Raw genomic sequence first — 110,855 nt, 5'->3', positions numbered from 1 at the left:
CGCAAGGTGAACGGCAAGGAGGTCCAGATCCTGACCTCGATGACCGACCCGCTGCGCTTTCCGGCGGCAGATATTGTCGATCTCTACAGCCATCGCTGGGAAATCGAACTGGGCTACCGGGAAATGAAGCAATCCCTGTTGGGTAATCGCCTGACGTTGCGTAGCCGGACGCCGGAGATGGTCTTCCAGGAGCTCTGGGGCACCTTGCTGGCCTATAACCTGATTCGCTTCCAGATGGCCCGCATGGCCTATAGCCTAGAAGCGGTGCACCCGAACCAACTCAGCTTCCACCAGGCCGCCCACTGGATCATCAAGGAGTTAACGGTCCTCCCCTGGGTCTCGCCGGGGCGTGTGCCCGGTGTGATTCAGTCGATGCTGGAGATGGCGCCTGCCTTCGTCCTGCCTGAGCGACGCGAGCGATCTTACCCCCGATCAGTCAGGCGCCGACCCCAGAAGTACCCGACCAAGAGAAATGCCAGTCAGCGTTAACTGACTGGCATTACCTTGAAGGGTGGCGTTTTTATTCGGGTGGTGTTCTTAGCGGCACCGGCCTGCTAGCAAGATGGCACCGCCCCAGACCATGGCGCGGTGACCTCCCCACACGGCACTTGCTAAGGCGCTAACCGCCAGCGATGGTCATCTCATCGATTAACCAACTGCCGCTATGCACGCTACCGCGGGTATCGATATCGTCACCGACACCCACCAGGCCTGCGAACATCTTCTGCAAGCTGCCGGCGATGGTGAACTCCTCAACGGGGTACTGAATACGGCCATTCTCGACCCAGAAACCGGCGGCACCGCGAGAATAGTCGCCGGTTACCCCATTGACCCCCTGCCCCATCAGCTCAGTGACCAGTACACCGCGATCCATCTTCGCAAGCAGCGAATCGCGACTCTCCAGTGGTGCATCCAGGCGCAGGTTGCGCGCGCCGCCGGCATTGCCGGTGGTCGTCATGCCAAGGCGACGGGCGCTGTAGGCCGACAGCATGTAGCTTGCCAGGCGACCCTGGTCGATAAAGACATTGTCCCGCGTGTAGACGCCGTCACCGTCGAAGGGACTGCTGGCCATGGCCCCCGGTTCCCGAGGCCGCTCGTAGAGACTGAACCACTCAGGGAAGAGGCTGTCGCCGAGCCGGTCGCAGAGAAAGGAGGACTCGCGATACAGCGCACCGCCGGCAAGCGCCCCCATCAGGTGGCTGATCAAACCACTGGCAAGGCTTGGGTCGAACATGACCGGAAAACGGCCCGTGACCGGGCGCTGAGCGCCCAGACGCCGCAGGGTGCGCTCGGCTGCGGAACGACCGATCGCCTCGGCACTGGCGAGCTTGTGAGGATCGCGTTCGCTGGTGTAGTCATAGTCGCGCTGCATGCCATTCTCATCCTCGGCAATCAGCATGCAGGACAACGAATGCTGGCTGCCGCGCTGGCTACCCAGAAACCCGTGACTGTTGGCATAGACCCGCACGCCTTCCCCACTGGAGATTTCCGCCCCCTCGGACTTGCTGATTCCCGCTACCGCCCGGCCAGCCGCTTCACAGGCCAAGGCCCGCTCAATGGCTTCATCAGTGGTAAGCGCCCATGGGTGGTGAACATCGAGATCCGGCAGCTCGCGGGCCATCAGCTCGGCGGGTGCCAAGCCGGCAAAATCGTCTTCACCGGTGTAGCGTGCGATGGCCATGGCCTGATCGACGGCTGAACGAATGGAGGCTTCGCCTGCATCCGATGAAGACGCCGTGCCCTTGCGCTTGCCCACGTAGACAGTCACGGCGATCCCTTGGTCACGGGACAGCTCGACGGTTTCCACCTCGCCAAGGCGTACGCTGACGCCAAGCCCCTGATCGACACTGGCTCCCACCTCACAGGCATCGGCCCCCAGAGAACGCGCCTGGTCAAGTGCGGCCTGGGCCCGGGACTCCAGCAATGCCTGCTGGGCGGCGGCATCAAAAGCCTGAGTCATCTTGGTCTCCTTGTCGCGAGGCTGGCTGGTATACTGCACCAACCTCCCAATGCTGATGGTAATGGCATGTCAATTGAATCGCCCGCCGACCACGACGGTCGGCAAAGCAAGACCCAGCGCAAACAGGAAATGCAGTCCCTGCAGGCGCTGGGCGAAAAGATTATCGCCCTCTCCGACGCGTGGCGCGCTCGGCTGCCGCTTTCCGACGAAATGCTGGCGGCCGTCGAAGAGACGGCCCGCATCCGTTCCCACGAGGGGCGTCGCCGGCACATGCAGTATGTCGGCAAACTGATGCGCCGCGAGGATGTCGCTGGTATACAGGCGGTGTTCGACGAGTTCGAACAGGAAACGCTGCGCCGTGACCACGCCTTCCACCGGCTCGAAGGCCTGCGCGACCGCCTGATCGAGGATGATGACGCCCTTGAACCCTTTATCGTCGAACATCCCGATGTCGATCGCCAAGCGCTGCGCCAATTGATTCGCAACGCGCGCCGCGAGCGGGATCAGGAGAAACCGCCGACCAGCGCCCGCAAGCTATTCAAACTGATCCGCGATACAGCAGGCCTTTAACGATAAAATAGCCTCGCCAGACGTATATCGGCGACATCTCCAGGATTTGTCGTCGAGCGCATTGTTATCGCCTGGCTGGGGCCGCTCAACGCTCCCGTCGGCTCGGCTATCGCGGCAACCCTATACCGTCAGTATATAGCCGAGCCGCTGGCCAGTGCGGCCACGGCGCCAGGCTTGTCACTCACTCATCACTCACTAATCAGTACCACCGACGGTCAGCTCATCAAGCTTCAGGGTCGGCTGCCCGACCCCGACCGGCACCCCCTGCCCTTCCTTGCCACAGACGCCGACACCGGTATCAAGCTCAAGGTCATGACCAATCATCGACACGCGACTCATGGCCTCAGGACCATTGCCGATCAGGGTCGCCCCCTTGACCGGCGCGGTGATCTTGCCGTCCTCAATCAGATAGGCCTCACTCGCCGAGAACACGAACTTGCCCGAGGTAATATCCACCTGGCCACCACCAAAGCTGACGGCGTAAATACCCCGCTTGACGCTCTTGATGATATCGGCAGGTTCGTCCTTTCCGGCCAGCATGTAGGTGTTGGTCATACGCGGCATCGGCATATGCGCATAGGATTCGCGACGCGCATTACCCGTCGGCGCCATGCCCATCAGCCGCGCATTCAGCTTGTCCTGCATATAACCGGTGAGCACGCCGTCCTCGATCAACGGCGTGTATTGCCCAGGCGTGCCTTCGTCGTCGATGCTCATGGAGCCGCGACGGTCGCTCAAGGTGGCGTCATCAACGACCGTCACACCGGGTGAAGCGACACGCTCGCCCATGCGGCCGGCAAAGGCCGAGCTGCCCTTGCGGTTGAAATCGCCCTCGAGGCCGTGACCCACCGCTTCGTGGAGCAGGATACCGGGCCAACCGGCGCCGAGCACCACCGGCATCTGGCCGGCCGGCGCATCGATGGCCTCAAGGTTGACCAGCGCCTGGCGCACCGCTTCCTTGGCGAAACGCTTGGGTGCGCCTTCTTCACGTAGACGCGCCATCGGGTAGCGACCACCGCCCCCGGCGCTGCCGCGCTCACGCCGCCCATCGCGCACGGCGATTACATTGACGTTCATGCGCACCAGCGGGCGGATGTCCGCACCCAGCGTGCCGTCACTGGCGCGCACCAATACGACTTCGTGAACACCGGTCAATGACGCACTGACCTGGCTGACCGCCGGGTCTGCCGCACGGGCAACCCGGTCCGCTTCCTTGAGCATCGCGACCTTGTCTTCGGCCGAGAGGCCGGACAGCGGGTCGATGCCCGCATAGCGCTGAGACGCCGTGGTCAGCTGTATGGAAGACTGCGTCAACCGTGAGCCACTGCGCGAGATGCCGGACGCGGTGCGGCCGGTCTCTTTCAGCGCATCGGCACTGATCTGATTGGAATAGGCAAAGCCCGTCTTTTCACCGGCCATGGCACGAACGCCGACGCCGCCATCGATGTTGTAACTGGCGTCCTTGACCTCACCATCTTCCAGCACCCAGCTTTCCTGCCAGCTGCGCTGAAAGTAGAGGTCAGCAAAGTCGACGCCCGACCCCAGGGCATGACCGAGCCCAGTGTCGAGCGACGCCAAATCGAGGCCGCCCGGGGCCAGCAGGGTGCTGACGGCAGTGTCCAGCATGTCCTGGGAAGAGAGTTCGGAGGACTTGAGCATCATTCGGCACTTTCCAGAGAAATCCGCGGATCGGTCCAAGGACCTTGTACGCGGTAGTGGATTCGGGTCACACGGTCGATAGCACGACCGAACAGGCGCTGAGCGAGGAAAACCGCTCCGCCAACGACCGGTCCGCCGGCCAACAACGCCGCGACCGGTAACGCCTGTGTCACAGGAACTGTGATCGCTAAACGCTGATCGAGTTCACGCTGCACCAGATCGACTTGCCCCTCGAGACTGAATTGGGTTGCCGGCGCGTCGATCTGCACAGGACCGTGAGTCTCGAGGATCCCACCATACAGCGTCGCACTGCCGTTGACACGATCAAAGGCGGTTCCCTGCCCGGTGACATCGGAGAAATCGAGTCGCAGGCGGCGCAACAGATTGTCGAAATTGAGCAGGCCCACCAGCTTGGCCGAACCCGATTGCAAATTGAGGAATCGCCCGTCGCGAAGGCTGACATCGAGACTGCCGCGGGAGCGCGCCAACGCAAACTGCCAGGGGGCCCCCGGCCAGGCCAGCCGGGACTCGACATGGGTCTCTGAATTACGGATCGGCACGTCCTGAGCGAGCGTGGCAAGCGCCGTTCCCAGGTCACCGCCATCCAGGCGCAATCGAGAGCGCGTCAAGCTCGAACCGGATCCCGCGGCCTCCCAGATCAGCTCGCCACGCGCGCTCACCTGGCCCAGTGTCAGGCCAAACGGAGCAAGCACAAGCTGAGAAGGTGAGGCCTGCCAACCCAGGTTCAAGGGCCCCAGCGTACTGCCCAGGCGGGTCATTTCTGCCACCCGCAGCCGACCATCGGGCACCGATGCTAGCCAGTTCGGCAACGGCACTGCCGCCTGGGCAGCATCCACTTCTTCGAGTACTTGGGAGGGAGGCTCGGGTGCCGGCCATAGACCATCGAGAGACAGCCGCGACAGATCGATGGTGATCGGTCTCACATCGCCCGGACGGTAGTCAGCCTGGCCCTTGGCGATACTGCCATCCAGCGACACACGCCAATTGCCGCCGGCAAGCGAATCGGCGTTGGCCTGCAGGGTACCCTGGCAATGATCGCGAAATGACAGGCAGGCCACAGAAAGCTCAATGGCATCCAGCGGATTGTCTGGCGCGCTTTCCTGCTGATTCTCGGAGGCAAGACCCTGCCAGGACAGATCAGCAAGCGCTCTGGCCCAGGGAGATACCGCCAGGCGATTCGTCTGCCACTGCACCGACCACCCGGAACGTCGCGGCCACGAAGGCTCCTGCGGCCAATTCTCCAACCACAGCTGTCCCTGGCGACCCACCGATGTATTACGCCAGCGCATTCTTGCTCGATCCCGCAGGGTTATCTCGCCCCGCTCACCCGCCCGGTCGACGGTGAGTCTCAGCGGCACCACCTCATTGGCCATCTTGCCAAAGGGAGCTGGCAGGTTGAGCGCAAGCCCTTCGAGTCGGCTATCAAGCGTCACTGGCGAGGCCTGATCATCAAGGGGGATGCGCAGCGTATAGGGCAGATAACCATCGACCAGCGGCGCCAGGCTCGGCTGATCAGCCCAATCAAGCAACCCTCGCGCCAAGGCCCGACCGTTCACGGTTATGGTCTGTTCATCGCCCTCGAAACGCGCCAGCACAGGCCCATCGAAGACCCGGGCCCCCAGCTCACCAAAGAGCCCGCCCTGGCCGTCGCGGCGTCGATACTGCAGGCTACCATTTACGTTGTGGGCATTAAGCGCCGCACCCTCAAGGCGCAAACGTGGCGCGTCGACACGCGCGTCAACATAAAGCGCCATCGCGTCGGGCGCATCGAGGTTCATGGCCAGATCCACGCTTCCGATGACCGTTCCCTGGCTGCTGATATCGTCTCGGCCGACCTCCAGGTCGGGGATGGCGGCCAGCAAATCCAGCAGTTCGTCTGTGCTGCCTTCGGCCTGGCCTTTCACCTCGAGACGCTGGTCGATCAAACTGACCGTCGCGTCCTTTGCCTGCAAACCGACCAGACTGGCCGACTCGACATCGGCCGACAGCTGCTGATTATCGAACCGCAGTTGGCCTTTCACATCCTCGAGTACCGGCCAATCGGGCGAAAAAGGCAGGGTAGCGTCGCGGATATCCAGTGCCAGCGAGAGCCCTACATCATCAATGCGGATATTCTCGCGTAGCGGAAGATCGAGCGACAGCTGTCCGTCATCGACGTAGCCTGCCACCCCGCGCCCCAACCACTCGCTGAGCGCAGGGGGAAGCGTCTTGATCGGCAGCCAGTCGAGAAGATCGACATCGGCGGCATCCACATCGGCAAAGGAAAGGTCGAGACCCAGGTTGCCAGGCGTGCCGCGCCCCACATCGAGATCGAAGCCACCCGCCACCGATGCGCCGCGCCAGGTCACCGCGAGGTCTTGGCCGGTCACGCTGACCCCCTTGCTGTGGTAGTCCCAATTCACTTCGCCGGACGCAGACGACAGCGCCATCGGCGCCGCAAAAAGCTGGGGGAAATCGAGGCTAGTAGCCTCACTCTTACTGTCGGCGAACACAATCTTGCCGGCCAGATCCTTGGCTTCGACCCAGGCGTCCAGGGGGCCGCCCCCAGGCGCTCCCTGCCAAGGGTCGACAGCCACATCATAGAGCTCGGCGAAAGCGAGCCAATGGCCGTCACGATGCCCCACCTTGAGCCCACCGACCTGCCCCCTGGGCGCAAGCCTTGCCAACACACGTTGAAGTCCTTCGGGCAAGGGGGCCCGTTCACGCCAGGCCGCCAGGGCGGCCAAATCGAATTCACTCGTCGTCATCCACCAGCCATCATCATCCCCGCTGGCCTGCCAGTGCCTGGGCAGCGGTCGGCCGACAGTGCTTTTATCAGCCCCCTCTTCGCGTGCCTGACCGCTCTCCTCGGCGAGCTTACTCGACTGCCCATCGGGCCCGTCGCTTACTTCCAGGGCACTGGCTGCTGCATCTGTGGATGTCGCAGTCCGCTTGGCATCGCCTTGAGTGCCTAGCCAGGCTTGCCATCCATCCTCTCCTCGCAACCACTGCCCGGTGAGCCGGATGTCCTTAAGATCCAGCGGTTGCCGTTCATGGCTCAGTTGCAACTTGGGGACGTTCACATCCAGGCGCACATCTTCCAGCGCACCATGCCGCCAGCGTCCCCAGAGTTTTGCTTCGCCACGCGCTTCCTCGACTTTCAACGGATCATTGCGACTGAGCACCTCAGTCAGTTCGACCAGATGTTCAAGCTTCATTCGTGCCTGAAGCGCGGCGTTGAAATCGGCAAGCCCGCGTTGTCCCGGCAATACCTCAAGCACGGTCGTCAGGGTGGCGTCAGGATTCCCCGCTACATGCAGCTGACCCTCGATATGGGCACGCCCGGCATCGCCGGCCATGAGCAGGCGAGGCGCCTCAAACGCCAGCTGTCGATCGAGTCCATGCAGCACCACACGCACGTTCTCGACCGCAAGACGCTGACGCAACAGAACGCCGACCCAGTAATCGAGTCGATCGAGTGTAAAGCGCCCATCGGGGATGATTTCGGGGGGTAGCTCGGCAGGTTGCGGCCATTGCCAGCTGAGATCAGGCCTCTGGTAAAGATGCACGGTAACGCCGCGAATGCTGGCGTCATCGAGTTCGGGCATGCCCCCCCAAAGGCTCGCCATGCTGTCGACACGTAAGCCGGCCCTATCAATTTCAATCAGCGGATGCGAAGGCTCGGTACGCGAGACGAGGGTAAGATCTTCAAGGGTCAGCGCAGGGTCAAGGCCGTGAAAGCTACCGGTAATCTTCTCCATGCTGAGTTCGGCGTTAAACCGCGCCGAAAGCAGGGACTCGAGTTCGGGGCGAAAGCGGTCCAGCTCGCCGGCGGCCAACCGCAAGGTAAGTACCAGCACGGCGAGCAAGGCCAGCAGGACGGCGAAAGTGGTCAGTGCCCAGCGCAGCAGGAGGCGAAACAGGCTCATGTCACGCCTCCTACATCAGTACGATATCGTACTGCTCTTGGGAATAGTGGGCTTCCACCTGGAAGCGTATGGTCTTGCCGATAAAGGCTTCCAGATCGGCAACGGAGGACGATTCCTCATCGAGCAGGCGATCGACCACTGCCTGCGCGGCCAGCACCATATAGGTCTCGGCGCTATAGGCGCGATCCTCGCGAAGAATCTCGCGAAATATCTCATAGCATACCGATTCCGGTGTCTTGAGGGTGCCACGACCATGACACACCGAGCAGGCCTCACAGAGGGTCTGCTCGAGGCTCTCCCGAGTACGTTTGCGCGTCAGCTGAACAAGGCCAAGTTCGGTGACGCCGGTACACTTGGTCTTGGCATGATCACGCTCCAGCAACTTCTCGAGCATGCGTAGCACCTGGCGCTGGTGCTCGGGGTCGTCCATGTCGATGAAGTCGATGATGATAATACCACCGAGATTGCGCAGCCTGAGCTGGCGGACGATCGCCGTGGCGGCCTCGAGGTTGGTCTTGAAGATCGTCTCCTCGAGGTTGCGGTGACCGACATAGCCCCCGGTGTTGACGTCAATGGTGGTCATCGCTTCGGTGGGGTCAATCACTAGATATCCCCCGGATTTGAGCTGCACCTTGCGTCCCAGGGCCTTCTGAATCTCGTCCTCGACGCTGTAGAGATCGAAGATCGGTCGCTCACCCGGATAGTACTCGATGCGTGACTCGGTGCCGGGCATGAATTCCCGGGCAAACTCGATCAGCTTCTGGAAATTTTCACGGGAGTCGATGCGTACCCGTTCGATCTCGTCTCGCATCACATCACGCAGGGTGCGGATGAACAGCGGCAGATCGTCGTAGATCACGCTAGGGATGCCGGCCGTATGCTTTCGCTCGCTAACCCTGCGCCATAGACGCAGCAGAAAATTCATGTCGGCATAGAGCTCTTCGCGCGTCACGCCTTCGGCAGCGGTTCGAATGATGAAGCCGCCGGTGATCTCGATATCCTGCTCCGCCTGGCAGGCCAGTGTCAGCTGACGCAGGCGCTCCCGTTCAGCCTCGTCTTCAATTCGCTGGGAAACGCCGTTATGCGGTGAGTCCGGCATGTAAACCAGGTAGCGCGAAGGAACAGAAAGATGCGTGGTCAGTCTCGCCCCCTTGGAACCGATCGGGTCCTTGGTGGCCTGGACGACCAGCGGCTGCCCTTCCTGAAGCAATTGACTGATCGACGCCTGCTCATCAGGTGGTGTGTTGGGCGCCATGACTTCATGAGCATGAATGAAGGCGGCGCGCTCGATGCCGATATCGACGAAAGCGGCCTGCATGCCGGGCAACACCCTCACCACCTTGCCGCGATAGATATTGCCGACAATACCTCTCCGCCCGCTGCGCTCGATGAAAGCCTCCTGCAGGACGCCGTTCTCGACCACCGCCACGCGCGTTTCCATGGGCGTCAGATTGATCAGTACTTCACCGCTCATGCGGGCTTCCTTAATCATTTGCTCTTACGAATATTATGACACAGCTGCCCGATCACTCATCCACAGCGCCACACCCTGGCGTTCGAGCAGCTCCGCGGTCTCGTAAAGCGGCAGGCCAACCACCGCGCTATGACTGCCCTCGATATGCGACACGAACACCGCCGCCCGCCCCTGAATGCCGAAGCCGCCGGCCTTGTCACAAGGCTCACCCGTCTCCCAGTAGGCAGCCGCCTCACGGGGGGTGATCGCGCGAAGCGTCACCCGTGTCGTCACGCAGGCTTCCAAGAGCCCCTGTGGGCCGCTCACCGCCACGCCGGTCAGCACCTCATGGGTGGTATCAGACAGGGCCGACAGCATCTCGAGCGCATGGGCACGATCACGGGGCTTGCCCAGGATCTCGCCATCCAGCACTACCGCCGTGTCCGACCCGAGGACAGGAAGGTCAGAAAAAGTCGCACCAGCAAGCGCCTTCTCTCGCGCCAGCCGGCAGACGTAGTCACGAGGATTCTCCCCCGGTAGCGGTGTCTCGTCGATATCGACGGGGCGCACGTCGCAGTCGACGTCGATCGAGGTCAAGAGTTCCAGACGGCGCGGGGATGCCGACGCCAGGCACAGGTGAGGCATGCACGCCTCCTTTGAGTAAGGCCTTGGTCAGGATACGGCAAAGCGACGGCGCAAGGCCTGCAGCATGGTGAACAGCCAGGGCCACAGGAGGGCGCCGATCAATGACGGCAACAGGAAGGCCAGGTGAATCGAAAAGGGACCAAAGAGGGTCATCAACCATTGCTCGACCAATTGCACGATGCCCAGCAGCACAACGATCAGCACCGCTTGCTGAACCAGTGAATAGGCGCGCATGCGCTGATAGACCAAGGCGATCAGAAAGGCCAGCAGCGACAGGGCCAGGGCATTCAACCCAAGCGGTGAGCCCTCGATCAGATCAAGCAGGATCCCCAGTATAAAGCCGTAAAAGACCCCGACGCGCTGAGGCATGACCATGCACCAGTAAATCAGCATCAGTCCTAACCAGTCGGGACGCCACATCAGCCATTTGTCGGCCAGCGGCATGACCTGCAGGCACAGCGCCAGCAGCAGGGTCGTCCATACCAGCAGGTATCCGCGAAGTCCCATGGCAACCATCAGGGCGTCAGCTCCTTGGGCAGAGGATCAAGGTCAAAGTCATCCGTCCACAACGCATCACCGGCCGCGACATCGACATCCGGTGGAAACAGCAACAGGAAGTGTCGCGCGCGCTGCAGCTTCGCTACCGGTTCCGCCATCACCGTGGCGAAGGGTTCGCCCGGGTCATGAGTCACCTCGCTGACGCGTGCTACCGGGTAGCCGACAGGAAAACGACCGGCGAGCCCCGAGGACACCAGCAGATCCCCCTCTCGGATATCAGCGGTATCGGCCACATGGAGCACACTCATGGCATCGAAACGCCCGGTGCCCTGAACGATGAAGCGCAGGCCGTTGCGGTTCACCTGCACCGGCATCGCATGGTTGGCATCTGCCACCATCAAGACCCGACTGGAATAGGCCGAGACTGACGTGACCTGCCCGACAAGCCCCGATGCATCCATCACCGGCTGCCCCACATAGACACCATTGCGACGCCCACGATCGATGACCATCTGATGGGTGAAGGGGTCGGAATCCAGCGACAGCAGTTCAGCGGTGAGAAAAGGCATCTCATCGCGCCGAGTGGCATTCAGGAGTTCGCGCAAGCGCACATTTTCGGCCGTCAGGCTGGCCATGCGCTGCACGCGATGAGACAGGGTCAGCAGTTGCTGGCGAAGCTTGCGGTTTTCGTCGACCAGAGCGCTCTGGTCAGAGACGACAAGCGAGCCCCATGTAAGGGCATCACTTGGGAGGCTGACCAACCACTGGATGGGGGCGACCACGGTCGACAGCTGCGCGCGCAGGTTTTCGACCCGCGTCAGTTGATGTTCCGCGAACATCAACGTCAGTGCCAGTATCGCACACAGCAGCATGCGGTAACCGGGCACTGACGCGTGCGTGAACAGCGGTTTAATAAGCAATCCCCCGGGTCACGGTCTAGCGAACAGGTCAGTCGCTGGAGAGTAGCTCGAAGGTATGCTGATCGATCATTTCCAGCGCTTTGCCGCCACCGCGAGCCACGCAGGTCAGCGGATCCTCGGCAACAATCACCGGCAGGCCGGTTTCTTCGGAAATGAGCTTGTCCAGATCACGCAACAAGGCACCGCCGCCAGTGATCACAAGGCCGCGCTCAGCGATGTCGGAAGCGAGCTCGGGTGGAGATTGCTCAAGCGCGCTCTTCACCGCCGTCACGATCGCGGCGAGCGTCTCCTGCAGCGCATCAAGAATCTCGTGTGAGTTCAGCGTAAAGCTGCGGGGAATGCCCTCGGCGAGGTTGCGGCCGCGCACATCGATCTCGCGCAGCTCACCACCTGGGTAGGCACAGCCAATCTCTTCCTTGATGCGCTCGGCAGTGGCCTCACCGATCAGGCTGCCATAGTGGCGGCGCACATAGGCGGTAATGGCTTCGTCGAAACGATCACCACCGACCCGGATCGACTCCGAGTAGACAACGCCGTTGAGCGAGATGATCGCGATTTCGCTGGTACCGCCGCCGATGTCGACGACCATCGAGCCTTGAGCCTCTTCGACCGGCAGGCCGGCACCGATGGCCGCGGCCATCGGTTCCTCGATCAGGAACACCTCGCGAGCGCCAGCGCCCTCGGCAGATTCCTTGATCGCACGTCGCTCGACCTGAGTCGACATGCAGGGCACACAGACCAGCACCCGCGGACTCGGCGTCAGGAAAGTGCTCTGATGCACCTTGCGAATGAAGTGCTGAAGCATCTGCTCGGTCACGGTGAAATCGGCGATGACGCCGTCCTTCATCGGCCGGATGGCGGTGATATTGCCCGGCGTACGACCCAGCATGCGCTTGGCGTCGATACCCACGGCAGCCACGCTGCGCATGTTACCCGATTGGCGAATGGCCACCACGGAAGGCTCGTCGAGCACGATACCCCGTCCGCGAACATAGATCAGCGTGTTGGCCGTACCCAGATCGATCGAGAGATCGCTGGAGAACAGCCCACGTAAACGTTTAAACATGGAAGTCTTTCACCTAGTGCAGACCGGAACCCTGTGCGGACGCAAACGGTACCATCGCGGCCTTGATGCAGCAAGCTACATTGGGGTTGCGGCCCCGTGAGTCAAGTCCTGCCAGTCGGCCCAGGATATGGTACATTTTACGGTTATTTACTGCGGATGACGCCTGCCTGGCGCCGCCGCCACGATCCACGCTCAAGGGATATTCACCATGGCGCTTGAACCTAAAGATGTGCGGCGCGCAGCACATCTGGCCCGCTTGGGCCTCGATGAGACCGACGCCGACCGCTATGTCGACGACCTGACACGGATCCTCGAGATGGCCGATCACCTTCAGACGGTCAATACCGATGGCGTGGCCCCCTTGGCCCACCCGCTGGATGCCACTCAGCGCCTACGCGCCGACGAGGTCACCGAGACCGACCAGCGCGAGCGATTCCAGCGCAACGCCCCAGCGGTGGAGAATGGCCTCTATCTGGTGCCCCGCGTCGTCGAATGAGCCCTGATCGCTGACCGAATGCCTCATCTGGAGCCAAGCCTCAATGCATGACATGACCCTGACCGAGCTCGCCCGCGCCCTCGAGGCCGGCAAGTTCACCAGCCGCCAATTGACCGAATCGCTGCTCGCGCGTATCGAGCGCTTCGACGGTGAGCTCAACAGTTTCATCAGCGTGACCGCCGAGCAGGCACTGGCCGCCGCCGATGCCGCCGATGCCGCCCGCGCCCGCGGCGAAGCAGGACCACTAACCGGCCTGCCATTGGCCCTGAAAGACATCTTCTGCACCCAGGATGTGAAGACCAGTTGCGGCTCGAAGATGCTCGACAATTTCATTGCGCCCTATGACGCGCATGTGGTCGAGAAGCTCAAGCATGCCGGTACCGTGAGCCTGGGCAAGACCAACATGGACGAGTTCGCCATGGGCTCCTCCAACGAGAACAGCCACTATGGCCCGGTGAAGAATCCCTGGGATCTCACCGCTGTGCCCGGTGGCAGCTCCGGTGGCAGCGCCGCCGCCGTGGCCGCCGGCCTGGTGCCGGCAGCGCTTGGCACCGACACCGGTGGCTCGATTCGTCAGCCGGCCGCCTTCTGCGGCATCACCGGCCTGAAGCCCACCTATGGTCGTGTCTCTCGCTACGGCATGGTGGCTTACGCGTCGAGCCTCGATCAGGCCGGCCCCATGGCCCGCACCGCCGAGGACTGCGCACTGCTGTTGAGCGCCATCGCCGGCCACGACCTGCGCGATTCCACCAGCGTGGCCCGTGGCGTACCCGACTACCGTGCCGAACTGGGCGCCTCGCTGTCCGGCCTCAGAATCGGCCTGCCCAAGGAATATTTCGGCGACGGCCTGGACCCGGAGGTGGAAACAGCTATTCGCGAAGCGGTCAAGGTCTACGAATCCCTTGGCGCGACCGTGCAGGAAGTCAGTCTGCCGCACACCCATCACGCCATTCCGGCCTATTACGTCATCGCCCCGGCCGAGGCCTCCTCCAACCTGTCGCGCTATGACGGGGTGCGCTTCGGCTATCGTTGCGACGCACCGGCGGATCTCGAGGATCTTTACAAGCGCTCGCGGGCAGAAGGCTTCGGCGACGAGGTCAAGCGCCGCATCCTGATCGGCACTCACACCCTCTCCGAAGGCTTCTTTGATGCCTACTACAAGAAGGCTCAACAGGTCCGCCGGTTGATCCGCCAGGACTTCATGGATGCCTTCGAGGAAGTCGACGTGCTGATGGGACCGTCGACGCCAACCACGGCGTTTGATCTGGGGGCCAACAAGGACCCGGTCTCGATGTACCTGCAGGACATTTACACCATTGCCATCAACCTGGCGGGCATCCCCGGCATTAGCGTGCCGGCCGGCAACATCAATGGCCGCCCGGTGGGTCTGCAGATCCTCGGGCCGCACTTCGCCGAAACCCAGCTGCTCAACGTCGCCCACCAGTTCCAGCAGGTCACCGACTGGCACCAGCAACGCCCGGCCTTCGGCAAGGAGAACACATAATGCAATGGGAAACCGTGATCGGCCTTGAGGTCCACGCCCAGCTGGCTACCCAATCCAAGATCTTCTCCGGTGCCTCCACGGCCTTTGGCGCCGAGCCCAATAGCCAGGCGTGTGCCGTTGATCTGGGCCTGCCGGGGGTGCTGCCGGTACTCAACGAGTCCGCCGTGGCCATGGCGGTGCAGTTCGGCCTGGGCATCAATGCCGAGATTCCTGAAGTCTCGATCTTCGATCGCAAGAACTACTTCTATCCGGACCTGCCCAAGGGCTACCAGACCAGCCAAATGTATCATCCGATCGTCGGGCAAGGTGAAGTCGAGATCACCCTCGAGGATGGCGAGACCAAGCGCATTCGGGTCCATCATGCCCACCTCGAGGAAGACGCCGGCAAGTCCCTCCACGAGGACTTCCACAGCATGACCGGGGTCGACCTGAACCGCGCCGGCACGCCGCTACTGGAGATCGTCTCCGAGCCGGATATGCGCTCCGCCAAGGAAGCCGTGGCCTACCTGAAGGCAATGCACTCCATCGTCACTTACCTTGGCATCTCGGACGGCAACATGGCCGAGGGCTCGATGCGCTGTGACGTCAACGTCTCGGTTCGCCCCAAGGGCCAGGAAGCCTTCGGCACCCGCGCCGAGATCAAGAACGTCAACTCCTTCCGCTTCGTCGAACGCGCCATCGCCTTCGAGGTCGAGCGCCAGATCGAGCTGATCGAGGATGGCGGCAAGGTGGTCCAGGAAACGCGCCTATACGACCCGGAAGCCGACGAAACCCGCAGCATGCGTACCAAGGAAGAGGCCAACGACTACCGTTACTTCCCCTGCCCTGATCTCTTGCCGGTAGTGCTGGATGCGGCCTACGTGGATCATCTGCGCAGCTCTTTGCCGGAACTGCCGGCCGAGAAGCGGGCACGCTTCCAGAACGAGCTTGGCCTCTCGGCCTACGACGCCGGCGTGCTGTCGGCGACTCGCGCCATGGCCGATTTCTTCGAGGGCGTGAAGGAGGTTTGCGGCGACGCCAAGCTGGCCGCCAACTGGGTGCAAGGCGAGTTTGCCGGCCATCTCAACAAGGAAGGCCTGACTATCGCCTCAAGCCCGGTCTCGGCCCTTCAGCTCGGCGAGCTGGTGGCCCGCGTCAAGGACGAGACCATCAACGGCAAGGCTGCCAAGCAGGTCTTCGCCGCGCTGTGGGCCGGTGAAGGCAATAGTGCCGATGAAGTCATCGAGGCCCGTGGCCTCAAGCAGGTCACCGACACCGGCGCCATCGAGGCGATGATCGATCAGGTGATCGCTGACAGCCCGGTTCAGGTTGCCCAGTATCGCGACGCCGAGCCGGACAAGCGTGGCAAGATGATCGGCTACTTCGTCGGCCAGGTCATGAAGGCGTCTCGCGGCACCGCCAATCCTCAGCAGGTCAATGGCCTGCTAAAGGAGAAGCTCGACGCGCTGTGTTGAGGCATCGATGAGAGGCACCGCACCTGGTGCTGACACGAAAGACGCCCCCTTTTCAGGGGGCGTCGTCGTATCTAGCGCCTGGAAGATGAGGCTACCCCACTCCCCAGCTCATCCGGCCCTATCCGGCATGCTTATGTGACTCAATCTCTTCGCGCAGCGCCTCGGCCTCAGTGGTCAAGGTGGCATTGGCATGCATGTCACCATTGCGGGCGGCTTCCATCGCCTGCTCGAGCTTGCGCTCATAGGCCTTCTGTAACTTCTTGGTGGGATCGCTTTTGAAGATACCGAACATGGGTGTCTCTCCTGAGGTAAGTGATCTCAGACTACGCGACACCCCATACCAATACTAGACAAAAACTATACACGACATTGTTCAGATGCTGAATCATGCCGCTCTTCGACCATTCACCTGGAGAAACGACGACTCGGTAGCCCGCAGGAGTGCAGTCCCGTGAAGACGGGCTACTAACAAAACCTCGCTACCAGGAAGCGATAGCGCGGCTGCGACATGATACTCAGACAGCTTAGCCCTGGGGCTCGGTCTGTGACGTCGACTGGCCGGCATGCCACTGGGGCTGGCCGTTCTGCATCAGCACCCGGTTGCCCTGAGGCGCCTCGTCGAGCCGAGCGCTATACACCTGGCCATCGACCCGATACTCGACGTCATAGCCCAGCTGTTCCTGGCGGGTATCGGTCACGGTATGACATTCACGCCGGGTGGACGTGGTGGTCTGGCCGGACTCGATGCGGCCCTGCACCTCACGACCCGCCAGGCCACCGCCCACGGCGCCCGCCACGGTGGCGATTTTCTTGCCGCTACCGCCACCGACCTGATTGCCAAGCAAACCACCGACGATAGCGCCCGCGGCAGTGCCGATGATGCGGTTCGGATCACGGCTTGGGGCCTGCTGGCTAACGACCACATTCTCGCAGACCTCCCGAGGGGTCTCGATGGTCCGGGTCGCCGCCTCGACCTGCAGGATATCGGCATAGACCGGCTCAGGCGGCTGGGAATAACTGCTGACCTGATAGGCACCGACCGCAAGGCCACCCAGGCCAAAGACTGACAGGGTGGTACCGATCACAATGGACTTGTTCATGACTCGCTCCTCACACACGACATCGGGGTCGACGACAGGGGCGTCGACAACATAGGGCCGGCTCGGGGGAATCCGGGAATCGGACGCACACCCTTGGGCACGCGAAGCACCAGGCGAGGTGACAAACAGCAATGAGACTAGGGCTCGGGCGACATCCCGTCGCGGACGAGCCAGGTAGACGAGGCGAGTATAGTCCAGGGAGTGGGGGCGAGATATCGCGCTCACGGCGACTGTGCGATCTTTCCACACTTGGCGTCGCGCTGTCGCCAACCGCCGACGCCCAAAGCGATCAACGCGACCCGCAGACAGGACATGCCGGGTCACGAGGCACGCTGAAGCGTCGCCACTCACCGGAAAGCCCGTCGAAGGTGGAAAGCCCTTGATGCGTACTACCGGCACCGCTGAGCATCTTGACCGCCTCCAACGCCTGGAAGCTGCCAATCAGCCCAACCAGTGGTGCCACCACACCGTTTTCGGCGCAGCTCAGCTGCTCATCTTCACCGGGGTCACCAGGCGGATAGAGGCAGGCATAACAGGGACTCTTGGCATCTCGAGGATCGAAAACAGCGAGCTGACCGCCAAAGCGGATAGCCGCCCCGGAGACCAGTGGCCGTCCCGCCGACTGGCAGGCCGCATTGATGGCATAGCGCGAGGCGAAGCGGTCGGTACAGTCGAGCACCACGTCTGCCGTCTGGACGGCGCGCTCAAGAGATGCACCGACCAGGCGCTCACTCAGGCTTGTAATCTGACAGTGAGGATTGAGCGCCAATGCGGCCTCTCGAGCCGAATCAGCCTTGGCACGACCGATATCCGCCTCGCCGTGGGCGATCTGGCGCTGAAGGTTGGAAAGCTCGACCGTGTCGTCGTCGACGAGCGTCAACCGGCCGACACCTGCCGCCGCCAGATAGAGCGCGACGGGCGAACCAAGCCCGCCAGCGCCAATCACCAGCGCATGACTCGCAAGAAGGCGCTCCTGGCCTTCGATCTCGATCGACTCGAGCATGATCTGGCGGCTATAGCGCAACAGCGCCTGGTCGTTCATCGTCACGTATCTCTCTTGGCTCTCGATTGTCGGACTGATCGATGTCGGGGCTTATCATTTCCGGGCTTATCGCTACTGGGACTATCTTTCCCGGGCGCCCGCTGCCTTTCCATCAGGCACCTGTCGCCGCTCTCTCATCGGTACGCTTGTTAGTGCTCTTCGAGTTGCTCGACGTCTGGCACATGCAGGGTAAATTCTTCCTTTACCTCTTCCATGACGACATAGCTCTTCGACTCCTTGACCCCGGGCAGGGTCAACACTACCTCACCAAGGAGCTGACGGTACGCCGACATCTCGGGAATCCGGCACTTGAGGATATAGTCGAACTGCCCCGAGACCAGGTGACACTCCTGAATTTGCGGCAACTGGCTCACGGCGCGTCGGAACTCGTCGAACACGGCGGGTGATTGGGTCTCGAGACTGATCTCGACAAACACCAACAGATTGGCCTTGAGTGCCTTGGGGTCGAGTATCGCCTTGTAGCCACGAATAATGCCCGAACGCTCCAGGCGCTTGACCCGCTCCAGACAAGGAGTGGTGGAAAGCCCGACCTGAGCGGCCAGGTCAACGTAGGAAATACGGGCATTATCCTGGAGGGCACGCAGGATTTTGAGATCGATACGGTCAAGCGAGCGGTTCTTGGCTTTCATGGTCATCCAGAGTCCAAGCTCAATACGCGGTCGAACAGCGGAGGCATCACCGCCGGATCGACTGAGCATCATGGCTTCCATAGTTATTGGAAGGGGTGAACGACGAAAACCTCAGTGATTGGTCTGGCCAAATGCAGCCGTATCAGTGAGGTTCGCCCTTCTCGCCCATGTCACCCTAACAATTACCATATACGCTCTGGACGGCGCGAGTCCCGCCGCTCACGTCAGGCTTTCCAACGCCCCAGGCTGACCCGCTCCCGTGCGCCCAAATCCTGAAGCGTCGTTACCTCATCATAACCCGCCTGCTCGAACGCCTGACGCACCGCCACTCCCTGCTCGAGGCCATGCTCGAGCAAGAGCCAGCCACCCGCCAACAGATGGCGGCGCGCCTCTTGAACCAGTGCGTAAAGATCGGCCAGGCCATCGTCACCGGCCACCAGCGCCGAACGGGGCTCGAAGCGCACATCGCCCTGTGCGAGGTGAGGATCGTCATCGGCAAGGTAGGGAGGGTTCGCGACAACCAGCGCAAAGCGCTCGCCCTCAAGCGAGGCAAACCAGTCACTCTCGAGGAATCGAACGTGCTCCAACCCCAAATGCACAGCATTGCCGCGTGCAAGCGCCACCGCCTGCGGTGACAGATCGACACCCGTTACCTGCCAACCGGGGCGCTCGCTGGCAAACGCAAGCGCAATGGCGCCGGTGCCGGTCCCCAGGTCAAGAAACGTCCCTTCTTCGGCGTCGCCTCGCGCGAGCGCCGCTTCGACCAGGCTCTCGGTGTCAGGACGCGGAATAAGCGTGGCATCGTGGGTCCTGAGCGATAGCCCCCAGAACTCCCGCTCTCCGGTCAGGTAGGCCACCGGAGCGCCCTGCCCTCTGGCGGCAATGAGCGCGTCGAAGCGCGCACGCGACCAGCAGTCGGCCTCGCGATCGCCCCAGGTATAGAGCCAGGTGCGATCGACCTCGAGCACATGGCACAGCAGCACCTCGGCATCAAGCCTCGGGCTTGGCGACCCCGCCGCCTGCAACCGCTTGGCGGCGCGAGCCAGCAGCACATCGAGACGCATCAGGCGATTTCCTTACGCATCAGGCTTCCTGCTGCAGGGCCGCGAGCTGCTCGGCCTGATACTCGTGGAGCAGCGGCTCGATGATCTCGCCAAGCTCACCGGTCATCACCTCGTTGAGCTTGTAGAGCGTCAGATTGATGCGGTGATCGGTGACCCGCCCCTGAGGAAAATTGTAGGTACGGATGCGCTCGCTGCGATCACCGGAGCCGACCAGCGAACGACGCTCGTCGGCCTGCTGCTGGCGCTGGCTTTCCAGAGCGCTCTGCTTGAGGCGCGCGGCCAACAGCGACATGGCCTTGGCACGGTTCTTGTGCTGGCTGCGCTCTTCCTGACACTCGACCACCACGCCACTGGGCAGGTGAGTAATGCGAATCGCGGAATCGGTGGTGTTGACGTGCTGGCCACCGGCCCCGCTGGAACGAAAGGTATCGATGCGCAGGTCATTGCTGTTGATGTCGATATCACCGACCTGGTCGGCCTCAGGCATCACCGCCACGGTGCAGGCCGAGGTATGGATGCGGCCCTGAGACTCGGTAGCGGGAACCCGCTGTACCCGATGAGCGCCGGACTCGAACTTGAGCCGGGCATAGACACCCTCGCCCTTGATCCGCGAAATCAGTTCCTTGTAGCCGCCCTGCTCGCCATGACTGGCGCTGACCACTTCGACCTTCCAGCCATGCTTCTCGGCGTAACGCGAATACATGCGAAACAGATCACCGGCGAACAGTGCCGCCTCATCGCCCCCCGTACCGGCGCGCACCTCGAGATACACGCTGCGGCCATCGTCCGGGTCCTTGGGCACCAGCAGGCGCTTGAGCGCCTCCTCGAGAGCGGCCAGCCGCTCCTGCCCCTCCGCCTGTTCAAGCTCAGCAAGCTCGCGCATCTCGGCGTCGCTGTCTTCGAGCAGTGCCTGGGCAGCCTCGATGTTGTTCTCGGTATCGCGAAACGCCTGCCAGGTCGCCACCAGTTCTTCGAGCTCCGCATATTCCCGAGAATAATCACGAAAGCGGGGCTGATCGGCGATGACATCGGGCTCGGCCAGCAGAGCCGAGAGCTCCTCGAAGCGCTCGGCAAAGGTATCTAGGCGCTGACGCAGTGTAGCTTTCATGAAGGGTCCTGTTGTCTGGTGCCGGTCATCGGGGGAGCCTCGGGATCGCTGTCAGAATCGAAGAGCAAGGCTTCGGCGGCCTCGATCAGGTCCTGACGCTCGGCCCCAGAGGCTTCGCGCAGACCAAGGGTCGGGGCATGCATGAGCTTGTTGGTCAGCTGGCGAGCGAGACGGGCAACCACCTTCTCCGGGTCTTCGCCGCGAGCCAGCTGTGCGAGCGCCTGCTCTTCGGAATCGGCGCGCATCTGCTCGCCCTGCTGTCGATAGCGGCGAATGAGGTCGCCGGCGCCGCGCACCCGGCGCTCGTGCTGCCAGCTCGTGACGCCGTGCTCGATCAGCACCTCGGCCTTGTCGGCGGCCACCTTGCGATGTCGGCGGTTCTCTTCAATGACTTCGTGCAGGTCATCGACGGTATAAAGAAAGACATCATCCAGTTCGCCGACCTGCGGTTCGATGTCCCGGGGCACGGCAATATCGACCATGAAGACCGGCCGGTGACGACGCAGCTTGATCGCCCGCTCGACCATGCCCTTGCCGAGAATCGGCAAGGGCGCCGCCGTCGAGGAAATCACGATATCGGCTCGTGCCAGGGCATTGGGAATCTCGTTGAGAGAGATCGCTTCACCACCGATGCGGTCGGCCAACTGTGCGGCCCGCTCACGCGTGCGGTTGGCCACGATCAGCTTTCGGACGCCGGCCTCCTGCAAGTGACGGGCGACCAGCTCGATCGTTTCTCCGGCGCCGATCAGCAGTGCCGTGGAGCGCCGAAAGTTATCGAAGATACGACTGGCCATGCTCACCGCGGCATAGGCCACCGACACCGGATTCTCGCCGATACCGGTCTCGGTGCGGACCTGCTTGGCAACCGCAAAGGTGTGCTGGAACAGCCGTTCGAGCTCACCGCCCAAGCCTTTGTGGCTGCGCGCCGCCTGGTAGGCATCCTTGAGCTGGCCAAGGATCTGCGGCTCACCGAGCACCATGGAATCGAGTCCGACAGCGACGCGCATCAGGTGACGTGCCGCGTCGCCGTCCAGATAATGGTAGGCCGCCGCCGACAACTGTTCGACGCTGAGGGTATGAAAGCGACTCAACCAGTCAAGAATCGCCGCTTCTCCATCGCGCTCCATCACGCAATAGAGTTCGGTGCGGTTGCAGGTCGAGAGCAGCGCAGCTTCTTCCACCTCGGGCAGAGCACGTAGCTCGGTCAGCGCCGCTTCCAGCTGCAACGGGGTAAAGGCGACTTGCTCACGCACCTCGACCGCAGCCGTCTTATGATTGATGCCAAGGGCCAAAAGCGTCATGCAATCAGAGTCTTCGCTCAAGGGGGAGTGGTGCGAATCACGGCGAAAACCACCAGATGCAGCGCGACAGCAGGCAAGACTGCCTGAAACACGCGCCAACAGATGTGATGTGGTCGCCGGATCGTCCGAAGCCGGGCATTCTATCACAGCCGACCCCTCGCACACGCCCCCATGACTTTGCCCGTGCCCGTCAAGCCGTTATGCTGAACGCTGACTTCCTTGACGAGACGATCATGCGCGCACGCCTGCTCAAGACGGCCCTCATTACGGCGACCCTCGCGCTGGTTACGGCTTGCCAGGGCATGCCCAAATCCCATGATGCCAGCACCACCGACCCCATGCGGGGAGCGCCACCGATTACACAGGGCCTCGATGCAAAGGGCCTGCAAACACTGCTCTTGGCAGAACTGGCCGGTCGGCGCGGTCAGTACGAACGCGCCGCAAAGGGCTACCTGGATGCCGCCGAACGCTACGATTCAGAGGCGCTGAGCGAGCGCGCCACCCTGGCGGCGCGTTTCAGTGACAAGCCAGCGCTGATGGAAACCTCAGCCCGTCAATGGCTTGAGCGCTCGCCGGGTGCCGAACCTGCACTTCGCATACTATCTAGCCTCGCCCAGCAGCGCGGGGACTGGCTGGCCGCCCTCGACGCACGCCTTTCACTGATCGAACAGGGCAAGCCTGGGGAGTTGGCCAGCTTCGCCGACCAGGCCCTCACGCAAGGGGCTGACCCGGCCCCCCTAGCCGCCCGGCTGCGCCGCCACCTGGTGGTCGCCGATGGTGACGCCCCCTATGCCTACGACGCCATCTTGGCCACCGCCTTGCTCGAAGCAGCCGGGGGAGAAGTCGAGCGCGCCAAAGCACGCCTCTCGGCCCTTGCACGCACACATCCCGAGCTCCCCGCTCTGTGGCTGACCCGTGCTCGTATTGCCATCGAAGAAGATGATCCCACTGCCACCCTGAGTGCCGCCAAGCGCGGTCTGGAGACATCACCCGGCGACTCCCGCTTCCTGCTACTCATGGCCCGCAGCCAGCTGGCCCTTGGGCGGGTCGCCGCCGCAGAGCGCCAGACCGACCAACTGCTGGCCCAGCACGGCGAGCAACCGGAACTGCGAATGGCACTGGCCCGCCTGTTCCTCGAAGCACAAGAACCCTCTCCGGCCCGCCGGCTTCTGCTGCCGCTGATTGACGAAGACACGACGCCACCGCAGGCCTTCCTATTGCTTGGCAACATTGCCGAGCAGCAAGGTGAAATCGACAACGCCTTTCTCTATTACCGGCAGGTTCCAGAAGGCGAGCAGTTCCTTAACGCACGTCTTCAAGCGGCACGCATGCTGATTGATGCAGACCGCTTGCCGGATGCGCTGGAGTTCCTGCGCATTGAACGGCTCCGCCATGACGCTCAGGCCGCGGATATCGCCGCCCTGGAGGTCGAATTGCTCGATCAGGTGGATGAACGTAGCGCCGCCGATGAAGTCCTCGCCGAGGCCCGCGACCGCCACCCTGATAACGAGGACCTTCTATATATGCAGGCCATGCGCAAATTCAATGCTGGCAACCTGGACGGCATGGAGACCGATCTGCGTGAGCTGATCGAGCGCCGGCCAGACAACGCCATGGCCATGAATGCGCTCGGCTATACCCTGGCCGACATGACCACGCGTTACGAAGAGGCGCGCGAGCTGATCGAGCGTGCCCATGACCTGGCACCCGACAGCCCCGCCATTCTCGACAGCCTCGGCTGGGTACTGCACAAGCAGGGCAAGAATGCTCGCGCCCTGCCATACCTGGAGCGGGCGTTCGCCCTGATGCCGGATCAGGAAATCGCTGCTCACCTCGCCGAGGTACTGTGGTCGCTTGGTCGCACTGAAGATGCGCGTCGCTTGGTCGAACGCGGCCTCGCCCGCTTCGAGGACCATCCCAAGCTCGATGAATTGATCCAGCGAATTCCCGCCATGGCGCCCTGAGAGCGCCACTTCATCCTCTGGCTGATACTCGAGATCGAGATAACTCCATGACCCGACGCTTCGTCCTTATTATTGTCCTGGCCCTGCTGGCCGGTTGTGCTTCTCGTGGCCCTGTCTCCACCGACAGCACCGAACGCGGCCCCTGGCAGGATCAGGTCACTCGCGTAAAGGCCCTCAGCAGCTGGACGCTGGCCGGCAAGGTAGGGTTGCGCACGCCCCAGGAAAGCACCAGCGCCAACCTGGACTGGCGCCAGACCCCCAACTACTATCGGCTACTGATCAGCGGCCCCTTCGGCGCCGGACGCAGCACCCTCGAGGGCACCGCTCAGACTGTGACCCTGACCACAAGCGAAGGGCGCGTCAGCGCCGAAAGCGCCGAGGCACTGCTCGAGAAGGAGCTGGGCTGGTCATTGCCGGTGTCTTCGCTGGATCACTGGATCCGTGGCCTGCCCGCCCCGGGCGGCAACTTTGAACGCGAGACCGACGCCCTGGGCTACCCTACTCGCCTGACCCAATCCGGCTGGACCATCGACTACAGCGGCTGGATGCCAGCAGGCGAGCTATGGCTGCCGCGTCGCCTGGACATGCAACGCACGGGCATCGAGGCCACCCTGCTGATCAACACCTGGCGGCCGGAGCCCTCTCGTGACTGATAGAGCGCCCCAACCCAGCCAGGCCCCGCTATCTCGAGACACTCATCGGCCGACGCTGAGCCTGCCGGCGCCGGCCAAGCTGAACCGCATGCTGCATATCACCGGACGTCGCGATGATGGTTATCATGAGCTGCAAACCCTGTTCCAGTTTCTGGACGTCGGTGACACGCTGCACTTCACGCTCCGCGATGATGATGCCATCCGGCTGACACCAACCCTCGAGGGCGTCACCGCCGAGGATAATCTGGTTGTCCGCGCGGCCCGCCTGCTGCAAGCACAGACCGGCTCTCGCCGCGGCGTCGACATCCAGCTCGACAAGCGCCTGCCAATGGGGGGCGGCCTGGGCGGCGGCAGTTCCAACGCGGCTACCACCCTGCTTGCCCTGAACCGGCTATGGAATCTCAACCTTGATGAGGAGCGCCTGGCCGCGCTTGGCCTGTCGCTGGGGGCCGATGTTCCCGTTTTCGTGCGTGGGCGCGCCGCCTGGGCCGAGGGAGTCGGCGAACAGCTGACACCCGTCACGCTCGATACCCCCTATTTCGTGGTGATCCATCCAGGTGTTTCGGTCGCCACCGCCCGGGTCTTCCAGGCGCCAGAATTGACACGCGACACCCCGGCCATTAGACTCTCGCGCGCACTTGAGGGGGGCGCAACGCGTTGGCGTAACGACTGCGAAGCGACGGTGTGCAGGCTGTACCCGCAGGTCGATGAAGCCATAAGATGGCTGGCCCAGCGGGCACCGACCATGCTGACGGGTACCGGCGCTTGCCTGTTCGGGCGTTTGACTAACGTCGAAGAGGCCGATAACATTGCGCGCCAAGTCGACCCTCGCTGGCACGCCTTCACGGCGCAAGGCTTGAACGTCTCCCCTCTGCACAAGGCTCTGGGGTGAGGCAATCTGCCTGATGTAGATTGCTTGCATGGCGGCTCTCGATAGCTGGTCAATTAAACCAGACGAGAGCATGAGCGGAGTCGACAGGCAAGGTTGCTGGGGTATCGCCAAGTGGTAAGGCACCGGTTTCTGATACCGGCATTCGCAGGTTCGAGTCCTGCTACCCCAGCCATTTCCTCCCGCGTCGGCTGGCCGTCAACATCCCTCATAGAGATTCCCAAGACTCCAAAGGTGGCTGCGCGTGTCTAAATTGATGGTTTTCGCCGGGAACGCCAATCCCGAACTTGCCCGCAAGATTGCCGAAGGACTCGACAATCGCCTCGGCCACGCTACAGTCGGTCAGTTCAGCGACGGCGAAATCGCGGTCGAAATCAACGAGAACGTCCGCGGCAAGGACGTTTTCGTGCTGCAGTCCACCTGCGCGCCCACCAACGACAACATCATGGAAATGGTCCTGATGATTGATGCGTTGCGTCGCGCCTCCGCTGCCCGCATCACGGCAGTGGTTCCTTACTTCGGTTATGCCCGCCAGGATCGCCGCGTCCGCTCGGCCCGTGTGCCGATCTCCGCCAAGATTGTCGCCGACATGATGGTCAAGGCCGGTGTAGACCGGGTGATGACCATGGACCTGCACGCCGATCAGATCCAAGGCTTCTTCGACGTTCCCGTCGACAACGTCTATGGTTCGCCGATCCTGCTCGACGACATCGAACGCCAGAACTACGACGACCTGGTCGTTGTCTCCCCGGACGTCGGCGGCGTGGTGCGTGCTCGCGCCATCGCCAAGCAACTCAATGCCGACCTGGCCATCATCGACAAGCGTCGCCCCCAGGCCAACCAGGCGCAGGTCATGCACATCATCGGCGAGATCGAAAACCGCACCTGCGTGGTGGTGGATGACATGATCGATACCGCCGGCACGCTGTGCAAAGCCGGCGAGGCGCTCAAGGCCCGCGGCGCACGCCGCGTCGTCGCCTACGCCACCCACCCGATCCTGTCCGGCCCGGCCGTCGACAATATTTCCGGGTCGGTGCTTGATGAAGTCGTGGTGGCCGACACTATCCCGCTGTCAGACGCAGCCCGCCGCAGCGGCAAGATCCGCCAGCTGTCGGTGGCCGGCCTGATCGCCGAGGCAATCCGCCGCGTCAGCAACGAAGAATCCGTCAGCGCGATGTTCCACTGAGGCCGCCATAAGGCCGCTTTAACACCGCGCAGGATACGCGCGCCGTCAGGCGCCCATGGAAACGCCAATGTTTGGTCGCGAGCTTGGCGTTCTCCTCATCAAACCACTGAGGTTTCATTCAATGTCCGATTTCAATCTTAATGCCAGCGTTCGCCACGACCTGGGGAAAGGTGCGAGCCGCCGCCTGCGTCGTGCGGACCTCTCCATCCCGGCGATCATCTACGGCGGTGAAAAGACGCCCCAGTCTATCGCCATCGAGAAGGCCCCGTTCTACAAGGCCATCGAAGATGAGTCCTTCTTCGCGTCTGTGATCACGCTGAACGTGGAAGGCAAGCAGGAGCAGGTCGTGGTTCGTGACCTGCAGCGTCACCCGTACAAGCCGCTGGTCACTCACGCTGACTTTCTGCGCGTTGATGCGACTCACGAGCTGACACTGCACGTCCCGCTGCACGTCGTCGGCGAAGACGCCAGCAAGGCGATCAAGGATGAGGACGGCGAGCTGCACCAGCTGGCGTCCGACGTCGAGATCAGCTGCCTGCCGAAGGATCTCCCCGAGTATCTGGAAGTGGACATCAGCGAGCTTGAGCTGGGCACCACCCTGCACCTGTCCGACCTGACCGTACCGGCTGGCGTGACCATTGTGGCGCTGACCCACGGTGAAGATCACGACAACGCCATCCTCAACATCACCAAGGCCAAGGTTATGGCCGAGCAAACTGATGAGGAAGAGGAAGCTGAAGCGCCAGAAGAAAAGGCGGCTGATAGCGAAGACGAGAGCGAAGGCGAAGACGAAAGCAAAGGCGATACCGAGTAATCGGCGACGCCTGCGGGCAGGCCGGCCAGCCGGCATGCCCGCGCTATCTTCTGAAAATCAAGCGCCCCGGCGCTTGATTTTTTTTGCCTGTCCCAAGCGCTGACAGTAGCGTTTCGATCACACGCCCATAACTTTCGCGAGGTCACCGGCATGAGTCAGCTGAAAGCGATCATCGGTCTAGGCAACCCTGGAGCCGACTACGATGCCACCCGGCACAATGCCGGCGCCTGGCTGGTGGAATCTCTGGCACGCGATCATCACGTTCCCCTGCGGTCTGAGCGCAAGTTTCTGGGGCTCTATGCCAAGATCACCCTGGCCGGCCAGGACCTGCATCTCCTCTACCCTCAGACCTTCATGAACAAGAGCGGTGGCTCTGTGGCTGCCCTGGCCAAGTTTTTCAAGCTTGCCCCGGAAGAAATGCTGATCGCTCACGACGAGCTGGACATTGCCCCCGGCACCGCGCGTTACAAGCAAGGCGGTGGCCACGGCGGGCACAATGGCCTGCGCGACATCATCGCCTCCCTGGGCAACGCCAAGGATTTTCACCGCTTGCGTATCGGCATCGGCCACCCGGGCGAGGCCCATCGGGTCGTCAATTATGTGCTCTCGCGCCCGGGCAAGCCCGAGCGCGCCGCCATCGACGCCGCTCTGGACGAGATAGAGCGCACCCTGCCGGATGCCGTCGCCGGTGACTGGCCGCGTGCCATGAACCGTTTACACAGTTTCAAGGGGTAACGACGTCCCGGGCAATGCTTGCCTAGCCCGATCATCTCCCCACTGATGCGCTGGGCACGGCACTGCTAACGGCTAGAGAAGGCCTGCCGTGTGGCGTAGAATCCCCGCCATCGTTTTTTCACCGAATGCCAGGAACACACCATGGGTTTCAACTGCGGTATCGTCGGCCTGCCCAACGTCGGCAAGTCCACCCTCTTCAATGCCCTGACCAAGTCGGGCATCGACGCTGAAAACTTCCCCTTCTGCACCATCGAGCCCAACGTGGGCATCGTGCCGATGCCGGACCCGCGCCTCGACAAGCTGGCCGAGATCGTCAAACCCCAGAAGGTGCTGCCTACCACCATGGAGTTCGTCGATATCGCGGGCCTGGTGGCAGGCGCCTCCAAGGGGGAAGGCTTGGGCAACAAGTTCCTGGCCAACATCCGCGAAACCGAGGCCATCGCCCACGTGGTGCGCTGCTTCGACAACGACAACGTCATCCACGTGGCCAACCAGGTCGATCCCGAAGCGGATATCGAGATCATCAACATGGAACTGGCGCTGGCGGATCTCGATACCGTCGAGCGTGCCATCCAGCGCCTGGTGCGCGTCGCCAAGGGCGGCGACAAGGAAGCCATCGCCACCAAGGCGATCCTCGAACGCATCCAGCCGCACCTGGCCGAGGGCCAACCCCTGCGCAGCTTCGGCCTCAATGACGATGACAAGCAGCAACTCAAGAGCTTCGGCTTTCTGACCCTGAAGCCGACCATGTATATCGCCAACGTCAACGACGATGGTTTCGAGGACAACCCCTACCTCGACAAGGTTCGCGAGATCGCCGCCGCCGAAGGTGCCATGGTGGTGCCGGTATGCAACCAGATCGAAGCCGAGATCGCCGAACTCGAGGACGAGGAGCGCGCCATGTTCCTCGATGAGCTGGGCATGGACGAGCCGGGCCTTGATCGCGTGATTCGCGCCGGCTATGAGCTGCTGGGCCTGCAGACCTATTTCACCGCCGGGGTGAAGGAAGTCCGCGCCTGGACCGTCAAGGTCGGTGCTACCGCACCGGAAGGCGCCGGTGTGATCCACACCGACTTCCAGAAGGGCTTCATCCGCGCCGAAGTCGTCGCCTATGATGACTTCGTATCCCTTGGCGGTGAACAAGGCGCCAAGGATGCCGGCAAGTGGCGGCTGGAAGGCAAGGAATACATCCTTAAGGATGGCGATGTGGTGCACTTCCGCTTCAACGTCTAGTGCCTCATAAGATCCGTAGCACTAAGCGATGGAAAAAAGCCGATGTATCATGCTCTTATGGTTGACTGATCACATCCTCTTGCGTAGTATCTATCGCCGTTGGCTACATAGCTCAGCTGGTTAGAGCACATCACTCATAATGATGGGGTCCCCTGTTCAAATCAGGGTGTAGCCACCAAGACAGTACAAACGCCCGAACGGCCTCCCGTTCGGGCGTTTTTTTGTTCCCCGTTTTTTGACCCTGTCCGATATACGTGACATCAATATACCCCGCCCGACACGGCTCCCTCACTCCTCATGCAGGCCATGGCTGGCAAGCGAGCCGATTCAAAGGATTGTGACGATGTGGATTTCGCTGGTCTTTGTGCTGCTGTTCTCGACTGGTTTCATCTGTGCCCGCCTGGGCACGATGGACGCCGAACCCTTTACCCTGCTGCTCGTGCGCAGCCTGCTGGTACTGCCGGTACTGGCGATAATCCTGTGGCTACGCAAAGCGCCAAACCAATGGGGGAACCGCGCCCAGCGAGGCTGCCAAATGGGCGTTGGCATGCTACTTCATGGCGCCTATCTAGGGGGCGTGTTCGCCGCCGTCAAGGCAGGCCTGCCGGCAGGCCTCACCGCTCTGCTGGTCAGCCTTCACCCGCTGGCGACCGCAGCGCTGTCGTTGCCGCTGCTCGGGGTGAGACTGGGTCCAAGGCAATGGGGCGGCCTGACACTAGGCGCAATGGGGGCAAGCCTCGTCCTGGGAAGTGGCCTCGAGCTCTCTCATGGGTGGCCCGTGGTGGGTCTGGTCTGGTGCCTGGTCGCGCTTGCGGGGATTTCAAGCGCCACCCTGTGGCAGAAACGGCTGAGCGGGGACATGGGAATGGTCGAAGGGCTCGTCTTTCAGTATCTGGGGGCGGCACTGGTGTTCAGTATCGCCGCCAGCTGGATCGGGACCTTTACCTTTAACCCCACCCCGCGACTGCTATTGACCTTGGCCTGGCTGGTCGGCGCAATTTCGGTAGGGGCCATCTGGCTACTGATGGTGATGATCGAGCGCGGCGAAGCCCATCAGGTCGCGCGCACCTTCTTCCTGGTGCCGCCCTGTGCCGCCGTGATGGCCTGGCTGCTGTTCGACGAGCAGTGGACGGCTCCCATGATTCTGGGCGCCGCCCTGGTGGTGGCGGGTCTCGCTCTCGATAGACCCAGCCCTGCCCGCCAGCCGAGCGTCAAGCACTCTGACCCTGAGCAGGCCTGACCCTATATAGCGCCCGGTTCAGCCAGGGCGCCAACAGGATCAAACGAGTTCGGCGCGATTCAGATAGGCGGTCAGTACCCGGATCAACCGCTCGGCATCCTGACTGCCGGCGGTCTCGCGAATCGAGTGCATGCCCCACTGAGCCACGCCCACATCGAGGGTCGGCACGCCAAGCTCGGTGGCGGTGATCGGCCCGATGGTGCTTCCGCAGCCCATGTCGGAACGCGTCACGAACGTCTGCACCGGGACGTCAACCTCCTGGCAGATGTCACGAAACAGCGCCGATGTCGCGCTATTGGTCGCATAGCGCTGGCTGGCGTTGACCTTGATCACCGGGCCACCGTTAATGGTAGGGCCGTGACCGGCATCGTGCTTGTCCTTGAAGTTGGGGTGTATCGCATGCGCATTGTCACAGGAGATCATCCTCGATGCCTGGACGAGGCGGATAAAGCCCTCGTCGCCGGCTTCGCCGAGCTGGGCATTGACGCGGCGCAGTACATCACCCAGGAAAGGCCCCTGGGCACCGCAGGCACTCGCACTACCCACTTCTTCGTGGTCATTGGCGACCAGCACCGCACCCTGCTCGCCGTCGCAGTCAAGCAACGCCTCCATGCCGATAAAGCACGACAAGAGGTTATCGAGCCTCGCACTGGCAATAAGCTCACCGCGAGCGCCTACACGCGCCGGTGGCTGGGTATCATAAAGCGCCAACTCGAAGTCCAGCGGCTCGGCGTGCTGAATGCCGTGCTGCGCCTTGAGCCATTCCCGTAACAGGTCATTGAAATCATCGCTGTCGCCACCCTGCAACAAAACCGCCGCCATCTCGGTCTGAGGATTGATGGAACGGTTCGAGTTGGCGTCACGATCAAGGTGGATGGCAAGGCTGGGTACCGTGGCTACCGGCCAGTCAACGTCAAGCAACACGCCTTCGATGCGGCCATCCGGGTGGCGCAGGTGAACACGACCGGCAAGCCCCAGATCGCGATCGAACCATGGCGCCAAGAGCGCCCCCCCATAGACCTGGACCCCCAGCTGCAGCCAGCCGGCACTACGCTGGGCGGCGTGGGGCTTCAAGTGAAGGCCGGGGCTATCGGTATGCGCCCCGATCATGCGCAGCGCATCGAGCCGCCCCTTGGGCAGCTGCAGGGCGATGATCGAAGAATCGTTGCGGGTCACATAGACGCGTTCACCGGCGGAAAGCGTCCAGGGCTGCGACTCGTCCAGGCGCCGATACCCCGCCGCTTCAAGGCGAGTGGCCATGTTGCTTACGGCATGCCACGGCGTTGGCGAATGCTCGAGAAAGTCGAGTAGGCGATCCAGGGGGGGAGCGTGATGCATTTTCATCCTCATGGAGGGTCTGTGTCTGGCGACACAGGCTGCTACAATGGCCTCTCGGCTGTCGAGAGGCGCGTGACGAGCCAGGCTCAGCTAGGGACAGAAGTGTACATGAAACCGGGAGTGCTTCATTGATGAGACGGATTGCAGCCATTGGGCGGTTAGGCGCCATCACCCTGATGCTGATGACGCTGAGCGCCATGGCGACGGCCCAGCCCCATCCCAGCGAGGCTCAGCGACAGGTCGCGCCAGAAATCGCCGACTCCCTTCGCTACGGTCACTACGCGGACATTAGCCTGACGGATGACTGGTCGAAGCGCGCCTTTCAGCGCTATCTCGACATCCTTGACCCGCAGCGTGCCTATCTGACCCGACGAGACGTCAGCGAGTTTCGCACTAAATTAGGTGGGCAGATCGTCGATGTACTCTACGACGGAGACCTTGACCCCGCCTTCGCCCTCTACGAGCGCTACCAGCAACGCCTCGAGGCGCGACTGGAGTGGATCCTTGCCAAGCTCGATGACGGTCTCGACTACCGCTACGATACCGACGAGCGGCTGGCACTGGAGCGCGAGGACGCTCCCTGGGCCGAGAGCCAAGCGGCCCTTGATCACTTGTGGGAAAAGCGTCTCAAGAATTCTGCCCTGACCATGCAACTCAGTGATCAGGACGAGGACGAGGTCACCAAGACCCTGCGTGAGCGTTACGAAGGCCAGCTGAACCGCATACGCCAGACCAACGCCGAAGATATCTTCGGCCTGTTCATGGCCGCCATTAGCGGCACCATCGATCCTCACACCGAATATCTGTCGCCGCGCCAGGGCGAGTCCTTCGACATTCAGATGCGCTTATCGCTTGAGGGCATCGGCGCGCTGCTGCAGGCCGATGGAGAATACGTCAAGGTGTCGAGCCTGGTGGCGGGTGGCCCTGCCGAGAAGGCCGGGGTTCTTGAGCCCGCCGACCGCATTGTCGGCGTCGGCCAAGGCGATGACGGCGAGATAACCAACGTGGTCGGCATGCGTCTCGATGACGTGGTCGACCTGATTCGGGGCCCGAAGGGATCGACGGTGCTGCTCGAGGTCGTGCCGGCACAATCGGTGGACATGACCCGCTCACATGTCGTCGAGATTGTGCGCGATACCGTCAATCTCGAGGACCAGGCAGCCAGCAGCGAGGTCATTGAGATCAAACGTGAGGACGGTACCCACCGCATCGGGGTCATCGACATTCCCACCTTCTATGTCGACTTCGATGCCTGGCAGGCCGGTGAAGAAGATTACCGCAGCACGACCCGCGACGTGGCCAAGGAGATCCGTTCTCTGAAGGCGCAGGATGTCGAAGGCATTGTCCTCGACCTGCGTAATAACGGCGGCGGCGCTCTCCAGGAAGCCAACTCACTGATCGGCCTGTTCATCGACCGGGGCCCCACCGTTCAGGTACAAGACGCCCGCGGACGCATCAGCCTCTATGGCGATACCGACAGCGGCACCCTCTATGACGGACCGCTGACAGTGCTGGTCAATCGCCTCTCAGCCTCTGCATCCGAAATCCTGGCGGGCGCGATTCAGGACTATGGCCGCGGCTTGGTCGTTGGCAGTCGCACCTTTGGCAAGGGCACCGTGCAGACCCTCAACGAGCTTAGCCATGGCGAGGTAAAACTTACCCGGGCGAAGTTCTATCGCATCTCCGGTGAAAGCACCCAGCACCGCGGCGTTGAACCCGACATCGCCTTTCCAAGCATGATTGATCCGGACGTAATCGGCGAGAGCAGCCTTGATAACGCACTGCCCTGGGACACGGTACGAGCCGTGCAATATCGCCTTTACGGCACGCCCTGGCGTCACCTGGAAGCCCTGTCCGCGGCGCACCGCGAGCGCATCGCCTCGCACCCCAATTTTGTCTATCTGGAGAAACAGGCCGACCTCTCGCGCAAGCTGCGCGATCAACGGACCAGCGTCAGCCTGAATCGAGAGCAGCGAAAGCGGGAAATGCAGGCCCAGGAGGCCGAACAGCTATCGCTCGAAAACCAGCGCCGTCGCGCGCTGGGCCTCGAAGAGCTGGAAGACTGGAGCCAGGCACGCGGCGCTGCCGAAGACGCCGTTCCCTCGGCGCAACTGGAAGACGAGTCGGCCGCGCCCATCGATCGCGCTCAGGTAATCGAAAGCGCCGAGATCCTGCTCGACTACGCGCAATTCAGTGCTGATGGCCGCCAGGTTACCAGCACGGATTGACGCAGACATTACGTAACGGGCGCGCCTCTCGCGGGGCGCGCCCACTCCCCTGCCAGCCTCGTTCGTTCCTCACCTATCCTGTCCTTGTCCACGTCAGCCGCTTAGGCCCACCACGCCTTGCCCACTTTTCGCATTGCGCGGCGCGTTGCGCCTTCGACCATCCAATGGTCACGCTACGAACATGGCCGTTCGATGATGAAGTTGAGAGCAACAGAAGGTAAGCAGTGGAAAAAAGGCAGTGGCATGCGACAAGGGACGGCAGGCAGGCCATTAAGGTGCTTATAACGTGATAGCGAGTCGTGTGATAGTGGGTATTGTGATGGCGGCGGCGCTGATAACTGACGCAGTCACCACAACACGTCACTCTTTCATATTAAGCGCCGAAGAAAAGGCGCTCACTTAGCGTAATGCATGGCGGGCGCGTGAAAGCTTTCGGTGAAGAGGTGCTTGGCCAAAGGAGTACGGCTGAAAGGCGGCCGCTAACAGAGTGCTGAAAGCTCACCAAGCGAGAGCCACAAGTACTCACCTTCAGTCTTCAGACGCCATGCGCGCCCGAAGTCGGCTTACCGCCTGGCTATGCAGCTGACAGACGCGGGACTCGGTTACCCCAAGCACGGCGCCGATTTCCTTGAGGTTCAGCTCTTCCTGATAATAGAGCGCCATCAGCAATTTTTCCCGCTCCGGCAAGTCAGCGATGGCCGCTACCAACTGTTCGCGCTGCTGGCCGTCAGCCAAGGCCGCAAAAGGCGACTGAGGGCCCCCTGCTCCTGCCTGGGGTTCGCCACCCTCTTCCACCATTTCCTCGAACGGCAGCAGATGGCCGTTATTGGTATCGCTCAACAGTTGACGGTAGACATCCATCGGCATATCCAGATCGGCGGCAATCTCCCGCTCTTCTGGCGGCCGACCCAACTGCTGCTCCAGGCGGCGAACGCTGGCATCCACGCTGCGGGCATTACGACGCACGCTGCGCGGCATCCAGTCACGGGTTCGCAGCTCATCGATCATGGCACCGCGAATACGCTGACTCGCGAACGTGGTAAAGGTAGCGCCCGCTTTCGCATCAAAGCGCCCCAGTGCATCCAACAACCCCACCATGCCGGCCTGGATAAGATCATCCAGCTCTACCGCCGCCGGCAGTTTGACCTGCAGCGACAGAGCCTGTCGCCGGACGACAGGCAGGTATTGTTCAAGAAGCGCATTTTGGTCGATCTTGCCCTGTGCCGTGTACATCCAGTTGCCTCTAGAACCGACATGGAGCCGGAAAGCGTGATTCGGACGAGACTCCGAGAGAACCGGAGGTCGGTGTACTCTATTATTCAGCCTGTCAGTCTGCGCAGAAGGGTAAAATAACCCCTAATCATGGCGGTTATTTCTCTGGTAAGGCGGTTTGGCTTCTATAGTTGACGATGACCTGCAGGTTATCGACCCTGACCGCTCGACGCTGGCCATTCGGCAGCAGGAAGCGAAAGTGGATGGCGCCGCCGGCCTGCCATGAGGCAGGCGCATTACGCCTGCCGCTTTGCGTGGTCAACCGCATGCACACGCTGCCCTGACATAACCAGGCTCGCACTGCCTTCCCGGGAGGTAAACGAAACTGCCAGCTTATGTCCCGAACCTGGCGTCCTGCCAAGCGAGCCGACTGGCTGGCCTCGAGTGCCTCGGAGTGTGTTACACGCCCCGGCACGGCCACGTTCACCGCAGGCGCATTGGCCACCCAGCTACCCGCCGATAGACATACTGGCGCCATGCCCAGCAGTATCACGGCGAGGAGACTCACCCCCCACTGCCGCCTCATGGGGCCAACACCAGCAGGTCGATCTCGAAGGCCTCGCGGGCCATCTGTTGCAGGTTGTTGAGCAAGCCTCGCCGTGAGGCCACCGGCGGATGCAGCGCCAATAGCCGCCGTGGGCCACCGCCACGACGGATCGCCTGCATGACCTTGAAGGCCTGGCGGAAGCCATCACCATCGGTATCGACCCATAGCGCCCAACGTTTCTCCTGCCTGGCCAACTGAGCCAAGTGAGGACTATGCGCATCGCAGGCAACGACCTGCCAGGCCGCGGGGTCACCGACCCAACGTTTCCCCTGGCGTGACCAGCTGACAAGCGCTGCCTGAGCACGCTCACCCCCCCCTTTCCTGGGAAGCCCCAGCACCATAAGCGGAATGACAGCAGCCGGCTCAGACCTCGGCTCGGGTTCATCGCCTGCGCAAGTGATCTCGCCACTCTTCCCTTCAGAACTCGCCCGCTCAGGGACCGCTGGCTCAGAGGCTTGTGGATCAGTAGCTTCTGCGGAGTCGGCGCGATCGGCAAATGACGCAGAGCCCAAGGCTCGCTCCTGCGCTTGCTCGTGGCCTTCGCGATAGGCGTTATCGACAATCGCTGCATCGATATCCGACGCGTCCGATGTTACCGCTGCCTCACCGGAGGCGGCCTCTTCCGAGGCCTGACGCGACTGAGCCCAGCGCCGCAGACCGGCAGCCTGATCGCTCATACTGACCGTCCGGCCTGCTCACTGAAGTGGCGAATCGCTTCGCGAGCATCCAGGACTTGGATCAAGCCCTCCAGCAGATTCTTGGCGCGGCGCGGACGACGACCCGACTGCAGCCTCATCAGGTTCGCCCTTGCATCCATGGCCCAATCCTCTTCCGCGTGTTCAAGATGCAATGCCAAGGCGGCGATACCGGTTGCCATGAACACTCTGAGTTCGCTATCCAGAGCGAGGGGCCCTTGGCCACAGAGCTGACGCGAGGCGTGTCGAGCCAGGGTGGGCAACTCATCATTGCGAAGCTGCTCGAGCAGTGCCGCTCGTCCACACGCCGTTGGCCACCACTCAGGCGACAGGGCATAGCGTCGTGACAGCAGTGAGCCACTGTCACGATCACGGACTTCAGCAAACCAGACCCAGAGCGCATCGCCATGGGTATCACCGGCACCACAGCTCAAGGCCTCAAGCCTTCCAAGCGTGACCTTGGCTGCCTGACCACGATAGCGAATCAGCGCTGGCTCAATCGCCTGTGCCTCATCCACCAGGCTTGTCAGGGTCGAACGCTCACCGCGATACAGCACGCGGCTATTGCCCTGCGCCTGGCTCAGCCAGCCGCTGCCGCGCTCCCGGAGCCAGGCCCTGGTGGCGGCATCGGGAATCCTGGGCAGTAAATGAGCACTCACACTGAGTGCCGACTCGGCCCAGTCAATGCGTTCACGATGGCCAGCCACCAGCCGATGTTCGGGAAAAGGCTGCACGACCGGGCGCCCAACACTATCGAGTGCCAGATGAGGCAGCATCCAATCCTCGCCCGGCAGCGACGATGAGCGTGCCCACAGGAGGGTGGTCCCCTGTGCCGGCATCCGCTCATGGAGCGACGTAAGGCGCACAGGATGCAGGCTTGGCGGTAATGAACTGATGGCCCAAGCGTCAGACAGTATCTCGAAGCCGGGAACCTGGGTACGCAACATCTCCCAGAGGCTACCCAGCGCCCTGCCCTGGCCAAGCAGCGCCGGGGCACCACTGGCACGGGTCTGAGGCTCATCGAGCTGAGACATAGCAAAGGGCGATGGCACACCGGCCTCCAGGGCTTCCCGGACCAAGGCTCGTGAATCGGCCAACGCCAAATCCTCGGGTACCTGCTGACCATGTGACACGAAATGTAGCGTCAGCCCATGGCGGATCAGCGTGTCCAGCGCACCGCCTAGTCTGGCGGCCTCATCGTGTTTGGTGAGAATGGCATCATCGAGGCGACCGCCGACTGCGCGAGCAGCCTGTAAGTAAGTGGTCACCACCTCATCGATAGTTTCGCCTTGGCTCGCCGCGTTGAGCAGTAACACCAGACGCACGGCGCGACTGTCGCCTCGAAGGTGGGCGATCTGCTCAAGGAGGCGTCGATCACGCTGACTCATGCCGACGGTATCAACGATCACCAGGTGCTTGTCGACCAGCCGCGGCAACAGGCTTTCCAGTGGGCGGTCCGCTTCGAGGGCGTGCATTTCGATGCCCATCAAGTCGGCATAGATACGCAACTGATCCTGAGCGCCAATGCGGTAGGCATCTGTCGTGACCAGCACCGCCCGCTCAGGGCCATGACGCATCACATAGCGCGCGGCAAGCTTGGCCGTGGTAGTGGTCTTGCCAACGCCAGTGGGCCCCACGAGCGCAATGACACCGCCCTCATCGAGCATCGCCTCAGCTTCCGGCGCGACCTTGAGCCTGGCCACCAGCTGACGCTCAAGCCAGGCTCGCTCATCTTCGGGTGAGGCACCCGCAAGATCCGCAGGCAATGACGCCAGCAGATCACCGACCAGCTCATGGCCGAAGCCTGATGCCAGCAAGCGACGGTGCATATCCGACGCTGAGCTCGGCTTGGCGCGATCCTGCTTACCCAGCAGCTCGCGCATTTCCTGCATCTCACCGAGCAGTTGCTGGCTCAGCGCAGCGAAGTCCTGGGCGGCGGATGGCGCCGACGGGGGCTGGCTTGCAACAGCGGCTTGAGGGCTCGTAACAGTGGGCTGTGCTGTGGAATGAGCACGCCCAGTCGACGCACGGTGAGCGACTCGCCACGCCTGATCGGCTTCACTGTCGGAAGAGCGCGAGGGCCGAGCGGCTGTCTGGGCGGAAGGCCTGGCCACAGGTGACGCCTCGCCAGAGATCGACACCGCCCCCTTGGCACTGCCTGATTCACCGACGGCCGGGTCAGCGGCATCATCGGCCATGGCCAGAATTTCGACGCCGTCCTCGACGGGACGATTGGCGAGAATCAGGGCATCATCGCCGAACAGGGCCCGCACCTGACGCATGGCCTCACGACTGTTGGCGCCTAAAAAGCGCTTCACGCTCACCGGTCACCTCCTACCATGCTGGTAATCCTGAGAGTACGGTCATCCGGAATCTCGGCCTGAGACATCACCACCAACTGGCGCAGACGACGACGCAGGAAACGTGCCAGCTGAGGCCGCAGGCTGTGCTGGACCACCAGCACCGGCGGCTCCCCGCTTTGTTCCTGACGCTCTAGCGCCTTGGCGGCTTGATCCATCAGTGTTTCAGCAAGCCCTGGCTCCAGTGCCCCACCGCTGTTCATGGCCTGCATCAGCACCTGCTCGAGCTTGGCATCCAGACCGATCACGTGCAGATCTCCCTGGGCCGGGAACCATTGCTGGGTAATCGCCCGCCCCAAGGCCACACGCACCATGGCGACCAGGTCAGCGACATCTGCCTGTCCTCCACCATGCTCGGCCAGGGTATCGAGGATGGTGCGCATGTCACGAATCGAGACATCTTCTTCCAGCAACTGCTGCAAGAGCCGCTGGAGTTGCGTCAGGTTGACGACCTTAGGCACTACGTCATCGACCAGGGCTTTGTCTTCCTCACCCAGCTTGTCCAGCAACCGCTGCACTTCCTGACGCCCCAGCATCTCACCGGCATGCTGATGCAGGAGATGGTTGAGGTGGGTCGCGACCACGGTGCCGGCATCGACCACGGTGTAACCGTATACCTGGGCATGCTCGCGCTGGGAGGACTCGATCCAGACCGCCGGTAGTCCAAAGGCGGGGTCCTCGGTTCGCGTCCCCTCGAGCTGACCCGACACCTGGCCGGGGTCGATCGCAAGCCATTTACCGGGATACGCCTCGGCATGACCGACTTCCACTCCCTTGAGGGTAATCACATAGCTGTTGGCGCCCAGCTCGAGATTATCGCGGATATGCACGACGGGCGGCAGGAACCCCACATCCTGAGCATACTTCTTGCGCACACTCTTGATGCGCCCCAGAAGCTCACCCTGCTGGCGATGATCGACCAGCGGAATGAGCCGGTGACCCACTTCCAGGCCCAGGGTGTCGACCAGCTGGACATCATCCCAGCTCGCTTCGGGTGCCTCCTGTGTGGGAGGCGGTGCCGCACTGATCGTTTCCTCGGCCACGCGATTCTGCTCGTTTCGCTGTAGCCACCACGCAAGCCCTCCAAGCAAGACAGTGAAAATAATGAACACCAGGTTAGGCATGCCCGGCACCAGCCCCAGAAGCCCCATGACGCCGGCTGACAACCACAACACCTGGGGGTTGATGAATAGCTGGCTGATCATCTGCTGACCGACGTCCTGGTCGGTGGTGACGCGAGATACGGTCACACCGGCAGCGGTCGAGATCACCAGCGCCGGAATCTGTGCGACCAGACCATCACCGATGGTCAGCAATGTGTAGGTCTTGGCCGCCGTGCCGAAATCGAGATCGTGCTGCATCATGCCGATCAAGAGCCCACCAATGATGTTGACCACCATGATGACAAGCCCCGCCATGGCGTCACCACGCACGAACTTGCTGGCACCGTCCATGGAGCCGTAGAAGTCGGCTTCCTGAGACACATCGGAGCGCCGCTGGCGAGCCTCGTCTTCGCCGATCAGGCCGGCATTTAGATCGGCGTCGATGGCCATCTGCTTGCCGGGCATGGCGTCCAGCATGAAGCGAGCGCCCACTTCGGCAATACGCCCCGCGCCCTTAGTGATCACCATGAAGTTGATAATGACCAGGATCAGGAACACCACCAGGCCGACGGCGAAGTTACCCCCCACCAGGAACTGACCAAAGGCCTCGATCACCTTGCCCGCTGCATCGCCGCCATTATGCCCTTCCATCAAGACGACACGGGTCGAGGCGACGTTCAGCGAGAGGCGTAGCAGCGTCGTAAATAGCAGCACCGCGGGGAACGCCGCGAAATCGAGCGGTTTCTGCGTGAACATGCTGACCAGCAGCACCATCACCGCCAAGGCGATATTGAAGGTGAAGAACAAATCCAGCGCAAAGGGCGGCAATGGCAGGATCATCATCGACAAGATCATGATGATCAGCAGCGGGCCCGCCAGGAGCTTCATCCGCATGTCGCCCAGCATATCCATGCGGTTCAGATAATTCGTCAGCGCTCTCATCGAGGCTCCTCGGTGGTGTCATCGCGCGGGGGGGAAGGCGCAGACTTATCATCCAGCTCGCTGGGAACCGGCAGATCACGTGGCGTATCGGGCATCTCGCCACCCTCCTCGCGAACGCTTTTGAGGCGCATCGCCCAAGCCAGGACCTCAGCGACAGCGGTATAGAGCGCCATGGGAACCTCAGCGTCGAGATCGACATGGCCATGTAGTGCGCGAGCCAGAGGAGGCGCCTCAAGCAACGGAATCTTGTGCTCCTCCGCCACTTCCCTGATTCGCTTGGCGACTTCATCCGCGCCCTTGGCTACCACTCGCGGTGCGGCCATCTTGCTCTGGTCGTAGCGCAGCGCTACCGCATAATGGGTCGGGTTGGTCACGATCACATCGGCTTCAGGCACCTTGCTCATCATGCGATTGCGCGCCATGGCCTGCTGCTGCTGACGAATACGCCCTTTTACTTGCGGGTCACCCTCGGACTCCTTGTGCTCGCGCTTGACCTCGTCCTTGCTCATGCGCAGCTTCTTGGCATGGCTCCATAGCTGGAAGGGCACATCGATCAGCACCGCGACGATCAAGGTCAGCACCATAAGGCCACTGGCGGTCGCCGCAAGACTCATGGCCTTGGCCAAAGCCTGCTTGATGGGTTGGTCCATCAGCGCCATGAATTCACCGACATGGGTCACCAGGAACCAGGCACCGACGCCCCCCACCAGCACCGACTTGGCGATCGCCTTGGCGAGCTCCGCCAAGGCCTGAGTCGAGAAGATCCGCTTCAGCCCCTTGACGGGGTTCATCTTGGAAAGCTGGGGCTGTAGTGATTTGGCCGAGATCATCCAGCCGCCCAGTAGCGCCGGCGAGACCAGCGCCACCACGACCAGCATCAGAAACAGCGGTAACAAGGCATAAAAGGCGCTTTCTCCCAGGGTCCAGGCATGCGTCAACATGGGCATGACCTCGAAGGCCTGACGACGCTCGAACAGGAACGACTGCTCCATCATCGTCCCGAGCTGGTCATACAGGGTATTGCCCATCGACCACAAGCCGATAACGCCGGCCAGCAGGAGCATGAAGGTCGCCAGTTCCCGAGATCGCGCTACCTGACCATCGTCACGCGCTTTTTGTTCTCGTCGTGGCGTGGCCTCTTCTGTCTTTTCGTCATCACTGCTTTCATCGGCCATAAGCTATAACCAGCGGGCCTTTACGGAGAGGGCATTTGGATGCTGGTCATTGTCGATAAAGCGGGGAAGAGCCGATACGTCAAATAGCGAGAGGTATTAGGCCTTATTCAGGACACGCGCGTTAGCACCCTGTCGAATGAGGGTGCGGAAGGGGGGAAAAGAGATATGGCATCGCACGAAGGGTCGCCCCCACCGAGCATCAAAAGCTCGGTGGGGGGCAAGCGCTAGAAACCCAGCTCGTCGAGCAAGTCGTCGACCTGATCCTGACTACTGACTACATCATGGGCATCCGTTTTCACCTGGGGGCCATTGAGCAGCGAGGCTTCTCGCTTGGCATCGGCCTCCCACTGGCCCTCGGCGCGTCGCTTCATCTCGTCGCGGCCCTGCTCGGCCGGCACGCTATCGAGCAACACTTGAACCAGCTGATGCTCTATTTCACGGATGACATCCATCATCTTCTTGATCACCTGGCCCGTCAGATCCTGAAAGTCCTGGGCCATCATGATTTCCATCAACTCTTTCTGAGTCCCTTGCGTCTTTTCCGGCACCTCACCCAAGTAGCTGCGCGTGTCGATGACCAATTCGCGGGCCTCATCCAACTCCTTCGGCGCTTCGAACCACTCCGACCACCGCTTGTCGAGCGCCGCCGCGCGAGACTCGAGATCGTCTTGCAGCGGCTGGGCCCGGTCGATGGCGTTAAGCGCTCGATCCGCCGCCTGCTCGGTCATCGACGCTACATAGTTGAGGCGGTCGCGGGCATCGGGAATCGCCTCCGCGGCCTTCTCGATTTCCTGGTCAAGCCCAAGCTCGCGCATGTTTTCACGCAACATGCGCGTCAACTGCCCGATGCGCTTCACCAGGTCTTCGCCGCCACCAACCTCGGTAGACGCCTGTTGAGCCTGTTCACTCATGATCGCTTCTCCTGCCGAGGTAGGCCCTCGTCCTGATTACATGCCGAGCTTTTCGAAGATCTTGTTCAGCTTTTCATCGAGCGTCGCGGCGGTGAACGGCTTGACCACATAGCCATTGGCGCCAGCCTGAGCGGCGGCGATGATATTTTCCTTCTTGGCTTCGGCCGTCACCATCAGCACCGGCAGTGCTTTCAGGTTATCGTCAGCGCGAATCTGCTTGAGCATCTCAAGGCCATCGAGGTTGGGCATGTTCCAGTCTGACACCACAAACTCGAAGCCGCCTTGCTTGAGCTTGTTGAGACCATCCTGACCGTCTTCTGCCTCTTCCACATTGGTAAAGCCCAGCTCCTTGAGCAGACTGCGCACGATGCGACGCATGGTAGGAAAATCGTCTACCACGAGAATCCTCATGTCCTTGTTGGCCATTTCAACCTCCTGCTTGTGTCGTCGATATCAAGGCCGGCAAGCGCCGACCCGTGGTTAGAATTCTTCCCAATCATCCTCGGTCGTTACCGACTTACGCGTTGCCGGCACCTGGTGCGAGGTCGCCGAGCGAGTCAGGCCTGAGCGACGCTCTACCGTACGATTAGATGGTAAGGAGGCGCTCTCAGCGGGCTGTGCCTGAGTGGCGCCGTCCGCCAGGCGGAAGACCGCTACCGCCTGCTCAAGACGGCTCGCCTGTTCTTCAAGAGAGGCAGCCGCCGCCGAAGCCTGTTGCACCAGGGAGGCATTCTGTTGCGTCACTTGATCCATTTGGCCAACCGCCTGCGTCACCTGCTCGATCCCATCACTTTGCTCCTGTGAAGCAGCCGAGATCTCATCCATGATATCGGTCACCCGCTTAACGGAATCCACAACTTCCTGCATGGTCTGACCGGCCTGTTCGACCAGGGTAGAGCCCTGCTTGACCTGGCCGACGGAATCATCGATCAGCGTCTTGATTTCCTTGGCGGCCGAAGCACTTCGTCCGGCCAGATTACGCACCTCGCCCGCCACCACGGCAAAGCCGCGACCCTGCTCTCCCGCCCTTGCCGCCTCAACGGATGCGTTGAGTGCCAAGATATTGGTCTGGAAGGCGATGGAATCGATCACCCCCGTGATATCGGCAATCTTCTGCGAGCTTTGCGAAATACCGTGCATCGTGGTGATAACGCGATCGACCACCTCACCGCCTCGGCCGGCCGTGCTCGATGCCTCGAAGGCCAGACCGCTGGCCTGACGCGCATTTTCGGCGTTCTGCTTCACGGTGGTGGTCAGCTCTTCCATGCTCGAGGCCGTCTGCTGCAGAGACGCCGCCTGCTCTTCGGTGCGCGAAGACAAATCGGCGTTGCCGCTGGCGATCTCGCGTGTGCCGACATGGATCGAGCTACTGCTGTCACGCACGGTTCCCACGGTCTTAGAAAGCCCCTGCTGCATGTCGCGCATGGCAGCAAACAGCTTGCCAATCTCATTGCGAGTCGTGGCGCGGATGTCTTCAGAAAGGTCTGCCTTGGCGATACGCTCAAGGGTCGCCACCGCCTCGTTCAGCGGCTTGATCAGGACCCGACGCAAGCCCACATAGATCAGCACCAGAATAATCGCCGTGACGATTAACGCCGCCAGACCGATAAGCTCGAATGTCACAGCGCTGTCATGGTAGTCATCGATCAGCGTAGCGCCACGCTCCTCGGCGTAATGCACGAAGCCGGTAAGTGCCTCATCCAGCGCATTACTTGACGCCACCATCTCATCTTCTAGGCTATCAAACGCCATCACATTGCGGTTGCTTAGCGCCTCATGCTGGGCGCGAGCAAATTCCAATACGTGAGGAAACTGTTCCTTGACCCCGCCCACGGCTTCACGGCCCTGCTCGCTCACCGGGACCGACTCGAAACTCCGGTAACGCTCCTCGGCGCGATCGATCTGATTCAGGCCGTTGGCCACCAACGTCGATGCCTCGTCGGTGCGTCCTACCAGCAATTTCTTGGACGCCGCCATCAGCTCCAATCGCGCGCCGGTCAGCAGCGCATCGGCCCGATTGAGCTCATTGAGCTGCTGGACATTGATCTGATCGACTGTCGAGAACGTCTCCCCCGCCTTGTAGTTGGCAAGCTCTCCCAGGAAAGCGATCAAGCCGATCAATACGGCAAAGACACCTAATACCGTGGTGATGGCGGCATGAATGCTCAGGTTGCGAAACAGATGCATGGTCGTGGACTCCCTGTCGTGCGATGACGTTGTGTTATTGCTGTTTCCTAACCGCGTGTCCGTTACTAGACGCGTTGCGCGCGGCCTGAGGCTGCTACCAGTTTCATCAACCGGGGGGCAATATCCTCAAGCGGCAGCACCTCATCGGCGGCCCCCAGAGCAATAGCCTCACGCGGCATGCCAAAGACGACGCAACTGGCTTCATCCTGAGCCACTGTCGCGGCACCAGCCTTGCGCATGGCCAAAAGGCCAGCGGCACCATCCTTGCCCATGCCGGTCAGCAGTACGCCGATGGCGTTGCGACCGGCCTGCTGGGCAGCAGAATCAAAAAGTACGTCCACCGACGGACGATGACGGTTGACCGGCGGGCCATCGTCGAGGCGCACCACATAGTTGGCACCGCTGCGGGCCAGCTTCAGGTGCTGGTCGCCGGGCGCAATATAGGCGTGTCCCGGCAGCACACGCTCACCGTCACTGGCCTCCTTGACGCGAATCCGACACAGCTTGTCGAGACGCTCGGCAAAGGAGCGCGTGAAGCCACCCGGCATGTGCTGAGTAATCAGAATGGCCGGGGCATTGGATGGCAGAGGCTCCAGGACATTGCGAATCGCCTCGGTGCCACCGGTCGAGGCGCCGATGATCAAGAGCTTTTCGCTGGACACCAATGGCGCCTGGAGTGTCTGGGGAGCCGGGCGATCCTTGGCGCGCGCCTGGCGAGGACGGGAGCGGGCAGCGGCGCGCAGTTTCTCGGCGATCAGGTCACCGTATTCCATCATCCCATTGCGGATGCCCATCGAAGGCTTGGCCAGAAAGTCCAGGGCACCAAGCTCCAGGGCCCGCAATGTCACCTCTGAACCGGACTGCGTAAGCGAGGAGACCATCAACACCGGCATGGGGCGCAAACGCATCAGACGCTCGAGAAAATCGAGGCCATCCATGCGCGGCATTTCCACGTCCAGGGTCAACACATCAGGGTTATGCTGCTTGATCAGATCGCGTGCCACGATAGGATCCGGCGCTACCGCCACTACTTCCATGTCCGGCTGGGCGTTGATGATTTCGCTGAGCAGGTCGCGTATCAGCGCCGAATCATCGACGCAAAGCACCTTGATCCTTGCTGAAGTCAAGGCAAATCTCCTATGTGAGGGGCCAACCGCGGAGAGAGACTCGCAGCAGGGCATCAATAGCTTTATCGGCCGCCACTGGGCGAGCTTTACCCCAGGGCCTGATATTTAGCGTTCCGGAAAGAGGAAAGAGCCTGACGCGTGAGGGCGCATCAGGGTCGGGCCGCCAGGGTGTAAACCGTTTGTCCACGCAGGCGAAACGCCTCGCTGATGTAGGAAAAATTCTCCGAATGCCCGGCAAACAGCAGCCCATCTGGCTTCAAGAGCGGCGCAAACCGCTGCAGAATTTTCGCCTGAGTCGATTTATCGAAATAAATCATCACGTTGCGACAGAAAATCGCATCGAAAGGCCCTTCAATGGGCCACCCCGGCGCCAGCAGGTTAAGTGACTTGTATTCTACCATGGAGGCCACCTCGGGCCGCACTCGAGCGAAGCCCGCACGCCGACCACTCCCCTTCTGGAAGAAACGCTTGATTCGCGCCTCATCCAGCTTGGTGACCTGCTCCATGGCATAAATGCCTTCCCGTGCACGCGCCAAGGCATCGGTATCGATGTCGGTCGCCACTACCTGCGCCTGATCGGCGCGGGTCCCCAATGCCTCACGCAGCGTCATGGCAATCGAATAGGGCTCCTCGCCGGTAGAGGCTGCTGCACTCCAGACCCTCACGCGATCCTTCCGATCAGCAACGTGTTTGGACAGCAGCGGGAAGTGGTGAGCTTCCCTGAAAAAGGCCGTGAGGTTGGTGGTCAGTGCATTCGTGAATGCCTCCCACTCTTTCGCCTCGGGCTGGCGCTCGAGGCGCGCCAGATAATCACCGAAATGGGTAAGGCCATGATGACGCAACCGCTTTGCCAGCCGGCTGTAGACCATCTCGCGCTTGTGCTCGGCGAGCACAATGCCGGCACGCTGGTAGATCAGCTCACGGATACGGGAGAAATCCTGTGCGGTGAGGACAAGGTCCCGGTCGGCCTGGGAGGTCGACCAACCTCCCGGACCGCTCATCTCTTGGGGAACATGACTGTTCAAAATTCCTCCCACTCGTCATTGACACTGGCCAACTGCCGGTCTTGATGTAGCGCACGCTGTCCTTGCTGACTCGGCTGCGATGCTGACCGCTCACCACGCCCTGCAGGCTGCTTGAGCGCCGGACTGCTGCCTTCCTTTTGAGGGCGGCTATTCACCGTCTCGGCACCTTCACCGCGCAGGCGGAAGGCGGCAATTGCCGTGCTCAGGTGACGGGTCTGCTGCTCAAGCTGGTAGGCCGCATGTGCCGAGGACTGCACCCGTGTAGCGTTTTGCTGCGTCACCTCATCCATTTGAGCAATGGCCTGATTGATCTGCGTAATACCGCTGCTCTGCTCCTCGGAAGCAGCCGTTATCTCACTCATGATGTCGTTGACACGGGTTGCCGCCGACACCACCTCCCCGATGGCAGTTTCTGCCGACTTGACCAGACCAGCACCGGTGTCGATCTCCTTGGCTGAACCGGAAATCAGATCGCGAATTTCCTTGGAGGCAGAGCTGCTGCGTCCCGCCAGGCTTCGCACTTCCTCGGCAACCACCGCGAAGCCTCGCCCATGCTCACCGGCGCGGGCAGCCTCAACAGACGCATTGAGTGCCAGGATATTGGTCTGGAAGGCGATGGAGTCGATGACGTCGATGATCTCGGTCATCTTGCGCGAACTCGCGGTAATACTCTCCATGGTGGTGACGACCTGATTCATCAGTTCGCCGGCATTTCCCACCTGTGTCGCATTGTCGACAGCCAGACTGCTGGCCTGACGGGCATTATCGGCGTTCTGCTGCACCGTGGTGGTCATCTCCTCCATGCTGGAGGCCGTTTCTTGCAGTGAAGCCGCCTGCTGTTCGGTGCGTGACGACAGATCTTCATTACCCTGGGCGATATCACGTGCCGCCGGCTCGACCACCTTCACACTGCCGTTGACGTCACTGACGATACTGCCGAGGCTCTTGCGCATGACATCTAGCGCCGCCATCAAACGGCCTGCCTCATCGTTACGATGTGCGGGTATGCTGGCGGCAAGGTTGCCCGCAGCGATCTGCAGGGTGAACTGCATCGACTCACGCAGCGGCTTGGTCAATGAACGCACCGTCAGGGCCCCGAGCAACAGGAGCAGCAGTAACCCGACACTGAGCAAGGCCCCCTGGAGAATGAGCATCTTTTGCTGATCCGCACTCGCTTGCTCAGCCAGGTTCGTGGCGGCCTCCTGCTTTTGCCCGACCAACTCGTTGATGGTGGCCGACAGTTCGGTGCCCTGGGGCTTCAGCACCTCATTGAAGGCGACATACGCTTGATAGAAGTCACCCGAGTCGAGGGCACTCACCGCGGTATTCATGCCTTCATCGATATAGGCATCGAGACCATCGGCGAACGACTGTTCAGCGTCGGTAATGTTGACACCATCACCGATGTAGCCCGCCCATGCCGTTTCAAGACTGGATATCAAGGTACCGACATCAGCCGAGAGACTCTCGACATCGGCAGACATGGGGTTACTGATAGGCCCATCGAGTCGATCCCGCCCTTGTGTCATCAACTGTTCAATCCGCTGCAGGCGCGCCACGTCTTCAAGACCATCCTGTTTGATCTCGAGAATGCGCTCACCGGCAACGTTGAGACCGAAAAGCCCCAGGCCACCACTGACCACCAGCAATACCATGGCGACACCGATCATGGTTGTCAGGCGAGAGCGCATGCTTGTCGGATTAATGCGGCGAAGTCGTCCCCATAGACCCCGTCGGCACAAAGCACCCCGTTCAAGCATCAGGTGCTTGCCACGCCCTTCACGGATCAGTGCATAGCTTTGATCGGCCTTTTCGATGGCTGCGCGGTCGGCCTTGACCCGCAGTGACGCATAGCCCACCACGTTGCCGTCTTCGATAATCGGCGTGACGCTGGCATTGACCCAGTAATGATCTCCACCCTTGCGCCGATTCTTGACAAGCCCCGACCAGCCCTCGCCTGCCTTGAGGGTCTCCCACATATTGGCGAAGGCTGCCGTCGGCATGTCGGGATGGCGAACAAGATTGTGCGGCGCCCCAATCAACTCTTCCTTGGAAAAACCACTGACTTCGATGAAGGCCGGGTTGGCATAGGTAATCCGCCCCTTGAGATCGGTCCTCGAAATCAGGAAGTCATCATCCTTGAGCTGATACTCCCGCTGCGTGACTGGTTGATTGTTGCGCATTATTCCCCCTTACGTAGGCCCCTAACGAGCCCCGGCAGACTTGATTGTTTTTTACATCAACCTCGCAAGCGCAACGCGAGGCGCGATACTTCACTTAGAAGGACGACCAGTCGTTTTCATCATGGGAGGACGAGCGGCGACCCGCTTGCTGTGACGTCCCGGCCTGCTTACCCATGAGCTGAGGCATCCAGCGGGCCAGCTGGGCATCATCATCGCTCTGCTGATGCGCCGTTGGCGTTTGCATAGGCGAGGGAGACGTCGAGGCTTCGTTTGACTGCTGTGCCAAGCGGAAAATGGCAACGGCAGACCGTAGCTCTTCCGCTTCTCGTTCCAGCTCGACTGTCGCATTCGCGGCCTGCTCGACCAGGGCGGCATTTTGCTGTGTCACCTGATCCATCTGAGCAACCGCCTGATTGACCTGACTGATGCCATTACTCTGCTCTACCGAGGCGGAGGCTATTTCGTCCATGATGTCGCTTACGCGCTGTACCGCTGCGACGATCGCCTCCATGGTCTGGCCGGCGCGATCCACCAGCGCCGTGCCGTTTTCGACACGCTCGACCGAGGCCTCTATCAAGCCGCGGATCTCCTTGGAAGCGGCACCACTGCGACCGGCAAGATTCCGGACTTCTTCAGCCACAACGGCAAATCCGCGTCCGTGTTCACCGGCACGCGCGGCCTCGACAGACGCATTGAGCGCTAGGATATTGGTCTGAAAGGCAATCGAATCGATCACCTTGATGATCTCGCTGACACGGTGGGAACTGTCGTTGATTTCGCGCATGGTGCCGACCACGTCATTCACCACCTCACCACCGCGACGCGCCGTCTGAGACGCTTCTCCGGCCAACTGACTGGCCTGGCGGGCATTATCGGCATTCTGGCTGACCGTGGAGGTCAGCTCCTCCATGCTTGACGCGGTTTCTTGTAGCGAGGCGGCCTGTTGTTCAGTGCGAGAGGAAAGGTCGGTGTTCCCCCGCGAGATTTCCTGAGCATGCTGATAGATCGTCTGACCGCCCTGGCGAACGGATCCTACGGTACTGCCGAGACTCTTCTGCATATGCGTCATCGCAGAAAAAAGGCGTCCAATCTCGTTGTCGCCCCGCTGCTCGACGTCTCCCGACAAGTCTCCCTTTGCCATGCGCTCAAAATGCCCGACGGCTCGCTCCAGCGGGCGGATGACATTCACCGTCACCCCCCATACCACTAGCAGCACGCTAACTAGCGTGACGACCAGCACCAGCAGAATACCAAGCTTCACCAACGCCACTTTTTCGGCCACCGACGCCGGATCGCTAACGGCATAGAGCCCCAGGGCACTGAGCAGCAAGATCAAACCGGAAAACATTCCCAGCACCAGTCCCCAGCTCACTCGCACCGTCATATTGTCGATAAACTTCACTGGAACCCCTTTCCTATTGTTGGCGAAGTCGATCAACTTTCGCCGTCCTTGACCGGGCACCGTTACCGACAGCAGCAACCGATGTCCCACTCGCGTTCGTCAGGGCGAGATGATGTTGTGTCTTTTGGTAATAAAATTTGCCGTACTTCTTTTTATGTCTTGAATGGCCCGACCTGAGTCGACAACTGCCATCCAGAGCTATTGCGGCACATAAAAACCTATCGGCCGCCAAAGGTGGAGCTTTAATCAAAAGCTTTAAGACATGACCTGCATCAAAAAAAATCGCCCGACAGTAGCCGGGCGATTCAAGGGGCGTTACTAGAGGCCTTACCAGGGATTGTCAGGCGCCGACGGTATCGACCAACGCCATTTCATCACTGGTCAACAGCTTGTCGATATCAACCAGCACCAGCATGCGATCTTCAAGGCTACCCAGACCGCTCAAATAATCAGAAGAGAGCGTGACGCCAAACTCGGGCGCCGGCTTGATCTGCTCAGGCGTGAGTGTCATGACATCCGATACGCCATCCACGACAATGCCAACGACCCGATCACCGACATTGACGACAATAACTACTGTTTGACCGCCATACTCGACGTTATCCAGGTGGAACTTGATGCGCAGATCGACGATCGGCACGATCACACCGCGAAGGTTTGTGACTCCCTTGATGAAGTCCGGCGCATTGGCGATGCGCGTGACGTTCTCGTAGCCACGAATTTCCTGCACCTTGAGGATATCGATGGCATATTCTTCCTCACCCAGCGAGAACACTAGGAATTCGCGGCTATGCGCTTCTACGGCGGCCGCACTGGCGGCATTCAGGTCGGTCATGATGCTTCTACCTCCTTGGCAGGCGTGTTCTGACGACGGGCGCTCTGCGCCTCTCTCTTGGTACGACTCAGGCGATGCAAATCGGTGACATCAAGGATCAAGGCCACGCTACCATCACCAAGAATAGTGGCCGCCGATACACCGGGCACCTTGCGATAGTTGGTTTCCAGGTTCTTGACGACCACCTGTTGCTGACCGATCAGGTCATCGACCAGCAGGGCATAGCGCCGACCTTCGCTTTGAACAATCACGGCAATGCACTTGGTCATCTCGGTATTGGCACCGGCAACGTCCAGCGCCTGATGCACGGCAACAACGGGCAAGTACTCGTCCCGCACCTTCATGACCACGTCATCGCCGGCCATGGCAAAGAGATCCTCCTTGCGCGGCTGTAGCGACTCAAGCACGGTGCCGAGAGGCAATATGAACATTTCCTCACCGACCCTGATCGACATGCCATCAAGGATCGCGAGTGTCAGCGGCAGTACGATGCGCGTGTTTGTCCCCTGCCCCATTTTTGACTTGATCTCGACGTGCCCACCCATGGCCTGAATATTGCGCTTGACCACGTCCATGCCGACGCCCCGCCCGGACACATCACTGACCTCATCCGCTGTCGAGAATCCGGGGGCAAAAATCAGCTGCCACACCTCGTCATCGCTCATGCTGTCGGACGTTTGAATCCCGCTGGACTGCGCCTTGGCCAACAGTTTTTCGCGATTCAGACCGGCGCCATCATCGATCACTTCAATCAGGATATTACCGCCCTGGTGTTGTGCTGAAAGCGTCAAGCGACCGGTACGTGACTTGCCCGCCGCTTCGCGCTTATCCGGGGATTCAATACCATGATCCAGGCTATTGCGCACCAGATGGGTCAGCGGGTCGATGATGCGCTCGGTGAGGCTCTTGTCGAGCTCAGTGGACTCACCCTCGGTGACCAGCTCGACATCTTTATCGAGCTTGGCAGCAAGATCACGCACCAACCGCGGGAAGCGGCTGAACACGTAATCCATTGGCACCATGCGAATCGACATCACTGCTTCTTGCAGATCGCGGGCATTGCGTTGCAAAAGGCTCATGCCCGTCACCAGAGCACCGCCCTGAGTGGTTTCCATTTCGCTGACCGTCTGGTCCAGCATCGATTGCGTAATGATCAGTTCACCCACCAGATTGATGATCTGGTCGACCTTGTTGACCGGCACACGGATCGAGGACTCACCGCTAGCGCCGGCCTTGGGTTTCGGCTTGGCAGGTGCCTTGGCTTCAGGTTGGCTCGCAGCAGGCGCTGACTCGGCCTTGGCGGGCTTATCCGCCGACTGAGCGGGGGCTTCCGGCGCCGCAGCAGGTGCCGAAGCTTGCTGCTGAGCATCGCCACCGACTGCCGATTCGCCTGCCGCAGAGCCGCCTGCCGCAGGAACGCCTGCCGCACGTATCTCGAGTTGGTCGGGTTCGATAATGAAGCACATCACCATCTCGATATCGTCACTACTGGTCGATGTCTCCAACAGCACCTCATACCGAGCAACATCACCGCTACGCTCGATGACCTCACCGAAGTTGGCCAACTCTTCAACTAGTAGCTCTCTGTCTTTCTCGGCGATACCCAGCAAGGCGATGCTCAAACGGCCTTCTGCTCCGCTTTCATCACCTCCCGCCGATGCTTTCTCCGCGGGCGCTGGCGATGCGGCGGCAGGAGCATCCGTCGATGACGGGCCTGCGCCAGGCGCATCATCATCGACCTTCTTGCCAATCTCATCGAGGGCGAGCTGCTTCAGGGTCTGGCAGATCCGCTCAAAGGCAGCCGGATCGGGTTCAGTACCCTGCCGATAGGCGTCAAGTTGATCGTGCAGCATATCCTTGGTTTCCAGAAAGGTGTTGACGATATCTCTGCGTAACGCCAACTCACCGTGGCGCGTGTAGTCGAGCAGGTTCTCGAGCAAATGCGTCGTGTGCTGGAGAACATCAAATCCGAAGGTGCCCGCCCCCCCCTTGATGGAATGGGCCGCACGAAAAATCGCATTCAGCTGCTCAGCGTCAGGCGCGTCGACATCAAGCTCAAGCAGATGCCGTTCCATGTCACCCAGCAGTTCTTCGGCTTCCTCGAAGAATGTTTCATAAAATTCACTGATATCCATGCTCGTCCCCGAACTGATCATCTAACGAGCCGACCGGGATCATTGCCCGCCCAGCGTCTCGCGAATGCCTTCTACGAATTCTTCAGCAGGCAAGTCGTCACTCGGCGACATCGCCGATGGCACCTCGAATCTTTCTCCACGCGACCCTTGCGTACGAATGTGATCGGCAATCTCTTGATACAACACCACCAGGGCAATGCGTCGATTTATCGCATCACCGGGCTCACTATCCGGAATCGGCACTTGATCCCCCATCCCCGCCACTCGGAGTAGATGGTCAGGCTCGAGCCCTCCGGCGATTAACTCTCGCCGTGAGGCATTGGCGCGATCCGACGATAATTCCCAATTGCTATAGCCCTGAAGCCCGCCCACATAGCGCAGGTTATCGGTGTGGCCACTAATGCTGATGGGGTTTGATACCTCATTGAGAAGCGGCGCCAACGTGCGCAGCAAACGCCGCATGTAGGGCGCAACCTGATCGCTACCCAACTCGAACATGGGGCGCTTGTCGGTATCGATAAGCTGGATACGCAGGCCTTCGCGCGTCATGTCGAAGCGAAGCTGGTTGCGCAAATCACGCAACACGGGATCGGCCTGGACGGCATTCTCGATCCGGCGACGCAACTCTCTGAGCCGCTGCGGCACGTTGCTTGGCCGTGAATCAACACGCCGATCGATACGCTCTCGCTCACCCTCGATAGAGGTAGGGTCTGGCCCACCTCCAGGAATGACATTGGGGCTGCTGGCCTGCTTCTCGCCGCCGGCAATAGCCGTCAACAGCGGCGTGCTGAAGTACTCTGCGACGCCTTGACGCTGCTGAGGCGTCGCGGACGAGAGAATCCACAACACAAGGAAAAGCGCCATCAAGGCCGTCATGAAGTCAGCGAGGGCAATTTTCCAGCTGCCGCCATGATGTCTGTGAACCACCTTCTTGCGCCGGATGATGATAGGGGGACCCTTGGTACTCATGCGCCTCCCGTACCGGTAGCCTTGGCCGAGCGCACATGTTCTTCGAGTTCAGCGAAACCCGGTCGCTCATCGCTATGCAGCGCCTTGCGACCAAACTCCACTGCAAGCTGCGGGGCATAGCCATTGAGGCTGGCAAGCAACGTCACGCGAATGCACTGAAGCATCTTGACGCCTTCCTGCACCTGACGATCAATGCGGCTCGCTAACGGGTTGAAAAACCCATAGCCGAGCAGGATGCCGAGGAAGGTGCCGACCAGGGCATGGGCGATCATGACCCCCATTTGTTCCGGGCCAGCATCAGCAGAACTCAAGGCCTTCACGACCCCCATTACCGCCGCCACGATGCCGAATGCCGGCAGGCCATCACCGACTTTTGCCAAGGCGTCGGCTGGAATGTGCGCCTCGTGCTCGAAGGCTTCGATCTCATGAAGCATCAGCTCATCCAGCTGATGAGGATCCATGCCACCACTGACCATCAAACGCAGGTAGTCCGTGATGAACCCCATGATCATGGCGTCATTGATGACCTTGGGGTGGTCAGAAAAAATCGGGCTATCTTCGGGCGAGTCTATGTCACGCTCGATGCCCAGCATGCCTTCGCGGCGCACCTTGGTGAGCAGCTTGTACATCACCGCCATGACCTCCATGTAGGTCTGCTTGTCGTACTTGGCGGTGCGTTTGAGCTTGGAGAAACTCTTGATGGTGGCCTTCATTGCCTTGCCGTTATTGGCAGCGACGAAAGCACCAAAGGCGCCGCCGCAGATCATCAAGATCTCGGTTGGCTGATAGAGAGGGCCCAGCTTACCGCCGGCCAGGGCAAAACCGCCGAAAACCGACAGCGTCACAATGATGAATCCGAGGGGTATAAACACTGGCTGTGTCCTTCACTTCGGCGAATGGCGTCTAAAACCACTATCGGCAATATTCGCCAGGCCTTGAGGGTCAAGGAGCAAAAACCAGCGGGTTGCGCCATCTGGCCGCAACGAAATGCCCCGACCAATGGGCCGGGGCATCAGTAAGTAAGGCTAGGTATCACAGCATGGAGAGCACCCAAGAGCGCTGCAATACGTCGTTTCGATATACCGTTTCGCGACGTGCAGTGCTAGTGAGAAGCCGACACACAGCTCTCACCGCTGGCCTGGGCGATACGCTTGCGTGTCTTGCCAGCGCGAGAGGGTGGCTGGCAGATACCGCATACGAACTCTTGGGCCGGGGTATGGGCATGGGCCACAAAGTGCCCCTTGCAGGCCGTGCAGGTGGCAAGCTCGAGCAGTTCGCTCTCAAAGAAACGCACCAGCGTCCAGGCCCGGGTCAGCCCTAGAGCAGGCTCAACACCATCAATACTGATCTGCTCCAGGTACAGCCGGTACGCCTTGACGAAGGCCTCCATACGATCACAGTGACAATCTACGCGTAGCCGCTGATAGGAATTGTAGAAGAGTGATGAATGAATATTAGGTAGCCAAGTAATAAACCAGTCCGTCGAGAACGGCAACATGCCTTTAGGGGGCGACATACCCCTTACTTCCTTGTAAAGCCTGATCAAGCGTCCGCGACTTAAGTTCGTCTCGGTTTCCAGCACCTGGAGGCGAGCGCCGAGCTCGATAAGCTCAACCGCCATCTGGACTTGCTGCATCTCCATCACTAGGCTTTTTTCGCTCATGCCATGCCCCCAGATTGCCCGGCTGATGTAGTCTCAGCCTGCGACAGCAACATCGACGTATGGGTCTGCGCAAGCCCGTGTTCCCGCCGCTGCTGAACCAAGGCCTGCAGTTGATCGGCATCATTGAGGCTTAGCTGACACAACAACTGATTGGTGCGAGACAGCTGGCCGAGCTGGCGCGCCGACAGCGAGACGAGAAGATCCGCCATCTCCTCATCGACCTTGAGCCGAAACATCGCCATTGAGCGGTCATCAGCCAGCAAGCGCTGCGCTAACAGTAAATACGAAAGGTTCAAGTCCTGGATTTCATCCAGTAACTGCTGATTAATCATGCCGGCCCCTGCAATTATTTGGAATTATTAATAAACCATGACAATACCTGACATCATCTGTCGGCTTTTATAATTAGACGTCTGGTCTTTATGCAGGCCATTTTTAGTGCTTTAGGATTACTTTTGCAACCAGCGTCTGATGCTTCCATGGCAAGCGTTACAAAGGGTGATACGAAAGAAATACGGCAGGAAGTGGCCGTAAATTAAGCATTCAGCCATCTCCAGTCGCTGAAAGGCGACGGCAAAGCGCCTTGATAATCTCCATCTGAAACAAAAATTTTCAGGAAGTTACACGAATGCCTGCCTATTTGTTAACCAAAGGGCATGAAACGCATCGACAGAAAGGTGCACAGCACAGCAGAAGGCGCGCCAACAATGGACGACAGTAGCGCTAACGCGACTCATCCGAGGCGGGTACAAGATCACGAACCCAGATCAGTAGCTCAGCGATCACCTGATAGAGTTCCGGGGGAATTTTTTCGTCGAGGTCCAGCTGCATGAGCATGCCCACCAGGGCCGGCGCATCATGAATGAAAATGTCATGCTCTCGAGCCGCCTCGATGATGCGCTCTGCCATGTCGCCATACCCCTTGGCGACGAGCTGGGGCGCCTTTTCTCCTTGGCGGTACGCCAGTGCCACCGCCTGGCGTCGACCACCAGGGAATGTCTCGCTCACGCTAGAGCTCCTTCACCCTGCTGGGGCCGCTTGTCCATATTGAGATGAATGGTATCGAAACCGCAGGCCTGCAAGCGCGACCGCAATGAGGCATCTCCTTCCTTGAGCCTTGTTAATACAGCCTCGTCTTCAGCCCTTAACGTGATATCGAGTTGCCTTGGGACAATACTCAATTCCACCTCCAACTTGCCAAGCCCCGCTACCTGCAACGACATCTGGGTCCGCCAAGCGCCCTGGCCTGCGTCTTCTTCAGACTCACCGGAGCCCGGCTGATCACTGTCACCCTGCTTGCCAGCTGGCATCTGCACGATAAGCGCCATGAAAACGCCAGACCAGACATCACCTTCCCAGCGCAACACCGGCGACGGCGCGGCCAACATTTCCAGCTGATGGCGAACCACATTCTGTTGCGCCTCGTCCAACCCATCGGCATTGGCTGGGGCTTGCCCCGATGCCTGAATCGCACGCTCTGCCGCGCCAAGGGGCTGAGTATCGCCCCTCTCTGCACCAGCGCCCTGCGCCGCCAATGCTAGCTGCCCGGCCCCCGCTGGCGCAGATTGCCCGGCTACCGGCTGCGTAAGCGGCGACATATGGGCACCTTGGCTAACCGATGAAGCCCCTGCGGATGGCACACTTCCTGCCAAGGGGGCGCCAGCACCCGCATCTGAGCCGGCGAACGATGCGGACCCAAAGAGGATATTCAGCAAACTGCTATTCGCCTGGGGCGGCGGGAAGGTCAACAGCATGGGCGCTGACGTGATAGGCGTCAGTGGCTGAAAAGCACTACCGGTATTGAAGCGCTGCATCTGTGGTTCCAGCATCAGCTGCTGGCGAGGCATTTCGCCGCGATACCATTTTGACACATGCGATTCGTAGAAGAGGCCACTAGTCTCGATGCTTTGCTGAAGGCGCGACGCCAACTGAGATGCATCCCCCATGTTGGGCGCGGCCACCATCAGCGGCGCTTGAGCGCGCAGGGTAGAGAGCGGAGCGGGGAAGCGATCAAGAACATTGGCGATCGTTTGCGCCGATGCACTGAAATGCGTTTGCGTAGAGGCCGGAAGTTGGCTAGGCGAGCGGGGTTCCGCTGTGCCAGGCAACGCCTGATCTAGCGAACGACCGACTAAGGGCGCCTGGCCGGTTGTTTGGCGAGGGTCGAGCCGCGAATCACTGCGCAATGCCTGAACGGACTCTCCCGGGCTTGTAGGCTTCACCGGCGCATTGAGGTCTTTCGGCACCTGAATATCGACCCGCTTCCCCAGCACTTGATGGAGAAGCGTGTCGATCAAAGGCGTAATGCCGCTCAAGCATCACCCTTCTGGAACCGCGCCGGACCACCGAGAACCCGAGACCCCGAGGTAGCGCGATATGCACTATCAACCGAGCGCTTGCGCTGACTGGTGTTCAGCAAGGCAGCAAGCTCTTCGCGTCGTTTTTCTAGACGACGGCGGATGTCCAGATCGTTCTCCAGAATGCCTTCAAGCAGCAGCGCCTTGCGCTCGCTTTGATTGGCATCCAGCGCTTGGCCGCCTTCCAGTTTCGACAACCGCTCGACGTCGACGACGTAGTCTGCCTCCTCTTCGAGCAGGCGGTTCCAGTCTTCTTCGCAGGCAAAAGCCAGCATCCGGCTCGAACGCTCCCATAGCGCTTCATAACCGGCAATAATGGCGTAAGCGCTGCTGTCTTCCATGATCCGCCGCTCTTTCATGTCATACCTCGCTCGGCCGGGCACCGATATCACGCCAGGCGGAACCAATACTTTCAAGCAACACCGAGGCTTCATCCAGGCGCTCTGGATCATTGCGCAGGTTGGCTTCTATCAGCAGCCGGGCAACATAGTCATAGAGGGACCAGAGTCGCTCGGCAATCTCGCCGCCCTTTTCGGCATCAAGCGAAGACTGCAAACCGTTATAGACGATGTCCAATGCCTTGGAAATGGCAAGGCCCTTCTCCGCCACATTGCCGTCCTGCATATGGATGCGCGCCTTGCGAATCGATGCCTGAGCACCGTCAAAGAGCATGCTGATGAGCTGATGCGGCGACGCCGACATCACGCTGCTTTCCACGCCGACGCGAGCATAGGCCTTGGCTCCCTTGCCGTAGGCAGCGGCCCCTCTCATGGCACTCATAGGTAGTTCCTCATATCCAGCATCTGGGATGGCTGATGTTGTCGGTGCTGCTCAGACGGCTATTTTCTGCCCAGCTGAGCGTTCATATTGTCGAACTGCTGGGTCAGATAACTGCTCGTCGAATTCATGTTGGCGATCATGCTGTCAAGCTGGGCAAACTGAGTACGGTAGCGAGCAATCGTGTCGTTGATATTTTCCTCGGTGCGCGTGTAGCGCTCACCCAAGCGCTCGATAGTGTCTTCAAGACCCTGAGTCGAATTGGCTACCACGCCACCTTCTTCGAGCATGCGCCCCAACACACTATCGACCTGGCCGGCCATACCGCCGGCCTCATCGGCACCGGTGAAAAATTCACTGAGGGCCGCCAGGTCATTGCTGACAGCATCCCCAAGCGCTTCTTCATCGAGTTCAAGCGAGCCATCGACCTGCAGGCTGATGCCGACATCCGAGAGCATCTGGAAGGTGCCGTCTCCGGTATCGCCGCCCAAGACATTGCGAAGCTGAGACTCGACACTGCGAAGCGTGCTATCCCCCAGCAATTCGCCCGCATCGCCGGTTTCTGCATTGAAGCGGGTCAGATCTGCCATTTTCGTCTGTAGCTTGTTGTAGCTATCGACGAAACCTTTTACCGCAGATTCCACGGCACCGTTATCTCGCTCGACCGCAAGGGTCGCGGTACCGGTTTCGGTAAGCGACAGCGTCACGCCCTGTACTGCGCCCTCGACGGTGTTGGACTGGCTGGAGATAGCGATACCATTAACGCTAAGGGCGGCATCTTTGGCCGCGACCGATTGCGTCATGCTGCCGCCCGTGCCGCCGGCACTGTCATAGCTCAGCAGCGCGCCAAGATCACTGGTCGTATCACTGAACGACACGTTCATTTCCGACTCTGTACCCGTCGCTTCAGATGTCAGCACCAGTCGATAGGGGTTGGCCGCATCACCATCATTGACGATTGAGGCCTGTATACCCGCGCCAGAGGCATTGATGCTGTCTCGCACATCCTCCAAAGAGCTATCGGCCGCGATATCGATCGTCGTGTCGGCACCAGTCCCTACGCTCAAGGTTAGCGTCCCGGCGGAATTCAATGATCGAGTAGCATCATCAATACCATCGGCGGCCAGGCTCTGAGCTCTGGCGAGCTGAGTCACTTCGATATCGTAGCGACCAGGCGCCGCATCGCTGCCACCCGCTGCCGTTACGGCGCTGCCGGTCACCTCGCTGGTCACGCCCTGAAAGAACTCAGCGTTATTCAGCTTGGCGGCGGCATCCTGAAACTGCGACAGCGAACTTTCCAGCTGACCATAGGCCGATATCTTCGATTGATAACTACGCTGCTGCTGTGTGATGGGCGCGAGCTTTTCACGCTCGGCGCTTCTGAGCTGATCCAAAAGCCCATTGAGGTCGAGCCCCGAGCCAATGCCCAGTGATGAAATTGACGCCATGCCGGTGCCTCCTGTTACGAGCCATTCTGCCAACTACAGCGTCACCGCAAGGGAGCGAATAGCCTGTCTAATTACCGTTAATTCAAATATCGACACCCAGCCCGAGAACTTTAGGAACGTTGCTGGCTATCGTCATGGTTATTTAAAAGAGCTTGATCTATAAAGGGATACTGGCGGAAGGCACGGCGAGCGTCTCGACTGGCCTGCCCAGCAACGTAAGCGCTCGCTTCTCAATCACGGCGCCCATCTTCCTGGTGGGCGCAGTCGGGCTATCGGTCAACTGCACACGGGCAGGCTGGCCTCGCTCATCAAGGCTTAACACCCAGGCAAGCTCGCCTCCCGCATAGCGCACCAGCGAGCCGACCGGCGCAATGCCAAAGTGTCGAATATAGCGCTTCACCCAACGCTGATCGAACTGATGCGGGTGACCAAGCAGGTGTTTGTAGATGGCATCAATCGACCAGGCCTCACGGTCAGCGCGATCACGGCCCATCGCATCGATAACATCAACGACCGCCATCAGCCGTGACAGCTCGTGCAGCTTATCGCCCTGCAAGCCCCTTGGGTAACCGCTGCCATCCAGGCGCTCATTGGCACCGGTGACAACCGCCTGCATGACCGCCCGAGAAAGCCAGGTACAACCCGCAAGAGCCTCCATCACGCGCCCCACGTGAACATGCAGTTCACGGTACTGATCAGCATCCAGCGACGTCGCTTCACGCAACGCATCAGGCAGCAGCGACTTGCCAAGATCATGCACCATGGCGCTCGCCAGCAGTGCCTTGCGTATTTCATGTGGCATCGCCTGTTGCCCGGCAATATCGGCCAAGCGCACAGCAACAGCCAACCCATGCTGAACCAGCGCTGAGTCACGCTGCATGCACACCAGCGCAAACAGCATGGCCTCGCGATCCTCATCGAGCAGCGCCAATAAGCGATCAGCATGGCGTGACAACTGCACGGAATCGATGCGACGCCCCTGCTTTATCGCAAAGAGCTGGTTATCAAGATAGGCGGCCAGTCGTGCCAATCGCTGGGCCATGGGCGTGGCATACTCCACCTCCTGGCTCGCCGTGGTGGGTGCGGGGCGCCGCTCAGCGGCCTGGAACAACGGAGAAGGCGCTTTGTCGGGATGCCTTCCGTCCTGAACCGCTCTTGCGCGTCGGGCCGTTTCACGCTCGATCTCACGCACGAAAAACCATAGCTGCCGCTCTTGCTCGGCATTGCGCGCCACGAACTCGAAGCCTGCAAACAGAACCTGCCGCTCCATATCTGAAGCGTCATGGCGCAATGCGCCACTGACCACCAACTGGCTGTTATTGGGAAAGACCAGTTTCAGCTCGATGGTCGATGGCGCCGATGCCAGCAGCGAGCCCTTACCCAGCGGCAGAACCACCAACGCCCCCTCAAGCGACAGGTTCTTGAGGGCTCCCTGCAAAGGCTTTGGGGCTTTCTCATGGTGCAGCATCACCTTTGCATCCATGCTGGCACTCAGCTCGGCGCGAAAATTATCCCGACGCTGCAACACCTCCAGGTGCTCAGGGTAAGGCACTTCACATAAAAGCCGCCCTTCGACTTCGTAGGTCTGTGTAACCGCCAATACCGGCGTACGTACGAGCTTCGCTCTTGCCTGCCCCAGCAACCGAAAACCCAGCCCTCGCTTGAGCTCCCCCGCCACTTCGCGAATCGCACTGATATCAAGCACCAGCGACTCATCCGCGCGAACATCCATCAACAACACGGGCAGCGGCTCGCTCCCGGGCCTATCCAGCATCAGCGAAGCGCCTCCCGGCTCGCTTAATACCTCCAGAAGTTCCTGCATCTCGCGTGCATTGCTTACCGGCTTGTAATCGCCACCTGCTTCTGCCATCCCATCCTCATCTTATCGATTGCACTGCCCGCGCTAAGCTCATGGCGCGTGCAGAAACGTCCATGTGCGTCATATCGGCTTGATGTCACGAAACTTTATTGGTTAACGCCGCGGGGCCGCGACTTTTATAAGCGATTCGAACCGCCCCTCAGAGGAAAAGCTCAGCCGGTAATAGCCTTCCACGCCCTCCTTGCCCACTACCCTGCTCAGGGCACTAGCCGGAAATGCCACGCGGCGCCCATCCAGCGCCTGGGCATATACCTGCTGCACCTGCCCCTGGTAGTAATCAAGGCACTGCTTGTAGCTAAGGCTCAGCCAGATATCAACACTCGGCACCCATCTCTCCTTAATTGCCTGACTTCAGGTTGGGTATTCCACTCTTCAAGCATCGCCCCACCTGGCAGACACGCCTTAAATAGCGCACTAGCGTAGCACCATCTGATTCTAATGGCCGCGCGTCTTGAACTCGCCATGCAACAACACGAAATGGACGAAACCCGCGGGGCTGCTGCTAACGAGCCGCTAGACGATCGACCAACGAGCCGCGATAGGCTGACGCAACAACCCTGGCAGCCCGACCTGCAGCTTCTGCCTGAACCATTATCAAAAAATCTGTATTCGGCCCTAAAGCTTTCTCACCCCCTTCCGATAACTAAGGTAACGGCCAACGGCGCCGTTGTGGCAGGCCCGGCATGACTCGATCAGCCGACACCGCGGCCAGCCAATGGAGCCCTCAAAAATAGGAAGGACATCATTATGTCAATGGGAATTAACACCAACATCACCGCGATGATCGGTCAGCAGAACCTCAGCGAATCCAAGAGCGCTCTGACCACCTCCATGGAGCGCCTGTCCTCCGGCCTGCGTATCAACAGCGCCAAGGACGATGCCGCCGGCCAGGCCATCGCCAACCGCATGACTTCTCAGATAACTGGTCTTGGTCAGGCTCAGCGTAACGCCAACGACGGCATCTCCGTCGCACAAACCGCTGAAGGCGCACTGAATCAGGTCAACGACAACCTGCAGCGCGTCCGTGAACTAACCGTGCAGGCACAGAATGGCACCAACTCAGATGCAGACCTTCAGTCCATTCAGGATGAGATTGGTCAACGCCTGAGCGAAATTGATCGTATTTCCGAGGAAACCGACTTTAATGGTGTGAAAGTCTTATCTGACGGAGAGTCACTTTCCATTCAAGTAGGTGCCAACGATGGAGAGTCTATCAGCATTGATTTGCAAACAACCAACTCATCAACACTTGGCCTTGGGGATTTCAGTGTGGCAAAAGGCATTGACACTGCTCAAGTCGCCGCCTCAGCAACTGCAAGCGCAAGGGTGGGTGAAGATCTAAACGTCGTCGTCGGGGCAGATACTGATGGTGCAGGAGATGCAGCAGGAGGCCTTTACGCCTTGGCTGACGGCAGTGGCTATGTTGTCGAGAATACAACAGATGGCACTTATCATACGGCAACGCTCACTGATGACACCGGAAATGGTAACGTTGACGTCGCTTGGGACAGCGCAACTGCCGCTGTAGCTGCCGGGGATGTTGACACATCCAGCGCACTTACCACTGTACAAGCTGATGAAACTTTTACGGGCAGTGACTCAGGCAATGTTTATGCTTATAGCGGCACTGAATCTGGAGCACCAGCGTATGTGATTCAAGATACGAGTGGTGCCGAGACCGCTTATTATGAAGCTGAGATTGCGGAAGATGGGACAGTAACTCGCGGCAATGAACTCGCCGACACCCCAGCCACAGCAGACCCTTTAGCAGCATTGGATAATGCACTTAAAAGCGTGGACCAACAGCGGTCAGACCTCGGCGCCATTCAGAATCGCTTCGAGTCTGCCATCACCAACCTGAGCACCACCGAGACTAACCTCTCAGCGGCTCGTTCGCGCATCGAAGATGCCGACTATGCGACCGAAGTGGCCGACATGACCAAGAACCAGATCCTGCAGCAGGCCGGTACCTCCGTACTGGCCCAGGCCAACCAGCTGCCGCAGTCCGTGCTGTCCCTGCTGGGCTAAACCAAGCGCTAGCAACATGCATGACAACGAACAGGCCTCCATTGGAGGCCTGTTTTTTAGGGACTCGTTGAGGAAGGATCCGGATTAATGACGCGGCCGAACGGCACCATTCCGGCACGCGATATCGTCGACGATATCTTACCTAAGCTGACATCCATTCAGAGCTTCGTCGATCACACTCTGTCGGCAAGCATTCAGCGTCAAGACAATGCCAATGAGCGCAAGCGAGAGGAAAACCTGAAAGCAGAGCTTGAAATGGAACTCACCATCATCCGCATGAATATCGATAACCTCACCAAACGACATGAACCAACAATCTCTCGACTGGGCGTTAGCCGCCAAGCCAGCGGCCCCGAGATTGACATCGACAAGTATGAAGCGGCTGCCATCGAGCATTTAAAGCGACTGCACCAGCGCATTCGCACGCTATACGCCGATTCATAGTGCTTTAATGTTTTCCAAATAATTGGAGATAGCATGCCAGATACTAAAGAGGAAACGTCCCATGCTCCCATGCAGGAAAGCGATTATCAGCGAGTGATTGATAAGCTAGAAAAGCTTATCCAGGACACCAAGCAGCTAATCGAGCGCTTCGACAGCACCGGCATGGATGAAGAAATGCAGGAAGACTACGACAAACTGCTGACCATTTATGACCAGGCAATAAAGGATCAGACCCACTACACTCAGGCGATGCTGAAAGAGTAAGCCTTGTACATCTTTCTAAGGACTACGCCTTGGCGCAAACGTGACGTTCAGTGCCTCTTTCCCTTCAGTGACCCGCCCTTCCGTCTCCACCCCTTTCTCTACCTGTCGGGTCCCCGATGATCGAATCGCCTATAGAAGTTATCCTCTTGCCGCCACAACGCTACACAAAAGCGAAAGCCTACAAGTGTACGATCACTTCGACCCGCCGATTCGCCGAACGCCCCTCTTGCGAGGCGTTACTTGCCAATGGCTGGGTATCGCCATAGCCAATCGCTCTTAGCCGCGCACCGTCGACACCGGCTGCCTGTAGCTGGCGCAGAATGGCGGTAGCACGAGCCGCGGACAGCTCCCAGTTGGACGGATAACGCTCGGTATTGATGTCACGGCTATCGGTATGCCCCTCCACCGAGACGGTGCCATCGTAGCGCTGGATGATACTCACCAGCCGATTGACGACGTCTTCGCCGACTTCCGTCAGATCAGCCGCGGCGGACTCAAACACCAAGCGGTCCTGAATGCGCAGATTGATGCCCTCGGAGACGTTTGAGACTTCAACGCCCTCAAGGCTTGGTAATACTTTGGCGTCAGCAAGCTGCGATTCAATGGCGTCACTCAGGTCAGTGGCTGCTGCCACCGCCACCGACGACAGTCGCACGGTATTAGCCGGTGCAGCGGGGGTAACGACCAGTTCCATGTCGCCCAGTGCTGCCAGGTCCAGCCGCTGATCGAGCATCACGTCAGGCAGTGAAGCGCGCAAGGTCTTGCCTGCCGGAAGCGGGCGCAGCGCTAAAGCACCGCTGTGATCGACCCGCTTGAGCGGGGCCGGTAGATGGTCAAGCAGCGCCAAGGGCTCATAGATATTGCCCGCTGCTTCGCCAGAGACGCCCGCCTCACTCGCTGCCTCTTGATGACGCCAGGACTGGATGGCGCCAGCAAGCATCAGCGCGCCTTCGGTGTGCACTCGCGGTGCATCCGTCGCTGCGGCTCGTTGGCTGTTGATACCCAGGGCGACCACGATTGCCTCGGGCGCCACACGCTCGGCGAGCGCCGGCTCCGGCTTGCTTTCTGCGCTGTTGGCCGCCGCAACCGCCAGCAGCAACGCAAATAGTGCGACCAGCAGGGTCATGACATCGATATAGCTAAGCATCCAGACGCCGCTGGTATCTTCCGCCACGCCATCCTCGAGAATCTCGTGCTTGTTGACCCTACTGCGCTTTGCTTCACGCATGCTTTTGCGCCTTCCTTAGTGTCTTCGGCATGAGCATCTTCGGCATGCGTCGGCGAGGCTTGCCCGCTGTAACGCCGGCCTCAAGCTCATCACCTAAGTCATCCCCCAGGCCGTCGCGCAGTTCATCGCGGTGGGTGGCCATCAATGACTTGAGGGTTTCTTCAATGAATGAAGGCAGGCGGCGACGCGACATCAAGGAGACACCTTCGAGAATCATGTTCATCGCGATCAAACGTTCTTCGGTACGACGCTCGAGCTTCACGGCAATGGGCTTGAAGATCAGGTTGGCCAATACGATGCCGTAAAAGGTCGTCAGCAGGGCCACGGCCATGCGCTCGCCAATCACGCCGATCTGGGCGGCGTCCATGCCTTCCAGCATATTCACCAGCCCGACCAGGGTACCGATCATGCCAAAGGCTGGGGCGTAGAGTGCCATGGTGCGAAAAATCTGCGCCTCGGCCCGCTCGCGGGCCTTGAGCCGAGCGATTCGCCAACTCAACAGGTCGATGATCTCTTCTTCACGGGTATTGTCGATGACAAGCTGAATACCGGTGCGCATGAAAGGGTTGCGCAGGGTATCCAGGCGCTTTTCGACCCCGCGTACGTTCCCCGAGAACCAGAGCTTGGCGAGGCTGACCAGCTCCTGAAGATCCTCTTCAACGCGGCTGTTCTCACGGCGAAATACCAAGCCTACCAAGCGCACGACCCTGACGACTTCGCGCAGCGGATAGCTGATAAAGGTCGCGGCCAGCGTGCCCGTCAGCACGATGGCAAGCCCAGGCAGGTTGATGAAGCTTGACGGTGCCTCGGCACTCAGCAGCAGCACACTGGCCAGCATCATCAGGCTGGCCGCAATACCAATCAGGGTGGAGGGGTTCATGGTCTGTGTATCCGCCTGGGTCGCTAATAAGGAAATGAGACGCTTGAATTCAGCGCGCCGGAGAGGCCACATGCCTTCGAGCTTGGCTTGCCCGCTTCCGGCTATTACTAAAAGGCTCTTGCTAAAGGGCTCTTGCTAAGGGGTTCTCGCTAAAGGTTTCGCCTGTCACGCCGATACATGTCGTTGAGTACAAGAATAACCACAGCACATGAAGGACGCTTCGCCATGACGTCACCGATCAATGAATCAGGTTCACTATCGGCCACTTCCTCATCGGCCCTCACCCCCTCATCGGCGCTTGATGAACTCACGCCCGGGCAGCGCATAGACGGTGCGCTTGCCCACCTCTCACTGCTTGGCCAAGACAGTGACAGTGACAGTGACAGTGACAGCGGCATCACACCAAGCGCGGGAACATCAATGCCTCCCGGTGCCGGCGAGCTCATCGCACCGCTTCAGCGCATCAATGAGGTCATGCGCAGCTACGGGCTCGAATTCACCCTGAACGAGCATCCGTCTCGCGTGGTGACCCGTATCGTCGATCGGGCCAGTGGCGATGTGATCCGCCAGATTCCCTCTGAAGAGGTGCTGCAGATTGCCAAGCGCCTGAATGAAATGCAGGGGCGGCTTATCAACCTGGAGGCCTAGGCTAGATCAGCAAAGAGCCTGCGCTCGGCTATAGGCGTTAAACAATCAGTTCGAGCGCCCCCTGCCAACCTACTCCATTACCGCCTGGCTGATGAACGCGGCCTAATAGACCTTACGACAAGAGCCGACTATTAGACCTGCATGTTCATCACGTCCTTGTAGGCCGTCACAAGGCGGTTTCGCACCTGCACGCCCATATCAAAGGCGACGCTTGCCTTCTGCATATCGACCATCACGTCATTCAACGCAACGTTGCTGTCACCGGACAGGAAGGCCGTGCGCTTGCTGGCGGCCGCCTGCTGCATCTCGTTGATGCGCTGAAGCGATGAATTCAGCTCGTCGGCAAAACCGCCCTGGCCAACAGAGGTGGACACGGACTGACCCTTGAGCTGTTGACCGCTGGCCTCAGCGGACAGGCTGTGCATCTGTTGCAGCATCGACTGAATCGAGGGGGAACTCATGGACATAGCCTCGCCTTGGTAGTGGTGCCGCTACTCTAGCAGCCCACCTTGTGGGTCCATGCGGGCAATTGGCGATAAAAGCAGGGGCTTTTCTGACCTTTGTAGTGGCCATAGCTGCGGATAATAGCGTTCATCAAAGTACCAACCAAAACGCTGTTGGCGAGAGCAGTACTGACGAAAACAGTCTTAGCGAGATAGCGCTGCCCGAAATAGCACCGCCCGATTCGGGACGGACACCCGCGATGAACGGATCCTGACATGCCTTCTGCCCACATCATTGAGCACATCACGACAAGCACTGCCGATCGCTGCCGGAGGCCTTCATGAGCAACGGGGCCACGGCCACCGATTCCGCACGCCAGGGCAACACGCCCTCTTCCAAGGCCTCGGGGTCCAAGACCTCAGACAGTGCGTCTCAACCTGCGGTTGACCGGATCAAGGATCAGCTGAAGAGCAATCCCATGATCCCGCTGTTGATCGCCCTTGCCGCGGTGATCGCAATCGTTATCGCCTTGCTGATGTGGGCCCAGTCCCCCAACTATCGGGTGCTTTATAGCAACCTGAGCGAAGCCGATGGGGGTCGCATCATCAGCGAGCTCGACAGCCGCCAGGTACCCTACGAATTTGGTGCAGGCGGAAGCGCCCTGCTGGTGCCCAGCGACAAGGTCCATATGTTGCGCCTGCAACTGGCCGAACAGGGACTTCCTCAGGGGGGCAATGTCGGCTTCGAGATCATGGACAACCAAGCCTTTGGTATCAGCCAGTTCGCCGAACAGGTCAACTTCCAGCGCGGCCTGGAAGGTGAGCTGGCAAGTTCCATGGAAGCGCTGGGCCCCGTGTCCAAGGCCCGTATCCATCTGGCCATGGCCAAGCCTTCGGTGTTCGTCCGCGAGGAGCAGCCGGCCAAGGCCTCGGTGGTGCTGACGCTGCAACCCGGCCGCGTACTCGGTGAAGGTCAGATCACGGCGATCATGCACATGGTGTCCAGCAGCGTGCCGGACCTTGCCACCGAGAATGTCACTGTTGTCGACCAGGACGGTCGCCTGCTGTCACAACCCGGTGGCTCCAGCAGCGATCTTAACGGCACGCAACTTGACTATATCGCCGAGGTGGAAAACTCCTATCAGCGTCGCATAGAGAGCATCCTCAACCCGATTCTGGGGAGCCAGAATATTCATGCGCAGGTCGCCGCACAGATCGACTTTTCGCGTCGCGAAGAAACTGCCGAGCGCTACGGGCCTAACCAGGCGCCCAATGAAGCCGCCATTCGCAGTGCGCAGACCAGCGGCACCTATACCGGTGGCAACCAACTCGCTCAGGGGGTGCCGGGGGCGCTCACCAACACCCCGCCGGGCGCCGAAGCATCACCAATCGATCAGGCCGACGCTGAGGCCGGTGCCAATACCGAAGAAGGCGATCCCCCCAGCCGCTTGAGTCAGGACAACGTCATCAACTACGAAGTTGATCGTAACGTCGCCCATATCCAGCATCAGCGCGGCCAGATCGAGCGCTTGAATGTGGCGGTGGTGGTCAACTATCGCCAGCAAATGAATGACGAAGGCAATATGGAGATGGTGGCGCTAAGCGACGACGAAATTGCCCAGATCGAGCGCCTGGTACGCCAGTCCATGGGCTTCTCGCAGGCCCGTGGTGATGCGATCGAAGTGGTCAACAGCCCCTTCACCCAGCAGAGGAATGAAACCGTTGAGCTTGCTTGGTGGCAGCAGCCGGATCTTCAGCAGCTGGCGTTCAGCCTGGGACGCTACCTGCTGGTAGGCCTCGCCATCCTGTTGCTGTACCTGCTGATTCTGCGCCCGCTGATCAAGCGCCAGACGGCACAGCCGACGCTGCAAGGACCGGGCTCCACCATCAGCACCGCCGTGGGTCAGGATAGTGACGATGGCGATACCGGAGCAGTCGCAGACGTTGAAGAAAGCCCAGCAGAGACCTACTCGGCTCCCAGGCGTCCGCGCAAGTCTTCGAGCTATGAAAGCAACCTTCAGGAGCTTCGTGAGTTGGCACAGGAAGACCCCCGCCTGGTCGCGATGATCGTACGCAGCTGGATGAAAAACGATGAGTAACAGCACCGCGAGCACAATGAGCGGCGCCCGCCGTGGCGCCATCCTGATGCTGTCACTGGATGAAGACAGCGCCGCCGAGGTCTTCAAGTACTATTCGGCCCGTGAGATCCAGGACATCAGCCAGGAGATGGCCAACCTGGGCCAGATCTCGCATGAGGATATGCGTCGGGTGCTCAACGACTTCCAGAAGGAAATCGATGAGTTCGCCTCCGTCAACATGAATTCCAGCGATCATATTCGCTCGGTGCTGACCAAGGCGCTGGGTAGCGAGCGGGCCACCAGCCTGATCGAGGATGTGCTGGAATCCAAAGGCACCACTTCCGGCATCGATGCCCTGAACCTGATGGAGGCCTCGGTGGTATCCGAAATGATCCGTGACGAACATCCGCAGATCATTGCCACCATCCTCGTGCACCTCGAGCGGCCCCAGGCGGCCGACATCCTGGAACTGCTCGATGACAAGCTGCGTAATGACGTGGTGCTGCGTATCGCCACCTTCAGCGGCGTTCAGCCAGCAGCCCTCCAGGAGCTGACGGAAGTGCTCGGCAATATGCTCGACGGCCAGAACCTCAAGCGCAGCAAGATGGGCGGCGTGAGAACGGCCGCCGAGATTCTCAATCTGATGAACTCCAGCCAGGAAGAGACCGTCATCGAGACAGTGCGTGCGCACAGCGAAGATCTTGCTCAGCGCATCATCGACGAAATGTTCCTGTTCGAGAACCTCGAGGATCTCGACGATCGCGGCATCCAGATGCTACTCAAGGAAGTCGAAACCAACTCCCTGGTGGTGGCACTCAAGGGCGCGCCAGACACCCTCATGGAAAAGTTCATGCGCAATATGTCCCAGCGTGCAGCCCAGTTGATGCGCGAGGATATGGAAGCCCGTGGCCCGATCCGGCTTTCTCAGGTCGAAACCGAACAGAAAGCCATCCTGCAGGTCGTCAGGCGCCTCGCGGACAATGGCGAGCTGGTACTGAGCGGAGGAGACGACAGCTATGTCTGATCCTGATCGCCGTCAGGACAATCAATGGCGAACCTGGCAGATGGATGAGCTCCGCGAGCAGGCTCGCTCCAGCTCAGGCGCCTCGTCGGCTGAGCTTGAACGCCAGGCAAGAATTCGCCGACGTGCCCAGGAACATCAGGCGGCCCTCGAGGCCGAGCATCAGCGCGTTCGCCAACAAGCCCAGGAAGAAGGCTACCGCGAAGGTTTCGAAGCCGGTCGCACGGAAGGCCATGCCCAAGGGCTAGAGGAAGGCCGTGCACAGGGCGAAGAAGAGCTTAGCAAGCAGACCCGAGAGGTCATTGCGCCGTTGGCGCCTCTGGCATCCCGGTTCGGGGAGGCGATCGCGCAACTGGATGAAGAGATCGCCGATGCGCTGGTCAATCTGGCACTCGCGACCGGCCGTCAGCTGGCGGGCGATGCCTTGAAGGCCTCGCCTGAACAGATTCTCGAGATCGTGCGTGAGTTGATCCACGTTGAACCGGCGCTTTCCGGCAAGCCCAGGCTGTGGCTGCACCCGGATGATGTACCCCTGGTAGAAGAGCAGCTGGGCAACGAGCTGGAGAGCGCGGGCTGGAAACTGCAGCCTGACGACCAGCTCAGCCGCGGTGGCTGCCGCGTGACCAGCCAAAGTGGCGAGCTGGATGCCAGCTGGGAGACCCGCTTCGAGGCCATCGCCGAGCAGATTCGCCACCGGTTGCCTGGTCATCCGGCCTCCCCGCAGGAGCCAGACAAGGCACAGGAGTCCGACGCATGAATACCGCTTCGCGCGTGACCACGCACCAGGCCCGTTGGCGAGAGACCCTCGACCGGGTCGTGGCGCGCGTTGAGGCATTGCCGAACTATCGTGCCAGCGGTCGTATCATTCGTGCCACGGGCCTGGTTCTCGAGGCCGTGGGGCTTCGCGTGCCCCTGGGCAGCGCCTGTCGTATCGAGCTGGGCGCGGAAAACCCGCAGACCAAGTCCCGCTACGCCGAGGCCGAAGTCGTCGGGTTTTCTGGCGAAAAACTCTTCCTGATGCCCTTGGCAGAAATCAGCGGCCTGACACCGGGTGCCCGTGTGCTGCCCCTCGGTGATGGTGGCGCACGAAGTGCCAGGCGCTTCCCGCTGGGCGAGTCCTTGCTGGGACGCGTGGTCGATGGCAACGGCAAGCCACTCGATGACGCCAGACCGCTTCAGGATGTTCCGCATGCGCCGCTTGCCACGCCACCGCTGAACCCGCTGTCCCGCGCCCCCATCGATACCCAGATCGATGTCGGTATCCGCGCCATCAATGCCCTGCTCAGTGTCGGGCGCGGGCAGCGCATGGGCCTTTTTGCCGGCTCGGGCGTCGGCAAGTCGGTTCTGCTGGGCATGATGGCGCGTTATACCAAGGCTGACGTGATCGTCGTCGGCTTGATTGGCGAGCGTGGCCGGGAGGTGCAGGACTTCATCGATAACATTCTCGGTGAGGAAGGGCGTAAAAGATCCGTCGTGGTGGCCGCCCCCGCCGACACCTCGCCCCTGCAACGCTTGCAGGGGGCGTCTTACGCGACTCGCCTGGCCGAAGGCTTTCGTGACGAAGGCAAGGATGTGCTGCTGATCATGGACTCCCTCACCCGCTATGCCATGGCACAACGCGAAATCGCCCTGGCGATCGGTGAGCCGCCGGCGACCAAGGGCTACCCCGCTTCGGTCTTTGCCAAGCTACCCGGGCTGGTCGAACGGGCCGGCAATGGCAAACGTGGTGGCGGCTCGATCACCGCCTTCTATACGGTATTGACCGAGGGCGACGATCAGCAGGACCCCATTGCGGATTCCGCCCGGGCGATTCTGGATGGCCACATCGTGTTGTCCCGTGCCCTGGCCGAGGCGGGTCATTACCCCGCCATCGACATCGAGGCTTCTATCAGTCGTGCCATGAGCGCCATCACTGATACGGCGCAACAGCAGCAGGCGCGACACTTCAAGCAGCACTTTTCGCGCTACCAGCGTAACCGTGACCTGATCAGCGTCGGGGCCTACAGCCCAGGGCATGATCCTCAACTGGATCACTCTGTTCAGCTGTTCCCGCATCTGGAGCAGTTCCTGCAGCAACAAGTCGAAGAACGTGCTGACGTGACACAGGCCAGGCAGTCACTGTCGGCCATCGTGGGAGGTGGAAAATGAGCGCATCCTTACCGCTAGATACGTTGACCGAGCTGGCCAAGGAGGCCCGTGATGCCGCCGGCCAGACGCTTGCCAACGAGCGTCGCTCACAGCAGCAGGCCGCGACTCAGCTGGATACGCTTCGCCATTATCGCCTGGAGTACGCGACACGGTTACAGGACGCGATGCGCAAGGGGATCGACCCCGCCACGCTGCATAACTATCAGCGCTTCCTGCTGTCACTCGACGATGCCATCGAGCGGGCCCGCTCCGCTGTGGACAATCACGCTCAGCGGGTTGAGGGCTGCCAGCAACATTGGCGAAAGGAACAGCAACGCTTGTCGTCCTACGACACCCTGGCGAGCCGTCGCCAGGAAACGGCTCGGCGGAACGAGCAGCGCCAAGAACAACGTCACAACGATGAAATGAGCAACAATAGCCTGCTGCGCCGCGCATCCGACGACGAGCGCTCATAGGAGACCATATGGGTATCATCGATTTTATCCCCACGTCTGCGCCCAGTTCGGGCAAGCTCGCAGGACGGCAGGCCAACGACACTCAACAAGGCGGATCGCAGGACTTCGGCACGCTGCTCGCCAAGCGTCAAAGCCAGGGCGATGTCGCCTCTAGTAGCGCAAGTCCAGGCACCAAGACGTCGCAACAGACACCTCTGGAAGGCTTGAAAGAAGCCCTATCGACGTTGGGCGCCAAGCAGAAAGAGGCCCTGAGCGATCAACTCGAGCAGGACCCGGCTGCACTTGAACGCCTGAGCTCATCACAACAGGAGGCACTGGTCTCTCTGCTCGAGGCGCAATCACTGAGTGATGAGGCCGCGCAGGAGCTGAACGCCGCGCTCTCGGCTCTCGGCTCGATACCACAGGATGCAGACAGCCCGCTTGCCAAGGCACCTGAAGCGCCGAAAGATTGGTTCAATGCGGCCGACGCTATCGCCCCCGGCGATACCACGCAGGCGCCCGACGGTGGCGATGCCCCGCTCGCTTTGTCGATGATTGCTGAGCGGATGAACCTCATCGACCAGGCCGGCCACTCGACAGGCACCACGGGTCAAGGTGACAGAATACCTGTCGTCGGTGACGGTTTGACGGCGGGCAACGCACGACGGGAACAGACCGCGCTTCATCAAGCCTCAATGAATGCAGACTGGCTGAGTCGCAACGCCATGGCACAAGCCGTCAATGAGTCGGCGTCTGCCAGCCGTCAAGGTGCACCCGCCGTGATGGCGGATAATGCCGCAGCGGCGCTGTTGGCAGAAGGAAGCGAGGCGCGCGGGGCTTTGCTTAACTCACCCTCAACGGCTACGGATACGCTGGCACTATCGGCAAGTGATCGCCTCAATGGTATCGCCGCCGCAGCACCGAGCTCATCAGCCATCGCCAGCGCTGCTCAAGCCCAGGCTGGCGGTGGCGCACTAACGGCTCCGGTTGCCACCCAGCAGTGGCAGCAGCAACTTGGCCAGCAGCTGATCGGCATGGCGCAGCGCGGTGAGCAGCAGATGGAATTGAAACTGCACCCGACCGATCTCGGCCCGCTGTCGGTGACTCTCAAGGTCGCTGAGAATGGTGCCCAGGCTCAGTTCCTGTCGGCTCATTCACAGGTTCGCAGCGCGCTCGAGCAAGCCATCCCCCAGCTTCGCGAAGCGCTTGCGCAGCAGGGCATCACCCTTGGTGATACCTCGGTCGGGCATCACGCCTCCGGACAGTCTCAGGAGCAGGGCTTCGCCGGGCGCCAACCCTCGGCCAATGGTCTTGGTGAGATCGATGACAGCGGCATGGAGACCTCTTCGGTGCTGAGCACGCAAGGCTCACAGGATGCCTCGCTGCTGGATGGGCGCGTGGATCTTTACGCCTGATCACGCCCTGAACACACCTGCGACAATGGGCGGTCTAAAGCTGCTTGAATGACGACTCATCGTTACCCTACGTAAACCGCTGACATGAGCCAGCCTTGATGAAGCGGTAACGATAAGCCGGTCATGATAAATCGCCGGTCATGATAAACCGATAGTGACGCCCCGTTCCAAGATGCAACACACAACGGGTGCTGCACCTGGCGACTGCCGGGCGACAAAATAGTGAGATACGCACGTTACGGTGGCCTATTCAGGCCACTGTTTTGTTTCTGTAGCCTTCATACTTCTTGCCCATCAGGCCTCATTACGAAAACGGCGGACTAAATGGCGAACTCTTCGACCTCTTCAGGAAAAAAATGGCTGCTGATCGTGTTGCTGATGGTTCTTGTATCATCCGCCACAGCGGCCGGCGTATACCTTTTGCTGGATCGCAGCAGCCAGGCAGAGGCCGCTGAACCAGAGCCCGTCGCCGCCCCCGAGCCCATTTTCGTCAAGATAGATCCGTTCACGGTGAACATTAGTGGCGATGAATATGGCAACCGCCTGCTTTACGTCGGCCTTACCCTGCGCGTTGACAATGAGCAGACACGCAAGCTGCTGACCAGCCATATGCCTCAAGTACGCAGCCGCATGCTGATGCTGTTTGCTGACCAGAGCGCCCAGGAGCTGACCTCTCCCGACGGCAAGTCCCGGCTGGCAGCCCAGGTCATGGGGCTGTTTGATGTCCCTCTGGCCGACCCACAACCCGAGCTGGCGATCAGTGATGTACTGTTCACCGATTTCATTGTGCAATAACTCATAGTGCCCAATCGCCATGTCTCAAGATGATCTGCTATCGCAGGAAGAAATCGATGCCCTACTGAAGGGAGTCAGCGGCGAGGAAGATAGCGCGCCCGACACCAGCAGTGAATCACGGATAAAGCCCTACGACCCGGCTACCCAGCACAGGGTCATTCGTGAACGCCTGCATGCCCTGGACATCATCAATGAACGCTTCGCGCGGCACTTCCGCATGAGCCTCTTCAACCTGATCAGGCGCAGCGCCGATATCACCGTCGATTCTGTTCGTTATCAAAGCTATAGCGACTTCATCCGCAATGTGCCGGTACCAACCAACATCAACATGATCACCATGAAGCCGCTACGCGGTTCTGCACTCGTGGTATTCCCACCGAGCCTGGTGTTCATGGTCGTCGATAATCTGTTTGGCGGTGATGGACGCTTCGTGACCAAGTCCGAGGGACGTGAGTTCACCAACACCGAGCAACGCATCATCCAGCGCGTCCTCGATCTGGCACTCGAGGCCTATCAGGAGTCTTGGAAATCGGTCTACCCACTTGAAATCAGCTACTTGCGCTCCGAGCTGCAAGCGAAGTTTGCCAATATCACCAACTCGCCAAACGAGATCGTGGTGAATACCACCTTCCACCTGGAAGTGGGTAATCTGGCGAGCGATTTCCAGATCTGCATGCCCTACTCGATGATCGAGCCGCTGCGGGATACGCTGACCAACCCCCACAACGACAGTTTTGATAGCGGTGACAAGACCTGGACCAAACGCATGGCCGGCGAGATACGCCAGTCTGAAGTCGAGCTTGTCGCCCAGTTTGTGGATATTCCGTCGCGCATTGCTCGCGTCATGAGCCTCCAGGTGGGCGATGTGCTACCCATGGAACTGCCGCAAACCGTGACCGCCAGTGTGGATGGCGTGCCCGTCATGGAGTGCGATTACGGCAGCCAGCACGAACAACGCGCGCTACGCATTCTGCGCCTGATCGACCACGCCTCAATGTCCAGCAACACTACGGGTGCCTTCGTCAAGGGATCCAAGACATCCAAGGAAAGTAACGATGAGTGACCCGAAGAATCCCGATCAGAACTCGCTCCCCGATGATTGGGCCGACGCCATGGCCGAGCAGGAAGATGCCGACGCTTCGGGTAGCGATACCGCGGCCGATGACGATCCGTGGGCGGCTGCGCTCGCCGAGCAGGCGGATAGCGAGGAAGTAGCACCAGAAGCCAAGCAAGCGCCCTCGGCCAGCGAGAAAGTCTTTCGTCCACTGGATGGTGGCGGAGACGGTGGTGCAGCCCGTGATCTCGAAATGATCATGGATATCCCGGTCAAGCTGAGCGTAGAGCTTGGCCGCACCAAGATCACCATCAAGCAGCTGCTGGAACTCGCACAGGGCTCGGTCATCGAGCTGGATGGATTGGCCGGTGAACCCATGGATATCCTGATCAACGGCTATCTCATCGCTCAGGGCGAAGTCGTGGTCGTCGATGACAAGTATGGTATCCGTATCACCGAGATCATCACGCCGTCAGAGCGGGTGCAGAAACTCAACCGATGAGCGAGCAAGCCCCTACCAGCAACTCGGTTGCCGACGTTTCAACGACCGGCTTCGATACCTTGACGCCCAGCAGCGATAGCCTTATCGGTCTCGCGGCTGTCGGCAAGGTCGGCCTGGCGCTTGCGCTGATCCTCGGGGTCATCGTGCTGGGTAGCTGGCTGATACGCCGCCTGGGGCCGAACAGCACCCGTGCGGGACGGGGCGTGAAGGTGATCAGCTCTGCAGCGGTTGGGCAGCGTGAGCGGGTGGTTATCGTCGAGGTCGAGGATACCTGGCTCGTACTCGGAGTCGGCGGTGGCCAAGTCAACAAGTTGCATGACCTCAAGGCGCCATCGACTGCGCCGACCCCCTCTGCGGACAAGGCCTCTTCCGGCGCTGGTACACCGGCGACGTCTGACGTGGCTTCATCACGCGATGGGGATCAAGGATTTGCCGAGCGCTTTGCCAGTGCCCTGCGACACAATACCGGTAGCATGCTGAAAGGCCGTGGCGGACGAGGCGACTCATGAAACCGCTTCATCACGATGGATCGCCATTGAGCAGCTCAGCGCAACGCAGCCGCCCACTCATCGCAGCGGCCTTGTGCCTGTTGGCGCTGATGGCAATGCTGGTGCCCGATACGGCCTGGGCACAATCCATTCCTGGCATCGTGTCGCGGCCGACGCAGGATGGCGGCCAGCAGTGGTCCATCAAGTTGCAGACACTGCTGCTGTTGAGCAGCATGGCCTTTCTGCCGGCTGCCTTGCTGATGATGACCTGTTTCACGCGCATCATCATCGTGCTGGGGCTTTTACGTACCGCCATGGGCACCCAATCAGCGCCCCCTAACCAGGTGTTGCTCGGTCTTGCCCTGTTTCTTACCTTCTTCGTGATGTCGCCGGTGATCAACGATATTTACCAGACCGCCTGGCTACCGATGGCCAATGATGACATCGCCTTCCCGCGCTTCTTCGAACTGGCAAGCCAACCGCTTCGCGAGTTCATGATGGGTCAGACCCGTGAGCCTGATCTGGCGTTGTTTGCAAGGCTTGCTGAAGTCGGCCCCATGCAAGGCCCCGAAGATGTGCCGATGCGGGTGCTGCTGCCGTCTTTCGTTACCAGCGAGCTGAAGACCGCTTTTCAGATCGGCTTCACGCTGTTTATTCCTTTCCTGATCATCGACCTGGTCGTCGCCAGTGTCCTGATGGCCTTGGGCATGATGATGGTGCCCCCGGCAACGATCTCACTGCCCTTCAAGCTGATGCTGTTCGTGCTGGTTGATGGCTGGCAACTGCTGATGGGCTCATTGGCGCAAAGCTTTTACCTATGACACCGGCATCATTAATGCCAATCGGCGGTGCCGGCAAGGCCGCTCAGCTTGAGGAGAAACGTCCATGAGTCCTGAAATGGTAATGAGCATGGCCTATCAGGGCATGCGCGTGACACTGTTCATGGCGGCCCCGCTGCTGCTGACGGCACTGCTCATCGGTCTGCTGGTCAGCCTCTTCCAGGCCGCCACCCAGATCAACGAGATGACGCTGTCCTTCATCCCCAAGATTCTCGGCGTGTTCAGCGTATTGGTGTTGGCCGGCCCCTGGCTGCTCAAGCTGATCACCGATTTCACCCGTGAGCTGATCCAGAATATTCCGCTCATGGTGAGCTAGCCATGGTCGAGGTCACCTTCGCACAACTGCATGGCTGGCTGGTCGCCTTTCTATGGCCCTTCATGCGCCTCTCCGCCTTTATCATGGCATCGCCGCTCTGGGGGCACTCCAGTGTTCCCCGCCAGGCAAAACTGGGTCTGGTGGTGCTCATCTGTGTGGTGATTTCTCCCACCCTGCCCCCCATGCCCGATGTGCCCATCATGTCCTGGGCGGGGTTTGGCATCATGATCGAGCAGCTATTGATCGGCGCCGCACTCGGCGTTGTCATGCATGTGATCCTTGCCACCGTTCAGGCGGCAGGTGACTTTATCGCCCTGCAGATGGGACTTGGCTTCGCGACCTTCTTCTCCCCGGACACCGGGGCCAACACCATGATTCTGGCGCGCATCCTCTACATGATCACGCTGCTGATGTTTCTCGCCGTAGACGGACACCTGATTGCCATCGAGATACTCGCCGATAGCTTCGTGACACTACCGATCGGCATGGGAGGGCTCAATCTCGATGCATTCGACATGCTGGCACGCTTTGGAAGCACCATCTTCGAGGCCGGTCTGTTGCTGGCACTGCCTGTGGTAGCGGCCCTTTTGATCATCAACCTGTCGCTTGGCATCCTCAATCGTTCGGCGCCTCAGCTGACCGTCTTCAATATCGGCTTTCCGATGTCACTCACGGCAGGGGTCTTTCTGCTGATGGTGCTGATGACCGATCTGGGCCGCTTTCTCAAGCATCTTTTCGAAATGGGGCTCGGCTTCATGGAGAGCCTGGTCACGGCCATGGTTCCCCTCAGTTAGGCACCGCCCAGAAGCGCTGAATGCTGGGGAAAGGACTGGGGAAAGGTCACCGGCTGTCATCGCTTGCGTGGCGCCAGGATCGCCATGCCACCATCACGGTTATATCAACCATCAAGCCTCTGCCGGAATCGCTTCCGAGAGGGGCTTGATTAGTGTCGCGATACCCGTAGCGATGACAGCGCCATGGCTTTCTTGGGTCGCCTGAGTTCCTGACTAGATCTGGTCGAACAACGACATGCCCTGAATATCGGCAAAGGATTTCTGGGCCGCCTGTAGCCCGACCTGACGAAGGCTGTACTCAGAAATGGCTTCGACGTAATCCAGATCGACCAGATCCGAGCGCGTCTGTTCGTAGCTGAGCATGCGGTTGTTGCTGACCTGATCGACCACATCCAGCTCATTGAGACGCGCGCCGACTGACGCTCGCACGGTAAGCACGTTGTCCAGGCTGTTATCGAGTTCGCGCATCGATGTGGCGATGGTGTTCTCGAGATCCGCCTGACGACCAGGATCGCCATCGACCGGTGCCTTCAGCACATCAATGGCCGACTTGAGCGTGGCAAAGACATCCTGATTGCCGGCCGATCCATCGGCGGGGTTGATCTCGATACTATCTCCCCCCGCCGCATCAGGCGTGCCCTCCAGGGTGATCGACAAAGCACCACCCCCCACCTCGATGCTTTCACCGCTGGTGTAGGTTTCTACCGGCCCCGTGCTGTTCGTTCCATCAGGGGCAGTGGTCACGACCTGATACTCACTGTCGCTTACAAACTCAATACGATAAGCGTTTTCGCCATAGCCCGGAGCCGAAGAATCCAGCCGGCTAGGGCCTGAAAATGTGACATTTCCATCACCCGCCGCATCACGGGCGGCAGTGGCCACATAGCCCGCACCGCTGGGCACGCTGTTGAAAATGGCATCGCCACTATCTGACACAGGCATCTGACGCGAGGAGTCGATGCGCTGTTCGCGGTTATTGCTGTCACCGATATAGGTAACGTCGCCATTCGCGTTCTGCACGAAAGGCGGCGCGTCATCCCGAGAGCCCCCGAACAGATAGGACCCGTTGCCATCCGTGGCATTGGCCTGGCCAAGCATGGTGTTATAGATGCCCTCAAGCTCACTGGCGACCGACTGCCTGTCGGCATCGCTCAGGGTGCCGTTGGCGGCCTGCACCAACAGCGTCTTGGCACTGCTGATCGCCTGGCTGGCGCTGTTCAGCACACTCTCTTCCTGGGACAGCGAGTTACGAGCGCTGACGCGGGAATCGGTATATTGCTCAGTAATAGAAAGCGACTGAGAGACACCTACCGCCTGGGAGGCCGCCTGAGGGTCATCCGAGGGATTGACCACCCGACGACCGCTGGCAATCTGCTGGCCGACGTTGGTGAAGTCGCTCTGTTGGCGGTTCAAGCTGGTCACGCTCTGCTCGAACATTGTCACGGTACTGATACGCATGATGCAGGACTCCTATGATCAGGTCCGCAAGCCGAGAATGGTGTCGAACACGGTAGACGCCGTTTGAATGACCTTGGTATTGGCCTGATAGAACTGCTGGTAGCGAATCAGGTTGGCGGCTTCCTCATCGAGGTTCACCCCGGATTCCGACTGCTGTACGCCACGCAACTGCTCGGTCAGGCCATTCTGCGCCTCGAGGTTGACCTGTGTGATATTGGTGCGATTACCCACATCGCTGACCATCGATGCATAGGCCTCATTCAAGCTTGCTGAGCCCCCGACCAGTTCACTGCGCTGCAGGTCCTGCAGGGCAAGCGCATTGCGGTTATCGCCGGCCCCGGCCCCATTGAGGTCAAGCCTCAGGGTCTGTCCATCTTCAAGCGTGCCGAGGGTCAGCGTCACGCCATCAACGGTAATCTCGTCACCCGACTGCACGCTGAAGGTCTGATCGGCACCGGTATCGTCAGTGGCCACGATATCGAAGTTGCCTCCACCGGTGTCGCTAACGCTTAGCGACCAGGGGGCATCCCCTGAAGCAAGGGCGTTACCAGGCTCGGCCCTGAAAGAGGTAATCGCCTCGGTATCGCCGTGAACCAGGCTGCCCGCCGCGATCTTGTCCAGGTCGCTGATGGCGGTCTGCATCTCGCGGCCCGCACGGCGCACCGGCTGCACCTCAAAACGATCGCCTTGATCAAGCGATCCCCCATCGAAAGCGATCACGACACCACCAAACGTCAGCTCATCAGAGCCATTGAAGGTGAAGTCACTGCCTGCCGCGAGTTCCTCGCCGGAATCCCGACGCGTGATGGTGAAATCACTGGCCGTGGTAGGAGACGAGGTCTCCACGCGAATTTCATAATCGGTGGCACGCAGGTTGTCGATATCACCAAAGGACGTCGAGGCGATCTCTGCAGTGCCGTCGTTATTGCCATGGGCATAGGCACGCGGCGCACCGATGCTGAAGAATGCCTCGCCGGCATTGCCATCGAGATCGACACCGGCCGCATGCTGTTCATTGAAACCCGCCGCCATAGACACGGCGATCTGGCCGATCTGGTTCTGCGTCTTGTCCAGGGTTTCGCTGCGAAAGTTCATCAACCCCCCCAGGCTACCACCACTAATCCGATCTTCACTGAACTCGATCAGGTTGCCACCGGAATCCTTATACCCCACCACGGTGCGCTGCGGGTCGGCGCTTGAGTCGATGGCCTGCAGCTGGAAGTTCCTGGTACCCGCTACCAGCGGCTGGCCGTTGGAGAGCGTGACGTTGTAGGTGCTGCCGTCCTGAATATTGAGCTCAATATTCAGTCGACCGCTAAGATCATTCACCAACTTGTCTCGCTGGTTCAGCAAGCTGTTGGGCGCTTCACCGTTCTTGGCTTCGGCGAGCACGATCTCGCGATTGAGGGTGGCGAGCTGCTTGGAGGTGTTATTGATCTGGGTGACTTCATCGCCGATCTGCGCGTTGATGCCCTTTTGCATATCCTGAAGGTAGGTATCAAAAGAGCGCACCTGAGCACTCAAGGTGTCGGCATTACCCAGCACTCCCTGACGCGCCGCCGGATCGGACGGGGCACCGGCAAGATCACTCACAGAGGAGAAGAAGTCCTGCATCAGGGGCGAAAGACCCGCGCCGTCATCAGCGAGTAGATTATCGATCTGGCTGATCTGGGTCTGATAGGCCTCAAGCGCGGTCGAGGTGCTGGTCGCATCGTTAAGCTGATCGGCCACATAACGATCGAACTGGCGCTGAATATCGTCGACGTCGACGCCGCCAGAGGCGTTGCCTTCGGAAAGGATCGTCAGCTCCCGGTTGTACCCCGGCGTGTAGACATTGCTGATGTTATTACTGGTCGTATTCAGGGCATTCTGCGCGGCATTCAGGCCGCTAAGGCCGATCGAAAACATGCTCATGACGGGGATCCTTTACATCAATAACCAACATATCGGCCAAGGGACCAGAGACTTGATAGCGGTGATGCGCAATATCAAAGCGCAGGGCAATCGCGCTAGCGTTCACTACCAGAACCCGCTGCTACCGCGCGCTGACCCGGGGACGCCAGAGGGCCCAGGGTATCCATGACCGCAATCAACTTATCGGCATAGCGAGGATCAGTGGCATAGCCGCCTTCCTGCAGTGCCTGGGCAGCCTGGGCGGCATTCGGGGCGGTCAATACACCCGCATAACGCGGGTTGTCACCAATCAGGCGCGCATAATCGGTGAAAGCGGCCTCGAAGGAATCGTATACCCGGAAGCGGTCGTTGATCGCCACACGCTTGCCATCGATCACCTCGTGCGTTCTCACATTCGTCGTCTCACCCTGCCAACCGCTTCCCGCCTTGATGCCGAAAAGGTTGTGGCTATTGTCGCCTGTTGCCGTCGGGATCGAATAACGTCCCCACCCGGTTTCAAGGGCCGCCTGAGAAAGAATCAACTCGGCTGGCACCCCGGTCGCACGGCTAGCCCGCTGAGCAGGTTCCTGAAGCTCGGCACGGAATGCCTCCACATGCGACAGGCGAGACGGCTCACGACGCTGTTCCAGCGGATTGTTAACCTTCTCCTGTACACGCTCTGGCAAGGCCTCAGCCGGCAGCCTGGCGTCCAGGGCATCCAGGAAGTCCTGCGGCATTGCGCTGGGTTCGGCACCCGGCATGCTCGCTGCATGCTGAGCGGACTCTTTGGCCACCAAGGGCTGAGGCTCGCCTCGCGGAATCCCTGATATCAGGCTATCGCTACGCGCTTCCACGCGACGCCCCTGAGTGCCACCCAATTGCTCGACCAGCAATTCAGCAAGCCCCACGCCCTGTCCGGCAAGGTGCTGTGACCACTGCTGATCGAGCATGGAGGTAAACATCTCGGTTTGCTTGCTGTTCAAGAGATCACCCTTGGGAATGGCATCCCGCATGCTGGTCATCATCTTTTGCAGGAACAGTGCCTCGAACTGCTTGGCGGCTGCCTGCTTGCCGGCATTCTCGTCTACCCGCGCCGTATGCTTGAGGCGCTGCAGGCCTTGCATGTCGAGGGCAAACCGACCGCTCAAATCGTCGATCGCCATCAGATGATCTCCAGTTCAGCACGCAGGGAGCCGGCCGCCTTCAGTGCCTGAAGGATAGACATCAGATCCTGCGGCGAAGCCCCCAACGCATTCAGCGCATCGACGACTTCAGTCAGCTCCGCCCCCTCGACGACACGTAGATAGGCTTCCTGCTGCTGGATACCAATATCCGTGTCCGGTACCACTGCGGTCTCGCCACCCTCACTAAAGGCGTTGGGCTGGCTGACCTGGAAGTCGGTATCAATGATGATCGACAGATTGCCATGGGCCACCGCCGCCTGGCGCAGCGTGACGCGACTGTTCATGACGACCGAGCCGGTTCGCGCATTGAGTATGACCTTGGCAGCCGCTTCGCGCGGGTTGATATCGATATTCTCGACCCGCGCCATGAAGCTGACGCGCGCATTATCGTTGTAGGGCCCCTGCAGCTGGATGACTCGTCCGTTGAGGGCGGCGGCTACCGGCCGACCAAATTCCATGTTGATTGCCGTCACCGCTCGCTGCGCGGTGCCAAAATCCGTTTGCTTGAGCAAAAGCTCCAGCATGCCGCCCTGGCGGCCAAGCTCGAGCGGCACCTGCCTCTCGACGGTCGCGCCGCCGGTGATACGACCCGCGGCCTGCTGGTTGATCTGTACGCTGCTACCGCCGGCTTGTGCACCCACGCCGGACACCAGTAAGTTGCCCTGCGCCATGGCATAGGTCTGCCCATCAGCGCCTTTCAGGGGTGTCATCAAGAGCGTGCCACCTCGCAGGCTCTGCGCATTACCGACCGAGGACACCACGATATCCAGCTCCTGACCCGGGCGTGCGAAGGCCGGCAAATTGGCGGTGACCATGACGGCCGCCACATTGCGCAACTGCAGGTTGGTCCCCTGGGGCACCGTGATGCCCAACTGCGACAGCATGTTCGTCAGGCTCTGGCTGGTGAACGGTGCCTGTGTCGTCTGGTCGCCGGAGCCATCCAGGCCCACGACCAAGCCGTAGCCAACCAGCGCGTTATCCCGCACGCCGGCAAAATCAGCCAGTTCCCGCAGCTGCTCGCCACGAGCAGACAACGACCACAGCAACAGCAGGACGAGCATCAGGCCTTGCCGGAGACTACAAAACTCTCGAGAAACGAAAAATGCGCGCATCATTCAGACCTTGGCCAAGGAGACCGGATAACCATTAGAAGGGCGAAATATTGAGGAAAAAGCGTTGCAGCCAACCCATATGCTGCGCCTCATTGATATAGCCATCGCCCACATACTCGATTCGCGCATCAGCGACCTGCGTCGACGGCACGGTGTTCTGGCCGGTAATGGTGCGAGGATTGACCACCCCGGAGAAGCGAATGAACTCGGTTCCCTGGTTGATAGCGATCTGCTTCTCCCCTCTCACCCGCAGGTTGCCGTTGGACATGACGTCCAACACCGAGACGGTAATGGTCCCGGTGAAGCTATTGTTGGCCTCGGAGCCGCCACCACCGGAAAAATCGCTGTTCCCGGAGAGATCGAACCCATACTCTGCCAACTGCTCAAGCGCATCGGGTACGCTATCAACGGTCAGTCCCGCGGAGCCGGAACGGTCGGCATTGCTCTGTGAACTCTTGCTGGCACTGACTTCTTCATCGACCACGATGGTCAGAATGTCGCCAATTGCACGCGGCCTGCGATCTTCAAAAAGCGGCTGATAGGCGTATCCGGCCTCACTCTGGTAGATAGAGCCATTCGGCACCGGATGGCGCGGCTCGGCGATGTTGATCTGTTCCTGCTCGCCGACGACCGAAGCTCGTGGCAGCTGAGCACAGCCGGATACCAGCAGACACAGCACCCCCGCAAGCACCCCATGCCGAACCGGCATACACCCCTTTAGCATCATGACCGCCCCTTGGTTACAGCTGCGCCAGTCGGCTCAGCATTTCATCGGAGGTAGAGACCGCCTTGCTGTTGATTTCATAGGCCCGCTGGGTCTGAATCATGCTGACCATTTCTTCAACCACATTGACGTTGGAGGTTTCCACATAGCCCTGATAGATCGTGCCCAGGCCATTGGCACCGGGAATATTCTCGTTGCGCGGCCCAGAGGATGCCGTCTCGAGATACTGGTTTTCGCCGATGCTTTCCAGGCCCGCGGGATTGACGAAACTGGATAGGGTCAACTGACCTATTTCACGGTTGCCTGCCACACCCGGCTCGGTAATCGAGACAATCCCGTCCTGACCGATACTCACGGAGAGCGCATTGTCTGGAACGACGATTGCCGGCTCGACGGGATAACCGCTTGAGGTCACCATCTGGCCGTTGGCATCAAGCTGGAAGCTGCCATCGCGGGTATACGCCGTACTGCCGTCGGGACGCAGGACGTTGAAAAACCCATTGCCGTTGATGGCCAGGTCACGGGAGTTCTCGGTCTGTTCCAGCCCGCCCTGGCTATGCAGCCGCTCGTTGGCAACGGGACGCACACCGCTACCCACCTGCATGCCTGAGGGCAAGGCATTCTGGGCATCGTTCTGGGCACCCGGCTGACGCAGATTCTGGTACATGAGGTCTTCGAACACGGCGCGGGATTTCTTGAAGCCGTTGGTGCTGACGTTAGCCAGGTTGTTCGAGATGACGTCCATCTGGACCTGTTGAGCCTCGAGCCCCGTCTTGGCGGTCCACAACGATCGAATCATGGTGTTCTCTCCTGAGATATTTCGCTATCTACTAAGCCGTTATCAACTGAGCGACAGTAGACTCGTGGCTCGCTGGGCATTCTCGTCGGCGCTGCTGATGACTTTCATCTGCATTTCAAAACGACGCGCTGTGTCGATCATCGACACCATCGACTCGATGGCGCTGACGTTACTGCCTTCCAATGCACCGGAGGCAACGCGGACGGCCTCGTCGCGACCGAGCACTTGCGGCTGGCCGATGGGGCCTGAACGAAAGAGGCCATCTTCGCCACGCGTCATGCCAGCCTCACCGGGAGTCACGAGCTTCAAGCGGGCAACATTGACGATGGCATCGGGACCTTGGCCGGCGCCGATGGCACTGATCGTGCCATCGGCGCCCACCGCCAGCTTGGCTTCCATCGGTACCGCAATGGGGCCTCCATCGCCGAGTACCGGCCGTCCGCCACTGGTCAGTACGCCATTGCCATCCACTTGCAGATCACCCCGGCGGGTATAGGCTTCATTGCCACCGGCATCCTGCACCGCAAGCCAGCCATCGCCATGCATGGCCACGTCGAGATCACGCCCGGTAGCGTTGATCGGCCCCGGGCTGAAATCAGAGCCCGGCGTACTCGCGGCTACCGAGGCGCGGGTATCGAGAACACCATCGCCCTGAACCGGCACCGCACGCATGGCGTGAAGCTGGGCACGAAAACCCGACGTCGAGGCATTGGCCAGGTTATTGCTGACCACTGCCTGCTGCTTGAGGCTCTGGCTGGCACCGCTCATGGCGGTATAAAGCATGCGATCCATTATCGGCTTCCCCTCATCCGTTAACGCAGGTTAACGGCACTCTGCAGAATCTCGTCTTCGACCTTGATGGTCTGGGAGTTGGCCTGATAGGCCCGCTGCGCGACGATCATGTCGACCAGTTCCGAGGCCATATCAACGTTGGAGGTTTCGACGGCCCCCGCTGTAATCCCCCCCAACACGCCGGTACCCGGCGCCCCGACCAGCTCACCGCCAGAGGCCGCCGTTTCGGTCCAGGCGTTGTCACCGGCAGACTTCAGACCTTCAGGATTGCGGAAGTTGGCCAGTGCAATCTGGCCTGCCGCCTGAGACTGCTCGTTGGAGAAATTACGGACGATGCTGCCGTCATCCTCGATTTCGATGCCGATCAGCGTGCCGGAGCGATAGCCGTTTTGAGTCAAGGAACTGGCGGTCGAGTCATTGGCGAACTGCGTCGTGCCGGCGAGGTTAAACTCCGTAGTCAAAGGCGCGGCTTCGCCCCCCAGCTGACCGGCGGTGAACGTAAAGTTTTTCGTTTCATCCGCCGCATTCAAGGCACCGCTGTTATTGAAATTAAGTGTGAACTCGTTGACATCTGAAGGCTCAGTGGCAGGAGCTATCGGGGCAGCCCCATTGATTTGTCCATCAACCGCGACATTGCCCTGCCATTGGTTAGCGCCGGTCTTTTGGTAATAGACGGTCACATTGCGTGAATTGCCTAGGGAGTCAAAGGTCGTAAAGCTGTTGGAATAGTGATAATCGATATCCAGAGCGTCATTCGGCGCGGCCACTCCCGTATCAACGGTGGCCGTTTCCAACAGAGCTGGATTCGTCTCGTCGATGCTGGCATCAAGGTTATAGACGGCATTGATCTCGTTGGTCGCCTGGGCGGGCATGGCCGCAGAAGGTACACGCAGTACTTCAGGCTGACCACCGGCCACGACCTCCGAAAAGGGGTTATTGGCGTCGTTCAGCCCATACCCCATCAGCCTCGCGCCCTGTGCGTTGACTAGGTAGCCTTCGGCGTCCATGGTCAGCTGGCCGTTGCGTGAATAGACGGTTTCGCCGTTCTGCTGCAGGCGGAAGAAGCCTTCACCGCTGACAGCCAGGTCAAGCTCGCGATTGGTGGCTTCAAGGTTACCCTCACTGAAGTCCTGCAGAACTGAGGAGACCTGGGTGCCGAGACCCACGTCGGCATTGGCAAAGACATCCGCGAACAGCGTATTGGATGATTTAAAGCCGACAGTCTGGGAGTTGGCGATGTTATTGCCCAGAGTGTCGAGGTTGGCCTTGGCCGCGTTAAGGCCGCTCAACGCTTGTGAAAAGCCCATGGTTCATTTCCTTTATGCGATGTAAAGATGCGTTATGAGAGACGGGTACTTATTCAAGCTCATTCAAACTCATTCAAACTCATTCAAATTCAATAGAGCTGATGGGGACTGAATAAAGCCGGTTCCAGACTGAATAGAGCCGACTCAGCCCCGGTTGGCTCAGAGAATCTGCTTGACGTCATTCATGCCGATCTGTCCGTAGACGGCGCCGAGGTCGAGCAGAACACTACCGTTTTGCTGAGGTGTCACCGCCCCCACCTGTGCATAGTTAAGAGACTGGAAATCGATGGGCTTTTCATCTCGCGTTGCTTGCATGGACACGGTGTAGGCACCGTCCGGGGCCTTCTCACCCGAGGTCAACTGACCATTCCAGCTGAACGAAGACACCCCTGCGCTGACAGAGCCAGCATCATACTGATTGACCACCTGGCCGGCGCCATTGGTGATGGTGACGCGCACGTTATCTGCCGGCTGATCAAGCTCAATGCCGAACGGCGTGGTGCTGACATCGCCATCCACCTGGCTCGCCAGCACCTTGTTGCCTGGCACCATCACCCCAGAGCCCACCAGGCCCGCCGCCTCGAGCGCTTGCCCCTGGTTGATCTGATCGGTGATAGAGGAAAGCGTCGAGTTGAGCTTCTCGATGCCGCTGACGGTATTGATCTGCGCCAGCTGCGAGGTCATCTCGGCGTTTTCCATGGGGTTCATGGGATCCTGGTTCTTCAATTGCGTCACCAGCAGGGTCATGAACTGGTCGTTCATTTCGGCAGACTGGGTCTTCGCCGTCTTGCCGGTTTGTCCAATGGTGCCGTTGATACCACTCAAGACACTGGAATCGATGCCGCTAGCCATGTAATCAGTTCTCCCCAAGCGTCAGCGTTTTGGTCATCAGCTGTTTGCTGGTATTCATCACTTCGATATTCGCCTGGTACGAACGTGATGCCGAGATCATGTTGACCATCTCACTGGTCGGGTCCACGTTGGGCATCGTCACATAGCCATCGTCATCCGCTAGTTCATGTTCCGGGCGATATTCCATGCGCATTGGCGACGGGTCATCAACGACGCGGGATACGCGCACGCCTCCAACTTGCGAACCACCCTGCTGTTGGGCTTCGAACCAGACCTGCTTGGCGCGATATGCCTCACCGTCAGGGCCCGCCACACTATCGGCGTTGGCAAGGTTGCTGGCGGTTACGTTCATCCGCTGCGCCTGAGCGCTCATGGCGGAGGCGGATATATCAAAGATCGAGAACATCGACATGCTAAGCTCACTCCTTAGGCTCGGGGCAGACCATCAACTAGCGGGTCATTCCGGTTGCATGGCTGACTTGAGGCCCTGAATGCGGCTATTCAGCATCGTCAGGGAGGCTTGATAGCGGACCGCATTATCGGCGAACTCCGCCCGCTCACGATCCATATCGACCGTATTGCCATCCAGGCTAGGCTGGGCCGGTACGCGATACATGAGGTCATGCACCTTGCTACCGGAACCGCCATGGCCCGCTATGTGGCCAGAGGCTGTTGTCGCCAGAGAAAGCCCGCCCTGCCCTGCTGGGCCACGATCCATGGCGCGTGACAGCTCCTGGGAAAAATCAAAATCACGGGCCTTGTAATTAGGGGTATCGGCGTTGGCTACGTTGCTTGCCAAGACCTCATGACGTTGCTGGCGAAGACTGAGGACTTCTTGCTGGAAGTTCAGCGCCGCCCCAAGCTTATCGATCATTCGAGCACCCACAGTCGCGAAATGGGGAAATGTTGAGAGTGAAGAATAGCCATGCACCCGTCATCTCAAAGGATCAAACAGACCCGCATTTCACACCCAATTCCGTTATTGACCTGCCAGGCAGCCGAGTAGAATTATCAAGGAACCGACACCCCGCCTCCTTGAGTCAGTGAATGTCATGCCTACAGCGCCCCGCACACCCGCCACTCCATCAGGAGCCCGCTACGCGAGCAGTACCTCCCTGATTCGTGGCCACAGCCTTCGCTACTTCCTGTCGCTTTGTTTCATGGTGTGGTCCGCCATGACAACGGCGCCGGCTCTTGCACAGGATCAGGCGCTGGTAGACGCAGTCGAGCGTTTTTTACTGGAGCAGGCACCCAGTGACGCTCAGAATGTCAGCGTCGAGGTATTTCCGCCCTCAGCACAATTTGGTGACTGCCTGTCACCGCGGCCCTTCCTGCGTAACGGACACCAGCGCCAGTGGGGGCGAGTATCGGTAGGAGTCGAGTGCGCGGGGTCACAGGATCGCTATCTTCAGGCCGAGGTAAATGCGATCGGCACCTACGTCACGGCTGCAGAGCGAATTGAGGCCAATACCGTTATCGACCAAGGCATGCTGACCCTTCGCGAGGGAAATCTGGATCGCCTTCCGTCAAGCACGATTCGAAAGTCCAGTGAGGCGGTGGGCATGCTCGCCCGGCGTACGATAACGGCAGGGTCGACGCTGCGAGAGCACCAACTGCGCACCCTCCCACTGGTAGAGCGTCGCCAGACGGTGTCGGTCGAGGCGCAAGGCACAGGATTTCGGGTCTCTCGGGAGGGCGAGGCACTGGAAGATGGCGGTCTTGGCGAAGATGTTAGAATTCGGCTGTCACGGCGTGAGATCATCACTGCCCGTGTCGTTGGCGCCGGTCGCGTGGCCATCGATTTCTAAGGCCACCTTCTGCACTAACAGAAAATGCCTTCTACGATTAAAGATACCGCCCAACTGGCCGATACCTTGGGCAAGCACCACTGACGAGGCCGCTCCCTTGAAAATCGACAGCTCACAATCCCTGACCCGACTCCAACCGTCGGATCAGACGACATCAGCCAAAGCCACACCTGCTGACAACACACAGACATCGGCAGCACCGAGTTCTGCCTCGGTTGCCCATCTGAACCAGGGCAACCAGAACGCCAGCGGTGACATTGATACCGCGCGCGTAGAGGAACTACGACTCGCCATCAGCGAGGGCCGCATGGAAATCGACGCCAACAAGATCGCCGACGGACTCATCGCCAGCGTACAAGATATTCTGGACGGCGAACCTTCATGAGTCTGGGAGCATCCCTAGAGCGCCAGCGGCAACGGATCGCGTCGCTGGAAACGCTCTTGAACCATGAGAGGCAAGCGCTCTTCGAGGGACGCGTCGACGGCGAGCTGCTTAATCGCATTGCCGCCGATAAGCAGGAAATGCTGGCTCAAATCGAGCGCTTCGAGACGCAGCGCAGCCAGGTACAGCAACGTCTGGGCTATGAGGCAGGCCTTGCTGGAGCCTCCAAGGCTGCCGCCGATGCCGACTGCCTGGCTATCTGGCAGGCGCTACTCGAGGACGCCCAGCGCACAGCACGCCTCAATGCCATGAATGGTGACATGATCCGCCAGCGTCTCGAACAGAATCAGCGCATGCTCAATGCGCTCCGCGAAGCATCCGGCAACAGCCTCTATGGACCTGACGGTCAGGCTAAACCCCGCCGCAGCCAGCTTTCTTCACGCGCCTGATACTCTAAAGCTCCACCCTTCCCTGACTCCTGCTTTGTTTTACCTCAATCGGGGCATCCATACTGCCTTCGCGCCTCGCGCTGGATCTGATCGATGCTGACCCTCTAAGCATCGCCAGTTACTGATATAAGAGGCTATGCTGACAGGACACTCACGGATCGAGTGTTCGCTTAATGCCAGGGAGGCCTCAGATGCCCAATTGCATGCGCAGCCGGTGGCGCTTATCACTTCTGCTTTGCCTGCTATGGCTGGCAGCACCTATATCGGCGGCAGACGACTGCCCGAACTGGTCCGAAGAAGCCGCCGCGAGCGCCATTGACTCACTTGGAGAGCGACTTGCCGAGTGGAGCGATGCGTATTATCGCGAGGGTAAACGCCTGGTCGATGATGCCACCTATGATCAGGCTCGCCGGCACTACCACCAATGGCAGTCCTGCTTCAACATTCGCGCCCCCTCAGCACTGCCCGCCCCCACCGACAGCTCGACCATTCGCCACCCGTTCCCCCTGACGGGACTCAACAAGCTCGAGGACGAAAACGCGCTACGTGACTGGATGACTCTTCGCAGCGAACAGTCGCTATGGGTTCAACCCAAGGTCGACGGCGTCGCCGTCACACTGGTCTATGAGGCCGGCAAGCTCACGCGGGTGATCAGTCGTGGCAATGACATCAGTGGGCAGAATTGGCGAGGCAAGGCGGACTCCATCCCGAGCATCCCACAACGACTCCCCTCGCCAACAAGGGGACTCATCAGCCTGCAAGGCGAGCTCTATCTTCGCCTTGAAAATCACGTGCAGGCCGAATCCGGCAGCGCTGGTGCCCGCAGCCAAATCGCTGGCCTGATGGCACGCCATGATCTGAGTAGCGAGGCTGGCGCGGATATAGGACTCTTTATCTGGGATTGGCCGGATGGCCCGAGGGATATGGAAGCACGGCTACGCCAACTCGACGCCTGGGGTTTCTCTGACAGCCAGCGTTTCAGCGAGCGCATCGACACTGCCCCGGACGTCGCCAAAGCCAGGCAGCGCTGGTATCGCAAGCCCGCCCCCTTCGCCACCGACGGCGTGGTGATTCGTCAGTCGCATCGCTTGGCTGCCGGGGCATCGTCCATCGAGCCACCCACCACACCTCCTGACTGGGCTGTCGCCTGGAAACATCCCTCACGCAGCGCTCACGCCCTGGTAACGGGGATCGAGTTCTCTATCGGGCGTACCGGGCGCATCACTCCAGTTCTCATCCTGAAGCCCTTCGAGCTGGACGACCGACAAGTCAGTCGTGTAAGCCTCGGCTCACTGGAGACTTGGCAAGCCGCCGACATACGCCCGGGTGATCAAGTCATCGTCCGCCTGGCCGGCGGCATCATTCCTCAATTCGAGCGAATGCTAGTACGCATTCAGCCACGCCCTCCCGTGTCACCCCCGAATCCGAGAGACTACGACGCCCTGAGCTGCCTCAGGCTTAGTGACGGATGCCACCAGCAATTCCTGGCCAGGTTGACATGGCTATCCAGCGATAAGGGACTCGACATGGCCGGCATCGGCGAGGGCAGTTGGGAAACGCTTCTCGACGCCGGCCTGATTCAAGGCCTCAGTGACTGGCAGGATCTCGACAAGGAGCAGCTACGCCAACTTCCGGGGGTAGGCAAAGCGCGCGCCGCTCAGTGGCGCAATGCCTTTCATCCAACCGAGGACTGGCGGCTTGGCACTTGGCTCAAGGCCTTGGGCATGCCTCCCGCCGCTGACGACAGCCTGACACCAAGTATGGACCTAGCGACTCTACAAGCGAGAACGATAGGTGACTGGCAAACAGTCGATGGCATCGGCCCCGTGACTGCGCAAGCACTCCATGACTTCTTTCACCATCCAGAGATTCAGCGGCTGCTGACAGGCCTAGGCGACACAAGAATCAATGCTGGCAACACCGATGGAGTGATGGAGTGATGCATACGGGACATCTGCCGTCGACAGCCATGCAGGCAAGCGCAAGCGAATGGGCAGAAGACATACAGCTCGGTCATTGAAAATCGGACACAAGAATTCGCACCCATGACCAGGCACTAGATAGAAAAAAAGATGTAGAAAGGAAAAAACAGGAAGGAGACGGGGACTAGCGACAATCAAGAAACATATTGGCTCCCCGAACAGGACTCGAACCTGTGACCCAATGATTAACAGTCATTTGCTCTACCAACTGAGCTATCGGGGAACAACGATGTACTTACTGCTATATGCCTGCCGTGCGATACGTGGCCGTATCGGGCTAACATGACGCTTTACGTCATTGATCGATCAGGGTAGGGATGGCTCCCCGAACAGGACTCGAACCTGTGACCCAATGATTAACAGTCATTTGCTCTACCAACTGAGCTATCGGGGAATGACCCTATCGATCGTGATGTTCCGTGTGGCTCCCCGAACAGGACTCGAACCTGTGACCCAATGATTAACAGTCATTTGCTCTACCAACTGAGCTATCGGGGAATGACCGGAACACGCGACGTAGTATAAGGATTGATGGCGCAAGGTCAAGGCCAGCCTGCAAATTCTCGCCATAACCCATGATGAATCAACTACCTGACACCATCACTGACATCATCATGAGGAGAGTGGCGGCGAATCAAGGTCAGAAGGCCTCTCGCTCCAGCCCCACCAGCAGGAAGTCAGCCCCTCAAACAAAAACAGGCCCGCATCATGGATGCGGGCCTGTTATCTTGATTCTGGTGGCTACGCCCTGATTCGAACAGGGGACCCCATCATTATGAGTGATGTGCTCTAACCAGCTGAGCTACGTAGCCACGCTGCCGCTGAACGACTTAGCGCTCGGTAACGGGGGCGTATTATGCACACCCCCGTTAAAGCTGGCAAGCCTTACGTGACAGAGAACTGAGTTAAATCTCCAGTTCATTCTTCACAGCAGCGATACCGGGCTCACCCTCAACGGTGGTGACGCCTTCAAGCCAGCCCTCGAGCACTTCCGGGTTCGCCTGCAGATAAGCGCGCGCTGCATCACTCGGACGCTCTCCATCATCCATGATGGTGCTCATCAACTGATTTTCCATCTCGAGGGTAAAGGTCAGATTGTTGAGAAGTGTCCCCACATTCGCGCACTCCTGAGCAAAATCAGCACGCGTATTGGTATAGACGGTGGCGCCCCCCAGGTTAGGACCGAAATAATCATCGGCCCCTTCCAGGTAGGCGATGTCGAAGTTGGTGTTCATCGGGTGCGGCTCCCAGCCCAGGAACACCATCCACTCATCACGGCTGGAACGCGAGCGCAACTCAGCCAGCATGCCCGCCTCACTGGAATCAATCAGCTCCCACTCGCCAAGACCAAAGGCCTCGTCATCAATCATGTCCTGAATCAGCATGTTGCCGTCATTACCGGCCTCAATACCGTATATCTCACTATCGAACTTCTCAGCATGCTCGACCAGGTCGGTGACGCTGGTGACGCCAGCGTCATGAACATACTGCGGCACCGCCAGGGTGTACTTGGCGCCCTCGAGGTTCGCAGCCAGGCGATCCACGGTGCCCTGCTCAACGTAGGGGTCGCTGATCGATGCCATGGATGGCATCCAGTTACCCAGGAATACATCGAAGTCGCCGTTCTTCATGCCGGAATAGGCGATCGGCACCGACACCGTATCGATACGGGTGTCATAGCCCAGCGCCTCGAGCACCTCAGTGGTCAAAGCGGTCGTCGCGGTGATATCGGTCCAGCCAACTTCGGCGAAACGCACGTTCTGACAAGACTCTGGAACCGCTGCCTGACTGTGAGTCACGGCCAGGGTCAGCACGCCGGCACTCAGGGTCATCATGGACATCTTGAACGCAGGAATCGTCTTGGTCATGGGGGCGAACCTCTTGTTGATCTTTGACATGGAGTAACCAGTACGTGCAATAGCGGGTGAAATGCTCCCTGCAGCCGCAAGCTGGATACTCCGGATAATAGGGCCAGTCGGCCGACATCTTTTTGTTGATTGAACGTTCAATAAAAAAGATGCATACTTAACACCATAGAACATTTGCCTCCTCCGGCCCATCTGGCACGAGAAGGCCTCAGAACAGGAGTCGACACGGTGCCGAAAGTTGGAATGGAACCCATCCGCCGCCGTCAGCTGATCCAGGCCACCATGGAAGCGATTGACGAAGCCGGCTTGGCCGATGCCACTGTCGTGCGCATCGCACGTCTGGCGGGAGTATCAGCAGGCATCATCAGCCACTATTTCGGCGGCAAGGACGGCCTGCTGGAAGCGACCATGCGCCAGATTCTGAAAGACCTGGGCCAGGCGGTACATGAGCGCCGCAAAGTCCTGCCCGAACATGCGCCTCGGGATCATATGCGGGCCATTATCGACGGCAACTTTGATCGCAGTCAGGTCCATAGAGCGGTGGTAAAGACCTGGTTGGCCTTCTGGGCCAGCAGCATGCACCGTCGCTCGCTGCACCGGCTCCAGCATGTCAACGACCGCCGTCTATACTCCAATCTTTGCCACCAATTTCGTCAATGCTTGCCCAAGCAGCAAGCACGTGAGGCCGCTGGCGGACTTGCAGCCATGATCGACGGACTCTGGCTGCGCGGCGCCCTTGCGCCCGAAGGCCTCGACGTGGACCGCGCTTGCAAGCTGGCCTACGACTATCTGGACGAAAAACTCGCCCATAGCGCCGAGCACACTGCCCTGCGCAACGCCTAACGAACACTTCAAGGAGGTTCTCATGAAGACGCTTCCCCTTCAGCAACTCTATATCAACGGTCAGCTGACCGACGCCACCTCTGGCGAAACCTTTACCGTCACCAACCCGGTTGACGGCTCGCTCCTCGCCACCATTCAGCAGGCGTCCCAGTCCGACGTGGATTCCGCCGTCGCGGCTGCCCGCGAAGGACAGATAGTGTGGGCAGCCATGAGCGGCATGGAGCGTTCACGCATCATGCTCAAGGCCGTGGCACTCCTGAGAGAGCGCAATGATGAACTGGCTGAGCTCGAGACTCGCAACACGGGCAAGCCGATCAGCGAGACCGCGGCGGTCGATATCGTCACCGGCGCCGACGCGCTCGAGTACTTCGCCGGTCTGGCGCCTGCCGTTGAAGGTACCCAGATCCCCTTGCGTGAGGATTCCTTCGTCTACACCCGCCGCGAGCCGCTGGGGGTGATCGGCTCGATTGGCGCCTGGAACTACCCGATCCAGATCGCCTGCTGGAAGGCGGCTCCGGCCCTGGCGACCGGCAACGCTATCGTCTTCAAGCCCAGTGAAGTGACCCCGCTGACCACCCTGAAGCTTGCCGAGATCTTCACCGAAGCTGGCCTGCCCGATGGCGTTTTCAATGTGGTGCAGGGCGATGGCCGTGTCGGCCAGATGCTGACCGCGCACCAGGGCATCGACAAGGTCTCCTTCACCGGCGAAGCCGAGACCGGCAAGAAAGTCATGTCCGCCTCGGCAGGCTCGACCCTCAAGGACGTCACCATGGAGCTCGGCGGCAAATCACCGCTCATCGTCTTCGAGGATGCCGACCTTGACCGCGCCGCCGACGCCGCGATGATGGCCAACTTCTATTCCAGCGGCCAGATCTGCACCAACGGTACGCGGGTATTCGTGCATTCAAGCGTCAAGGAAAGCTTCGAGGCCAAGCTCACCGAGCGTGTCGCCCGCATCAAGGCAGGAGACCCGCTGGACCCGACGGTCAACTTTGGTCCGCTGGTCAGCTTTGAACATCAGGAAAAGGTCCTTGCCTACATTGCCCTGGGCAAGGAAGAAGGCGCGCGCGTGCTGGTCGGCGGCGAAGCCTGGAACCAGGGCGAATACGCTAAAGGCGCCTGGGCAGCCCCGACCGTGTTCACCGACTGCACCGACGAGATGCGCATCGTGCGTGAGGAAATCTTCGGACCGGTGATGTCGGTGCTTTCCTTCGACGACGAGGACGAAGTGATCCGCCGCGCCAACGACACCGAGTACGGCTTGGCCGCAGGCGTCTTCACCGAGAACCTGAACCGCGCGCATCGCAGCATTCACCGTCTCGAAGCGGGTATCTGCTGGGTCAACACCTGGGGCGACTCTCCTTCCGAAATGCCGGTGGGCGGTTACAAGCAGTCCGGTGTAGGCCGCGAGAACGGCATCTCGACCCTGGCTCACTATACCCAGATCAAGTCCGTACAGATCGAGATGGCGCCCTTCGAATCCGTGTTCTGATTTAAGCCTGACCTAATTCCGACAACGGCACGACCCTCGCCTGCCATGCCCCATTGGGCATGGCAAGGCGCCCTGCGTCTCATTGACCGTTGTTGCCTCGTACCATCTCAGCATGACCTTCGTCACCCCTATTCACTGAATCAGGAGGGCTTGTCGATGACACAGGCTCAAGAGTTCGATTACATCATCGTTGGCGCCGGATCTGCCGGCAATGTGCTCGCCACCCGACTGACCGAAGACGCTGACGTCTCGGTACTGTTGCTCGAAGCCGGTGGCCGCGACCACCGTTTTGACTTCCGCACCCAAATGCCAGCGGCACTGGCCTACCCCCTGCAGGGCAAGCGCTACAACTGGGCCTTCGAGACCGACCCTGAACCGCACATGGACAACCGGCGCATGGAATGTGGCCGCGGCAAGGGCCTCGGCGGTTCTTCGCTGATCAACGGCATGTGCTATATCCGCGGCAACGCCCTGGACTACGACAACTGGGCCAAGGGTACCGGACTCGAGGACTGGACCTATGCCGACTGTCTGCCCTACTTCCGTAAGGCCGAGACTCGTGACATCGGTGCCAACGATTACCACGGCGGTGACGGCCCGGTCTCGGTAACCACCCCGAAGCAAGACAACAACCCGCTTTACCAGGCCTTCATCGACGCAGGCGTCGAAGCCGGCTATCCGCGCACCGAGGACGTCAACGGCTACCAGCAGGAAGGCTTCGGCCCGATGGACCGTTTCGTGACCCCCAACGGGCGTCGTGCCTCAACCGCTCGCGGTTATCTGGACACCGCCAAGCAGCGCGACAATCTGACCATCGTCACGCGTGCCACTACCGACCGCATCCTCTTCGAGGGCAAACGCGCCGTCGGGGTCAGCTACCTGCACAAGAATCAGGAAGTCGAGGGCCGCGCTCGCCGCGAGGTACTGGTCTGCTCGGGTGCCATCGCCTCGCCGCAACTGCTGCAGCGCTCGGGCGTCGGCAATGCCGAGCTGCTCAAGCAGTTCGACATCCCCGTGGTCCATGACCTCAAGGGAGTGGGTGAGAACCTCCAGGATCACCTGGAGATGTACATCCAGTACGAGTGCAAGCAGCCGATCTCTCTCTACCCGGCACTCAAGTGGTACAACCAGCCGAAGATCGGCCTGGAATGGATGCTCAAGGGCACCGGCATCGGCGCCAGCAACCAGTTCGAGGCAGCAGGCTTCATCCGCTCGAACGATGACGAGGAGTGGCCGAACCTGCAGTATCACTTCCTGCCGATCGCCATCAGCTACAACGGCAAGAGCGCGGTGCAGGCCCATGGCTTCCAGGCCCACGTCGGTTCGATGCGCTCGGATAGCCGCGGCCGCGTACAGCTGACCTCTCGCGACCCCAAGGCCGCGCCGAGCATCCTGTTCAACTACATGTCCACCGACAAGGACTGGCAGGAATTCCGCGATGCCATCCGCCTGACCCGTGAGATCATCGCTCAGCCGACCATGGATCCCTACCGCGGCCGCGAAATTTCACCGGGGCCGGACGTTTCAAGTGATGCCGAGCTCGACGCCTTCGTGCGTGAGCATGCCGAGACCGCCTACCACCCATGCGGCACCTGCCGAATGGGCGAAGATGACGATGCTGTGGTCGACGGCGCCGGACGCGTGCACGGTCTCGAGGGCCTGCGGGTGGTAGACGCCTCGCTGTTCCCGCTGATCCCCACCGGCAACCTCAACGCCCCGACGATCATGCTGGCCGAAAAGATCGCCGACAAGATCCGCGGCCGCGAGCCTCTGGCCCGCTCCGAGGCGCCCTACTATGTCGCCAAGGACGCACCGGCCCAGGCCGAGCCCAAGCGTCGACTCTAAACGCTCCTTCCCCCCTCCCTTGAGCCCCGCACCCGCGGGGTTTTTTTATTGATACAGGCTCAGGAACTAAAGCCATCGTCACGTCACTTCAGGGGCTAGTCACCGACCAATCAATGGTCTAGGCTACAAGAATTCAAACGCTTGTTAGAATACTGGTAACACACGTCACGGAGCCTGACTCATGATCCACCTCTCACTGATCATTCTGGCCTTGGTTGGCCTTATCGCAGTGCTTAGACGCGAGGCCGGTGCCCCCGCTGCCCTTGGTGTGCTCGCCGTGCTGGGCATTGCAGGGCTTATCCTCGGCGCGCCTCTTCTTGGCCTGGTGCTGCTTATTGCCGGTGCCTGTGTGGCGGCATGCGGGCTGCCGATGCTACGTCGTCGATGGCTATCCCCGCGGCTCTTCGCCATGTTCAAAAAAGTGGCACCCAAGGTATCTGATACAGAGCGCACCGCGCTCGAGGCCGGCAGTGTCGGCTGGGATGGCGAGCTTTTTTCCGGGAAGCCAGACTGGCAGAACCTGATGGACATGAACGATGACGGCCTGACCGACAAGGAGCAGGCCTTCCTCGATCACCAGTGCTCGGTGGCGGCCGGCATGTGCAACGCCTGGGATATCGCCCGGGAACGGGCCGACTTGCCCCCCGAGCTATGGGCCTATCTGAAGAAGGAAGGCTTCTTCGGCATGATCATCCCCGAGGCCTATGGCGGCCTGGGGTTCTCGGCCAAGGCACAATCGCTGGTGCTGCAGAAGCTCTCGGTCAGCGAGACCCTGATGGTCACCGTGGGCGTGCCCAATTCGCTTGGCCCGGGCGAGCTACTGTTGAAGTACGGCACCGATGCCCAGAAGGACCACTACCTGCCGCGACTCGCCGATGGTCGTGAGATTCCCTGCTTCGGCCTCACCGGTCCGCGAGCGGGCTCGGATGCGACCGCTCTGCCGGACACCGGTGTGGTGTGCAAGCAGGTAGTCGATGGTCAGGAAGTCCTGGGCCTCAGGCTCAACTTCGAGAAACGCTGGATCACCCTGGCGCCCATCGCTAGCGTGGTCGGCCTAGCATTTCGCATGTTCGACCCGGACCACCTGCTGGGTGATGAAGAGAACCTGGGCATCACCTGTGCGCTGATTCCCCGCGATACCGAGGGCATGGAGATCGGCCGCCGCCATCACCCCATCGGCAGCCCCTTTATGAACGGACCGATCAAGGGCAAGGATGTCTTCGTACCGCTGGATACCATCATCGGCGGTCCCGAGATGGCAGGCGAGGGTTGGCGCATGCTGGTCGAATGCCTGTCGGTGGGTCGCTGCATTACCCTGCCCTCTGGTGCGACCGGCACCGCACGCTATGCGCTGGGTTGGAGTGGGGGCTTCGCCCGCATTCGTCGTCAGTTCAACCTTCCGGTCGCAGAAATGGAAGGTGTGCAGGAGCCGCTGGCCCGTATCGCCTCCATGGCCTATATCGCCCAGGCCACCGTGCGCCAGACGGCCAACATGATCGACCACGGACAAAAGCCGGCGGTACCCTCGGCCATTCTCAAGAGTCAGCTGACCGAGTTCCAGCGCAGCCTGCTTGGCGACGCCATGGACATCCACGGTGGACGCGCCGTGACCCTCGGGCCTCGCAACTATATTGGCATCGGCTACGCGGCCAACCCGGTGGCGATCACCGTGGAAGGCGCCAACATCATGACGCGCAACCTGATGATCTTCGGCCAGGGGGCGATTCGCTGTCACCCCTATGTGCTCGAGGAACTGGCCGCCAAGGAGGCCGACGACATCAAGGCCTTCGACAAGGCGTTCTTCTCGCATACCGGCCTGATCCTGGGCAACGCTGCTCGCGCCCTGACCCTGGGGCTTGGCATCGGTCGTCCGCCGGTACCCTTCGATGCAACCGCCGCGCCTTATGCGCAGGATGTTGCTCGTCTGTCCGCCGGTTTCGGGCTCGCCGCGGATGCTGCCATGGCCAGTCTCGGCGCCAGCCTCAAGCTACGCGAGATGCTCTCGGCACGGCTCGGCGACGTATTGTCCAATCTCTACCTGGCATCCATGGTGCTCAAGGGCTGGCAGGAAGGTGACAAGGTCGAAGGTGAGGACGAGCTGTTGCACTACAGCTGCCGTTTCCTGCTGCAACGCGCTGAACAGGCCTTCGTCGAGTTGTTCGACAATTTGCCGAACCGTGCCCTGGCTCGAGTATTGAAGCCGATCGTGATGCCGTTGGGGCGTCGCTGGGCCCGCCCGCAAGACACCCTGACACGCGGTATCGCTCAAAACGTCTCGCGGGATACGGCGTTGCGCACCAAGCTACTCGCCTATACATGGGATACTCAGGAAGAGGGGCAGCAGGACAATCCATTGGCACGCTACAACGCGTTGCTCGCCGATCAGGAACGGGCAGAGCCCATCTATCGCAGCCTCAACAAGGCCTATGCCAAGGGCGAACTGCCCGCCGACGCCCTGCATCCCGAACAGCGCATCGAGGCCGCCCTGGCTGCCGGTCTGCTCAGCGAGGATGACGCTCAGTTCATGCGCGAGCATGAGGCCGAGGTGCTGGCGATGCTCAGTGTCGATGATTTCGCCTTCGACGCCTTCGCCAGCGCCAAGGAAAATGTCACTTGGCACACAGATACCGCCGCCTAGATACGGCCATCTGCTCCACCCGGCCGATTGCCGGCCGGTCTTCATCGCCCTGCTCCTCCTGAGCGGGGCGATGTTTTTGAGTCCTGTACGGCCACGTTTAAAGCGGCCAGACCCACAGGATCATCGGAATCGCGGTCATCATCACCACCAGCGACAACGGCAAGCCCAGCTTCCAGTAGTCACTAAACCGATAACCGCCAGGTCCCATCACCAGAGTATTGGATTGATGCCCGATGGGCGTTAGGAAGGCACAGGAAGCACTTACTGCCACCGTCATCAGGAAGGGATCCAGCGAAGCGTTGAAGCCCTCGGCGAGGCTCGCAGCGATAGGCGCCATCAGCAACGCCGCTGCGGCATTGTTGATGATATTGGAGAGCACCATACTCAGCACGAAGAGTCCCACCAGCGTAGCCACAACAGGCCAGTCACTGCCCATCGCCAACAATTGATCAGCAATCAGCGCAGCGCCGCCACTGCTATCCAGCGCATGGCCCACAGGCAACATCGCTCCCAGCAGCACGATCACCGGACCGTCGATGGCCTGATAGGCCTCGCGTAACGGCAGCACGCCGACCAGCAAGGACGCCAATGCCGCCGTCGACAAGGCGACGGCCGCCGGCAGCCAGTCAAGCAGCATGGCGGCAATCGCCAGTGCGAAGATCCCCAGTGACAGCGCCAACATACGAGGCTGGCCGATGGTCAGGTTACGGCTAGCCAAGGGCAGGCAACCCAGGGTCGCGAGGCTCTCGCCTAAGCCGCCTTCGTCACCCTGTAACAGCAGCACGTCACCCGCGCGGAAGCGAATATCTCTCAGGCGCTGCTTGAGGCGAGCACCGTCTCTTGCCACCGCCACCAAATGCAGGCCGTGCTGGTTGAGCAGGCGCAGCTGTGTCACCGTGCGATTGATCATCATCGAGTCGTTGCGTATCACCGCTTCGACCAGTTGCAGGCCTTCGGGATCCAGTTGTTGCTTGCTCTCTTTTTCCGTTTCGGCCTTGGCGTTGCTTGACCCCTTATCATCCGATGCCGCCGCACTCTCCTCGACGTCATTCTCATCGTCATCTTCGTTCGCATCGTCCGGCTCGGCACCCAGATGCAACCCGGCCTTGTCCTCGAGCAATTTCATCTCATCGGGACCGGCCTCGAGCAGCAGAATGTCGCCTTCTTTCAGGTTCCCCATAAAGTCATGAGCGGCGTGGCGTGTCTCACCGCGCACCACCGCCAGCACTGGCACCGTTTCTTCAAGCTCCGAATGAAGATCACGCAAGGTCCAGCCCTGGGCCTTGCTGTCCTCCCCGACGCGCACCTCGACCAGATAGTTAGCGGTATCGAAAAGCTCATCCGCCGAGGACTGCCCTTCTCGTTGCGGGCTTAGCCGCCAACCCAGAAGCACGATGAACGCAAGTCCTGCCAGCGCGACCCCGATACCCACCGGCGAGAAGGCGAACATGCCGAAGGCCTCACCGGTCTGGCTCGCGCGATAACTCGAAATGATGATGTTAGGCGGCGTACCTATCAGGGTCGTCAAACCGCCGAGCAACGAGCCGAAGGCCAGCGGCATCAGCAGCAGTGATGGCGAGCGTTCATGCTTGCGGGCCATGCGCATCGCCACCGGTAGCATGAGGGCCAGGGCTCCCACGTTGTTCATGACCGCCGAGAGCACCAGCACCGTGCCGGTAAGCACCAGCACCTGCCACACCAGCTGCTCACCGACTTTCAGTGTCTGCTCGGCAATCACATCAACGAGCCCCGAGCGCTCGAAGCCACGGCTTAGCACCAGCACCGCCACGACGGTAATTACCGCCGGGTGACCAAAGCCGAGAAAGGCCTCATTGGCCGGCACCAGGCCTACCATGGTGCTGACCAGCAAGGCCGCCAACGCCACCAGATCATAGCGGAAGCGTCCCCAGATGAAGGCCGCCAAGGTCAGGCCAATGATCAGGAATACCTGCGTGCTATCTGACATGAAACCTCACCTCCCTGTGGCGGTACCCCGACATAAGCAACTTGCATATCCCCAAGCACACCAGCAAGTGAGGGAAAACACCAGCCCCAACGCCGACGCCCGCCATATAAAGGCGGGCGTCGGGTGTGACATTGTATTGTCAGCGCCGATCAAGGCAGCAAAATGGTCGACCCCGTTGTCAGGCGACCCGCCAGGGCCTCTTGCGCCTTGCCGGCATCAGCAAGCGGGTAGCGGTGGGAGATGTCGATGCGGATATTGCCGCTGGCAAGCATCGAGAAGAGCTCCTCGCTCATGGCTTCCAGACGCTCGCGTGTATCGGCATAGCCGTTGAGGCTCGGCCGGGTCAAGAACAGCGAGCCCTTCTGATTGAGGATGCCGACATTGACGCCCTCCACCGGACCGGAGGCGTTGCCAAAACTGACCATCAGGCCACGCTTCTTGAGGCAATCGAGTGAGGTCTGCCAAGTATCCTTGCCCACCGAATCGTAGACCACATCCACCATCTCGCCACCCGTGAGTTCACGCACCCTCTCGACGACATCTTCCTGGGTGTAATCGATGGTGGCCCAGGCGCCGTTACGCTTCGCAAGCGCGGCCTTCTCGGCGGAACTGACGGTGCCGATCAGCCTGACGCCCAGCGCCTTGGCCCACTGGCAGGCGATCGAGCCGACGCCACCCGCAGCAGCATGGAAGAGGATGGTCTCACCGCCCTTCAGCGGGTAGGTCTGGCGCAGCAGGTACTGAACCGTGAGGCCCTTGAGCATCGAGGCCGCGGCAGTCTCGGCAGCCACCTCATCAGGCAGGCTGACGACTTTCTCGGCGGGCAGGGTGTGAAGCTCCGAGTAGGCACCCAGCGGCCCTTGTGCATAGGCCACCCGATCGCCGACCTTGAGGTGTGTCACGCCATCGCCCACGGCATCGACCACACCCGCTCCCTCGGTGCCAAGGCCCGATGGCAGTGACGGTACCGGATAGAGGCCGGTACGCACGTAAATATCGATAAAGTTGAGTCCTACCGCCTGATGGCGAACCCGAACCTCACCGGCGTCGGGGTCAGCAGGCGTGAAGTCGACAAACTCGAGTACCTCGGGGCCGCCAGTGCGGGCGAACTGAATACGCTTGGCCATGACACATTCCTTCTGCAGAAACCTGCGTGAGTCGAGTGTAAGCATCATGTCCATCCAAGCGCCCGCCCCTCAGGGGATCAAGCCCGTCATTGGGCGCAGACACTTTTCAGGCATGGCCTAAGACAAGGATGCTGCGTATCGGCTTGCCGCTAGAGGTTGATCGGGAAGGACTCCAGACCGCGCACGAAGCGGGACTTGTAGCTCTCGAAGGCGTCCTTGTCCTGCTTGAAGGAAGCGATTACCGAGCCTTCGTCGAAGGCCAGTGTGCGTGTCAGGTCATCAAGCCCTTCGGCGGGATGCTGGGCACCGAGTCCGATGCGCCGCCCCTGCTCGCCGTCGAACCAGCGCTCGATACCCGCCTCGCGAAACATCGTTTCCTGATCGTCATCCGCTGCCACGACCTTAAGTGGCGCCCTGAGCGCGAGCTCCTGGATCAGGCGCTGAGCTGCATTCGAGACGCTTGCATCCTCGAGTGAAGTCAGCAGCGAGACCTCCATTCCCTGACCCGCCTCATCCAGCACCAGCAGCGCCAGCGCCACCGGCTGAGACTGATTGTCGACCAGGGCCAACACGCGCGCGGCTTCCTGCTTGACCAGTACACCCATCGTGCCGGCGAAGGTGGCCAGTGGCGCCAGTCCTGCCTGATGACCGTAGACCTCGGCACACAACCGAGCGAGACAGGCCTCAAGATGCTGGGCGTTCTTGACGTGCACGACTCTCATCGACTTACCTCTATCGCGGTGCCCGCCGACGCGGGCCTTGATGTAAAAAAGCCGCAGCCTAGCACAGTCAGGCGCCGATGGCCCCGTCCTCCCCTATCGCCGGCGAATGACGCCTGGCATCTGACATCTGCGTCGCCACCCTCTCAGCGCTTGATAGCAATAAGCGCCAACGAGACTACGGCACACCACCGATCTCGTTTAGTCTGTCGGCATTCTCATCTCGTTCAGGAGCCGTTGCCATGGCCGCCTCTTCCGATGCCACATCAGAGACATCAGCAACGTCAGCCGTCTCTCCTTCACTTGCCGAGACACCGCCGCGACTGATCGCCCATCGTGGCCTATCAGCGATAGCACCGGAGAACACCCTGGCCGCGGTGCGCGCCGCCCATGCGGCCGGGATCGACTGGGTCGAACTCGATGTGCAACTGCTCGCCGACAACACCTCGGTCATCTGGCACGACGCCACCGTCAAGCGTTGCTCAAACGCTCGCAAACGGCTGGCGAAGCTGACGATCGGCGAGGCCCGGCGCCTGGATGTGGGCAGCTGGTTTGAGGAGGGCTTTGCCGAGGAGCGCATGGCAACACTTGATGAGATGCTCGCCCTGCTCGACGAACTTGGCATGGGCCTCAACCTGGAACTCAAGCTCGCCCGCGGCCGTGACCCACAGGCGCTGGCCGAAGCCTCCGTGCCAAAGGCCGTGGCGGCACTGCCCACAAGCAGGCTGATTGTCTCTTCCTTCTCGGGCCAAGCCCTGGACGCCGCTCGCTCGCTTGAACCAGACCCGAGCCGCCTGAGGCTGGGTCAGCTCTATGACAAGATCCCCAACGGCTGGGAGAAGGATGCCCGTCGAGTCTGCGCCTTCAGTGTGCATGGCGACTGGACGCGTTTGACCCAATCCCGAGCGCGAGCGATCAAGGCCGCCGGTTATCGATTGATCTGCTATACCGCCAACGACCCGGCCGCCTTTGCTCCTCTCTGGCAGTGGGGTGTCGATGCCGCGATAAGCGACGATCCCAGGTGCTTTGCCGGCTGGCTGTCCGAGCCTGCCTAACCCATCGACCAAAAACACAGAACCTGTCTGATCCGAGGTGACCCCGACAAGAATTGATCTGAATCAATCAAACCCGATACAGGCATCAAGGTCATTGGCCACGTGCCGATGAAAGTTAATGACTTCCCTGGATCGGAGACTTTCATGAACCCGTCGACGCTGATCGGCATGCTGGCCAGCATGGGCCTGCTCGGCATCGTGCTGCTGTTTACCGCCGAATCGCCCCAGAGTTTCCTCAACCTGCCGGGGCTTGCCATCGTCGTTACCGGCACCTTGGCGGCCACCTTCATCAGCTATCCGCTCAAGGAAGTCCTGCGGGTGGTGCGCCTCGTGGGCCTGGTGTTTCGACGTGAGAACACCTATGCCCACGACGATATCCGAGAGCTCGTGGCCATCTCACGGCTGTGGTTCAAGGGCGACGTGCGCGCCGTGGAAGAAGCCCTGGAAAAAGCCAGCAACCCCTTTCTGCGCACCGGCGTGCAGCTGGTCATCGCCAACACCAAGGAAGAGGATATTCTCGAGCTGCTGCGCTGGCGAATCGCCCGGCTCAAGGCACGTGAATTCGCCGAGGCGCAGATCTTTCGTACCATGGCCACCTATGCCCCGGCCTTCGGCATGATCGGCACTCTGGTGGGGCTGGTGAACATGCTCGAGGTCATGGAGGCCGGCGACATCGGGGTGATCGGGCCGCGCATGGCGATCGCTCTGCTGACGACCTTCTACGGGATTCTGCTCGCCAACCTGGTATTCAAGCCGATCGCCGTGAAACTCGAACGCCGCACCGAGGAACGCCTGATCGCCATGAACATGGTGCTCGAGGGCATCTCGCTGATATGCAGGCGTCGCCTGCCCTCCTTCATCGAGGAAACCCTCAACTCCTTCATGGCCAACTACCGCGACGAGATTCGCGACGTGCCGCCACGCCTCGATACGAGCGGCGACGAGCAAGGGCCACGAGGACCAGGCGGCCAGGAGGCGCGCCAGGATGGCTGACATCCAGGACCCCCTGCTGCCAGGCAGTAACAACGCCAGCCAGGAAAGCGACGGCGA

At 60.3% G+C, this 110,855-nt stretch carries 102 protein-coding genes and 6 tRNA genes (1 of these 108 running past the window's edge); 44 read left to right on the top strand and 64 right to left on the bottom strand.

Annotated elements, in window-relative coordinates; all coding sequences use genetic code 11:
- Positions 1-489 (top strand): transposase (locus HF027_RS05235; RefSeq protein WP_168013526.1); only part of this gene is annotated, 489 nt, incomplete at its 5' end.
- Positions 490-619: 130 nt separating this feature from the next.
- Here the strand turns inward: HF027_RS05235 and pmbA are convergent.
- Positions 620-1,960 carry a metalloprotease PmbA gene (gene pmbA / locus HF027_RS05230; protein WP_168013524.1) on the bottom strand — a complete coding sequence of 447 codons (1,341 nt, stop codon included), beginning with the start codon at positions 1,958-1,960 and terminating at the stop codon, positions 620-622.
- Between the two features lie 66 nt (positions 1,961-2,026).
- Between pmbA and yjgA the strand changes: the two genes are divergently transcribed.
- Positions 2,027-2,530, top strand: coding sequence for a ribosome biogenesis factor YjgA (gene yjgA, locus HF027_RS05225; protein WP_168013522.1), 504 nt, complete (start codon positions 2,027-2,029; stop codon positions 2,528-2,530).
- A gap of 195 nt (positions 2,531-2,725) precedes the next feature.
- Here yjgA and tldD read toward each other — a convergent pair whose 3' ends face one another.
- The 7 genes from tldD to HF027_RS05190 all read right to left on the bottom strand — a co-directional run bounded on the left by tldD (position 2,726) and on the right by HF027_RS05190 (position 12,700).
- On the bottom strand, positions 2,726-4,189 hold the full coding sequence (tldD, locus tag HF027_RS05220) for a metalloprotease TldD (RefSeq protein ID WP_209316409.1): 1,464 nt from the start codon (positions 4,187-4,189) through the stop codon (positions 2,726-2,728).
- Positions 4,189-8,118, bottom strand: coding sequence for a YhdP family phospholipid transporter (locus HF027_RS05215; protein ID WP_168013520.1), 3,930 nt, complete (start codon positions 8,116-8,118; stop codon positions 4,189-4,191). Before HF027_RS05215 ends, tldD begins: the two co-directional genes overlap by 1 nt.
- A gap of 10 nt (positions 8,119-8,128) precedes the next feature.
- Entirely contained in the window at positions 8,129-9,592 is a 1,464-nt protein-coding gene (gene rng, locus HF027_RS05210) for a ribonuclease G (RefSeq protein WP_168013518.1), read from the bottom strand.
- 33 nt (positions 9,593-9,625) lie between these two features.
- The gene (locus HF027_RS05205) at positions 9,626-10,216 is read right to left on the bottom strand and encodes a Maf family protein (protein WP_168013516.1); all 591 of its coding nucleotides are present in this window, start codon (positions 10,214-10,216) and stop codon (positions 9,626-9,628) included.
- 27 nt (positions 10,217-10,243) lie between these two features.
- Positions 10,244-10,732 carry a rod shape-determining protein MreD gene (gene mreD / locus HF027_RS05200; protein ID WP_425338664.1) on the bottom strand — a complete coding sequence of 163 codons (489 nt, stop codon included), beginning with the start codon at positions 10,730-10,732 and terminating at the stop codon, positions 10,244-10,246.
- Positions 10,732-11,586 (bottom strand): rod shape-determining protein MreC, encoded by an 855-nt coding sequence (gene mreC, locus HF027_RS05195; protein WP_245184528.1) that lies wholly within the window; start codon positions 11,584-11,586, stop codon positions 10,732-10,734. Before mreC ends, mreD begins: the two co-directional genes overlap by 1 nt.
- 76 nt (positions 11,587-11,662) lie before the next feature.
- Positions 11,663-12,700: a rod shape-determining protein gene (locus HF027_RS05190; protein WP_136255320.1), complete on the bottom strand. Its 1,038-nt coding sequence runs from the start codon at positions 12,698-12,700 to the stop codon at positions 11,663-11,665.
- Between the two features lie 208 nt (positions 12,701-12,908).
- Here HF027_RS05190 and gatC point away from each other — a divergent pair, with 208 nt between their 5' ends.
- The 3 genes from gatC to gatB are packed head-to-tail and all read left to right on the top strand — an operon-like array spanning position 12,909 to position 16,154.
- Positions 12,909-13,196, top strand: a complete 288-nt coding sequence (gatC, locus tag HF027_RS05185; protein WP_136255319.1) for an Asp-tRNA(Asn)/Glu-tRNA(Gln) amidotransferase subunit GatC — start codon at positions 12,909-12,911, stop codon at positions 13,194-13,196.
- 43 nt (positions 13,197-13,239) lie between these two features.
- Complete coding sequence (gatA, locus tag HF027_RS05180; protein ID WP_168013513.1) at positions 13,240-14,700, top strand: Asp-tRNA(Asn)/Glu-tRNA(Gln) amidotransferase subunit GatA; 1,461 nt, start codon at positions 13,240-13,242, stop codon at positions 14,698-14,700.
- Complete coding sequence (gene gatB / locus HF027_RS05175) at positions 14,700-16,154, top strand: Asp-tRNA(Asn)/Glu-tRNA(Gln) amidotransferase subunit GatB (RefSeq protein WP_168013511.1); 1,455 nt, start codon at positions 14,700-14,702, stop codon at positions 16,152-16,154. The genes gatA and gatB overlap by 1 nt, the downstream gene beginning before the upstream one ends.
- A 118-nt stretch (positions 16,155-16,272) precedes the next feature.
- On the opposite strand, the gene HF027_RS05170 is transcribed toward gatB, so the two are convergent.
- From HF027_RS05170 to hemA, 7 genes are all read right to left on the bottom strand, one after another.
- A complete protein-coding gene (locus HF027_RS05170; protein ID WP_136255316.1) occupies positions 16,273-16,446 on the bottom strand; it encodes a DUF6435 family protein in 174 nt (57 codons plus the stop codon).
- A 232-nt stretch (positions 16,447-16,678) separates the two neighbouring features.
- Positions 16,679-17,254 (bottom strand): glycine zipper 2TM domain-containing protein, encoded by a 576-nt coding sequence (locus tag HF027_RS05165; RefSeq protein WP_168013509.1) that lies wholly within the window; start codon positions 17,252-17,254, stop codon positions 16,679-16,681.
- Between the two features lie 289 nt (positions 17,255-17,543).
- Complete coding sequence (locus HF027_RS05160) at positions 17,544-18,296, bottom strand: HesA/MoeB/ThiF family protein (RefSeq protein WP_168013567.1); 753 nt, start codon at positions 18,294-18,296, stop codon at positions 17,544-17,546.
- Between the two features lie 149 nt (positions 18,297-18,445).
- A complete protein-coding gene (locus tag HF027_RS05155; RefSeq protein WP_168013507.1) occupies positions 18,446-18,946 on the bottom strand; it encodes an Lrp/AsnC ligand binding domain-containing protein in 501 nt (166 codons plus the stop codon).
- A 224-nt stretch (positions 18,947-19,170) separates the two neighbouring features.
- Positions 19,171-20,010: a peptide chain release factor N(5)-glutamine methyltransferase gene (gene prmC, locus HF027_RS05150; RefSeq protein ID WP_168013505.1), complete on the bottom strand. Its 840-nt coding sequence runs from the start codon at positions 20,008-20,010 to the stop codon at positions 19,171-19,173.
- Positions 20,011-20,029: 19 nt separating this feature from the next.
- The gene (gene prfA, locus HF027_RS05145) at positions 20,030-21,118 is read right to left on the bottom strand and encodes a peptide chain release factor 1 (RefSeq protein WP_168013503.1); all 1,089 of its coding nucleotides are present in this window, start codon (positions 21,116-21,118) and stop codon (positions 20,030-20,032) included.
- The gene (hemA, locus tag HF027_RS05140; protein WP_168013501.1) at positions 21,115-22,419 is read right to left on the bottom strand and encodes a glutamyl-tRNA reductase; all 1,305 of its coding nucleotides are present in this window, start codon (positions 22,417-22,419) and stop codon (positions 21,115-21,117) included. Before hemA ends, prfA begins: the two co-directional genes overlap by 4 nt.
- 233 nt (positions 22,420-22,652) lie before the next feature.
- Here hemA and HF027_RS05135 point away from each other — a divergent pair, with 233 nt between their 5' ends.
- The 10 genes from HF027_RS05135 to HF027_RS05090 all read left to right on the top strand — a co-directional run bounded on the left by HF027_RS05135 (position 22,653) and on the right by HF027_RS05090 (position 31,133).
- A complete protein-coding gene (locus tag HF027_RS05135) occupies positions 22,653-24,383 on the top strand; it encodes a tetratricopeptide repeat protein (RefSeq protein WP_168013499.1) in 1,731 nt (576 codons plus the stop codon).
- Positions 24,384-24,430: 47 nt separating this feature from the next.
- Complete coding sequence (gene lolB, locus HF027_RS05130) at positions 24,431-25,036, top strand: lipoprotein insertase outer membrane protein LolB (RefSeq protein ID WP_168013497.1); 606 nt, start codon at positions 24,431-24,433, stop codon at positions 25,034-25,036.
- Between the two features lie 55 nt (positions 25,037-25,091).
- Entirely contained in the window at positions 25,092-25,928 is an 837-nt protein-coding gene (gene ispE / locus HF027_RS05125) for a 4-(cytidine 5'-diphospho)-2-C-methyl-D-erythritol kinase (protein ID WP_280730170.1), read from the top strand.
- A 97-nt stretch (positions 25,929-26,025) separates the two neighbouring features.
- Positions 26,026-26,100: transfer RNA gene (locus tag HF027_RS05120), tRNA-Gln, on the top strand.
- A gap of 69 nt (positions 26,101-26,169) precedes the next feature.
- Positions 26,170-27,111: a ribose-phosphate pyrophosphokinase gene (locus HF027_RS05115; RefSeq protein ID WP_209316403.1), complete on the top strand. Its 942-nt coding sequence runs from the start codon at positions 26,170-26,172 to the stop codon at positions 27,109-27,111.
- Positions 27,112-27,232: 121 nt separating this feature from the next.
- Complete coding sequence (locus HF027_RS05110) at positions 27,233-27,925, top strand: 50S ribosomal protein L25/general stress protein Ctc (RefSeq protein WP_168013495.1); 693 nt, start codon at positions 27,233-27,235, stop codon at positions 27,923-27,925.
- A gap of 150 nt (positions 27,926-28,075) precedes the next feature.
- Positions 28,076-28,660: an aminoacyl-tRNA hydrolase gene (gene pth, locus HF027_RS05105; RefSeq protein WP_168013493.1), complete on the top strand. Its 585-nt coding sequence runs from the start codon at positions 28,076-28,078 to the stop codon at positions 28,658-28,660.
- Between the two features lie 141 nt (positions 28,661-28,801).
- On the top strand, positions 28,802-29,893 hold the full coding sequence (gene ychF / locus HF027_RS05100) for a redox-regulated ATPase YchF (protein ID WP_168013491.1): 1,092 nt from the start codon (positions 28,802-28,804) through the stop codon (positions 29,891-29,893).
- Positions 29,894-29,994: 101 nt separating this feature from the next.
- Positions 29,995-30,071: transfer RNA gene (locus tag HF027_RS05095), tRNA-Met, on the top strand.
- Positions 30,072-30,236: 165 nt separating this feature from the next.
- Entirely contained in the window at positions 30,237-31,133 is an 897-nt protein-coding gene (locus tag HF027_RS05090; RefSeq protein WP_168013489.1) for a DMT family transporter, read from the top strand.
- A gap of 39 nt (positions 31,134-31,172) precedes the next feature.
- On the opposite strand, the gene HF027_RS05085 is transcribed toward HF027_RS05090, so the two are convergent.
- Entirely contained in the window at positions 31,173-32,471 is a 1,299-nt protein-coding gene (locus HF027_RS05085; RefSeq protein ID WP_168013487.1) for a M18 family aminopeptidase, read from the bottom strand.
- Positions 32,472-32,602: 131 nt separating this feature from the next.
- Here HF027_RS05085 and HF027_RS05080 point away from each other — a divergent pair, with 131 nt between their 5' ends.
- Positions 32,603-34,699 carry a carboxy terminal-processing peptidase gene (locus HF027_RS05080; RefSeq protein WP_168013485.1) on the top strand — a complete coding sequence of 699 codons (2,097 nt, stop codon included), beginning with the start codon at positions 32,603-32,605 and terminating at the stop codon, positions 34,697-34,699.
- A 528-nt stretch (positions 34,700-35,227) separates the two neighbouring features.
- Here the strand turns inward: HF027_RS05080 and HF027_RS05075 are convergent.
- From HF027_RS05075 to HF027_RS04950, 26 genes are all read right to left on the bottom strand, one after another.
- Positions 35,228-35,932, bottom strand: a complete 705-nt coding sequence (locus HF027_RS05075) for an RNA polymerase sigma factor FliA (RefSeq protein WP_168013484.1) — start codon at positions 35,930-35,932, stop codon at positions 35,228-35,230.
- A gap of 136 nt (positions 35,933-36,068) precedes the next feature.
- Positions 36,069-36,479, bottom strand: a complete 411-nt coding sequence (locus HF027_RS05070; RefSeq protein WP_168013482.1) for a flagellar protein FlhE — start codon at positions 36,477-36,479, stop codon at positions 36,069-36,071.
- Positions 36,480-36,493: 14 nt separating this feature from the next.
- Positions 36,494-37,195, bottom strand: a complete 702-nt coding sequence (locus HF027_RS05065) for a hypothetical protein (RefSeq protein ID WP_168013480.1) — start codon at positions 37,193-37,195, stop codon at positions 36,494-36,496.
- Positions 37,192-39,537 (bottom strand): flagellar biosynthesis GTPase FlhF, encoded by a 2,346-nt coding sequence (gene flhF / locus HF027_RS05060; RefSeq protein ID WP_168013478.1) that lies wholly within the window; start codon positions 39,535-39,537, stop codon positions 37,192-37,194. Before flhF ends, HF027_RS05065 begins: the two co-directional genes overlap by 4 nt.
- The gene (gene flhA, locus HF027_RS05055) at positions 39,534-41,618 is read right to left on the bottom strand and encodes a flagellar biosynthesis protein FlhA (RefSeq protein ID WP_168013476.1); all 2,085 of its coding nucleotides are present in this window, start codon (positions 41,616-41,618) and stop codon (positions 39,534-39,536) included. The genes flhF and flhA overlap by 4 nt, the downstream gene beginning before the upstream one ends.
- Positions 41,615-42,793 (bottom strand): flagellar biosynthesis protein FlhB, encoded by a 1,179-nt coding sequence (gene flhB, locus HF027_RS05050; RefSeq protein WP_168013475.1) that lies wholly within the window; start codon positions 42,791-42,793, stop codon positions 41,615-41,617. The genes flhA and flhB overlap by 4 nt, the downstream gene beginning before the upstream one ends.
- A 224-nt stretch (positions 42,794-43,017) precedes the next feature.
- On the bottom strand, positions 43,018-43,704 hold the full coding sequence (gene cheZ / locus HF027_RS05045) for a protein phosphatase CheZ (protein ID WP_168013474.1): 687 nt from the start codon (positions 43,702-43,704) through the stop codon (positions 43,018-43,020).
- A 36-nt stretch (positions 43,705-43,740) separates the two neighbouring features.
- On the bottom strand, positions 43,741-44,130 hold the full coding sequence (cheY, locus tag HF027_RS05040; protein WP_136255296.1) for a chemotaxis response regulator CheY: 390 nt from the start codon (positions 44,128-44,130) through the stop codon (positions 43,741-43,743).
- Positions 44,131-44,184: 54 nt separating this feature from the next.
- Positions 44,185-45,891: a methyl-accepting chemotaxis protein gene (locus HF027_RS15740; protein WP_168013473.1), complete on the bottom strand. Its 1,707-nt coding sequence runs from the start codon at positions 45,889-45,891 to the stop codon at positions 44,185-44,187.
- A gap of 65 nt (positions 45,892-45,956) precedes the next feature.
- On the bottom strand, positions 45,957-47,018 hold the full coding sequence (locus HF027_RS05030) for a protein-glutamate methylesterase/protein-glutamine glutaminase (RefSeq protein WP_136255294.1): 1,062 nt from the start codon (positions 47,016-47,018) through the stop codon (positions 45,957-45,959).
- A gap of 149 nt (positions 47,019-47,167) precedes the next feature.
- Positions 47,168-48,019, bottom strand: a complete 852-nt coding sequence (locus tag HF027_RS05025) for a CheR family methyltransferase (protein ID WP_136255451.1) — start codon at positions 48,017-48,019, stop codon at positions 47,168-47,170.
- A gap of 20 nt (positions 48,020-48,039) precedes the next feature.
- Entirely contained in the window at positions 48,040-50,226 is a 2,187-nt protein-coding gene (locus tag HF027_RS05020) for a methyl-accepting chemotaxis protein (protein WP_168013472.1), read from the bottom strand.
- Between the two features lie 94 nt (positions 50,227-50,320).
- Entirely contained in the window at positions 50,321-51,628 is a 1,308-nt protein-coding gene (locus HF027_RS05015) for a methyl-accepting chemotaxis protein (protein ID WP_245184526.1), read from the bottom strand.
- Between the two features lie 340 nt (positions 51,629-51,968).
- On the bottom strand, positions 51,969-52,463 hold the full coding sequence (cheW, locus tag HF027_RS05010; protein ID WP_168013471.1) for a chemotaxis protein CheW: 495 nt from the start codon (positions 52,461-52,463) through the stop codon (positions 51,969-51,971).
- On the bottom strand, positions 52,460-54,598 hold the full coding sequence (cheA, locus tag HF027_RS05005) for a chemotaxis protein CheA (protein ID WP_168013470.1): 2,139 nt from the start codon (positions 54,596-54,598) through the stop codon (positions 52,460-52,462). Before cheA ends, cheW begins: the two co-directional genes overlap by 4 nt.
- A 39-nt stretch (positions 54,599-54,637) precedes the next feature.
- On the bottom strand, positions 54,638-55,567 hold the full coding sequence (gene motB, locus HF027_RS05000) for a flagellar motor protein MotB (protein ID WP_168013469.1): 930 nt from the start codon (positions 55,565-55,567) through the stop codon (positions 54,638-54,640).
- Complete coding sequence (gene motA, locus HF027_RS04995) at positions 55,564-56,439, bottom strand: flagellar motor stator protein MotA (RefSeq protein WP_168013468.1); 876 nt, start codon at positions 56,437-56,439, stop codon at positions 55,564-55,566. Before motA ends, motB begins: the two co-directional genes overlap by 4 nt.
- 230 nt (positions 56,440-56,669) lie before the next feature.
- A complete protein-coding gene (gene flhC / locus HF027_RS04990) occupies positions 56,670-57,230 on the bottom strand; it encodes a flagellar transcriptional regulator FlhC (RefSeq protein ID WP_168013466.1) in 561 nt (186 codons plus the stop codon).
- Positions 57,227-57,562: a flagellar transcriptional regulator FlhD gene (flhD, locus tag HF027_RS04985; RefSeq protein WP_168013464.1), complete on the bottom strand. Its 336-nt coding sequence runs from the start codon at positions 57,560-57,562 to the stop codon at positions 57,227-57,229. The genes flhC and flhD overlap by 4 nt, the downstream gene beginning before the upstream one ends.
- Positions 57,563-57,953: 391 nt before the next feature.
- Positions 57,954-58,238: an EscU/YscU/HrcU family type III secretion system export apparatus switch protein gene (locus HF027_RS04980; RefSeq protein ID WP_136255286.1), complete on the bottom strand. Its 285-nt coding sequence runs from the start codon at positions 58,236-58,238 to the stop codon at positions 57,954-57,956.
- Entirely contained in the window at positions 58,235-59,545 is a 1,311-nt protein-coding gene (gene fliK / locus HF027_RS04975) for a flagellar hook-length control protein FliK (protein WP_168013462.1), read from the bottom strand. The genes HF027_RS04980 and fliK overlap by 4 nt, the downstream gene beginning before the upstream one ends.
- Positions 59,542-59,928 (bottom strand): flagellar protein FliT, encoded by a 387-nt coding sequence (locus HF027_RS04970; protein ID WP_168013460.1) that lies wholly within the window; start codon positions 59,926-59,928, stop codon positions 59,542-59,544. Before HF027_RS04970 ends, fliK begins: the two co-directional genes overlap by 4 nt.
- Before the next feature lie 19 nt (positions 59,929-59,947).
- Positions 59,948-60,367: a flagellar export chaperone FliS gene (gene fliS / locus HF027_RS04965; RefSeq protein ID WP_168013458.1), complete on the bottom strand. Its 420-nt coding sequence runs from the start codon at positions 60,365-60,367 to the stop codon at positions 59,948-59,950.
- Positions 60,368-60,426: 59 nt separating this feature from the next.
- Positions 60,427-61,812, bottom strand: a complete 1,386-nt coding sequence (fliD, locus tag HF027_RS04960) for a flagellar filament capping protein FliD (RefSeq protein WP_168013456.1) — start codon at positions 61,810-61,812, stop codon at positions 60,427-60,429.
- Positions 61,813-61,969: 157 nt separating this feature from the next.
- Entirely contained in the window at positions 61,970-63,682 is a 1,713-nt protein-coding gene (locus HF027_RS04955) for an HD domain-containing phosphohydrolase (protein WP_168013454.1), read from the bottom strand.
- Between the two features lie 102 nt (positions 63,683-63,784).
- A complete protein-coding gene (locus tag HF027_RS04950; RefSeq protein WP_168013452.1) occupies positions 63,785-64,018 on the bottom strand; it encodes a DUF2835 family protein in 234 nt (77 codons plus the stop codon).
- A 420-nt stretch (positions 64,019-64,438) separates the two neighbouring features.
- Here HF027_RS04950 and HF027_RS04945 point away from each other — a divergent pair, with 420 nt between their 5' ends.
- From HF027_RS04945 to HF027_RS04935, 3 genes are all read left to right on the top strand, one after another.
- Positions 64,439-65,719: a FliC/FljB family flagellin gene (locus tag HF027_RS04945; protein WP_168013450.1), complete on the top strand. Its 1,281-nt coding sequence runs from the start codon at positions 64,439-64,441 to the stop codon at positions 65,717-65,719.
- 87 nt (positions 65,720-65,806) lie between these two features.
- Positions 65,807-66,163 (top strand): hypothetical protein, encoded by a 357-nt coding sequence (locus tag HF027_RS04940; protein WP_168013449.1) that lies wholly within the window; start codon positions 65,807-65,809, stop codon positions 66,161-66,163.
- 33 nt (positions 66,164-66,196) lie between these two features.
- Positions 66,197-66,427 carry a hypothetical protein gene (locus HF027_RS04935; RefSeq protein WP_245184524.1) on the top strand — a complete coding sequence of 77 codons (231 nt, stop codon included), beginning with the start codon at positions 66,197-66,199 and terminating at the stop codon, positions 66,425-66,427.
- A gap of 178 nt (positions 66,428-66,605) precedes the next feature.
- Here the strand turns inward: HF027_RS04935 and HF027_RS04930 are convergent, their stop codons facing one another.
- Complete coding sequence (locus HF027_RS04930) at positions 66,606-67,655, bottom strand: OmpA/MotB family protein (protein WP_168013447.1); 1,050 nt, start codon at positions 67,653-67,655, stop codon at positions 66,606-66,608.
- Entirely contained in the window at positions 67,648-68,535 is an 888-nt protein-coding gene (locus tag HF027_RS04925; RefSeq protein WP_168013445.1) for a motility protein A, read from the bottom strand. The genes HF027_RS04930 and HF027_RS04925 overlap by 8 nt, the downstream gene beginning before the upstream one ends.
- Before the next feature lie 225 nt (positions 68,536-68,760).
- On the opposite strand from HF027_RS04925, the gene HF027_RS04920 reads away from it, so the two are divergent.
- Positions 68,761-69,183: a flagellar protein FlaG gene (locus tag HF027_RS04920; protein ID WP_168013443.1), complete on the top strand. Its 423-nt coding sequence runs from the start codon at positions 68,761-68,763 to the stop codon at positions 69,181-69,183.
- A gap of 131 nt (positions 69,184-69,314) precedes the next feature.
- Here HF027_RS04920 and fliE read toward each other — a convergent pair whose 3' ends face one another.
- Positions 69,315-69,644 carry a flagellar hook-basal body complex protein FliE gene (gene fliE, locus HF027_RS04915; RefSeq protein WP_168013441.1) on the bottom strand — a complete coding sequence of 110 codons (330 nt, stop codon included), beginning with the start codon at positions 69,642-69,644 and terminating at the stop codon, positions 69,315-69,317.
- Between the two features lie 323 nt (positions 69,645-69,967).
- Between fliE and fliF the strand changes: the two genes are divergently transcribed.
- From fliF to fliR, 13 genes are all read left to right on the top strand, one after another.
- Positions 69,968-71,725 (top strand): flagellar basal-body MS-ring/collar protein FliF, encoded by a 1,758-nt coding sequence (gene fliF, locus HF027_RS04910; protein ID WP_168013439.1) that lies wholly within the window; start codon positions 69,968-69,970, stop codon positions 71,723-71,725.
- On the top strand, positions 71,718-72,728 hold the full coding sequence (fliG, locus tag HF027_RS04905; RefSeq protein ID WP_168013437.1) for a flagellar motor switch protein FliG: 1,011 nt from the start codon (positions 71,718-71,720) through the stop codon (positions 72,726-72,728). The genes fliF and fliG overlap by 8 nt, the downstream gene beginning before the upstream one ends.
- Positions 72,721-73,482 (top strand): flagellar assembly protein FliH, encoded by a 762-nt coding sequence (fliH, locus tag HF027_RS04900; RefSeq protein WP_168013435.1) that lies wholly within the window; start codon positions 72,721-72,723, stop codon positions 73,480-73,482. Before fliG ends, fliH begins: the two co-directional genes overlap by 8 nt.
- Entirely contained in the window at positions 73,479-74,873 is a 1,395-nt protein-coding gene (gene fliI, locus HF027_RS04895) for a flagellar protein export ATPase FliI (RefSeq protein WP_168013433.1), read from the top strand. The genes fliH and fliI overlap by 4 nt, the downstream gene beginning before the upstream one ends.
- Positions 74,870-75,328 carry a flagellar export protein FliJ gene (fliJ, locus tag HF027_RS04890; protein ID WP_168013431.1) on the top strand — a complete coding sequence of 153 codons (459 nt, stop codon included), beginning with the start codon at positions 74,870-74,872 and terminating at the stop codon, positions 75,326-75,328. The genes fliI and fliJ overlap by 4 nt, the downstream gene beginning before the upstream one ends.
- 8 nt (positions 75,329-75,336) lie before the next feature.
- Positions 75,337-76,722: a flagellar hook-length control protein FliK gene (locus tag HF027_RS04885; protein WP_168013429.1), complete on the top strand. Its 1,386-nt coding sequence runs from the start codon at positions 75,337-75,339 to the stop codon at positions 76,720-76,722.
- A 324-nt stretch (positions 76,723-77,046) separates the two neighbouring features.
- Positions 77,047-77,517, top strand: a complete 471-nt coding sequence (gene fliL / locus HF027_RS04880) for a flagellar basal body-associated protein FliL (RefSeq protein ID WP_168013427.1) — start codon at positions 77,047-77,049, stop codon at positions 77,515-77,517.
- Positions 77,518-77,536: 19 nt separating this feature from the next.
- Complete coding sequence (fliM, locus tag HF027_RS04875; RefSeq protein ID WP_168013425.1) at positions 77,537-78,580, top strand: flagellar motor switch protein FliM; 1,044 nt, start codon at positions 77,537-77,539, stop codon at positions 78,578-78,580.
- Positions 78,573-79,073 (top strand): flagellar motor switch protein FliN, encoded by a 501-nt coding sequence (gene fliN, locus HF027_RS04870; RefSeq protein ID WP_168013423.1) that lies wholly within the window; start codon positions 78,573-78,575, stop codon positions 79,071-79,073. Before fliM ends, fliN begins: the two co-directional genes overlap by 8 nt.
- The gene (fliO, locus tag HF027_RS04865; protein WP_168013421.1) at positions 79,070-79,582 is read left to right on the top strand and encodes a flagellar biosynthetic protein FliO; all 513 of its coding nucleotides are present in this window, start codon (positions 79,070-79,072) and stop codon (positions 79,580-79,582) included. The genes fliN and fliO overlap by 4 nt, the downstream gene beginning before the upstream one ends.
- 89 nt (positions 79,583-79,671) lie before the next feature.
- The gene (gene fliP, locus HF027_RS04860; protein WP_168013557.1) at positions 79,672-80,382 is read left to right on the top strand and encodes a flagellar type III secretion system pore protein FliP; all 711 of its coding nucleotides are present in this window, start codon (positions 79,672-79,674) and stop codon (positions 80,380-80,382) included.
- Positions 80,383-80,446: 64 nt separating this feature from the next.
- Positions 80,447-80,716, top strand: a complete 270-nt coding sequence (gene fliQ, locus HF027_RS04855) for a flagellar biosynthesis protein FliQ (protein ID WP_136255263.1) — start codon at positions 80,447-80,449, stop codon at positions 80,714-80,716.
- A 2-nt stretch (positions 80,717-80,718) separates the two neighbouring features.
- Positions 80,719-81,510: a flagellar biosynthetic protein FliR gene (gene fliR / locus HF027_RS04850; RefSeq protein ID WP_168013419.1), complete on the top strand. Its 792-nt coding sequence runs from the start codon at positions 80,719-80,721 to the stop codon at positions 81,508-81,510.
- Positions 81,511-81,723: 213 nt separating this feature from the next.
- On the opposite strand, the gene flgL is transcribed toward fliR, so the two are convergent.
- The 11 genes from flgL to flgB all read right to left on the bottom strand — a co-directional run bounded on the left by flgL (position 81,724) and on the right by flgB (position 92,505).
- On the bottom strand, positions 81,724-82,968 hold the full coding sequence (gene flgL, locus HF027_RS04845) for a flagellar hook-associated protein FlgL (protein WP_168013417.1): 1,245 nt from the start codon (positions 82,966-82,968) through the stop codon (positions 81,724-81,726).
- Between the two features lie 18 nt (positions 82,969-82,986).
- Entirely contained in the window at positions 82,987-84,882 is a 1,896-nt protein-coding gene (gene flgK / locus HF027_RS04840; protein WP_168013415.1) for a flagellar hook-associated protein FlgK, read from the bottom strand.
- 95 nt (positions 84,883-84,977) lie between these two features.
- Positions 84,978-86,024 carry a flagellar assembly peptidoglycan hydrolase FlgJ gene (flgJ, locus tag HF027_RS04835; RefSeq protein ID WP_168013413.1) on the bottom strand — a complete coding sequence of 349 codons (1,047 nt, stop codon included), beginning with the start codon at positions 86,022-86,024 and terminating at the stop codon, positions 84,978-84,980.
- Positions 86,024-87,106 carry a flagellar basal body P-ring protein FlgI gene (locus tag HF027_RS04830; RefSeq protein WP_209316401.1) on the bottom strand — a complete coding sequence of 361 codons (1,083 nt, stop codon included), beginning with the start codon at positions 87,104-87,106 and terminating at the stop codon, positions 86,024-86,026. Before HF027_RS04830 ends, flgJ begins: the two co-directional genes overlap by 1 nt.
- Before the next feature lie 85 nt (positions 87,107-87,191).
- The gene (locus tag HF027_RS04825; protein WP_168013555.1) at positions 87,192-87,881 is read right to left on the bottom strand and encodes a flagellar basal body L-ring protein FlgH; all 690 of its coding nucleotides are present in this window, start codon (positions 87,879-87,881) and stop codon (positions 87,192-87,194) included.
- A 16-nt stretch (positions 87,882-87,897) separates the two neighbouring features.
- Positions 87,898-88,680, bottom strand: a complete 783-nt coding sequence (gene flgG, locus HF027_RS04820) for a flagellar basal-body rod protein FlgG (protein ID WP_136255256.1) — start codon at positions 88,678-88,680, stop codon at positions 87,898-87,900.
- Positions 88,681-88,722: 42 nt separating this feature from the next.
- A complete protein-coding gene (locus tag HF027_RS04815) occupies positions 88,723-89,472 on the bottom strand; it encodes a flagellar basal body rod protein FlgF (RefSeq protein ID WP_168013409.1) in 750 nt (249 codons plus the stop codon).
- A gap of 20 nt (positions 89,473-89,492) precedes the next feature.
- On the bottom strand, positions 89,493-90,779 hold the full coding sequence (gene flgE, locus HF027_RS04810) for a flagellar hook protein FlgE (RefSeq protein ID WP_168013408.1): 1,287 nt from the start codon (positions 90,777-90,779) through the stop codon (positions 89,493-89,495).
- A gap of 159 nt (positions 90,780-90,938) precedes the next feature.
- Positions 90,939-91,631, bottom strand: coding sequence for a flagellar hook assembly protein FlgD (locus HF027_RS04805; RefSeq protein WP_168013406.1), 693 nt, complete (start codon positions 91,629-91,631; stop codon positions 90,939-90,941).
- Between the two features lie 4 nt (positions 91,632-91,635).
- The gene (flgC, locus tag HF027_RS04800) at positions 91,636-92,043 is read right to left on the bottom strand and encodes a flagellar basal body rod protein FlgC (protein WP_168013404.1); all 408 of its coding nucleotides are present in this window, start codon (positions 92,041-92,043) and stop codon (positions 91,636-91,638) included.
- Between the two features lie 45 nt (positions 92,044-92,088).
- Positions 92,089-92,505, bottom strand: coding sequence for a flagellar basal body rod protein FlgB (gene flgB, locus HF027_RS04795; protein WP_168013402.1), 417 nt, complete (start codon positions 92,503-92,505; stop codon positions 92,089-92,091).
- 178 nt (positions 92,506-92,683) lie between these two features.
- Here flgB and flgA point away from each other — a divergent pair, with 178 nt between their 5' ends.
- From flgA to ligB, 4 genes are all read left to right on the top strand, one after another.
- Entirely contained in the window at positions 92,684-93,439 is a 756-nt protein-coding gene (gene flgA, locus HF027_RS04790) for a flagellar basal body P-ring formation chaperone FlgA (RefSeq protein WP_168013400.1), read from the top strand.
- Between the two features lie 97 nt (positions 93,440-93,536).
- A complete protein-coding gene (flgM, locus tag HF027_RS15565) occupies positions 93,537-93,824 on the top strand; it encodes a flagellar biosynthesis anti-sigma factor FlgM (RefSeq protein WP_245184522.1) in 288 nt (95 codons plus the stop codon).
- A complete protein-coding gene (locus HF027_RS04780; protein WP_136255248.1) occupies positions 93,821-94,270 on the top strand; it encodes a flagella synthesis protein FlgN in 450 nt (149 codons plus the stop codon). Before flgM ends, HF027_RS04780 begins: the two co-directional genes overlap by 4 nt.
- Positions 94,271-94,461: 191 nt before the next feature.
- Entirely contained in the window at positions 94,462-96,210 is a 1,749-nt protein-coding gene (ligB, locus tag HF027_RS04775) for an NAD-dependent DNA ligase LigB (protein WP_209316400.1), read from the top strand.
- 189 nt (positions 96,211-96,399) lie between these two features.
- Here the strand turns inward: ligB and HF027_RS04770 are convergent.
- The 5 genes from HF027_RS04770 to HF027_RS04750 all read right to left on the bottom strand — a co-directional run bounded on the left by HF027_RS04770 (position 96,400) and on the right by HF027_RS04750 (position 98,093).
- Positions 96,400-96,475 (bottom strand) — tRNA-Asn (locus HF027_RS04770).
- 95 nt (positions 96,476-96,570) lie between these two features.
- Positions 96,571-96,646, bottom strand: a tRNA-Asn gene (locus tag HF027_RS04765).
- Between the two features lie 28 nt (positions 96,647-96,674).
- A tRNA-Asn gene (locus HF027_RS04760) sits at positions 96,675-96,750 on the bottom strand.
- Positions 96,751-96,987: 237 nt separating this feature from the next.
- A tRNA-Met gene (locus tag HF027_RS04755) sits at positions 96,988-97,064 on the bottom strand.
- A 93-nt stretch (positions 97,065-97,157) separates the two neighbouring features.
- Complete coding sequence (locus HF027_RS04750) at positions 97,158-98,093, bottom strand: choline ABC transporter substrate-binding protein (RefSeq protein WP_168013549.1); 936 nt, start codon at positions 98,091-98,093, stop codon at positions 97,158-97,160.
- Between the two features lie 255 nt (positions 98,094-98,348).
- Between HF027_RS04750 and betI the strand changes: the two genes are divergently transcribed.
- The 4 genes from betI to HF027_RS04730 all read left to right on the top strand — a co-directional run bounded on the left by betI (position 98,349) and on the right by HF027_RS04730 (position 104,938).
- Positions 98,349-98,963: a transcriptional regulator BetI gene (betI, locus tag HF027_RS04745; RefSeq protein ID WP_209316399.1), complete on the top strand. Its 615-nt coding sequence runs from the start codon at positions 98,349-98,351 to the stop codon at positions 98,961-98,963.
- A gap of 22 nt (positions 98,964-98,985) precedes the next feature.
- Positions 98,986-100,455 carry a betaine-aldehyde dehydrogenase gene (gene betB, locus HF027_RS04740; RefSeq protein ID WP_168013398.1) on the top strand — a complete coding sequence of 490 codons (1,470 nt, stop codon included), beginning with the start codon at positions 98,986-98,988 and terminating at the stop codon, positions 100,453-100,455.
- A gap of 156 nt (positions 100,456-100,611) precedes the next feature.
- On the top strand, positions 100,612-102,300 hold the full coding sequence (gene betA / locus HF027_RS04735) for a choline dehydrogenase (RefSeq protein WP_168013396.1): 1,689 nt from the start codon (positions 100,612-100,614) through the stop codon (positions 102,298-102,300).
- A gap of 181 nt (positions 102,301-102,481) precedes the next feature.
- Positions 102,482-104,938, top strand: coding sequence for an acyl-CoA dehydrogenase (locus HF027_RS04730; RefSeq protein WP_168013394.1), 2,457 nt, complete (start codon positions 102,482-102,484; stop codon positions 104,936-104,938).
- Positions 104,939-105,035: 97 nt separating this feature from the next.
- Here HF027_RS04730 and HF027_RS04725 read toward each other — a convergent pair whose 3' ends face one another.
- From HF027_RS04725 to HF027_RS04715, 3 genes are all read right to left on the bottom strand, one after another.
- Complete coding sequence (locus HF027_RS04725; protein ID WP_168013392.1) at positions 105,036-106,904, bottom strand: SLC13 family permease; 1,869 nt, start codon at positions 106,902-106,904, stop codon at positions 105,036-105,038.
- A gap of 149 nt (positions 106,905-107,053) precedes the next feature.
- Positions 107,054-108,031, bottom strand: coding sequence for an NADPH:quinone reductase (locus HF027_RS04720; RefSeq protein WP_168013390.1), 978 nt, complete (start codon positions 108,029-108,031; stop codon positions 107,054-107,056).
- Between the two features lie 149 nt (positions 108,032-108,180).
- The gene (locus HF027_RS04715; RefSeq protein WP_136255236.1) at positions 108,181-108,753 is read right to left on the bottom strand and encodes a hypothetical protein; all 573 of its coding nucleotides are present in this window, start codon (positions 108,751-108,753) and stop codon (positions 108,181-108,183) included.
- A gap of 239 nt (positions 108,754-108,992) precedes the next feature.
- Between HF027_RS04715 and HF027_RS04710 the strand changes: the two genes are divergently transcribed.
- The 3 genes from HF027_RS04710 to HF027_RS04700 form a co-directional block, all read left to right on the top strand.
- A complete protein-coding gene (locus HF027_RS04710; protein WP_168013388.1) occupies positions 108,993-109,805 on the top strand; it encodes a glycerophosphodiester phosphodiesterase family protein in 813 nt (270 codons plus the stop codon).
- 144 nt (positions 109,806-109,949) lie between these two features.
- On the top strand, positions 109,950-110,798 hold the full coding sequence (locus HF027_RS04705) for a motility protein A (RefSeq protein ID WP_168013386.1): 849 nt from the start codon (positions 109,950-109,952) through the stop codon (positions 110,796-110,798).
- Positions 110,791-110,855, top strand: partial view of an OmpA/MotB family protein gene (locus HF027_RS04700; protein WP_168013384.1) — the beginning only. It continues 595 nt past the right edge of the window; 65 of the gene's 660 nt are visible here — the first part of the coding sequence; it begins with the start codon at positions 110,791-110,793; its stop codon lies off the right edge, out of view. The genes HF027_RS04705 and HF027_RS04700 overlap by 8 nt, the downstream gene beginning before the upstream one ends.

The sequence above is a fragment of the Halomonas salinarum genome, assembly GCF_012062845.1.
In the GTDB taxonomy this organism is placed as follows: domain Bacteria; phylum Pseudomonadota; class Gammaproteobacteria; order Pseudomonadales; family Halomonadaceae; genus Onishia; species Onishia salinarum.
The sequence above is the reverse complement of the archived record's forward strand: the minus strand, read 5'-3'. Positions and strand labels throughout refer to the sequence as shown.

What these genes read in the sequence shown, in the direction of transcription:
- pmbA (WP_168013524.1), bottom strand. Translation starts at nt 1,960, where the DNA reads ATGACTCAGGCTTTTGATGCCGCCGCCCAGCAGGCATTGCTGGAGTCC.
- yjgA (WP_168013522.1), top strand. Translation starts at nt 2,027, where the DNA reads ATGTCAATTGAATCGCCCGCCGACCACGACGGTCGGCAAAGCAAGACC.
- tldD (WP_209316409.1), bottom strand. Translation starts at nt 4,189, where the DNA reads ATGCTCAAGTCCTCCGAACTCTCTTCCCAGGACATGCTGGACACTGCC.
- HF027_RS05215 (WP_168013520.1), bottom strand. Translation starts at nt 8,118, where the DNA reads ATGAGCCTGTTTCGCCTCCTGCTGCGCTGGGCACTGACCACTTTCGCC.
- rng (WP_168013518.1), bottom strand. Translation starts at nt 9,592, where the DNA reads ATGAGCGGTGAAGTACTGATCAATCTGACGCCCATGGAAACGCGCGTG.
- HF027_RS05205 (WP_168013516.1), bottom strand. Translation starts at nt 10,216, where the DNA reads ATGCCTCACCTGTGCCTGGCGTCGGCATCCCCGCGCCGTCTGGAACTC.
- mreD (WP_425338664.1), bottom strand. Translation starts at nt 10,732, where the DNA reads ATGGTTGCCATGGGACTTCGCGGATACCTGCTGGTATGGACGACCCTG.
- mreC (WP_245184528.1), bottom strand. Translation starts at nt 11,586, where the DNA reads ATGCTGCTGTGTGCGATACTGGCACTGACGTTGATGTTCGCGGAACAT.
- HF027_RS05190 (WP_136255320.1), bottom strand. Translation starts at nt 12,700, where the DNA reads ATGTTTAAACGTTTACGTGGGCTGTTCTCCAGCGATCTCTCGATCGAT.
- gatC (WP_136255319.1), top strand. Translation starts at nt 12,909, where the DNA reads ATGGCGCTTGAACCTAAAGATGTGCGGCGCGCAGCACATCTGGCCCGC.
- gatA (WP_168013513.1), top strand. Translation starts at nt 13,240, where the DNA reads ATGCATGACATGACCCTGACCGAGCTCGCCCGCGCCCTCGAGGCCGGC.
- gatB (WP_168013511.1), top strand. Translation starts at nt 14,700, where the DNA reads ATGCAATGGGAAACCGTGATCGGCCTTGAGGTCCACGCCCAGCTGGCT.
- HF027_RS05170 (WP_136255316.1), bottom strand. Translation starts at nt 16,446, where the DNA reads ATGTTCGGTATCTTCAAAAGCGATCCCACCAAGAAGTTACAGAAGGCC.
- HF027_RS05165 (WP_168013509.1), bottom strand. Translation starts at nt 17,254, where the DNA reads ATGAACAAGTCCATTGTGATCGGTACCACCCTGTCAGTCTTTGGCCTG.
- HF027_RS05160 (WP_168013567.1), bottom strand. Translation starts at nt 18,296, where the DNA reads ATGAACGACCAGGCGCTGTTGCGCTATAGCCGCCAGATCATGCTCGAG.
- HF027_RS05155 (WP_168013507.1), bottom strand. Translation starts at nt 18,946, where the DNA reads ATGAAAGCCAAGAACCGCTCGCTTGACCGTATCGATCTCAAAATCCTG.
- prmC (WP_168013505.1), bottom strand. Translation starts at nt 20,010, where the DNA reads ATGCGTCTCGATGTGCTGCTGGCTCGCGCCGCCAAGCGGTTGCAGGCG.
- prfA (WP_168013503.1), bottom strand. Translation starts at nt 21,118, where the DNA reads ATGAAAGCTACACTGCGTCAGCGCCTAGATACCTTTGCCGAGCGCTTC.
- hemA (WP_168013501.1), bottom strand. Translation starts at nt 22,419, where the DNA reads ATGACGCTTTTGGCCCTTGGCATCAATCATAAGACGGCTGCGGTCGAG.
- HF027_RS05135 (WP_168013499.1), top strand. Translation starts at nt 22,653, where the DNA reads ATGCGCGCACGCCTGCTCAAGACGGCCCTCATTACGGCGACCCTCGCG.
- lolB (WP_168013497.1), top strand. Translation starts at nt 24,431, where the DNA reads ATGACCCGACGCTTCGTCCTTATTATTGTCCTGGCCCTGCTGGCCGGT.
- HF027_RS05110 (WP_168013495.1), top strand. Translation starts at nt 27,233, where the DNA reads ATGTCCGATTTCAATCTTAATGCCAGCGTTCGCCACGACCTGGGGAAA.
- pth (WP_168013493.1), top strand. Translation starts at nt 28,076, where the DNA reads ATGAGTCAGCTGAAAGCGATCATCGGTCTAGGCAACCCTGGAGCCGAC.
- ychF (WP_168013491.1), top strand. Translation starts at nt 28,802, where the DNA reads ATGGGTTTCAACTGCGGTATCGTCGGCCTGCCCAACGTCGGCAAGTCC.
- HF027_RS05090 (WP_168013489.1), top strand. Translation starts at nt 30,237, where the DNA reads ATGTGGATTTCGCTGGTCTTTGTGCTGCTGTTCTCGACTGGTTTCATC.
- HF027_RS05085 (WP_168013487.1), bottom strand. Translation starts at nt 32,471, where the DNA reads ATGCATCACGCTCCCCCCCTGGATCGCCTACTCGACTTTCTCGAGCAT.
- HF027_RS05080 (WP_168013485.1), top strand. Translation starts at nt 32,603, where the DNA reads ATGAGACGGATTGCAGCCATTGGGCGGTTAGGCGCCATCACCCTGATG.
- HF027_RS05075 (WP_168013484.1), bottom strand. Translation starts at nt 35,932, where the DNA reads ATGTACACGGCACAGGGCAAGATCGACCAAAATGCGCTTCTTGAACAA.
- HF027_RS05065 (WP_168013480.1), bottom strand. Translation starts at nt 37,195, where the DNA reads ATGAGCGATCAGGCTGCCGGTCTGCGGCGCTGGGCTCAGTCGCGTCAG.
- flhA (WP_168013476.1), bottom strand. Translation starts at nt 41,618, where the DNA reads ATGAGAGCGCTGACGAATTATCTGAACCGCATGGATATGCTGGGCGAC.
- flhB (WP_168013475.1), bottom strand. Translation starts at nt 42,793, where the DNA reads ATGGCCGATGAAAGCAGTGATGACGAAAAGACAGAAGAGGCCACGCCA.
- cheZ (WP_168013474.1), bottom strand. Translation starts at nt 43,704, where the DNA reads ATGAGTGAACAGGCTCAACAGGCGTCTACCGAGGTTGGTGGCGGCGAA.
- cheY (WP_136255296.1), bottom strand. Translation starts at nt 44,130, where the DNA reads ATGGCCAACAAGGACATGAGGATTCTCGTGGTAGACGATTTTCCTACC.
- HF027_RS15740 (WP_168013473.1), bottom strand. Translation starts at nt 45,891, where the DNA reads ATGCATCTGTTTCGCAACCTGAGCATTCATGCCGCCATCACCACGGTA.
- HF027_RS05025 (WP_136255451.1), bottom strand. Translation starts at nt 48,019, where the DNA reads ATGAGCGGTCCGGGAGGTTGGTCGACCTCCCAGGCCGACCGGGACCTT.
- HF027_RS05020 (WP_168013472.1), bottom strand. Translation starts at nt 50,226, where the DNA reads ATGCGCAACAATCAACCAGTCACGCAGCGGGAGTATCAGCTCAAGGAT.
- cheW (WP_168013471.1), bottom strand. Translation starts at nt 52,463, where the DNA reads ATGACCGACCTGAATGCCGCCAGTGCGGCCGCCGTAGAAGCGCATAGC.
- cheA (WP_168013470.1), bottom strand. Translation starts at nt 54,598, where the DNA reads ATGGATATCAGTGAATTTTATGAAACATTCTTCGAGGAAGCCGAAGAA.
- motB (WP_168013469.1), bottom strand. Translation starts at nt 55,567, where the DNA reads ATGAGTACCAAGGGTCCCCCTATCATCATCCGGCGCAAGAAGGTGGTT.
- flhC (WP_168013466.1), bottom strand. Translation starts at nt 57,230, where the DNA reads ATGAGCGAAAAAAGCCTAGTGATGGAGATGCAGCAAGTCCAGATGGCG.
- flhD (WP_168013464.1), bottom strand. Translation starts at nt 57,562, where the DNA reads ATGATTAATCAGCAGTTACTGGATGAAATCCAGGACTTGAACCTTTCG.
- HF027_RS04970 (WP_168013460.1), bottom strand. Translation starts at nt 59,928, where the DNA reads ATGGAAGACAGCAGCGCTTACGCCATTATTGCCGGTTATGAAGCGCTA.
- fliS (WP_168013458.1), bottom strand. Translation starts at nt 60,367, where the DNA reads ATGAGTGCCATGAGAGGGGCCGCTGCCTACGGCAAGGGAGCCAAGGCC.
- fliD (WP_168013456.1), bottom strand. Translation starts at nt 61,812, where the DNA reads ATGGCGTCAATTTCATCACTGGGCATTGGCTCGGGGCTCGACCTCAAT.
- HF027_RS04955 (WP_168013454.1), bottom strand. Translation starts at nt 63,682, where the DNA reads ATGGCAGAAGCAGGTGGCGATTACAAGCCGGTAAGCAATGCACGCGAG.
- HF027_RS04945 (WP_168013450.1), top strand. Translation starts at nt 64,439, where the DNA reads ATGTCAATGGGAATTAACACCAACATCACCGCGATGATCGGTCAGCAG.
- HF027_RS04940 (WP_168013449.1), top strand. Translation starts at nt 65,807, where the DNA reads ATGACGCGGCCGAACGGCACCATTCCGGCACGCGATATCGTCGACGAT.
- HF027_RS04935 (WP_245184524.1), top strand. Translation starts at nt 66,197, where the DNA reads ATGCCAGATACTAAAGAGGAAACGTCCCATGCTCCCATGCAGGAAAGC.
- HF027_RS04930 (WP_168013447.1), bottom strand. Translation starts at nt 67,655, where the DNA reads ATGCGTGAAGCAAAGCGCAGTAGGGTCAACAAGCACGAGATTCTCGAG.
- HF027_RS04925 (WP_168013445.1), bottom strand. Translation starts at nt 68,535, where the DNA reads ATGAACCCCTCCACCCTGATTGGTATTGCGGCCAGCCTGATGATGCTG.
- HF027_RS04920 (WP_168013443.1), top strand. Translation starts at nt 68,761, where the DNA reads ATGACGTCACCGATCAATGAATCAGGTTCACTATCGGCCACTTCCTCA.
- fliE (WP_168013441.1), bottom strand. Translation starts at nt 69,644, where the DNA reads ATGAGTTCCCCCTCGATTCAGTCGATGCTGCAACAGATGCACAGCCTG.
- fliF (WP_168013439.1), top strand. Translation starts at nt 69,968, where the DNA reads ATGAGCAACGGGGCCACGGCCACCGATTCCGCACGCCAGGGCAACACG.
- fliG (WP_168013437.1), top strand. Translation starts at nt 71,718, where the DNA reads ATGAGTAACAGCACCGCGAGCACAATGAGCGGCGCCCGCCGTGGCGCC.
- fliH (WP_168013435.1), top strand. Translation starts at nt 72,721, where the DNA reads ATGTCTGATCCTGATCGCCGTCAGGACAATCAATGGCGAACCTGGCAG.
- fliI (WP_168013433.1), top strand. Translation starts at nt 73,479, where the DNA reads ATGAATACCGCTTCGCGCGTGACCACGCACCAGGCCCGTTGGCGAGAG.
- fliJ (WP_168013431.1), top strand. Translation starts at nt 74,870, where the DNA reads ATGAGCGCATCCTTACCGCTAGATACGTTGACCGAGCTGGCCAAGGAG.
- HF027_RS04885 (WP_168013429.1), top strand. Translation starts at nt 75,337, where the DNA reads ATGGGTATCATCGATTTTATCCCCACGTCTGCGCCCAGTTCGGGCAAG.
- fliL (WP_168013427.1), top strand. Translation starts at nt 77,047, where the DNA reads ATGGCGAACTCTTCGACCTCTTCAGGAAAAAAATGGCTGCTGATCGTG.
- fliM (WP_168013425.1), top strand. Translation starts at nt 77,537, where the DNA reads ATGTCTCAAGATGATCTGCTATCGCAGGAAGAAATCGATGCCCTACTG.
- fliN (WP_168013423.1), top strand. Translation starts at nt 78,573, where the DNA reads ATGAGTGACCCGAAGAATCCCGATCAGAACTCGCTCCCCGATGATTGG.
- fliO (WP_168013421.1), top strand. Translation starts at nt 79,070, where the DNA reads ATGAGCGAGCAAGCCCCTACCAGCAACTCGGTTGCCGACGTTTCAACG.
- fliP (WP_168013557.1), top strand. Translation starts at nt 79,672, where the DNA reads ATGGCAATGCTGGTGCCCGATACGGCCTGGGCACAATCCATTCCTGGC.
- fliQ (WP_136255263.1), top strand. Translation starts at nt 80,447, where the DNA reads ATGAGTCCTGAAATGGTAATGAGCATGGCCTATCAGGGCATGCGCGTG.
- fliR (WP_168013419.1), top strand. Translation starts at nt 80,719, where the DNA reads ATGGTCGAGGTCACCTTCGCACAACTGCATGGCTGGCTGGTCGCCTTT.
- flgL (WP_168013417.1), bottom strand. Translation starts at nt 82,968, where the DNA reads ATGCGTATCAGTACCGTGACAATGTTCGAGCAGAGCGTGACCAGCTTG.
- flgK (WP_168013415.1), bottom strand. Translation starts at nt 84,882, where the DNA reads ATGAGCATGTTTTCGATCGGCCTTAGCGGCCTGAATGCCGCGCAGAAT.
- flgJ (WP_168013413.1), bottom strand. Translation starts at nt 86,024, where the DNA reads ATGGCGATCGACGATTTGAGCGGTCGGTTTGCCCTCGACATGCAAGGC.
- HF027_RS04830 (WP_209316401.1), bottom strand. Translation starts at nt 87,106, where the DNA reads ATGCTCGTCCTGCTGTTGCTGTGGTCGTTGTCTGCTCGTGGCGAGCAG.
- HF027_RS04825 (WP_168013555.1), bottom strand. Translation starts at nt 87,881, where the DNA reads ATGCTAAAGGGGTGTATGCCGGTTCGGCATGGGGTGCTTGCGGGGGTG.
- flgG (WP_136255256.1), bottom strand. Translation starts at nt 88,680, where the DNA reads ATGATTCGATCGTTGTGGACCGCCAAGACGGGGCTCGAGGCTCAACAG.
- HF027_RS04815 (WP_168013409.1), bottom strand. Translation starts at nt 89,472, where the DNA reads ATGGATCGCATGCTTTATACCGCCATGAGCGGTGCCAGCCAGAGCCTC.
- flgE (WP_168013408.1), bottom strand. Translation starts at nt 90,779, where the DNA reads ATGGGCTTTTCACAAGCGTTGAGCGGCCTTAACGCGGCCAAGGCCAAC.
- HF027_RS04805 (WP_168013406.1), bottom strand. Translation starts at nt 91,631, where the DNA reads ATGGCTAGCGGCATCGATTCCAGTGTCTTGAGTGGTATCAACGGCACC.
- flgC (WP_168013404.1), bottom strand. Translation starts at nt 92,043, where the DNA reads ATGTCGATGTTCTCGATCTTTGATATATCCGCCTCCGCCATGAGCGCT.
- flgB (WP_168013402.1), bottom strand. Translation starts at nt 92,505, where the DNA reads ATGATCGATAAGCTTGGGGCGGCGCTGAACTTCCAGCAAGAAGTCCTC.
- flgA (WP_168013400.1), top strand. Translation starts at nt 92,684, where the DNA reads ATGCCTACAGCGCCCCGCACACCCGCCACTCCATCAGGAGCCCGCTAC.
- HF027_RS04780 (WP_136255248.1), top strand. Translation starts at nt 93,821, where the DNA reads ATGAGTCTGGGAGCATCCCTAGAGCGCCAGCGGCAACGGATCGCGTCG.
- ligB (WP_209316400.1), top strand. Translation starts at nt 94,462, where the DNA reads ATGCCCAATTGCATGCGCAGCCGGTGGCGCTTATCACTTCTGCTTTGC.
- HF027_RS04750 (WP_168013549.1), bottom strand. Translation starts at nt 98,093, where the DNA reads ATGTCCATGATGACCCTGAGTGCCGGCGTGCTGACCCTGGCCGTGACT.
- betB (WP_168013398.1), top strand. Translation starts at nt 98,986, where the DNA reads ATGAAGACGCTTCCCCTTCAGCAACTCTATATCAACGGTCAGCTGACC.
- betA (WP_168013396.1), top strand. Translation starts at nt 100,612, where the DNA reads ATGACACAGGCTCAAGAGTTCGATTACATCATCGTTGGCGCCGGATCT.
- HF027_RS04730 (WP_168013394.1), top strand. Translation starts at nt 102,482, where the DNA reads ATGATCCACCTCTCACTGATCATTCTGGCCTTGGTTGGCCTTATCGCA.
- HF027_RS04725 (WP_168013392.1), bottom strand. Translation starts at nt 106,904, where the DNA reads ATGTCAGATAGCACGCAGGTATTCCTGATCATTGGCCTGACCTTGGCG.
- HF027_RS04720 (WP_168013390.1), bottom strand. Translation starts at nt 108,031, where the DNA reads ATGGCCAAGCGTATTCAGTTCGCCCGCACTGGCGGCCCCGAGGTACTC.
- HF027_RS04715 (WP_136255236.1), bottom strand. Translation starts at nt 108,753, where the DNA reads ATGAGAGTCGTGCACGTCAAGAACGCCCAGCATCTTGAGGCCTGTCTC.
- HF027_RS04710 (WP_168013388.1), top strand. Translation starts at nt 108,993, where the DNA reads ATGGCCGCCTCTTCCGATGCCACATCAGAGACATCAGCAACGTCAGCC.
- HF027_RS04705 (WP_168013386.1), top strand. Translation starts at nt 109,950, where the DNA reads ATGAACCCGTCGACGCTGATCGGCATGCTGGCCAGCATGGGCCTGCTC.